The organism is Algoriphagus sp. NF (assembly GCF_028823735.1).
Lineage (GTDB): Bacteria > Bacteroidota > Bacteroidia > Cytophagales > Cyclobacteriaceae > Algoriphagus > Algoriphagus marincola.
Map to the genome: position 1 here is coordinate 1 of NZ_JAPEIB010000019.1, position 81,748 is coordinate 81,748.

The following is an 81,748-nucleotide window of genomic DNA, read 5'->3' on the forward strand; positions in this document are numbered from 1 at the left end:
ATAACCTACCAATTCCCCGGACTTTCCTTTAATCACACGGATGAGTTTGCCTTCTTTGATCATTTCCACAACCTCAGAAAAGCGTGATTTAAATTCGCCGATGTGCATAGTAATTATCATACGAAATTTTTCAGCAATTTAAAGTTTTCTTGACAACTTGTCAAGAATAGACTTTTTCTAAACTGCTGATTATGAGAAAAAACTGAATCATCGGGCACAAAAATTCAAAACTTTTAATCAAAGAAGGAAGAATTCAAACTTTTGAATAGCGAAAGCGAATTATCCACTTTTAGTAAAAATTTACTCAAATGATCTTGAACTCCTGGCTATTGGACCCTAAAAAGCCACCAAGAATACAGCAATCGTTTTAGTTATTTCCCAAAAAAAATCCCGCTAACATTCGATAGCGGGATTTTAGGACCATAAGAAATGGATGATTACTTACTCCAACTCGCCTTTCCACCTTTGGCGGAATCGACGGTGATACTGTAGTTGGAAGCAGAAGATACTATCCATCTCACTTTCACCGCACTCATTCCTGGGATATTGTCCACCGCAATGCGCTCTGGTCGAAGTTTTTGTTCTTGGTAGCGCTTGAAGTCTTCATTTTCTACCACAAAGCCTGCGACAACTTTAGCCCCGGAAATGGAAACATAGTCCGGACGCTCGATATTGTACTTCAAATCCTGCGAGGAGTGTGTTGGCATCATTCGTTCATTAAAAATAGTAGCCGTAATCGCTTTCAATCCACCACCAAGGTCCTCTTCGCTTACATCCATCACCGATAGCTTCGGCGTGTGGTAGGCATGATAGATGGTAAAGGCTGAGTTTCGATGCGCATCCTGCTCTAGCAAGAATCCTGGATGGGCTCGTCCAAAGGTTTTCTTAAAACCTCCAATCTCAATCTCACCATATTGTGGGTGATTGTAGCTTGCCCAATCCACAAAGGCATCTCCGAAAGTCAGTAACTGATCGACTTTCAACTGCTCTTCCTGATTGCCTCTACCGGCATTTTGATGGAAGTAGAGATAGGAAATCATCAACTCATTGGAATAGGTGAAAATCCCACGATTCCCATAAAACCAATCCAATTCCCCTCCAAACACTGAATATAGATCCTTGTAAACTGTGAGGTAACGATAGCCTGGCATCATTTCTTCGCCTTTTTTGGCAATGGCATCGTAGATTCGGATATCCTCTCGGTTGTAAGTATTCACATCCTCTTCGGCACCAGGACCACGAAGGATCATTCCTCCATAGTTGTGATAACTCTGAGCTCCCGCAATATTGGGATGCTTCATCACAAACTCCATCACCGAGCGATTTTCTGGAAGTGTGAATGGATAGCGCATGGCACCTCTTTGGATGTAGTCCGGCTGCCAGTTCCAGCCCCAATCCCGGTTGGGATCATAGTAGCCGACATCATCATCGTTGATACGACCGTCTCCGTCTAGATCAGTTCCTTCCTGACCGAGAATTTCATACTCTCCCACCTGATCCGGTCCGACAGGCATCAATCGTCGAGGATCCAGAGGGTCTTTGATGTAGCGACCAGTAGGAGATTTCCGGATCATCTGGGTAATATGGCCATCTCCATCCAAGTCGTCCATTTCATCCTCAGCTGCCTGACCATCACCATCATTATCCAAAGGAATAACTCCGGATCGAGGGGTGTTTTGGGTATTTGGCTTTAGGAAAAAGTCATTTCGCGCATCCGGATTGATGGTTGGTGTGATGTAGAACGTTTTATCCCGAAGCAACTCCTGGATAAATTCCGTATCTGCATGCATCTCAGTTAGGTACCAGGCGGTGTAAAGCGCAAATTCAGCTCCCTGAATCTCATTGGAGTGAATGTTTCCATCGATCCACATGGCAGGCTTATCGGTGTCCTTCCCTGCGGAAAAATCCGTAATGGTCAGGGTCATAATATCCCGACCTTCGTAAGATTTGCCGATGGATTCGATTTTCGCCAAATCAGGATGTGCCTTAGCGATCTTTTGCATCACTTCCACAAGGCCTTCATAAGTGTAGTAGCGGTTCCAAGCCGCTTCTACCTTTGGCATGTGCGGAGAACCTACCGCTTTGAAAAACTTTTGCTGCGCGCTTGATTCGATACTTGCCAGACTCGCTGCGCCCAAAGCCAAGGCAAGGATTGTATTTTTTATATTCATCTTCTTCATGGCTTTAGAGTTTGAAAGTTGCATTGATGAAACCTGCATGAGGAGCACCGGCTTTGAAGCTGACATCTCCTTTTCCACGGATGATCCAGCTAAGACTGGCTTTTCCGTAGGCATCAATAGAGTCAATCAATTGGATCTTTTCTCCTGAAATCAATCGATCAGAATCCGCTCCTAAATCAATTCGGATTTTTCGCAGCCATCGAGAGCGCTCACCCATCTCCGAATGAGTAGGAAGGGGTGAATTATTAAACAAATCCAAGGAAATCCGGGTCAAACCATTTCCGATAGATTCGATTTTGAGATTTTGTACTTCCAGATTCGGCTGCATTTCTGCCAGCTTGAGGATGAATTCCGTATGCTCTTCGGCTATTTCATCTACCTTTTCGTAGGGAGGATTTGCCATTACAAAAGGCTTGATCCCTCCTACCTCTACTTTTTTGCCTGGAAAATCTGGATGAGAAATCTCCGTCCAAGGTACAAATACATCATTCCAACCAAGCGAATCTGCCCAAGCTAAATAGTTGGCTTCAGCATTGGATTTGCCTTTGAATTCAGGTGTCCAATATCCTGGTGTACCAAAGCTCAAGCGAGCAAAATGGAAATATGCCCACTGAAAGAAATCTCCGTCTGTTCCCTGATTATTCTGCTGAAAAGCTTTTTGAGAAACCGTACTCTTGTACATTTCTGAGACCATGGCGTTGATAGCCTCATCTTTCTGCAAAATGGAGGTCACCACTCTCTTTCGAGCATTTTGCGCATTGTACTTCAGCGGGGAAGAGAGATTGTTGGCAGGAGAAAAGGTCACAAAAGCGAAAATATTCCACTGCTCAAAAAGATAATCAAGCATGGCTCTTGTCTCCGGCTGCGAAACCGGAATATCTCCAGCTAAAGGTTCGAAAACCGGGAATTTGTAGGTCAGGGATTTATTGAAAGCTATTCCCTCTTTCAAATCCTCTGCAAACTTTCCGTCTTGGTCATCATCCTTACTCTCTTTGTAAACCAGGAACTGTCCAGCCTCGCCTTTGCTGCGATCAGCTTTGACCAATACACGCTCATCCTCATCAGAAACTTTGTAATCTCCCATCGGATCCTCCACGCGCATCCAGGTAATAAAGCCGTCCCCGTTCAAATCGGTATAACCATTATCTCCAGGAGTGCCATCCCGGTCATGATCGACAGCAGTAGCATTACCGCGACGCTCATAGTTCAGACTTGCGTGATACTGCTCATAGGCATCAGGAGACATATTTGGAAAAATATAAAAGGTAGTCTCCTCCAATGCTTCAGCATGCTCACTAACCAATCGCTCGGCAAACTGCGTGGCTAATTCCACACTCAAGACATGAAAACCTTCCACTCCACCGACCACAGCAATGGCTGGTTTCTGGTCCATGTCACCGGTTCCGACTTTCAGAACCCAAACATCCTTACCACTTGAGGTTTGCCCGAGTTTTTGAAGGTTGGCATTGGCACTCGAGCCAATTTTTTGAAGTCGCTGCTCCAGCTGTGAAAGTGTAGGATAATCGCCTTGGGCCCAAGCTGACCCGGCGACAGAAACACTTCCAGCAAGCAGGCAGCTGAAAAGAAATTTTCTCATAAACTAATGGGATTTAATTACAGGTGAATTCGATCATCACTGCCTAATTTTATCAAAATATATCCAGATAAGCACCAAGACTTACTTCTGAAAGCCCAAAAAAGCTTGAATGGAGATAGGAAATGATAAATGGGTAGAAAATTTTAATTGGACGCAAGCTGAAAATTTTATTATTTAGTCAAAACTCCCCGCGTCTTATGTACACTAAAATAGCTTTGGCCATTGCCTTTTCCCCAAGAATAGAGGCCTTGATTGCCGAGGTCAAACGGCTAGTCTTGCTTTTTGACACTGAATTGTTGCTTATTCATGTGGGCACTAAAACGCCTCAATTGGAAGAAAAGCTCGATCAGCTTTTACAACGCCATGGATGCGACAAGCTACGAATCAAAGTTTTATGGCTTGAGGGAAAACCTGTCAAAATGATTCTCAAGGCCTGTGAGGAAGAAAAAGTGGACTTGCTAGTGGCAGGAGCATTGAAGCAGGAAGGGCTTTTCAAGTACTACATGGGAACAGTCGGAAGAAAAATCATCCGAAAAGCTCCTTGTTCCGTTTTGACTTTGATCGAGCCAAAAGTAGAAACTTCTGAATTTTCACGAATTGTCATCAATGGGACCCAGCTGGAGTTTACCCCACAAGTTATCGAACAGGGACTGGAGTTTTCCAAAATAGTAAAGGCGGACTTAGTTTCTATTTTGAATGAAATAAAACTTTATGGCCTCCAAATGGGTACAGCAGGAGAAGATTCGGAAGATGAAATCTCCCAAACCCGCAGACGACTCGTCCAAAATGAGATCGAGTACGTAGAAAAAATCATTGACAAACTAGACAAGGGAAATTTGAAAATAAACATCAAGGTAACCGGAGGAAAGTGGGCCGTAGAGCTGGCGAGATTCTGCGAAAAGACAGATGCCAACTTGCTCGTGGTCGGTGATGATCGCCGACTAAACTTCTTTGACCGACTCTTCCCTCACGATCTCGAAGAACTACTCAGTACCTTACCTTGTAATCTTCTAATCGTCAAAAAATAAACCTCCATGGAAACTTTGAACCATAAGGAGGTTATCAATCTCCTGTTACAAATTGCTGCCATGCTCATCATGGCAAGAGTCTTCGCTGAGATTGCAAGGCAGCTCAAGCAGCCTGCCGTGGTGGGCGAAATACTAGCAGGTATTATTCTAGGACCTACCATTTTGGGAACCCTTTTCCCAGAATTCCACACCTACCTTTTTGCCGCTAATCCCGAGACAACAAATATTGCCCTCGATGGCTTTGTGCAGATTTCGGTAGTCCTTTTGCTCTTCATTGCAGGCTTGGAAGTGGAGTTGCAGATTGTGTGGAGTCAGGGTAAAAATGCCCTGCAAATCGCAGTCGCCTCGATGGTCTTACCTATCATCGCGGGCTTTGTGGTAGCCTATGCCTTCCCCGAGTTTCTCGGGGTCAATATCAATGACCGAATCGTAGCCTCCACCTTTTTCGGCTTGGCCATTAGTATCACAGCCCTGGCTGTAGTCGCGCGGGTTTTGATGGATCTCAACCTTTTCAAAACCCAAACGGGCCTACTAATCATAGCAGGAGCGATGATTGTCGATGTATTGGGATGGATTGTATTTTCGGTTATCCTTTCGCTCTCCGAAAGTAGCAGTGGTGGCTTGGGCGTTTGGCCGACGATTGGCTTGACCCTCTTGTTTACTCTGGTCATGCTCACTGTCGGAAAAGGACTAATCAACAAAACGCTCCCTTGGGTCAATAAAAAACTCGCCTGGCCAGGCGGTCTACTTTCACTTTCCTTAGCCTTGTGTTTCCTTGCCGCATCCTTTACCGAGTTTATTGGAATCCATGCCATTTTTGGCGCATTTATCATTGGTGTGGCACTGGGAGACTCTGATCATTTGACAGAAAAAGCCAAGGAAATCTTACATCAGTTTATCAATAATATTTTCGCCCCGATCTTCTTTGTATCCATCGGTTTGAAAGTGAATTTCATTGAAAGCTTTGACCTCGGAGTCACGGGAGTTGTGGTGGTAGTAGGATTGCTGACCAAATATTATGGAGCCTACATCGGTGGGCGTTTTGCCGGTGTGGGGCGAAAGCAGTCCATCATCACAGGTTTTGGATTGAGTACACGAGGAAGTATGGATATTATTTTGGGATTGATTGCCTTAGAGTACGGACTGGTCTCTGATTCGCTCTTTATCGGCCTGGTAATCTTGGCTTTAGTATCAAGTATTGCCTCTGGCCCATTGATGAAATGGGCGGGAAATCTCAAGATCTAACAGCTTTATCAATCCTTCATCAATTTGTTCTATTGGTTTGAATTAACTTTCAGGCTTAATTTTGAGTTGTAAACACTCACCGATTTACCAAACCAATCATGCCAAAAGCACAGAAAATTGGCGTTTTGCTCGTCAATTTGGGAACTCCGGACAGTACCGCCACCGGAGACGTACGTAAATACCTTCGCGAATTCTTGATGGACGGGCGCGTCATTGACTTTCCTTTCATCCCCCGTTGGATGCTGGTCAATCTGATCATTGCTCCTTTCAGGGCACCTAAGTCCGCCAAAGAATATAGAAAACTCTGGACTGACCGAGGCTCACCTTTGCTTTTCCATACAGAGGACCTTCGGGACAAATTGATTCCCAAACTCGATCCCGATAAGTATTTGGTAAAAATCGCCATGCGCTATCAGAGCCCTAGTATTGAGCAAGGACTCAATGAGTTGATGGCAGAAAAAGTGCGAAAAATCATCGTTTTGCCTCTTTTCCCTCAGTACGCTTCGGCTACCAATGGCTCCGTGATCGATCGTGTCATGGAGATTGCCCGTGGCTGGCAGATTATCCCTGAGATCTCATTCATCAGCAACTTTGTGGAGCATCCACTCTTTTTGCAGGCCTGGGAAGAATTGGGACGGGAAATGATGGAAAAAGGAGACTACGAGCATTTTGTCTTCTCTTATCATGGTTTGCCAGAGCGACAGATTCGCAAGGGCTCGGTAGACAACTACTGCAAGCTGGGCTCCTGCTGCAATAAATATGGGGCAAAAAATCAATTCTGCTATCGGGCACAGTGCTTCCAAACCACCCGACTGGTAGCAGCCAAGCTAGGACTACCTGAGGAAAAGGTGACGACCTGCTTCCAATCCCGTCTCGGAAATGATCCATGGGTCAAGCCTTACACAGAGGATGTCATTAAAGAATTGGCTGGAAAAGGAATCAAAAAAGTATTAGTCTTCTCTCCGGCATTCGTGGCCGACTGTCTGGAAACCACCGTCGAGGTAGGTGAAGAATACAAAGAAGAATTCGAGGAATTGGGTGGAGAACACTGGGATCTAGTTCCCAGTCTCAACTCCAACGACACTTGGATAGAATGTGTCAAAGATTTGATCGAAAGCCGAAGTTAATCGGCTTTTGATTTTTATTTGAAGCCTTCAATTGATTTCAAGAACTTGGATTCTCAAATCCAGCCACAAATGAAACTCTCTAAACGATGAAACTTAATTTCCGAAAAACCGGATCCGGTCAGCCTCTCGTGATTCTTCATGGACTCTTTGGGTCTGCTGACAATTGGTTTTCCATTGCCCGGGAACTGGAAAAAGACTTCACGCTTTACCTAGTAGATCAACGAAACCACGGTGACTCTCCACAGGATGAGGAGTGGAATTACAGTGTCATGGTAGAGGACTTGAAAGAGCTTCTGGATGACGAAGGTTTGAGTGAGGTGTTTTTAATGGGTCACTCCATGGGCGGCAAAACGGCTATGAATTTTGCCATCGAATATCCTGACCGGGTAAAAAAGCTGATTGTTGCCGATATTTCACCCCGCTACTACCCAGTTCATCATCAGAAGATTTTGGAAGGCTTGAACTCCATCAAACTATCTGAAATCCACTCCCGAAAGGATGCGGATGATCAACTCGCTCAATATATTTCCATTCCCGGAATCCGGCAATTCTTACTCAAAAGCCTCGGAAGAGATCGGACTGGTTTTTATTGGAAAATCAATCTTCCCGTGATTACCGAAAATATCGAGGAGGTAGGAAAAGCATTGGATGAAGATGGTAAATATGAAGGTCCAGCTCTTTTTCTAGCAGGAGGAAATTCAGACTATATTCAGCAAAGCGACTTGCAGGACATTCTCTATCATTTCCCTAATTATGAGGTGGAATTTATCGATGGAGCAGGTCATTGGCTGCATGCAGAGAAGCCTGCTGAGGTGATCGAAGAGGTAAGGAAATTTTTGAAATAATTGAACGCATGCCCCAAGGAAAGCTTTTCTTAATCCCTAATGTGCTGGCTGAGAACACAGCCGAAGAGGTGATTACACCCCAAGTCAAGGAGGTGATCGCCCATACCAAAGTTTTCCTAGTTGAGAATCTCCGAACTGCCCGACGCTATATTTCCAGCCTGAAACTTGGAGTGAACCTTGAAGAGGTCCACATGGAAATTCTGGATAAAAACACTGCTCCTGAATCCATTAATCGACTCCTTCAGCCGCTTTTCAAGGGAGCCGATGTGGGAATCATCTCTGAGGCAGGTTGCCCGGGAATAGCCGATCCCGGAGCGCTAGCTGTTGCACATGCCCACACGAGAGGAATTCAGGTGGTTCCACTATCCGGTCCGAGTTCCATGTTTTTAGCCTTAATGGGTTCTGGTTTTTCGGGGCAATCTTTTGCTTTCCATGGCTATCTTCCCATTGACAAAAAGGAGCGAGCCACTGCTTTGAAAAAGCTGGAAGCTGAGTCCCTTCGGGAAAAACGAGCTCAGATTTTTATGGAGACACCCTTTCGCAACAACCAGCTCTTGGAGGATTTGACGCGAACCCTTTCTCCCCAAACCAAGCTTTGCATCGCCAAAAATCTAACAGCCAAAGATGAACTGATCCAAACCAAAAGCATTCAGGATTGGAAGAAAAGTCCGATCGATCTACATAAAATCCCCACCGTTTTTATCATTCAAAGCTTCTAAGCCATGCTGACCATCGACGCCCATTTAGACCTGAGTATGAATGCCATGGAGTGGAATCGGGACCTGACCCGACCTGTCTCAGAGATTAATTCACGGGAGAAAGGTTTAACGGACAAACCCGATCGGGGAAATGCGGTGGTCTCGCTTCCGGAACTTCGAAAAGGAAATGTAGGATTGGTCGTGGCCACCCAGATTGCCCGCTATGTGGCACCTGACAATTCCCTTCCAGGTTGGCATTCGCCTGAGCAGGCTTGGGCCCAGACCCAAGGGCAGTTGGCTTGGTATCAAACCATGGTGGAGCGAGGAGAAATGAGGCAAATCAAGAATTGGAAGGAACTTGAGACTCATCTCGGGATTTGGAATGCATCCAGTGACAAAAGCAAGGAGCCTGTAGGCTTTATTCTTTCCTTGGAGGGAGCTGACTCGATTGTCAATCTTGATTACCTGGAAAAAGCATACGAATATGGATTACGGGCTTTGGGTCCAGCGCATTACGGACCGGGCCGCTATGCTCATGGTACCGACTCCTCTGCTCCTTTGAATGCGGCTGGAAAAGACTTGCTCCGAAAAATGGATGAACTGGGAATTATCCTGGATGCCACGCATTTATGTGATTTGGCATTTTGGGATACCTTGGAGATTTTTCAGGGACCGATTTGGGCTAGTCATAACAACTGCAGGGCTTTGGTCGATCATAATCGTCAGTTTTCTGACGAGATGATCAAAGCCTTGATCGACCGGGGAGCGGTAATCGGAGGAGCCTTTGATGCCTGGATGCTGAGTCCGGGATGGGAAAGAGGAAAAAGCACCCCAAAGGAACGAGATGTGCGGATTTCTACCGTTTTGGATCATTTAGACCATATCTGCCAGATCGCAGGGAATGCCAACCATATCGGAATCGGTTCGGATTTGGACGGGGCTTTTGGATCAGAGCAGTCTCCTTGGGATTTGGAAACGATTGCTGATTTGCAGAAAATCCCGGATTTACTTTTGAAAAGAGGATATTCAAAAAATGATATCGAAAAGGTCATGCATGGCAATTGGTTGGATTTTTTAAAGAAAAATTGGTCTTAAAAACCATAGAATTGCACAAAACTATAAAGCTATGAGTTGCATAAATTATTCTTATTGAATTTATTGCAGTCTCAATCCCCAACCTTCAAAAACAACATGAGAAAAATTTACTTCCTACCCTTGTTAGCACTTGGGTTGTTTCTTATTTCTAATACTTTCGCCCAAAAATTAACCATTACCGCCAACCATTCAGATGCCAAATTCATTCTTTTGAATGATTACGATGATTCCGAAAAACAAGAACTCGGAACTGGTACCATTGAATACAAGTTGGAGAAAAACCTAAAAAACCGAATCAAAATCACCAAACCAGGCTATCAACCTGTTATCAAAGAATATGACAAGGACCTGAAATGGGATAAAGATCAGAATGTGGTTTTGGATGTGAGACGAGTCGATGTGACCGCTGAACCCTTTGATGCTGAAATTTTTGTAGATGGAAGAAGAATTGGAACCAAAGCCATTTTCGTAACCATCCCCAAAGACAGATCAGCGACGATCGAAGTGAGAAAACCGGGTTTTGCTCCTCTGACACGAACTTACTACAACTCTCCTGATCGGGAGACTCCACCGATTCGGGACTATTTCGAACTGAAGGACCGACAGGTACGGGTAGAAGTTCAGCCAGCTGATGGATCAGTGACTGTCAATGGAAATTTGGTCGGAAAGGGAAATCAGGATGTGAATGTCCCAAATGGTGACTGTGTAACGGTTACTGTGAGTAAGGATGGATTTGTGGAGTATGAGCGAGTTTATTGCAACAAGCCGGGAATTGATCCAGAGCCGCCTACCCGAGAGACCGTAGCCTTGGAAGAAAGACTGGTTCGAATCAACACCGTACCTAGCGATGCTGCCATCGAAATTCAAGGACAGCGAATGGGACTAGGAGCGTACGATGTCAAAATACCCAAAGGTCAATGTGTGCGGGTGACAGTCAGCAAAGATGGATTTGTCAAGTATTACAAGGACTATTGCAATCAGGCAAACCGAAACGAGCCTCCTATTCAGGAAACGATAGAAATGGCAAGAGATCAGGCCTATGATAACTCAGTTTCTTCTGACCTTGCCAATGTCCGTATTACGGTTCCAGTTGATTCTGCTTACTCTGCAGAGGAAGCTTGGAGGATACTTTCCTCCATCGTCACCAGATACTTCGACATCCTAGAAACCGTGGATTTCAATACGGGCTATCTGACTACTTCTTGGCAAGTTGAGAATTTCAATTCATCGGTGATTCGTACCCGCGTTATTGTGAGTTCGGGAGGAAATTCAGATCAATTGGCCTATGCTGTAAAGCTGGTGAGTCAAGCTGCGGAACTGAATGACCCGAATCGTACTAAGGAAGTCATCACAGTAAAGGATGATGAATATTTCCGCGATTGGTCGAGAATCATGATCAAATACCAAGGTTTAATCGAAGAAATTCAAGCCAGAATTCAATAAAATTCATTTATTGGTAATTCTTGTCTTGTTGGGCGAAGTCGAAACGTTGCTGAATAAAAGCAAACAATTGGCTTCGGCTTCGCTCAGCCTGACAAAATAAACCAAATACAGCCTATCGTAATTTTTAGGATATTTTTCGCCTGTATTCTACCAGGCAAATGTAGCTCAGAATAAGCACAGGAGTTGAGAATTTCAGAGCTTCGATCTTCAATCTTCCTGCTTCCAGCCAGCCATCCAAAGAAAAGAGATCAACTGGCATCATTTTCCGATAATCACAATTTGGCATCAAATCAACTTACCCAAGAGATTTCTCACCTGTCGGAATGATTTGATATTGTAATTAGCCTGCGTGTAAGCATATCCCACACGTATGGTATAGGCGCTTTTTGGCATGACTTTGAAAGTATCCTCATCGGTCCAGTCATCCCCTATTGCTAGGATAAAATCATATTCCTGACCTTTCATCAGGGCTGTGGCAGCCCTACCTTTATTAATATCAGGCCGTTTGATTTCCAGGACCATATTTCCTTCCAGCACCTGCAGATTATGTCCACGAGCCATGTATTTCAAATGGCTGAAAAGTTCGCGCATTCGTAGATCACCCAATCCGCTTTCTACCTTGCGATAGTGCCAAACAAGGGAATGATGCTTTTCTTCGATAAATGCCCCGGGAGTCCGCAGGACATAATATTCCATCACTGATCGAATATCCTCCTTCCAACTGTCGTCCACATCTGCATAGAGCTCCCATTCCCCTTTATTTTCTTTTCGTTTGACCCATACTCCATGTTCGGCAATCATATCGATATTTTGACCTTTGAACCAAGTTCCCAAGGTGTCCTTATCTCTTCCAGAAATGATTACTACCTGTGCTTTTTCACTTAATCCCTTGACAATGGCTTTCAATTCGGCATCCGGCTTAGCATCCTGGGGATTTGCCACAAAACCAGTCAAAGTCCCATCATAATCCAGGAATAGAACGGGATTTTTAGCGGACTTGAAGGATTTTTCAATTTCATTAATCACCTTGGTGTCTACATCTTTCGAGGTAAGTTCGGCCTGCTTTTCTTTCACATGCTCAATTCGGTCCATAAAGACCTTCACCCATTGAAAGATGTCATACTTTTTCAGACTGGACTGAAGGGAAGCGATTCGTTCCTTTTGTTCCTTCGGATCCATAGTCAGCGCATCGTAGATCGCATCCACTACTCCCTGTTGATTATTGGGATTGACTAGGACTGCATCCTGAAGTTCCTTGGATGCTCCAGCCATTTCAGAGAGGATCAACACGCCCGTTTGATCTGTCCTGCTCGCCACATATTCCTTGCAGACTAGATTCATCCCGTCCCGAAGTGGGGTAACCAAAGCGATATCCGACATATTGTAGAAGGCACTGAGCTCTTCGAATGGAAAACTTCGATAGAAGTAATGAACGGGCACCCAATTCAAGGTGGAATACTCGGAATTGATCCGGCCTACCAGTAAATCGATCTCCTCGCGCAACTCTTTATAGGATTGAACCTTGTCTCTACTAGGTACTACAACCATAATCATGGAGACTTTTCCGTGGAGTTCCTTGTGGTCTTGCAAAAGCTTGGTGAAAGCATGGAGACGTTGCGGAATTCCTTTGGAATAATCCAATCGATCGATCGTGATGATCAGCTTTTGGTCTCCTACCTGCTTTCTAAAATCCTGAACAATGCGCTGAGTTTTTCGACTTTTTGCCTGCTTGGCAAACTTATCGTAGTCGATTCCCATCGGGAATGAATCCACATTGATGATGCGATTCTCTGCCTGTATGTATCCACTTTCACTGGAAAGGCCGGTGATTCTGCCCACGGCACTTAGGAAGTGACGCATATCATCGTAGGTATGGAAGCCAATCAAATCTGCACCGCAAACCCCTTCCAAAAGTTGTTTTCTCCAAGGAATCATCCGAATGATCTCATAGGATGGGAAAGGAATGTGTTGAAAAAATGCAATCGTCGCATTGGGAAGAACCTCCCGGAGCATTTGTGGCAACAAAAGTAACTGATAATCATGCACCCAAATAGTATCATCCGCATCTGCCTTCTTTAAGATGGCATCACAAAACTTCTGATTGACGCGGACATAAGCTTCCCAGTGATCGGGATTGTACGTCATGTATTGTGTGAAATAATGAAATGCCGGCCAAAGTGTCTCATTGCTAAAGCCTTCATAAAATTGCTCCACATCTTCCCGAGTAAGGAAGACGGGGGCCATCTTCAAATCATGGAGTTCAAGAATAATTTCTGCCCGCTGCTCGGGATCTTCGACCGTATTTCCAGGCCAGCCAATCCAGATATTTTCACCGGATTTGTAGATGGAGCCAAGGCCGGTAGCTAAACCACCTGCTGAAGGTTTGAACTCAAAACGGCCATTGCGGTGACGAAGTGAAATAGGAAGTCTGTTGGATACAATTATGGTTTTTGCCATAGTAGGTTTTAGGTTAAAAACATGAAAAGGGGTTTTCCCTCTTTAGAAAAAGGTGATATGCTTAAAGATAGGAAAAATGAGCGGGAAAGGGAATTGAAACTCGTATTTCACAAAACCTTAATCTCAAAAAGAAGGTCCTCTTTCATGAAATTTTAAAAACTATAAAAAACTTCAGACATTAAAGGTAATCTTAGGTATAATAGCTTTAAAAAGAAAAAACCCCAAGTTTCCTCGGGGTTTTAAGCTTCTAAAAGCTAAAATCAAATTCCAAAAGCGGTCTTAATCCGATCCACAAAGTCCAGTTTTTCCCAAGTGAAGAGCTCTACATCAAGCGTAATTTCGTCCCGGTACGGGGAGAAGAAGGTCTTGCTGACTACCTCACTCTGTCTACCCATGTGTCCATAAGCAGCAGTTTCTTCATAAATAGGATTGCGGAGTTTTAGCCTTTGTTCGATGGCATAAGGACGCATATCGAAGAGTTGCTCGATTTTCTTCGCGATTTCCCCATCGGTCATTCCTACTTTCGAAGTACCATAAGTATTCACATAAATACCCATCGGTGCAGCCACTCCAATCGCATAGGACACTTGTACCAACATCTCGTCAGCCACTCCCGCAGCCACCATGTTTTTGGCAATGTGACGGGTAGCGTAGGCCGCCGAACGGTCTACTTTGGAAGGATCTTTTCCAGAGAATGCCCCACCACCGTGAGCGCCTTTTCCACCGTAGGTGTCCACGATGATCTTTCTTCCCGTCAATCCGGTATCGCCATGAGGTCCACCGATCACGAATTTACCGGTTGGATTGATATGGTATTTGATATCCGAAGTGAAAAGCTTTTGAATATCTTCAGTCAGTTGAGCTTTTACTCTAGGAATCAGCTTGGAAATCAGATCGGATTTGATTTTGGCCAACATGGCTTCCTCTGTGTCGAAATCATCATGCTGAGTCGAAATCACAATTGCCTCAATTCGCTGCGGCACATTATCATCGCTGTATTCGATGGTCACTTGAGCCTTAGAGTCCGGACGGAGGTAAGTGATCTCGCTGTTTTCACGACGCATGGCAGCCAATTCGCGAAGAATCCGGTGAGAAAGGTCTAAAGCCAGCGGCATGTAGTTTTCAGTCTCATTCGTCGCATAGCCAAACATCATTCCTTGATCGCCTGCACCCTGCTCTTCAGGATTTTGACGTTCTACTCCTTGATTGATATCTGCTGACTGCTCATGAATGGCAGAAAGCACGCCACAGGAATTCCCTTCAAACATGTAATCACTCTTCGTGTAACCAATTCGGTTGATTACATCTCGGGCTATCTTTTGTACATCCAAATAAATATCGGATTTGACTTCCCCTGCCAAAACGACCTGTCCTGTGGTCACGAGGGTTTCGCAAGCTACTTTGGAACTCGGATCAAAAGCCAAAAAGTTATCAATCAATGCGTCGGAAATTTGATCAGCAATTTTGTCCGGATGCCCCTCAGATACTGACTCTGAGGTAAATAAATATGCCATAAATCTAGATTATTGATGCGTTTTTCAATGGTGCCCAAAATTAGTGGAACTAGGGGAAATAAAAAACCTCAAACGAAACCTAATCACAATTTCTGATCAGCGGAAAATGACGAATGTGATTAATCATACGAACTCCTCAAATCTTGCATTCTGGAGAAGGAGCACTTATCTTTCCTAAATCTATCCTCAAAAACTCATGCGAAGACTTCTATCCTTATTTCCTCTGCTTGTTTTAGCTCTATTCTTCAGCTGCCAAAACAGTCCAAATTCATCCGCTGTACTCGGCAAAAAAACTGCTACCTACTCGGATTTGGAAACACTCTTTACAGAATGGAGGGAATTCGAAAATCCACCGCTGCATGAAGGTGCACCAGACTATCGAAAAGCCACCTTTGAGCAACGAATGCCTCAATTTCAAGACCTTCAGACCAGACTTCTTCAAATGGACACCTCCGGCTGGAGCATTCCTGAGCAGGTAGATTGGAGGATTGTTTGGGCAGAAATGAATGGATTTGATTTCAATTACCGAATTCTTAAGCCTTGGGAAAGAGATCCGGCTTTTTACAAATCAATCTGGATGGAGCGAAGTGATGTACCCGACCACGAAGGACCTACGCATCACAAAGTGCTAGAGCTATGGCAATATTCATTTCCATTGGATGAAAGTGGCAAAGCAAAGTTTCTAGCTGAATTACGCTCGATCCCTGCTTTAAACACGCAAGCCAAAATCAACCTTACGGGAAATGCCAAAGAGCTTTGGGCAGCAGGAGTACCGACAATCGAGAAGCAGGCCGAAGACCTGCAAAACATGTTGGTTTTAGCGGATCTAACCAAAGATCCCGACTTGAAGAAAGCCATAGAAGAAGCTCAATCCTCCACCAAAGACTTCGTGGCTTGGCTGGAGGCAGAGGCTTCCAAGAAAGACGGGCCTTCGGGAATCGGGAAGGAGAATTACACCTGGTATCTCCAAAATGTGCATTTGGTGCCTTTAACTTGGGAAGATGAGGTGATGATCTTGAAGCGGGAATTGGCAAGAGCCTGGAGTTCGCTGAAACTCGAAGAACACCAAAACCGAGGCCTCCCTCCACTGGAGGCCGCAAATACTCCGGAGGAATTTGAGCAACTGACCGAAAAGTCCATTCAAAAAATGATGAATTTTCTGGAGAAAGAGGAGATTTTGACCGCAAAAGACTACTTTGAGCCAGCTTTGCGCAAGCACAGGGGTAGGTTTGTCCCGGAAGAAAGGCGGAACTTTTTTACGATAGGGATGCACATCGATCCACTGCCTCTTTATTCCCATTTTTATCATTGGTTTGAGTTGGCGATCATGGATAATGAACCTCATGAAAGCCTGATTCGAAGAGGCCCTCTCTTATATAATATTTTCGATAGTAGAAATGAAGGAACCGCCACTGCGGTGGAAGAAATGTTTATGGATGCCGGTTTGTATAAGGATTCGCCCCGATCGCGGGAAATTGTGTACATCATGATAGCTCAGCGGGCAGCAAGGGGACTGGGTTCATTGTATGCTCAAGCCAATGAGATGACCATGGTAGAAGCAGGAGGAATTCACTCGAATTACACACCGAGAGGTTGGATGAAAACAGAAAAGGAACTCTTGCTATTTGAGCAACATCTCTACATGCGGCAGCCTGGCTACGGTTCGAGCTACATTACCGGAAAATATCTTTTGGAAAATGCTTTGGCTGACTATGCCCGAATTAAAGAGGAAAAAGGTGAGGTATTTCGGCTTCGGAACTTTTTTGATCAGTTGAATGCCATTGGGAGTATTCCAATCGCCTTGGGACATTGGGAAATGACTGGTGTCGACCCTTTGAGTAGGAAATAAAAACTTTGAAAACTGGCTATGGCGGCATAATTTCAAGGCTTGTTTTTCGTTTTAAAAAAAAGATTCTTTTCAATCTAGTTAATTAATAATCAATTGGATGTACTTTTAAAATTAGGTTGCATTTACCTGTAATTCTTCCCATCAAAAATGAAATCAGTTTTTCACATACTACCTTTCCTGCTCTTTCTTGCAGCCTGCGAGACAGCAATAGAAATACCAGAAGAAGAGCTGTTCGAGCCAATCGTTCAGAAATTTCAATGCAATCCAAAAGACATCTGCTGTTTTGATCTGTCTGATAGGGCGGGTTCCTATAAATTGAGATCTAAATGGGAATTTGTTGCGTTTCAAGCAGAAAAAGGTTCTTCTTTTGACAATCTGACCTGTTTGGCTAGAACAGCCAGGTTTACACTGGGTGGTGAGGATTATATAAATATCTTTAAAATTACCCTTCAATTTGGGGAAAAAGCATCTTCTTTAGGTGGATGTGAAGATTTGCCTGCTTTTAGTTTTCGTTCATTTGATCATCAGATCGATGGCTGTTTTCAAGCTGATTCGGAGGGAAAAATGGAAATAAATTTTTCTCCTGAAAATGTGGTTTACGATCCGGGTATTGGGTCCTCTACATTTCCCATCTTAGAATTTGAGGATAGAATTAAGAAAAGTTTATTGGCAGTTGAGTCCTACGCCATCGAGTCTAATAAGCTTTATCTTTTTATGAAAGACCAAAAAAATCCCATGGTTTTCTTGGCACTCAAGGATTAGGAGAAATTCATAAATCACATTTTACCTTCCGAAAACGTGTAAAAAATCACATAATCGGAACTTAATACGTGATTTTCTCAAAACTACTTACCATTTACCACTCACAATTTACAGCTTTTCAAGTCTTGCCTCTCGAGTCTTGCCTCCCTTCTGACCAACTCCTCCGTCACCTCATTCATGGCCTTGACCTTGTACTCAAAATCTCCTTTGAGCGTAGCCCGGTATGCATTCAGATTTTCCAATAAATCATCAATTTCCTCAGGGAGTACTTCTTCCAGCAATTGACGAAGCCGCTTGGCGGTCGTGGGAGACTTGCCGTTGGTGGAAATGGCAATCTTCAGGTTTCCCTTGGTCACTATGCCACCTAAGTAAAAATCACATAGTTCGGGTGTATCTGCCACATTGACCAATAGAAAGCGCTCCTTCGCCTCATTTCGAATCTGTCGATTTACAGTCTTGTCGTCTGTGGCAGCGATGACAATATGCTTTCCGCCCAAGTATTTTTCATGGTAGGCATCTTCGATGAGCGTAACGCTTTCTTTTCCTTCCGCCAATTCCAAAAACTCGGGGCGGAAAAACTTGGAAACCACGGTCACCTGAGCTTCAGGGCTTGATTTAAGCAGAAATTCCAGCTTTTCAGTTGCCACAAAACCTCCACCGATCAGGAGTAAGTTGAGTTCGTGGACTTTGAGGAAAATGGGGTAGAGATGATTCATTTTTTAGAGATTTAAGATAGAAATACGGTTGAAATACATTAGAAATAAGCTCGACTTCGTCGAGCGAAATATTTAAATAACTGGTCTACGTTATAAATTGTGACCCCAGGGAGCATATTTCACTGAGCGAAGCGAAGTGTATTTCTACGGTATTTCGCCGAAGGCATATTTCGTGAAGCGAAGCCGAACTCATTTCAACGAACGATTGAGTTATATTTCGCAACAGGCCTATTTCGAGACCGAAGGAAGCCTGTTTCACCAAGCACCGCGAGGTATATTTCTATGGTATTTCACAATGTGTGTTTCTACCGTATTTCCATTTTCACAAATTCACGATACACCTCTGCCAATCTCATACTTTCCCGCACTACTTCACCCAAAATGATCACCGCGGGAGCTTCGACTTTGTTTTCCTGGGCTTTTTGTTCGATGTCGTAGATAAATCCTGCGGTTATTTTCTCTTCTTGAGTGGTTCCACTTTGAATGATAGCTACCGGTAAATGGGATTTTCCAGCCTTTTGATAAGTTTCCACGATTTCTCCCAGTTTTTTGGTTCCCATCAAGATTACTACTGTGGCTGTGGACTGGGCAGCTAATGCTAAGTCTCTGGAAAGCTCTCCCGTTGTAGTCGTGCCTGTCACTACCCAGAAACTTTCTGAGATCCCCCTTTTGGTTACGGGAATTCCGGCAGCTGCTGGAACAGCCACAGCGGAAGTGATTCCAGGAATGACAGATGTTGAAATTCCAAAGGCCTCGATGTATTCGATTTCCTCTCCTCCCCGACCAAAGACGAAGGGATCACCACCTTTCAATCGAACTACATGACCATATTTTTTTGCCATGTTCACACAGAGTTGGTTGGTATCTTCCTGAGGCTTCGAATGCTTGCCTACACGCTTACCAACAAAGATTTTAATGGCAGACTTTGGCACATGCTTCAGCAAAACCGGATCAATCAGTGCATCATACAAAACCACATCAGCGGTATTCAGCGCCAAAATTCCTTTCAAAGTCATCAATTCCGGATCCCCAGGGCCTGCACCGACAAGGGTTACCTTTGGATTTATGATGGTTCTCATGCTTCCACCTCCTCTTCCCGATAAGTTTTCAGCATTCCATAGATTTCCATTGCCTGCTTAGCATAAGCCCTGGCAAATTCTTCACTGGGCTCCTGTTGATTGATCTGATAGACTTTCTCTGCGAAAGTGCCATTCAACTGGATTTTGCCGGTTTGGACAAACTTCTCATCAAACAAGCTGATAATATTCGCATAGCTATTCGTGCTCACATCCTCACTCAGCAAAAGCGCTTTTGCAGCATTGATCAGCCCGGCATAGTGGTGGTAAATGCTGTCTGACCATCGTTTCTCCTGAAGGGATTCCTGACCCAAATCGAGCTTTTCTTTGGCCTCCAACAGCAGGGTAGCCACCAAGTCAATCACCACTCCGGCACATTCCCCCACCCCGACGGCTACTTCATAATTTTCCTTTCTCCCCCAATCAATCCGATCCGAATCTTCCAAACCGGGAGGATCTGCTAATTCTTTCAGCAAATCATAAAAATACATTTGCCCCTGCTGATCATAGTAATCCAGAAAGGGTAAACTATTCCCGTTTCGCTCAAAATCATCCAATAAAACACGAAGTGCCTGAGGTCCTCTTTTGCTGGGAATCTTGGTTACTTTATCAGCAAAGCGACCTTTTCCATCTCCAAGATTCCCCCCACCTAAAAGAACCTGGAGTGCCGGAAAGACCGTCTTCCCTACACGCATGGACATCCCCTGAAAACCAATATGAGCCATATTGTGCTGCCCGCAGGCATTCATGCAACCGGAGATTTTGATGACTAAGCCCTGATTTTTGAGGTATTGCGGATATTCTTCTTGAATTACTTTCTCAAGCTCTACAGCAATTCCCGTTGAGCTAGCAATCCCCAAATTGCAGGTATCGGTACCGGGGCAGGCGGTGATATCGCCCAGAGAATTATAGCCACGATGAGCTAGATTGAGTTTTTTCAGTTCCTGAAAAAAGAATGGAATCAAATCCTCCCGAACATCCCGAATCAAAATATTCTGTCGAAGTGTAAATCGAATTTCCCCTGCGGCATATTCCTCCACCAAATCTGCCAGAGGCCTTGCTTGATCTAGATAAAAATCTCCCAAAGGCACTCGGACCCCAATGGAAACGTAACCGTCTTGCTTTTGCGGGAGCACATTGGTCAGCTTCCAAAGTTCAAAATCCAAACCCAATTCAGAAGAACTGACTTTGACTTTTTGGGGGTTGGGTAGCGGTTTTTCTTCTTGATTTTCAATGGAAAGCGGATGGGATTGAAAAGGCAGGGCTTTTTTCTCTTTTTCTACCAAATCCAAAAAGGTCTCAATTCCCAAATCCTTAATCAAAAACTTCATCCGAGCCTTATTTCTTCGGGCTCTTTCCCCATGCCTATCAAAAATGCGTAAAACCGCTTCGATAAAGGGAATCAACTGCTCCGTCTCCAAAAACTCCGTGATCAAATCTCCATGTCTCGGCTGGGAACCCAAACCTCCACCTAGCAGAACTTTGAAGCCACGAACTTGCTTTCCATCGACTTCTTTGACTTTTGGGATAAAACCCAAATCATGCATGTATGCCAATCCTGTGTCTTCATCTGAGGAAGAAAATGCCATTTTGAATTTCCTCCCCATTTCCTGGCAAATCGGATTTCTCAGGAAATACCGGAAGGTGGCATCAGCGTATGGAGTCACATCAAAGGGTTCTTTCGGATCGATACCGGCAGTTTCGGAGGCGGTGACATTGCGAACCGTATTTCCACAAGCCTCCCGAAGCGTGACGTCGTCCTTCTCCAACTCAGCCCAAAGCTCTGGCGTTCGATCCAAACTCACATAGTGAATCTGAATATCTTGTCGGGTCGTGATATGTAGCCTTCCGGTAGAATACTCTTCCGAAACCTTGCAAATCCGTCTCAACTGAGTAGAAGTGGCTCTTCCATAAGGCAACTTAATCCGGATCATCTGCACACCTTGCTGTCGCTGCCCATAGACACCTCGGGCAAGACGAAGACTACGGAATTTTTCTTCATCGATTTTCCCTTCTCGGAAAAGAGCGATTTTACGATCCAACTCGACAATATCCTTTTCTACAAGGGGGTTTTCCAGTTCGGTTCGAAAGCTTTGCATAGCGTAATAGTTTTATTTCCCTATCGAGTAAGTAGGGTAAATGTTTTTAGAAAAAGCCAAGACAGAGTCAAGGCTGGTTATTTTGGTTTAAGGTTCAATGTTCCTGGTTCGAAGTTTTGAAATATCGAATATTGAACACCGAATGATGAATATCGAAGTCTTGTGTCTTGATATTGAAGTCTTGTTACTGAATAAATCCCACCGAAACCGTATCAAAACTTCCTTCATCAATCAGGATAAAGGCTCCGTTTGGCTTTGCCTCATGGTAAGCATCAAAATGAATCGCTTTACTCAGTTTGAAATGCACCTTCCCGATATCATTGAGCTTCAATTGATCGCTATCTTCAGTTCCTGAAAAGTCTGCGTGAACCTTCGCCTCGATGCGCTCCACTTTAGCCAAAACCCGATTGACACCATGTTGCAGTGTGTATTTTTGACCGACTTGGAGAGGTTTTGAATTGACTTGACAGACAGTAGCCGAAACAAGCTTTTCACTTTTCGGAGCCTCTCCACTTTTTACGATCATATCCCCCCGGCTGCAATCCACCTCATCTTTAAGTGTGAGTACAATGGAGGAACCCGGAGCAGCCGATTCCAATTCCTGATCAAAGAAATGTATGCTTTTGATCGTGGATTCAGTCCCCGAAGGAAGCAGGGTAACTCGATCCCCAACAGTCAGGGAATTACCATATAACTTTCCTGAAAAACCGCGGAAGTCATGATAGGCCTCTGTCTTGGGACGAATAACCAATTGTACTGGAAATCTCGCAGCTGTACTTTCCTGAAGATCTTCCGGCTCCAATACTTCGAGATGATCCAAAAGTGTATTACCGACATACCAAGGCATTTCTGCCGACTTCCTCGTGACATTTTCTCCTTTTAAAGCTGATAATGGGATAAAAGTGATTTGCTCCTCCTCAAAGTCACTTTTTGCTACCAAAGCATCAAAATCAGACTTGATTTTCAAAAACACATCTTCACTGTAATCCACCAAATCCATCTTATTGATAGCTACCACCACATGGCTCATTCGGAGAAGATTGGCAATAAAAAAATGCCTGTAGGTCTGCTCGATTACCCCTTTCCGGGCATCGATCAGGATGATGGCGACTTGGGAAGTGGAGGCTCCTGTGACCATGTTTCGGGTGTACTCGACATGACCTGGAGTATCGGCTACGATGAAGTTCGTCTTGTCGGTATTGAAATAAATATGCGCTACGTCGATGGTAATTCCCTGCTCCCGCTCAGCCACGAGACCGTCTGTAGCTAGAGAAAAGTCCAGATAATCGTAACCCCGCTGCTTACTACTTCTTTCAATAGCCTCGATTTTGTCCGTCGTCAAAGAATGCGTGTCATAAAGCAAACGCCCAATCAGCGTGCTTTTGCCATCATCTACCGACCCGGCAGTGGCGATTTTGATGAGTTTTCGGTTTTGTATGTCCATTTTATCTTCTTTTTGAAATACGGTGGAAATAGTTTGAAATAAGCCTCACTGCGTTCGGCGAAATATTAGCCATTGGTTCAAGCCAAGTATTTCGTACCGCTTGCGGGACCTATTTCTACCGTATTTCAATGGTGTTTCTATTTTATTTAAAGATTGCTTCGTCGTCCCCGACATTCGTACGGGGCAGGCTGTTCCTCCTTTTCGCAATGACGCTCCAAATCAAAAATATCCTACCTTCTTCCTTGTCTCCATCGCCGCTTCTGATCGCTTGTCGTCGATTCTTGCTCCCCGCTCGGATATGCTGGATTCCCGAATTTCAGCAACCACATCATCTAGAGACGTAGCTTCTGAAAGCACCGCTGCGGTACAAGTCATGTCCCCGACGGTTCTGAATCGAACCCATTTCTCGATGACTTTTTCATGAGGCTCTCGGTAGACATGCTCATTGGCGGTCCAGATCAAGCCATCGCGGAAAAACACTTCCCGCTTGTGGGCAAAGTAGATGCTAGGGATTGAAATATTTTCCGTTCGGATATACTCCCAAACGTCCAACTCGGTCCAATTGGAAATCGGAAATACACGGACATTTTGTCCCACCTGGATTTTACCGTTGAGCATATCGAAAAGCTCCGGACGCTGATTTTTTTCATCCCATTGGCCAAAATCATCCCTCACAGAAAATACCCGCTCTTTAGCCCGGGCTTTTTCCTCATCTCTTCTTGCCCCACCGATACAAGCGTCAAATTTAAATTCCTCGATCGCATCAAGCAGCGTAGTAGTCTGAAGGGTATTTCGGCTGGCATAGCGTCCTTTTTCTTCACTTACTTTCCCCTGATCGATGGAATCCTGCACCTTTCTAACGATCAACTCCAAGCCCAGTTCCTTGACAAGTTGATCCCGGAACTCAATGGTCTCAGGAAAATTATGACCGGTATCCACATGTAAGAGTGGAAAAGGGATTTTAGCGGGGAAAAAGGCTTTTTGTGCCAATCTCACCAAGGTGATGGAATCTTTTCCCCCGGAAAAAAGCAGAACCGGACGCTCAAACTGCGCCGCCACTTCTCTTAGGATATGGATCGATTCTGCTTCTTTGGGATTAGGTATGAATAGGTTCATAGAAAATACGATTTATGAAGTGCGATTTACGAGCTTGTTAGGAGCATCTAAACCTTGTTTTAAATAGTAATTGTCTTTTATGATTCTGGAAATTTTTCAATATTGAATATTGAACATCGAATAATGAATGTCGAAGTCTCATCGGACATCCGACATCCAGCATCGGTCACTTGCTGTGCAACCCACACTCCTTTTTTGAATTCTCCCACCACCATCTTCCGGCGCGGGGATCTTCTCCGGGAAGAATGGCTCGCGTACAGGGAGCACAACCGATACTGATGTACCCTTTGTCATGCAGCGGATTGTACGGAATCTTATACTCCTCGATGTAGGCTATCATTTGATCAAAAGACCAATCCAACAGCGGATTGTATTTCAGGATTTGATTGGCTTCATCCCATTCGATTCGTTTCATGGAGTTTCGATTGGCGCTTTGCTCGGCCCGAAGACCAGTTACCCAAACTTCATTTCCAGCCAAGGCTCTTTTCAAAGGCTCCACTTTGCGTACATAGCAGCAGGATTTGCGGTTTTCGACTGACTCATAAAAGCCATTGATTCCGATATCCGTCACCAAATGTTCAACAGACTCCCGCTCGGGATAGTAAACCATGATGCGAGTCTTGTATTTGCTTTCAGTTCGTGCCAAGAGCTCCAAGGTTTCCGGAAACAGTCTGCCCGTATCCAGCGAAAAGATCTGAATCGGGAGATTTTGAGAAGCGATCAACTGGGTGATCACCTGATCTTCTTGACCCAGTGAAGTCGAAAAAACCACTTTCCCAGAGAAGAGATCCGCGATCAGCGCTAAGCCTTCACCAGCGCTTAATAGATCTAAGCGGCGCTCAAGATCTTGCATATTCTTTTTCTGCATCTGCTGTTTTGGTTTTGGTGGCGGACTCCCAGACCCGCTCATGGAGATAGTAGAGTAAAATCTTCGATATCACCTCCACCGAACCGATTGACAAGGCCATCGTCAACTGACCGGTGATAATGAATGAAATGATGATGGTATCTAAGGTTCCGACGATTCGCCAGGAAATGGACTTCAGCAAGCTTTTCAGATTGCTGTCTTTCCCAGGCTTGGTTTCGAATACCTTCTTAAGTGGTTGGTCTAGAATCATGCGTTTTTCACGAATTGTGAAAGCAAAAGTATATAAACCCTATCTTTTTTATAGACTTTATAGGAAAAAAATTTGTTAAGTTTTTAAAATATCTTCTAAGGTCTTGTTTTCCAGTATTTTAAGCGTCTCATCACGAACTTGAATCATGACTTTATTGATCCCGCAAGTGGCCTCGTCCTTGCATTCGGAGCAAGGTTCGTAGTAGTTGAGGCTGACACAGGGAAGCAGGGCAATGGGTCCATCAAGGAGTCGAATGACTTTGGATAGCGGAATCTCCTTGGGATCTTTGATCAAGTAGTAACCTCCACCTTTTCCTTTTTTGCTACCGAGGATCCCGGCCTTTTTGAGTTCGAGCAGAATATTCTCCAGAAATTTATGGGAAATTCCATGCTCCTCGGCAATATCATGGATCAGAACGGTCTTTTCATCCCGATGCTTGCCGAGATAGGTCAGGGCGTGCAGGGCGTACTTGGTCTTTTTGGAAAGCATAAACAAAAATAACCCAATTCTTGGAATAGCCTAGTACGGGAGTGGGGAATAAAAAATCCCCATCGATTTGACGGGGATTTAGGAAAAATTTCCTTCTCTATTAAATTGGTTTTACTTCGAGGTCTCTGAGACCTCAAAGGTTTTAGATCAACTCCACACTGCGCTTCACAAAGGCAGTCAGATCTTTTCCAGTCAGCAAGCCTTGAGAAAGCTTGGCTAGATCAAAAGCTTGCTTGGCGAGTTGCAATTGGGCTTCTTCGCCTTCGGCTTTCAGAATCTTGTCCACCACGGGATGGTTTCCGTTGATCGCCACTTTGTAACTGTCCGGCATCTGTCCGTAAAAGCTCATCGGGCCTCCACCGCCCGTCTGGGCCATGTCTTTCATTCGACGCATCCACTCTTCCATGGTGATGGTGACCGGCATTTCCTCCGGGCTAAGTCCTTCGATCTCTACCGAGTAGGACTTGTTATCGATCGCTTTTTCGAAGAGTTCCTTCACCTGCTTGCTTTGATCTTCGGTAAGCAAGTTGGCATAAGAATCTTCTTTCTGAATCAGTTTTTCCACCACATCAGCATCGACTCGCTTCAATTGGGTTTTGTCGAGCTTGGTTTCGATATGCTGAATAAAGTGACTGTCGATCGGCGAATCCAAAATCAACACATCGTAATCCTTTTTATTGGCCGAAGCTATGAAACTATCTTGCTTATCTACATCCGTCGCATACAAGAAGATCGTCTGATCGTCTTTATTGGTCTGAATGGCTTTGACTTTATCGGTGTATTCGTCAAGGGTAAAGTATTCGTCCTTGGTATTTTTTAGCAGAGTAAATTCCTTGCCTTTTTCGTAGAACTTATCCTCAGAGATCATTCCGTATTTCACAAAAAGGCCAATATCATTCCACTTAGCCTCGTAGGCTTTCCGGTCTTTTTTATACAGTTCGGAAAGTTTGTCCGCTACTTTTTTGGTGATGTAGTTATTGATCTTCTTCACATTTCCATCCGCCTGCAAGAAGCTTCGGGATACATTCAATGGAATATCCGGAGAATCAATTACCCCGTGCAAAAGCATCAAAAACTCAGGCACAATATCCTTCACCTCGTCGGTGATGAATACCTGACGGCTGAAAAGTTTGATTTTATTGCGCTGCAATTCGAATTCGTTCTTCACTTTCGGGAAGTACAATACTCCGGTCAAGTTGAATGGATAGTCCACATTCAGGTGAATCCAGAAAAGCGGATCCTCGCTCATGGGATAGAGTTCCTTGTAAAAATTCAAGTAGTCCTCATCCTTCAAATCACTGGGCGACTTGGTCCAAATCGGGGAAGTGGTATTGATGATATTGTCCACTTCGACGGATTTCCACTTCTTCTCGCCTTTGTCATCGACACCGTCCTCTACGGATTCGCTCTTGGTGCCAAACTTGATCGGAACAGGCAGGAATTTGCAGTATTTGTCCAGAATTCCCTGCAGCTTCCACTTGTCGAGAAACTCTTCTGAGTCCTCGTTGATGTGAAGAATGATATCTGTACCGCGGGTTTTTCGCTTGCCTTTTTTGATCTCAAACTCGGTAGAACCGTCGCAAGTCCAAAAGGCAGGTTCGGCCCCATCTTGATAGGAAAGCGTATGGATTTCTACATTTTTGGCCACCATAAAGGCAGAATAGAATCCCAAACCAAACTTACCGATGATTTCATTGGCATCTTTGGCGTCTTTGAACTTCTCGACAAACTCAGTCGCACCGGAGAAGGCGATCTGATTGATGTACTTTTTGATCTCCTCTGCAGTCATCCCAAGACCTTTGTCCGAGATGGTGATGGTTTTCTTTTTCTCATCGAAGGAAACCTCCACGGTGATATCACCCAATTCGCCTTTGTACTGACCCAATGTCGCCAAACGCTTGATTTTCTGAGTAGCATCGACGGCATTGGAAACCAATTCGCGAAGAAAAATCTCATGATCTGAGTAGAGGAATTTTTTGATAATGGGGAAAATGTTCTCGGTATGAATCGAGATGGTACCTTTTTCCTGCATGGTATAAATCGTTTTAGTGAATACAATTATTGACAAAGGGGAATTATCAATGCCTGTTCCAATTGAGAAAAAGTGACAAGATGGCAGACAATGAAGTACATAGTTATTGGAAATACGATTGGAACACGCATCGCGAAATACACCTCACTTCGTTCGGTGAAATAACGGAGGTTTCGCCTCGGTCTGTGTCTCCACAGACCGGGACCCTATGGAAGGATAGTCTGTGGTATCAAGGAAGGCTGATTTTTTTATTCAGGATTTTGAAAAAAATGCCGAATTACTCAAAAAATCAATTTACTAACATTGATTTATCAACAAACAACAAAATAATAGTTATGAAATATACGCATGCTAAAATATTTAAAATTTTATATAAAATAATTTTTGGATTATATAATTTACTTAATTTATATTCGAGCGATTTTAAATAATTAATAACCAATAATAAAAAAGCTGAATTTTATATTTCATTTATATAATTACAAAAAACATTTTACAAGATATGAAATTAAAACATAACAGTGAAATAAATGCTTTGCTACTCGCAGCGTTTATGACAGCTACGATTTTTGCATGTAATGACCCGATTGAAAATCCGTCAGACCCAACTGTACTAATAAATACCAACTCCGATGAGTTGAGTCAACGTCTAAGCCTTGAGGGCGGAGGCGTGATAGGAATCACCGCTCCATCTAATCCTTCGGGGAGAGTTTTGGATGATGATGATGCTGAGAAAATATCTCTGGTACTTGTATCCCAAGCTTCCTCTCCAGTATATGAAGGCAATACTCTGCAGGCCACCCATGTAGATATTGATGATGAGTACGCTTATCTGGCGTACAATACTGCCGGACCGACATTTCTAGGCGCAGTAGAAATCATAGATATTTCTGATGCCTACAAACCAAAGATAGTCTCACAGGTGATTTTCAAGCATGCTGATGTCAGCGCAGTAGAATATCGAGATGGGTTATTGTTCCTAGCCATGGGAATGGATATCGATCAGATGGATGTCGATGGCCCTGCCAATCTTGGAGTGGTAAGTGTCTCTGATGGACAGTTTACTTCTGATTTCCGATATTTTTCAGTCCCTGGATTTGTGGCCACTGATGTCACTGCCAGCAGTCAGTTTACCGCTATTGTCAGTGGTAGCGATGGAGCCTTGACACTTTTTGACCGGGGCTTTGACAAACTTGAAGAGCGTGAAAGCGGTGACTTGAGAAGTGTTGCTCACGAAGACAATCGCATTGCAATTTTGGATGGAACGTCGGGAGCTGTAGTTCTTAATGCCAACTCATTGAGCGAGGTTAGTAGCATCAATACCGAGTCAGATGAAGCCCAAGCCAAGCGAACTATCGATATTGAAGACGGGTATCTTTATATCGCAAAGGGAAGAAATGGAGCCGGTATCTATCGAATGTCAAATGGTCAGGAAGAAAGCCTAGTTGGTATTCCCATCAACCCAGAGAATGTAGAGCCGGGCGATGTGGTGACAAATGCTGTTTCTGTGGACGATGAGCTACTATTCATGGCAAACGGGGCTGCAGGTATCTCTATCGCCGATGTAGACGATGAGGATGATGTAGAACTATATGGAGTTTTGGATCTTGACGGTTCGTCAAATTTCGTCCGTTTTGAGGATGAGTTTATCTTCGTGGCTACAGGAAATGGAGGTATTCAAATTCTAAAAATCAAAAAGTATGATGATGACGACGACGATGAGGATGATGAAGGCTCAGGAGTTAGTTGCGAAGGCTTGGATCCTTATCGTGGAAATTCCAATCTCAACATCAACGGAAATGAAAAAGCAGCCTATAGCGGTTCTACTCAATTGAAAAATGTAAATATCGGCGGAGAGTTTCTATTCTGTGGATCCTTGGCCATTGAGAATAACCTCAATATCAATAGCAATGGACTGATGCATGTAGTAGGATCCTTTGCCTTTGGCCAGTATCGCAAAAACACCAGCATCAATGTTAATAGTAATTCAACACTTCGATTGACAGGAAGCACGGTAATCTACGGCGATTTGAGACTAAATAGCGGAGCTACCTTAGAGTTTGTCGGTGAAGATAATGTCATCACCATCTACGGTGATGTTCAAATCAACAGCGGTGCAAGAGTAATTGGAGATTTTAAAGACACCGAAGGAAAGCTGGACTAAAGCATTTCATTTAATCTCCAAAACCCCGTTTTGGGCAGGAATTCAATTCTGTTCAAAACGGGATTTTTTTATTAAAGAAATGGTTTAGATCCTCCAAAAGGACGATTACTCCTCCTCTTCTTTCCGGACCGGTATAGCCGGCTGTCCTAGTCCAACCGAACCCTTGAGACCACTTAGGGTAGCTTTCCACCAAGTGCTGAACACAAACTTTGTCGTGTCTCTTTTGAAGTAAATATCAGATAAAACCGTATTCCCGAAAAGTTTCCGCGGGTTGTTATTTTTGATCAAGGTATTCCCCAGAAAACTCATTAAGGCCAGCTTGCCTTTTCCTTTTTCCAAAGTCAGTGAGTCCAGAAAATCAATTTTCAAATCCTCATAATGAAAGCGCATTTTTCCGATAGCTTCCTCATCATCTAGCCGAAAACTCCAATCTCCCATCACCACCTGGGCATCTTCACGGGTGTTTAGAAATGCCGCTTTTGCCAATATCCCATTCAACTTTTCCAAAGGCATAGCACCGAGCTGCAGCGTTACATCCATGGGATAGGGATCTTCGAAAAATAGACGGCTTTGAAGATTGATTTCCCCCTCTCCCATCAGCTTAGCAGTTGCAATCAAATCCAATTCCTTCAATGGGTATGATGATCCTTCAGTACTGGTAGCTGCCGGCGCGATTCCTGCGGCCACTTCCTCAAAGACTATCTGTCCGGGAAGCTGAGAACCTTCCGTAAATTCCTGGTAGCGGATTCGACCATTCTCTAAAACCACTGTATCCAAAAGTACCGATACAGGTGCTTGGCTTAGCAAAACCTGAGGCATGGGTTTATAGACATTTTCTGGCAATGGAAGTCGCTTATCGCGGAAAATATCCAGTCGAAAATCATCGCCTCTGAATTTCCTAGCTTTAATCAGCCCATCCACAAAGTAGGCAGAATAGTCAATCCCTTCTATTCTAAGCCGGTCGATATTTAAATCTACCGCATCCGTTTGGAAGCCTTTTTCTCTCAAATAGGCATAGCGCCCCATAGTCGGCGCATAGCGAACCTGATCCATTTCAAAATTCTCTCCATCAAAAACTACTTTTCCCACACGAATAGACTCCATACTGTCTTTGGTGAAAATCTCATAATCCCCGAATGAAAGAAAAGATTTACTTTCTAAAAGTGATTCAAGGATCTTTACATCCCCCATTTGGGTCAGATTCCAATTCAATGCATTGATTTCTGCATTGACCTCATTGAAGCCTAGTCCATTGATCGCTCCCGTGTTTAGGTCTTCAATTTTTATTTGTCCTTCTTGTATTTCTATGGACTGAAGGAGAATGGACTGAATCAAACCTGCTGAATCAGTTTCATTAGATTTGGATTCTTTCTTGATCTTTGGAGCATCTTTGTCCCGAATGACACTTAGCTTAGGTTGAGAGATACGAAGCTTTTCAATATCAAATACACCGGTTTCCTGAATCAGACTCAAATCATTATTGGAAATACCGATTTCAGCTATGCTACCTTCCAGAAAAAAGGGCGTTTTATTCAAGCGATCGATCGGAGCTATCGTGATGCCAGAAAGAACAGTCTCATCTTTTTCACTATCAAAAGAAAGATTGGAAAATACCAGTTGATGAATACTATCTGGGAGATTGAATTGAAACTCATTGAGAGAAATGGCCAACTGTCCGAAGAGCTGAGAAGCATCACGCCTCAGGTCCATCTCTTCACCTAAATTCAAATCCTGAATCGACAGATCAAAATCAGTATTGATGGATTGCTCCCCCCTTTGCCCGTAGCGATAGAGCAGGTTAAAATTAGAATTAGTGGCAATTACTTCCTCTATGCTTACCTCCTTGAGCACTCTTCTTTCGCTTCTCGCTTGGTTTCTTCTTGCCTGTTCGCCCGCATTGCGAATATAATCCGGATTAACTTCCAAATTAATCGAGCTTCCATTCACCCGAAGACGATTGAGCTCAAGACGATCATTGAATAAAAAATCTTCTAAATCTACCCCATCCAACTCCACCATCGGAAGCTGCAAGGACAAGGCGATTTTACTGGAAAGATTTTCACCTGGAATGAGTGTCAGGGTATCGATTGAAAGACGCTTTTTCTTGGTATCAAATTGAAGGTGATTAGTCGTCACATCATAATCACCCTGGGCTAGAACAAAGGAGTAATCCGCCAAATCAAGAATGATTTCATCAGAAAAGAAGGTTTTAGAAGTATCGTTTTCCATTCCTTCTTCGAAGTAAAAATTCTTCAGGTAAAGGGATAGATCCTCTTCGGAAAAACTGATTTCCCTTCTTCCAGAAAAATCAAAAAAGTCAAGCTTCCCTTCTTCAAATCGGACCGAATCAATAGAAACTGACCTGAAATAAGAAGAAAGAAGTCCCTGAAAATCATCCACAGAACTTGGCCCGTCCCCTCGGGAAGATTCAGATGTTTTTCGATATTTTCTATAGTCAAACTCGGGGCCAAGGACAAAAATCTCTCTTATATCCAATCTCTCTTCCAGCAGGGCTGCCCTGATATCAACTCCTCTAACCTGAAAGCTGGGAACCTTGAAATTCAATGCCACACTTTTACCATAGGCATCCAAAACATCCGAAATATTCTCAGGATTTTCCGGTCTCAAGGTAAAGTCTTTTAACTCAATCAAGTCACGCTTCGAATCGACAATCACCTCCCCTGCTTCGAAAACGTGAAGATTATCCCGAAGCTTGAGTCGATACTTATCCAAACTCAAGACCACTTCTTCCGCAAGAAAGGCATCTTGGATTTCAAGCACGGAATCCAGTGACACTTTGACATCCTCAAGGCTCAAACTGATACGCTCAAAGGCTACATCATCCGATCTTAATCCTGTTGCATTCTTGAATTGGACCCGACCATCAATCAAGTCAAAATTCCCAATATTTGCCTCTGACAAATACCCTTCCCAGATATTCCTCCTCACTTTTTTGACTTCATCTGAGCTAGCCTTTCGTAGATCCGTGATTTCCACTTCAGGTGCCACTAAGGCAATTCGATCTACATCCAATATCCCCTCGTTGTAGAGCTTTTTCAATTCAGCAGCCTCCATCTCCACGGTCTCAAGCTTGATATCAAACCGCTGATTGGGAACTATGTCAGGGTTTATTTCCGGCCTCTCGACTAGCTCAAATCTTGACACCTCGATTCGGTCCAAAAAGGAACTAGCCATTACTTTCCCACCCCGAATTAGGTGATAATCATCCGATAGGTACAGGACAAATTCCCCCAATTCCATGGCAGCATCTTTCCCATAAAAAAATTGATTCTGTCTTCTCTCCTGATCCTCACCTAGATAGAATTCAACCATCTTGAACTCCACTTGGCCTGCCTCTATCCGGTTATGAAGACTATCCAAAAGTCCTCCAGTCAAAAAATCCCCCTCGCGAACAGACAGTTCTTTTATATAAATAGACTTAAGCAACCCATCAATCAACTCATTGAGGTCACCACTCTTTTGGACACTTTTCCCGAGATTTTCATTTCTGGTAACTTGAACGGAGGGCTTGTTTAGAATAACCTCATCAATTTCCAGCTCAGATTGTCTGAAAGCACGGTTTAAATCCACATTCCCTATCCGTAATTCATCAAGGAAAAGCTCATAATAGACAGGCGCGTCTATAGTTTTATCAGGTTTTAGGGAAAACTTCTCAACTGAAATACGGCTATCCAATGAGGTAACAAAGGCTTTTTCGGCAAAAATGGAATGAACCTTATCCGGCAGTGAAAACTCCACTTGTTCCAGTTCAAACTCAAAACCTTTGGCATTGAACGGGGTAACCCAGTCTCCAGATTCGCTCCAATCCACATCAAATACATGGAGACTGGTATTCTTGGCATTGATGGATTTTTTACTGAGAAAGTTAAAAAAGAACAAGTCTGCGTCGGCGATCAAGATTTCATCGATAATCACCCCACCAAAGATCAACTTATCAATACTCTTTTTGATTTCATTTTCAAGTCGGCGTACTGCTGACACTTCTTCTTGGTCCAGAGAATCGCTTTCTTCCAATTCAGGAGGAAGTTGAAGTGAAAGATTCGGATTCTCAAGACGAATATTTCCTACTTCCAGGATTTTTTGATCCCAATCAAACCAGAGATTACGAATTCCCAATTCATCCAATTGAAAATCAAACAAGACTTGATTTTCATTGGCAGCTGTATTGGGATCCGGACGAAGGACGATCCCATTTAGGAATACTCCACGTCGAAACAGTGAAAAATTCAAACGATTAAACTCTACCTGATAGACTCCCCCTGTTGCTTCATTAACTTTTGTCCGCGCCCAATTAAGAAAAAGTAGATTAGAACCGAAATAAAAAAAGAACTCCAAAAAGAGAAGACTGAGCAGGAGATAGATCAAAAACCGCAAAACCCGCTTACGCCGAGGATGATGGCTGAGTTTATCTCGTATTCCTTTGATCATGCTGAGGTATTTTGTGAAAAATAACTAAATCCGCTCTAAAAAATAAAAAAGCAGCAATTTCTTGCTGCTTTTTGCTGTAGGAGAAGGATTCGAACCTCCACGGAGCAGTTAGGCAATAGTCCGGTTTGAGCCATGCTTTTTCCCTTATCTCCACCCCCGAGACAGGAGGGCTTGTCTGCCAATTTCAACATCCTACAGGATTATATCTTGGTGACCTTTGGTCATTTAATTCAGAAAAGAAGCGGCGAATAACTTACAGTCGAAAAAGTCGTCTGTCTCCATTGCTTACGCGCCGCTTTTCAAGTATAGATCGCATCGTTTTGCGATATTTCAATTGCTAACTCTTGATGATTCAAAATTAATAAAATGATCCTTTTATTACCCTTTTTGCAAAAATTTTTCTAATTTTTTACATTATTTTTATTTAATAGCTGTTTTTGATATAGTTTCAAAAATAGAATATCTAAAAATCAAAGCTTCATTAACAAATCTTCAATTCAACTAAGAAATCTGAGACCTAGGGGCAAAAAAAAACCATGAAAAACAATTTCATGGTTTTAATCAATTAACAATAAACCCAAAATAACCTGCTGTAGGAGAAGGATTCGAACCTCCACGGAGAAGTTAGGCATTCACGAGCTCGATAAATGCTTTGTCCTTTCATCTCCACCCCCGAGACAGGAGGGCTTGTCTGCCAATTTCAACATCCTACAGTATGATACTAAAACTTTTAGCCGTTTGACTGTTTCAAATATACAGCAAAAGGATTCTTTTTTGAAAATAATCTAAAAAATTTATCAAAAATTTACATTTTATTTAATGAAATCGTTTTAAATATACCGATTCGTTAAAATTGAAACTGATTCCAGTCTTATTTTTGACTTATTTTCAATGAATATTTTTTATAGAAATGGGGTATTCATTCAGATCGATATCAGATTCTGGGCACCAACTCGCTAATTATCATCCAGATACAGGAGCTTTTAAGAAGAGGGATTACTAAGAAAAATCAGATTTTTAAAAAATCAACAGCCTATTCATATTGTACATAATGCTCCCACTTAGCTAATACAGCCGAAAAATCTTCCGGTAGTGGCGCTTCGAAATACATGTTTTCTCCAGTACGGGGATGCTTGAAGCCTAAGGACTTTGCATGAAGAGCTTGTCTTGGCATGATTTGAAAACAATTCTCTACGAAAGACTTATACTTTGAAAACTGAGTCCCTTTCCGGATTTTATCCCCACCATACATTGCATCGCTGAATAAGGGATGCCCAAAATATTTCATGTGAGCACGGATTTGATGTGTTCTTCCGGTTTCGAGCTGACAGGAAATCAAACTGACATAGCGTAGATTATTGATTACTTCCCAATGGGTTACGGCATGTTTTCCCTGACTTCCATCAGGAAAGACATCCATTATTTTTCGGTCTTTGGCACTTCTTCCTACATGGCCGGTGATGGTCCCTGACTTCTCCTCCATCTCGCCCCAGACTAAGGCTATGTATTTTCGCTCAATGGTATGATGATAAAACTGCACCGCAAGATGCGTCATGGCCTCCTCTTTCTTGGCGATCACCAGAAGGCCAGAGGTATCCTTATCGATTCGATGAACCAATCCGGGTCGGCCCACATTCCCCTTCATCTCGGGAAGTTGCTGAAAATGATAAACCAGCCCATTCACCAATGTGCCCGACCAGTTGCCATGTGCTGGATGAACTACCATTCCGGCAGGTTTATTGACTACCAGCAAATCCGTATCTTCGTAGACGATATCCAAGGGAATATTTTCAGGAATTACCTCGGTATCCCGTGGTTCTTGTGGAAACATGACTCGGATCTCATCCAGTGGCTTGATCTTGTAATTTGCTTTGGTAGATTGGCCATTGACAAGCACGAAGCTATTGTCTATGGCCTGCTGCACTTTATTACGCGTTGCGAAAGCCACTTTCTCGGTGAGGAATTTGTCAATACGGATCGGAGATTGTCCTTTGTCTACCTTGATATGGTAATGTTCGTAAAGGGCTGCTACTTCCTCGTCCTCAAATTCCTCTTCGGGTTGCTGATTCATCCTGTAAAAATACACGGAAGTAGCTTAACTTTCCCAAAATTCAAGCATGCTTAGGCCCAATCCCATTGTTAATCAGCCTTTAGATCATCCTCTTTTGGAAGTAAAAGGGCTCGAATTATCCATTAAACGCTTGGACTTGATCCATGACTTGGTACCGGGAAATAAATTTTTCAAGCTCAAATACAACTTAGCAAAAGCTCAAGCTGAAGATCATCATACACTCCTAACCTTTGGCGGTGCTTATTCCAATCATATTCATGCAGTATCCCAAGCGGCATTTGCTCTTGGAATAAAATCTATTGGTATCATTCGGGGTGAAGAAACTTTACCGTTAAATCCTACCCTGAAAGCTGCTACAGAAAAAGGGATGCAGCTTCACTACGTGAATCGAGAAGATTTTAGAAGAAAAAAGGAGGAGGGTTTCATCAAGGGTTTGAAGAAAAAGTTTGGGGAATTTTATCTTATTCCGGAGGGTGGAACCAATGCAGAAGCCATACGAGGCACCAGTGAGATACTTTCGGATGAGGATGAAAGCTTCACTCATATCGGAACTTCTATTGGTACTGCAGGTACTTTCTTGGGTTTGATTCAATCAGCAAGTCTTGGACAAAACATCTTGGGTTTCTCCACTTTGAAGGGTGAATTCATTCACAAAGAAATCACTGATTTGAGTAAGGTCTTTGGGCTAGACCTTAGCATTCAACATCAAATATTCACGGATTACCATTTTGGTGGCTATGCCAAATACAGACAATCTCTAATCGATTTTATTTGGTGGTTTTACGAGAAATTCGGGATTATCATTGATCCAATTTACACCGGAAAGATGCTTGCAGGGATTTGGGACTTGATCGAAAAAGACTTTTTCCCGAGAGGATCAAAAATCTTAGCCATTCACTCGGGTGGCTTACAGGGAAATGAAGGGTTTACTTTTCAAACAGGAATCAAGCTCCCTACTCTTTCAAGGTAAAATAGTCCTCAGACTCTTCCGGGTGAATTTCCAAGACATTTGCCAAAACCAGTCTCACCAAGGTTTTACTGGCTAGAAATTTTGGAAGCTTCGCCTCTCTGATGTATTCGCGAAGGGTTACTTTTCCATTTTCTCCCAAAACCCTCATCAGCTTTTCCTCCTTTGGCCCGTAAGTAAAAACAATATCTCGCTGATGATGTCGACGTTTGAGAATTTCCCAGACTTCCCGACTGGCCTGCACACTTCTGTCTTCCACCCGGATGTAGGCTTTTTTCCGATTTCCATCCATTAAGTGGTAAGCATTACCATTACTTTTTGGGATATCAAAAATAGCCACTCCCTTCTTCTCGTTGATTTTGATCATCTCCACTTCATACTCAAAGCTGGGGAGAATATAATCTTCAATAGCCCGCTTTAAGACAAACACTTCCTCTTCGATAAAGCGCTGCCCACTGACTGTCCCATCATCATCAACACCCAAAAGCAATTTACCTCCTTCGGTATTGGCAAGGGCAATAAGCTCCCGGACAATTTTTTCCGGAAAGGCGACCTTCTTTTTGAATTCCAGTCGAAGCCCCTCGCCCTGAGCAGCAAGTCTTTTGACCTCTTGAAGTGTCATAATGTTTTTTTATTTCTTGGGTCCTTGCTCCAGCTGAGCAAGTCTATTTTTGAGTGCCATCCACTCATCGCGGAGACGGGCAGCTTCCATAAAGTTCAATTCCTTGGCTGCCTTTTCCATCTGCTTTTGTGTCTGAGCAATCAGTTTTTCCAGTTTCTCTTTTCCGAGATATTGTACTACCGGATCAGCTGCGATAGCAGTCTCACCTGGCATAGGTTCGGCGTAAACTTTGGCATTTTTCTTCGAATCAGCCACCTTGGTTTGCCCCATGATTTTATCTCTGGACTTGATGACAGTTTTTGGCGTAATGCCATGCTCTTCATTGTAGGCCATCTGCAGGGATCTTCTCCTTTTGGTCTCATCAATTGCCATTTGCATGGAATCCGTGATATGATCTGCATACATGATTACCCGGCCTTCTGAGTTACGTGCAGCCCGGCCTATCGTCTGTACCAAACTTCGCTCATTTCGAAGGAAACCCTCCTTGTCTGCATCCAAAATGGCAACAAGCGCCACTTCAGGCAAGTCAAGCCCTTCCCGAAGCAAGTTCACTCCAACCAGAACATCAAAGATTCCCAAACGCAATTCCCGAAGTATCTCCACCCGATCAAGGGTTTTCACCTCGGAGTGTATATAGCGGGATTTCACCCCGGCACGTTCTAGGTACTTTTGCAGTTCCTCGGCCATCCGTTTGGTCAAGGTAGTGACCAATACTCGTGCATCTTGCTTGATCGTCTGATCAATTTCCTCAAGCAGATCATCGATTTGATTTTGGCTGGGGCGAACTTCGATGGTAGGATCTAGCAGACCTGTTGGACGGATAATTTGCTCAACGACCACCCCTTCCGTTTTCGCAAGTTCATAATCTGCCGGCGTGGCTGAGACATAAATGACCTGATTGGTCAGGTTTTCGAATTCATCGAATTTCAGGGGACGGTTGTCCAAAGCTGAGGGCAAACGAAATCCAAAATCCACTAAATTAACTTTTCGGGATCGGTCTCCTCCCCACATTGCCCGAACCTGCGGCACCGTGACATGCGATTCATCAATCACAAGCAGGTAATCATCCGGGAAATAGTCCAAAAGACAGAAAGGACGCATTCCCGGTTGACGGCGATCAAAGTAGCGGGAATAGTTCTCCACACCTGAGCAATAGCCTAACTCCCGGATCATTTCCAGATCAAATTCAGTCCGCTCCTGCAAGCGCTTAGCTTCAATGAATTTCCCCTCCTTTTCGAAGAAATTAACCTGAGCGACCATATCATCCTGGATTTCATGAATGGCTTTGTCAATGGTGTCACGTCCTGTTACGAAAAGATTTGCCGGGAAAATAGAAATGATCTTTTCATCGTTCAACTTCTTACCGCTAGCCGGATCGATCCGCTGAATTGCCTCAATCTCATCCCCCCAAAAGAAAATCCTATAGCCCCAATCCGCATAGGCAACAAAAATATCCACTGTATCACCTTTTACTCGGAAAGTACCATGGGTCAATTCCTGTTGAGTTCGAGAATACAAAATATCCACCAACTTGAATAAAAGTTGATTTCTGGGAATTCGATCTCCTTCTTGGAGCCGGATCACACTTTTCCCAAACTCTTCTGGATTTCCAATACCATAGATACAGGAAACTGAAGCCACCACAATCACATCTCTACGCCCGGTAAGCAAAGAAGAGGTTGCACTAAGTCGCAATTTTTCGATCTCTTCATTGATCGAAAGGTCCTTTTCTATATAAGTACCTGAACTGGGAATAAAGGCCTCAGGCTGATAGTAATCATAGTATGAAATGAAATATTCGACTGCATTTTCTGGAAAAAATTGCTTGAATTCCCCATAAAGTTGAGCGGCAAGGGTCTTGTTATGACTCAAAATCAAGGTGGGTTTTTGAACCTCCTGAATTACATTGGCTATCGTGAAAGTCTTTCCCGAACCTGTCACTCCCAAGAGCACCTGTGCTTCATCACCCTCATTGACCCCATTAGTCAATTCTTTGATTGCCTTTGGCTGATCTCCAGTAGGCTGATAGTCTGATGTGATTTTAAATTCCATACTTTTCTACAAACACCTTTTGGGGCAATAATAGTTTGGGCAAATCTGAATTAGGCAGAAATAGCTTTATACCTATCGACATTATAGTACAGATAATTCGTGCGAAGAATCACTACAAGTAAAATTGGAATAAGGCTTGGGTGAAAGGACTGGAATCCCAGAATCCAGAAAACCACAGCCGCATCAGCCAAAATCAAAGCTGCAAGCAGGTAATGACGCACCCAAGGTTTTAGATTTTTGCGAAGCAAGGCAAAAGCTAATATCAAATGCCCAGGAAAAGCCCAAAGAATATTCCAGTTCCACTGCGTGGCTGAATGCTCTGTAGCAAACCAAAGCAAAAAGATGACTATGCCCAAAATACCCAAGATCGAAAATAGGGCTACATCAAAGCCGATAAACAAGCGCTTTCGCTTGAAGCCGATATAGGTAATCACTGTAAATACAACTGCCACCAGCCAAAAAAGCCAGTAGGGATTCAGACTTGGCATTGTGGCATTTTGTCTAGGGAAATCCAAAATGACATGATTCTCCTTCACAAGTGGTCTAGTCGGACCATCCCCTACGATACTTGCTCTCGCAAAGGCTTTTTCCATGTAATCAGGCAAAAACTGCTCCTCCTGTGCCGTAGCATCCCGGTCGATCACTGCCCCTAGAGCCAAATCTATCCCCAAGTCAGCCCAAGGCATATTCAAAACATATTCATCGATCAAGTTTCGGAAGGTCTTTTCGGATTTATCGGCACCCTCATCATTCCAGACCAATTTGTCACCTAATACCAAATCCATCGCATCCCGAATTCGGGTGGCACAATTATCAAAAAAGAAATCGTAGCGATAGTACCGCCGCTCAGGAAGGTAATTGACCTGAAGAAACTCCACCATATACTTTTCCTGCTCCAGACTTAAATTCAACACTTGTTCTCGAATGGACCGCTTCTCTCGAGTATAGGTCGCCACAAAATCTGCATAAGTACTCACGCTAAGCATGTAATCCAGCCTACCTCCTGCAAATTTCCCGTAGAAATTGGGTGTATTGAAATTGAAGGTACCGTAGTTGAATACATAGTCCGTACCCTTGATATTATCCAGCACACGAATGGCGCTATGTCCAAAAGCCATGTAGAGCTCATCTCCCGGATCACAGGTCAGCAAACTGATTCGATATAACTGAGCTTGAGAGACATAGACCTGACTAACTAAGAGAAAAATAATCAGACCGATAACTTTCTTTTTTGATTTCATTGTATTAACTTAATTGTCCTTTTTCAACACTTCTTACTTTGGATATGAGGGACAAAACGATGTGCCTACGGATATTTTTCCGATGCCGAATATACAGGATTATGTCGGCTTTTGGAGTCATGTGCTTGACTTGCGCGGTTCTCTATGCCCAAGAAACCGGAGCATTTCGGACTGTTTCGACCGGCAATTTTAATAATCTCAACATTTGGGAAATCTTTGATGGCAGCACTTGGGCGGCAGCCAGCTTTCTACCCAATCAAAATCACGATATCTACATCGACCAAACCCACACTCTTACACTCACTCAAAACGAAGCAGTCAAAAGTTTATTTATCAATGCCGAAGCTGGAGCAGGTCAAAAGTTAAACCTGAATGGATTTAATTTAGATGTTTATGGCACTCTCCAAGCCTTTTCGGGAGCTGCACCAGGAACACCTGATGGCACAAATGCTTCGACTAACTGGATAGGAAACTCGATTTCTTCTACTTTGACATTTCGAGGCTCAAGCAGAGTAATTACTCCACAAGGTGCCTGGAGTGCTCAATCCACAAATAGTCGCTACAGCGTAATATTTGATCCCGGCCCGGGACAGGAATTGACGATAGAAACAGCAATCAAAGCCTTGAGCTTCGTCATTCGGTCAGGTATTTTATTACAAAAATTAAACACAAGTGTCAATCCAGCCAGATGCTCTACACTCTCTTTTAACACCAATCCGACAGTTGCGGCAGGCCCTTTTGGAGAATTAATCATAGAGCCCGGCGCCCAATTAATTTCCGAATGCAATGATGAGATTCTTTTCCGATCGGGCTCGATCAGTGCTTTGCAATTCGTCCTTCAAAATGGGGCAGAACTAATCCTCGAAGGCGAAACCCCAGAAATCGAAGCAGCAAACTTTCAACTGAATGGCACCATAATCCATCGTGGCGGAAGCAGCACCAAGACATTTCTAGCTTCTACCTATCCTGATGCAGCTATCCCAAATGCGATTCGCAACCTCGAATTACAAGGGTCTGAAGATTTAATTTTGCCTTCCGATCTTTTCATCCTCGGAGATCTTCGACAAAGTGGGACGGGGGAAATCACAGCCACGAGCTCACACTTATACTTTGTAGGAAATGGAGATCAGCAAATCGAAAACTTTTTACTGACCTCTCAAAACATGTCACTCAATAAACCTGCCGGGGACTTGACTATCGAAGCTGACTTGAATGTGACCGAGACACTTTTTTTACAAAGTGGAAGTCTAAATCTAAATGGGAATACCCTAACGGTAAACTCTTCCGGAATCGGAGGTATCAACTATTCCGGCGGAACTTGGAAAAATGCCAATTCATTTATTTACTCCAATCTACCCACTACACTTACTGCTACAAATGGCACCTTCCCATTTGAAGATGTGGCTAACGGAGGAGAAAGGCTAGTGCAGCTTTTGGGTACAACGGCTGGAGGTGATTTAGAAATTACCTTCACCGAATTTGAAGGAGCCGATTTCAATGCAGGATTTCAGGATACAGATGGAACTGACATTCTCTACCGCTTATTTTCCTATTTCCAATTTTCGGGATTTAACCCTAGTCCAAACTTATTGGAGCTTCGAATTTCAGCAGATCAATTGATCGTAGATGATGTAGATGACCTTCGGATTGTTGGAACCGGCTATGCGGCACCTGGAAATAACATTTCGGGCCTCGACCCTGTCAGACTTTGGGCAAGAAGAGAGGTACCCATAAATGACTTTCCGGGCGTAAATTTTACCATCGGTAGTTTCCGAACCTTGAGTATTCTTCCAATTGAGTTCTTTGATTTCGAAGCAAGCTGGAAAGAATCTGCTCCGAAAATTAGGTGGAAGGTCAGAGATGAAAAAGCTGGGCAGTTTGAAGTTTACAGAAGTGAAAATCCATTAGACACATGGGATCTCTTGGGTGCGGTTGAATCGGATCCTGAGAAGCAAGGCAGATACGATTGGCAGGATGTCACGGCAAAAAAATTCAAGACTTATTTTTACCGCATCAAGCATGTGGAAGAGACGACTGATCTGATCTCTTGGTCTACCACAGTCAGGTTAAACCCAATAAATTCAATTCCAGAGAATGGTATTATATATCCAAACCCTTATACAACAGGTCCATTACACCTGAAACTTCCTACCGAAATTGACCCTCAGACTGCAGAGATCAAGGTCTTCCATAAAAATGGAACATCCTTAATTCAAGAATCCTTAGACTCTCCGCAGCTAATCTCAGATTTGAAACGGCTAAGGCCAGGGCTCTATTTCATCCAAATCAACTCAAGCGAAATTCAACTGAATTTTAGATGGATTAGAAAATAATGTTTGATGGAAGTTCAAGTCATCTATTTTTTGATCGGTATTTTCAAAAAATAGATATTTCCTATCTTGAAATTCCAACCTAGCAAAAACCTATGACCATCCTTCTCGTCCTGATCAGTATTGCCTTATTGGTGATTTTGATCGTTTGGGCCAAGCTCAATCCATTTTTAGCCTTTCTGATCTCATCCATAGTAGCAGGCTTTTTTTTGGGCCTCCCTGCCGATCAGATTGCAGGTTCGGTACAAAAAGGAATGGGAGGTCTGCTTGGGGATTTGGTCGTGGTCATCGTGATGGGAGCTATGTTAGGGAAATTAGTGGCCGAGAGCGGCGCTGCACAGCGGATAGCGGGCTTTTTGATGAAACTATTTGGCAAAAACCGCATCACTTGGGCCATGTCACTCACAGGCCTCATTGTTGGAATTCCCCTTTTCTACAATGTAGGCTTTGTCCTTTTAGTGCCTCTGGCCTTCACAGTTGCCTATCAATATCGCTTATCCGCCGTGTATGTGGGTATTCCACTTTTAGCAGCCTTATCAGTGACCCATGGATTTCTACCTCCTCATCCATCTCCTGCAGCCCTTGTCGCACAGTTTGATGCCAATATGGGTTTAACCTTGCTCTACGGCTTGTTGATCACCATTCCTACAGTAGCATTGGCAGGGCCTGTTTTTGCTAAAAGCCTGAAAAATATCCAAGCCAAGCCCTTGGAAACTTTCCAAGCGGAGGTCCGGGAGGAAAGCGAATTACCTGGAATAGCCAATAGCTTGATTACCGCACTTTTGCCTGTTTTTCTACTGATTGCAACTACTGTCATTAGCTTGGGACTTCCAGAAAGCAGTCCTTTAAGACCTCTATTCGGCTTTTTGGGTGACCCCGGAGTGGTGATGCTTGTATCAGTGCTCTATGCTACTTACTCGCTAGGCATTCGAAGAAAAACCTCTATGAAAAAACTCATGGACAGCTACACTCAGGCCACCAAAGATATTGCCATGATTTTGCTGATTGTAGCTGGAGCAGGAGCATTGAAGCAGATATTTACCGACTCAGGAGTGAGTCAGGAAATAGCGGATGGCCTCAAAGACTGGCCCATCCACCCACTGATTCTTGCCTGGACTATCACTGCAATTATTCGCGTTTGCGTGGGTTCTGCTACCGTAGCCGGTCTGACCACCGCAGGAATTATCGCTCCCATTATCCATACAATGAACGTAGACCCAAACTTATTGGTCCTTTCCATTGGAGCAGGAAGCTTGATGTTTTCTCATTTCAATGATGCGGGATTCTGGATGTATAAGGAATTTTTCAATCTAAGTATCAAAGACACGATCAAAACCTGGTCCTTGATGGAAACATTGGTTGCCATCATTGGACTGATTGGCGTATTGATTTTAGACTTTTTTATCTAGGGCTGAAAGAGATCATTGGTCAATGCTCGATTAGTTAGATTATATCAAGTATCTACACTAAATTAAACTTGGATTTAAACACCTATAAAAAATGAACTCTCCAGAATCAAACTTTAAAAAACTAGGCCTTGAACTCCCTCCTGCACCAAAACCTCTTGGTGTATATAAACCATTCCTAATCGATGGAAAATACCTACACCTTTCCGGACATGGCACGGTCAAATCCGATGGAACTTTAATTATCGGCAGAGTGGGCGAAGACTTGGATACCGAGCAGGGAAAACTAGCAGCAAGACAAGTTGGTCTAGCTATGCTTGCCACAATCAAAGCTAATTTGGGAAGCTTGGACCGGGTAAAGCGTGTGATCAAAGTTTTGGGCATGGTCAACTGCGTACCGCACTTTGAAAGGCACCCTTATATCATCAATGGATGTAGTGAGCTTTTCGCAGAAATATGGGGAGAAGATAATGGAATTGGGGTTCGTTCTGCAGTGGGAATGGGCTCGCTGCCGGATAATATCCCGGTTGAAATTGAGGCCCTGTTTGAGCTAAAAGAGTAAGTTAAGGCTCGACCAAAGCCTTATAGGATTCAAATACGCTTAGGATATCCCGTACATAGTTTACAGCTAGATGCCCCTTGGCAAAGCCACTTCGTACTAAAGGATCTAAGTAATATTCTGGATCGCTCTTGAGGGCTAGGTATTCTGCTACCTCTTCCCATGTTTGGGTATTGGCTCCGTATTTCAAGGCTAGTCTCCAAGCATCTTCTACGTGTCCATGACCAATATTATAGCTGGCTAGAATAAACTTGATTCGCTCATTGACTTCGGGTACCCGCTCCAACCAAAACTTATCCAAATACCTCAGGTATCGAACTCCTCCTCTAAGAGATTCGATCGGATCATTTGGATTTTCTACCCCAAATCGCTCCAAGGTAACCGGCATCAGCTGAAGTAAGCCTTGGGCTCCAGCGTAAGAAGTGGCTGCCGTATCAAAGCGAGACTCTCTGTATACCAAAGAAGCCAATAGTCTCCAATCCCAACCCAATTCCCTGGCGCCTTCTTTGATCAGATCATCAAAAACCGAAATACGATTGCCTGCCAAAGATGAAAAGGGACTCGTAGAACGGTAATAACTATTCTTGGAATTCAAGAAATATTTGGAATAGAGGATAGGAATCAACTTTTTTTCATTTTCCTCGATCCAAGTATTCACAACTTGAAGGAGCTGAGGAGAGTTTTTCCGAACAAGCCAGCCCACCTCTTTGGCCTCAGATATCTTCCAGGAGATATTCAGTCCATCGAAATAGGTTGCATTTGCTCTCGCAATATTTTGATCGGCTACCGTCCACCGAATTTCCTCCGAAACCACTTTCTCGATCAGTGTTTCCTCGTGAAGCTTAGATTCTTCAATGGTAAAATTCACATTCAAGGAATCTTTGATCCTACAAAGCTGTGACTTGTAGATTGTTCCTTTTCTGACATAGATGGTATCCCCCTCCAAATCTTCCCAACTCTGAATACGAGGCGAATTGGTTGACCCAACCAAGACGGTGTTGATGGTGCCAAGAGGTTTCGAAAAATTTCCTTTCTGAAACCTCAAAGAATCAAACTCAAGATTCATGGCAATCAAATCCACTCCTCCGGAATTCAACTGATCAAATGCTTCATCGATTTCCGTGAGCACCTTGATTTCAAGACCCAGCTCCAATTCTTCGGTAAGGTCACGAAGCATCTCATACTCGTACCCCATCATTCTACCTCGGTAGATGTAGTATCCCGTCGAATTATTATCAACAGCAACCCGTAAAGTTCCTCGATTTTTGATCCCCTTGAGATCTAGAAAATAAGATGGCTCATCTTCAGGGGAGAGAAAATACTTTTCTAAAAAGGTGCACTGAACCCCAAATAAGCTAAGAATTAGAAAGGTACTAATGATTCGAAAGGCTTTGTACATACACGAGAGATCAACTCTCAGTTGGTTCGAAAAGCCTGATAGTCAAATGGTATGCCAAAATACAATTTGGTCATCTTCACGCGGATACCGATGAAGTTTAAAAATCAGTTCAGAGGCAATTGATCAGAGCTGTTTTCAAAATAAATTTTCCCTGATAGACGCATGAGTTCTATTTCCTGCTCTTTGATATTGTAAATGGAAGTGATCAGTCTATTTTCTGCTGTCAACAAATTGACCTGAGCATCCCGAAACTCCAGATACGAGGCTATACCCAATCGAAACCGCTCCAATGCTATCTCGCTACTTTCCTTGGCCACGGCATAGTTACGCTGCTCGATTTCCAGAAGCTCCCGATTGTTCATATAGGTATTAAATGCCCGGTAGAGGTCTGATTTCAGCTGAATCTCGAATTGATCCACCGTGTAATTCTGAATTCGTTGCTGCACCTTGGCATTTTGAATCCGACGGTTGAGTGCAAATCCAGAAAAGAGATTGAAGGAAATATTGCCTCCGTAATTAAAACCGGATCGTTGGTTTTGAATCAAAAAACCAGCAACGGAATTAAAAGTATTGTCTGCATAGCTTGCATTCAAGTTGATCGCAGGCAGTCTTGCGACCTGAAGCTCTCGAAGCTGTAGGAAGGCTACGTTTTCCTGCCGCTGGGTGATCAGCCACTGCTTATTTTGAAGCAAGGCATTTTCTTCCAAATCCAGCAATCTCAATTCATCACCCACCGTGATCGTGTCATTGACGAAAAATTTAACACCGGGCTCAAGAGCCATCAGTTCATTGAGATTAATCCGAGCAGCTTCGATTACCTGGGATTGACTTTTCAATAGGCTCAAATCCGTGTTATAATCGACTTCTGCAGTCAGAAAATCTCTTTTTCCTGCACCACCCAATTCATATTGGGCTTGCGCAATATCCAATCTTGCCTGACTGAGTTCGAGCGTGCGCTCCAAAACTTCATAACGCTGAAGCTCCAAAACCAATCGATAATAGGCTGTAGAAATCGCTGCTACGGTATTTTCAACCGCAACTTTTGCATCCAATTCAGAAATCTCAGCGAGTTGGCCAAGCCGCTTGATCGCAACAACTGCCTCGGGACGAAACCCATAAATTGCAGCCATTGTAAAATTTTCTGATTGAGTTCTTGCCCCTAGAATTTCTATGGGCGTTTCAGGATCATTCCGAAAGGTTTGAACCACATCTTCATTAGCATAGCTTCGAGTATAAATCGCATCCACCACCGGAAAGAAAGCAGACCAACCCAGACCAATTTCACCCTGTCGAAGACTGATCGTCTCCACGGCAATTTTGACCTGAAAATTATTCTCCAATCCTTGCTGAATGGCTTTTTCCAAATCCAGCGGTTCTTGGTCTTGTGCTAGTAAAGGCTGTGTCATCAGGCCTAAAATCAGGCCTATCAAAATTTTCTTCATCAGGTTCTTGCGAGTCTTGCTTCTTTAGAAGTCAGATATGTATAAATAGCTGGAATGACGAACAATGTCAAAATAGTGGCGAAAGTAAGTCCTCCGATTACGGCTGCGCCCATCGGTACCCTACTTTCTGCACCGGCTCCCAGTCCAAGAGCAATAGGGAGAATACCCAAAATAGTCGAAAGTGAGGTCATCAAGATCGGCCGGAAACGAGCGACTGCTGCTCCATAAATTGCCTCATTCACAGACATGCCCTGTGCTTTTCGCTGATTGGCAAATTCCACAATCAGAATTCCGTTTTTGGTCACCAAACCAATAAGCATGATAATTCCGATCTGAGAGAAAATATTCAGTGTAAAGCCAAAAGACCATAAAGTCAAGAGCGCTCCAAATAATGCCAAAGGCACTGTAAACATGATAATCAGCGGATCTTTGAAGCTTTCAAACTGAGCAGAAAGAACCAAATAGATCAAGACCAATGCAAACAGGAACGCAAAGATCAAACTATTAGAACTCTCCCGGAATTCCTTTGAAGGTCCAGAAACATCGGTCGAAAAGCTATCATCCAGCACTTCATCTGCTACACGGTCCATTTCTTCAAGTCCCTGACCGATGGTGTAGCCATCGGCTAAGTTTGCAGAGACGGTGGCTGATACAAATCGATTAAAACGGTAAAGCTGAGGTGGAGTACTTGTTTCAACAACCCTCACCAAATTATCCAACTGAACCAACTCCCCATTTTCAGCCCGGACATAGAGCATTCTTAGATTCAATGGCTCATTTCTATCCTCAAGCTGCATCTCTCCTACTACCTGATACTGCTTACCATTCATGATGAAATAGGCAAAGCGCTGTCCTGAGTATGATAATTGCAAGGTCCGGGCTATCTCTTGAACTGAGACACCAATATTTCGAGCTTTTTCACGATCGATTTCGATCTCAAGCTCCGGCTTAGTAAACTTCAAATTGATATCAGAGAAGATAAAGGCAGGACTTTGACCAACTTTTTCCATGAAGGGAGGGATGACCTCCTTCAACTTTTCAAGAGTTGGTGCCTGAAGCACATACTGAATAGGCAAGCCTCCTCGACGGTTACCAATTGCTTGAGGCTGGGAAGCAAATGCTCTGACAGCTGTATATCCAGCAAGCTTTTGATTGACTGCCGAGAAAATTTCCTGCTGCGATCGGGTCCTGTTTTCAGCATCAGTCAAGATCAATCGCCCAAAACCCGAATTGGTACTAGCCGTACCAAAGCCCGGTGAAGTTACAGAGATGATCCCAGCCAGTTCTTCTTCTGGGATGGTCGCTTTGAAATCAGCAACCATCTCATCGATCACGCGATCCATGTAGCCGAAGGTAGCACCTTCTGGACCCGACATATTAATTCGGATTTCACCTCTATCTTCTGTTGGCGTAAGTTCTGAAGGGATTTCGTTGAACATCCAATAAATCCCAAATCCCATTACTCCAATCAAAAGAAATGCAATCCACCTCACCTTGAAAAATTGACTCAATAAGGCATCGTATCCATCGTTAAGCCATACGAAAATTGGTTCTGTCTTATTGTAAAACCAATTATGCTTTTCTCGACGCTTCAGCAATTTTGAGCTCAACATCGGGGTCATAGTCAAGGCCACAAAAGATGAAATGATTACGGCTCCTGCTACTACAATTCCGAATTCTCTAAATAGCCTTCCGGTCGTTCCGGTTAGGAAAATCACTGGCAAGAATACCGCTGCGAGTGCAACTGTGGTCGCAATTACCGCAAAGAAGATTTCTTCAGCGCCCTTGGCTGCTGCATCTTGTGGTTTTTCGCCCTTCTCTATTCGGGCGTAGATATTCTCCAGCACTACAATCGCATCATCCACTACCAATCCAATTGACAGTACAATCCCCAACAAAGTCAAAACATTGATGGAAAAATCTAGCAAGTACATGATAAAGAACACCCCAATCAATGAGATAGGAATAGTCAGTACCGGGATAAAAGTAGTTCTCCAGTCTCTTAAGAACAGGAAGATGATTGCAACCACCAGGATGAAGGCAGTGATGATGGTTTCCTGTACCTCAGAAATCGAATCTCTGATGTACTGCGTAGAATCAAAACCAATCTGCAAACCTACATCTGCCGGCAAGTCTTTTTTGATAAATTCAAGTCGTCTGTAAAACTCATCGACGATTTCAATATTGTTAGATCCTGGCAATGGAACCAATACTACACCAACCATCGGAACTCCGTCCCGCTTGAGTACAGTTCGCTCATTGAGAGCCGCCAATTCCGCCTTTCCTACATCCTGAAAACGAACAATATTATTCTTATCCTCTTTGATGATCAGTTGATTGAATTCCTGTGGCGTGGAAAGTCTACTTTTTGTTCGGACAGACAGTTCAATGGTTTCTCCTTCTATTCGTCCTGATGGTAATTCTACGTTTTCAGACTGTACTTTCTGCAAAACATCAAGTGGAGTGATTCCATAAGACGCCATTTTCAAAGGGTCCATACGTAGCCTAATGGCATACTCTTTTTCACCCCAGATTTGAACTCTACTGACTCCAGGAATGGTCTGAAGTCTTTCTTTGAAAATATTATCAGCAATATCCGAAAGCTCCAATAGGGTCCGCTCGTCACTTTTGACATTCAAAAATACAATGGGTTGAGAGTCGGCATCAGCCTTGGATACTACCGGAGGCTCTGCATCTGGAGGAAGGTTGCGCTGTGCCCCTGCGACTTTATCTCGCACGTCATTGGCAGCAGCTTCCAAATCCGCTCCCACGTCAAACTCAACAGTAATGCTACTGGAACCATCGTTACTGGTCGAAGTCAGAGATTTGATCCCCTGAATACCATTAATGGCCTCTTCTAGCGGTTCAGTGATTTGTGCTTCAATCACGTCGGCATTGGCACCCACATAATTTGTACGCACACTAATTACAGGCGGATCAACACTGGGAAACTCCCGGATACCTAGAAGTGAAATCCCAATAGAACCAAAAAGTAGGATGATCAGGGACATCACGATGGCCAAAACCGGCCTATTAATACTGAGATTGGATAAGCTAGCCATCTTAGTTGATTTGTGTGTATTCTACAGGCATTCCTTGTCGCGCTTGAAGGACTCCCGTGGCAAGGACGAGATCTCCCTCTTCCAGACCACTGACTATTTGTACTTGAGTATCTGTCCGGGTGCCGATTTCGACTACTCGCTCTTGAGCTTTATTTTCAGCATCCACCACATATACCTTATAACCTTGCAACTCCGGAATCACGGATTCTGCAGGTACCATCAATGCATCTTCTGTCTCTCCTAGGATAAAGCGAATTCGCACATACATTCCTGGGAGAAATAAATTATCCTTATTAGGGCTTTGAGCCCTTAGTTTCATCGTTCGGGTAGCCGCATCAATCTGAGGCTCGAATGCGTAAACAGTTCCTTCAAATTCTTTTTCGGAAGATTCATTGGTGAAGTAAATCGGAGCCCCTACTTCAACCTGATTGCTGTATCGCTCAGGGATGGAGAAATCAATCTTTATCGGGTCAATATTCACAATATTTGTGATGACATCAGCCGTTCCAATCACGCTTCCTTCAGATACTTCCCTAAGGCCAAGAATTCCATCAAATGGCGCTCGAATGATTCGCTTTGCAAGTTGGGCTTCGACCAGTTTGATATCAGAAATTGTTGTATTGAACTGGTTAAGAGCGATATCATATTCTTCCTGGCTGATCGCTTCTCTTTCTAAAAGTTGTTTTTGACGATTCTCTTGAGTTTCATAAAGCTTTTGAGTGTATTGAAGGCGTTGATATTGAGCCTGCAACTCATCATCATCCAAGTAAAGAAGTGGCGTACCCTTTTTTACATATTGTCCTTCTTTGAAGGCTATTCTAGTGACCAAGCCGGACACTTCAGGACGAATGCTTACCGATTCATTGGCTAGAATGCTACCTGTCACCTGAAGCTGACTGGTGAGGGTCTCTCTTTGAAGCTTAACCACCTTCACAGGTAGGGCAGAAGGCTGTCCAGGACCTGCTCCCGCAGACGCTACAGAAGTGTCGTTTGACTTTCTGAGGTCAAGTCTTGGGTACAAAATTGCTGCGGCCACTACTAGAAGAATGACTACAAAAAGGATGATTTTTGTCTGCTTGTTCATACAGAAAAGTACTGGATTTGATTATTAGTTTATACTCTTAAGGAAAGCCATTGAATACTGATTAAATTCTGCAGGGCGCTCCACATTTACGACATGCCCGCAAGTTTGAAGAATCTTAAGACTGGCATTTTTATGTTCTTTGACGATTTTTTTCACAGGTTCCAAAAACATGATATCCTGATCTCCCATCACATATAAGGTTGGGATTTTTATTTCTACCTCTTTGAAATATCGAAGTAGCGGATTGATATCTGCGGTCAATTTGAACCATCGGATAAATTCCTTCTGACAAAGCTTTTTCGCCTCCCGGATAAATAAATTCCGGGATTCAGTGTGCTGCTTCCTAGGAAGAATCACGTACGCAAACAAACTGTAAAGCCACATGTAAGGAATTACCTTTTTGAATGTATTTCCTAAGAATACCAAAACTCTTGATTTCGCATTGAGCCTAGTCACGGCACCTGCTAAAACCAATGATTTGACTCTTTCGGGCTCCATTTCTGCCAACTGTCTTGCCAAAATAGTACCTAGTGATACCCCCATGAAATGTGCAGGAGGCATTTTCAAATGATCCAAAACTTCAATAACATCCTGCGTAACATCTTCAAAGGTGTACTCCTTCTGATATATGGCCTGCGGCAAGTTGGTAGACTTCCCATGTCCTCTCAGGTCAATGAGCAATAGATTAAACTCTTCCCGAAAATCCTTGATCTGCTTATACCAGACCACCGAAGAGCCTCCGGCCCCATGGATAAAGACCACCCATTCGTCAGATTTGGGATTCGGATATCTTTTGTAGTGCAACATGAAGGCTAAACTCGGATAGACCTAGCTTGGTTCAATTACACAAAAGTATCCACAATCAACTAGAATAAATTGCGAAAAACATACTGAAGGCAGATGGCTTCGACCAAAGGAAAAAATCAAGGATGTTTATTGATTCGAATTGAAACAATAACTCAGAAAAGGTCAATTGATTCAGGAAATCACAAACTCCAACCTACTGTAGTCTGGATAATGTAATCGAGGGTAGTTGCTGATTCTACAGGCTGATTATCAAAGTTGAGAGTAGTTCCTAGGTTGATATAAAAATCCGACAAGAATTCATATTTGATATCCAGCTTAAAATCCGCCCTGAATCGACCTTTTTCAGTTAAGCTAGGGTAAGTGGTAAGATTACTTAGCAATTTCAGGTCCCCAATATCATAAAGACTTACTTCCGCCCCTAAAAAGGACTCACCGGACCTCTTTCCAGGACTATCGTCCAAAAATTGTTCATTGTTTAAGTTGGCCCCAACCTGAAAACCAAAATAAGACTTATTCGTCCTGACCACATATTTACCAATTCCGATTTTATTACCGACTCGGGAAGCTATCAACTGCTCTGTATTCGATAGATAGGTCAAATCATAAATTAAAAAATAGTCTTTTTGGAGAAAGTACACATAGGAGATATTCCCATCGGACCTTCTTACAGGCTCAATTTCATCTTGAGTGGAACGGAGACCATTAAATGATGATCCAAATTTCCATCGATCAGCCAAATAACCCAAACCACTTCGGAGATTGACAGTCCGTAGATTATTGGCTCTTGTAAGACTCCACCCAAAATCTATACTTGCAGAAAGTCTGCTCCAAAAACCTTCATCCAGGGCGTTTAAATAAACTATGTCATAAATGGGGACAATGATTGATTCTGAGCCTTCAGTATCTTTTGAAATCTGTTTCTTCTTTAGCCTAATAAGCGATTCCGGATCATAAAAGGTGATCTTAACTTCATTATCTGATACACTCCTTATTTTTCCATTAAATCTCCTTCCATCCACTAAGCTTATCAAAAAGTTGGTCTTGGATTGGATTTTTACAATTTCCTCCCATTCAGCCTTAAAATCGCTGTCAGAGTAATCCGTCTCTATGATGATTACTCCACGGTCCATACTTTTTATCTCTCCAATGATGAGATTTGTATTCTTAAAAACCAGCGAATCCGTTTGAGCATTTGCCAAATTAATTGATGCCAAAAAGAAAAAAATCAACAAAGGTAAGTGCCTCATTTTTCGAAAGTTTTGATCCTTATATGCTGCAAAATAAAAAAAGGCACCTCGAAAAGGTGCCTTTTTTCATAAAATCTGTAAGAATTAATTGAATATGTATCGAATACCAACTTGCATTCTCCAAGTATCACCCAATGAAGTGGTAGTACGGAAAGTCTCAGTTGGGAAGTCAGAAGTTCCTGGAACTGTATTCAATCTGTAAACTGGCTCACCAGCTTCGTTGATACCTCTATAGTTCAATAGGTTGTTTTGGAAAGCAAACTTCTGGATGCCCCACTCAGAGTTGAACATGTTACCGATGTTCAATATATCGATAGATAATTGCAATCTGTTTTTCTTGTCATTAGTGAATACCAAATCCTGAGTGAATCGAAGATCGAATCTGTTAACAAATGGTCTCAATGCACCATTTCTTTCAGCAACAGAACCTCTGTTAGCACTTAGGTACTCATCCTGGTTGATATATGCATCAAGCAAAGTAGCCTGCTCAGCTGCAGTCACCGTTCTACCTCCTAGCGTGAATTCTTGGAAGTTCAACTCGTTTGCAGAGTTAGGAATATACATCAATCGGTTAGATGCGTCCCCAAAGTTTCCAGAGTAAGTATAAGAGAATCGGCCTGCATCAGCACCTTCATAGAACAAGGTGATGGTAGAAGTTTCTGTCTGATAAGATAGAGTACCGATCACACGGTTTGGAACATCGAATCCTGCAAAGCTCAACTCAGGGTTGTTTCTGTCAGACTGAACAGTCGCTGGCCACAAAGAGATCGCTTGAGAACCTCCCGCTGCATCCAGATCTTGAGATCTTGATCTGGTGTAGGCAACCATAGCAGAGAAACCATTTTCAAACTCCTTCTGCAACTGAGCAGTGATAGAGTAGTAGTTAGCATTTCTTCTTGCATTGGTCAAGTAGAACACGTTTCGGAAATCAGAATCATTGGAATAGTTAGTGCCATTCCAGAAAGGACGCTGATCTGGTCCGTTAAGTGTACCATCAGGAGTACGAACTACTGGGTTGTAAGCAATCGGAGTAGTTACGTCTCTGGAGTAGATGAATTCAGCAGTACCGATGATTCCGAAAGGAAGCACTTGATCGATTGCCAAGTTGGTTCTCCAAACTTGAGGAAGCTTGAAGTCACGGTCTGTCAAGTTCAATTCGTTAGAAAGAGACTGTCCAGGATTCTCAGGATTTCCGAAAGTTACATCCGGATTGAATACGTAGTTAGGTCCGAAAGCCTCAGCTACTTCATCACCTTCATATCCAAGTCCACCTCGAACCACACCTGAACCATTTACTTGGTTAGAAAGCCATACAAATGGAATACGACCTGAGAAGATACCTGTACCACCACGTACTTGAGTAGTTCTGTCACCTTTTGCATCCCAGTTGAAACCAACACGTGGAGACCAAAGAGGATTTACTTTAGGGAATGTACTTACATCAGGAGTGATTGTTCCATCAGGAGTTTCAAAGGTCTTATTCAAGTTATCCAACAATTGGTTTCTTGGAATATCGATAGGGTAGAATGGGAAGTCTACACGAAGACCACCAGTCACTTTCAATTTAGAGGTTACCTGATATTCGTCCTGTACATAGATACCAAACTGTCCAAATCGAGTCTGATCGGTTGGAGGAGTAGTAGATCCGTCTAGGGCAAAGCTCTTTGCGAAAGCATCTGGATATGCTCCAGGAGTTCTGTTGATAACTGATTCAACGAATGAATCATAGCTATTGAATCGGTAAAAACCGTTGAATACAGGGTTGAACGCGTTGTCAAAGGTCATGTATTCAAAGTTAGCTCCAAATGTATAGGTATGCTTTCCTTTGTATAGGGAGAAGTTGTTGGTTACGTTGAAGATGTTGTTTTCCAACAAGTTACCTACAGTAAACAATTCATTACCTACAGAGGTGTAATAAAGCAAGTTACCTGAAGCATCTGGCTCCAAAATCTCGATGAATGGGAAAGCCTGTCCACCTGGGATACCACGCTTAGGATCTGTGATTGATGTGAAACCAATGTTGAATTGGTTTGACATGTTAGCTCCGATTCTGGAGTTCAATTCAGCTACCCAAGACTGTACATTTCTGTCGTTGGTGTAGTTGGTATTACGGAAGTTCATCGCTTCAATACCTGTTCTAGAAGTATTTCTATATCGAGTAGAGATGAAACGGATAGAGTTTCCGTTGGTACGCACGTCTGTGAAAGCCGTGTAGTTGTTGTATCTCACTGACAATTTGTGATTGTCATTGATGTTGAAGTCCAATCTTGCATTGAAACGCTCCTGCTCAGAGGCAAAAGGATAGTTTTCGTAAGGACCAGTTTCGTAGTCATAAAGCGAACGCAACTGATTGCTGATGAAGTCAAGATCAGAAGCAGGAACTCTGGAAACTGTCAAACCATCAGGCTCTAAACCTGGACGGGCAGCTACTTTTGTGTAACTTGGTACAGCTTCAGTTTCTGTTTCGTAAGAAACGAAGAAGAACAATTTGTTCTTAATGATTGGACCACCTAAACGGAAACCTACGATTTCGTTTTTAGAGTCATCTACTGGCAATCTTGTCTCACCTACTTTATCACCGATCATTTGATCGTTTCTCAAGTAGTAATAAGCAGATCCAGAAAATTCGTTTGTACCTGACTTAGTAATAGCATTTACAGATGCTCCGGTAAATCCTGCCAAACGCACATCGTAAGGAGCCAAGTTAACTTGTACTTCTTCGATCGCATCTAGGGAGATTGGGTTGGATCCGGCAAACTGACCTGATCCAAGACCGAAGTTGTTATTGTAGATGTTACCGTCAATGGTGTAGTTATTGAATCGGCTAGAAGTACCTGCAAATGAAGTTCCGTTAGACTGAGGAGTCAAACGTGTAAAGTCATTGATGTTACGGTTGATCGTTGGAAGAGAGTTGATTTTATCTCCTGTCAAGTTCAAAGCTGCACCGGTTTTATCAGCATTCATGATCGCATCTTGGGAGGCGATTACTTCGATTGCTTCCAATTCCAATCCATCAGAAAGAGATGCATTCAGGGTATAAGTCTGACCTAGACCCAAAACGATACCTTCGAATAGACGATCTTCGAATCCCACAAAGGTGATTCGTACTGTGTAAGGTCCACCTACACGCATGTTTGGAAGTACAAATCGACCTTCCAAGTTACTCACTGCCCCGTAACGGGTACCGGATGGCTCGTGTGTCGCGACTATGTTGGCACCTGGAAGTGGTTCGCCTGATACTTCAGTCACCACCCCTTGGATGTTACCTGTCGTCACACCTTGTGACATTGCCCATGTGCTGCTGAATACCAGCAAAAGAACAGTCACTAAGTTTTTGAGTAAATTTTGCCTCATGTTTTTTTGGTTTAGTAAAAGTTGGTTTTATCAATTACAGCGCAAAGGTAATTTTGACATACTTCTTTGCGGGGTACTCTGTGTTAATTTTTACTGCGCAAATTTAGCATTTATTAACATTTTCTTAACATTGGGTCAGAATAAATATTCGCTAAATCATCAAATTTTATCGGTTTTTAATTTTTTATTCTGATTAATTCCATTTTTTAAAATTTTATTTTTATTTGATGGAAATTAGTCAAATAATATTTCTCTGTAATCGCCTTAACTGATGTAAGACTTATTTTCTATTTTCACCTCTTCAAATCCTGACATTAAATCCTCACCTAGCTTGAAAAACAAAAACATACTCTGGCTTTACCTCTTTTTGTTCGCATCGATGGCAGACTTTGCGCTGATTATCAAAGGCCTTGATGAGGCACGAATTTATTCCAAACCATTGATAGTCACAAGTTTGATCATCTATTTTTACTTAATCACAAAGCCAATTTCTTGGACATTGCTTTCTAAAGCCATGATGGGAGCACTGATATTTTCACTTATTGGAGATGTCCTGCTACTATGGGAAAATTTGTTCATTTACGGATTAGGGGCCTTCCTTTTGGCTCAGGTTTGTTACATCATCGCCTTTAAGATTTCACAGCGAAACCCAAACCGGATTTTTAATGTGAATTTCATCCGAACGTTCTTTTTCAACCTGCCCATTTACATTGCTGCAGCTTTTGTCTATTTCCTGATTCACAATAATCTTGGTCCGCTAAAAATCCCCGTTGTCATCTACATTATCATCATCGTGAGTATGGTGACTACCGCTCGAGAACGATTTAAAAGAGTAAACCCCGACTCATTTTGGCAGGTATTTGTCGGGGCTTGTTTTTTCTTTGTCTCAGATGGCATGATCGCTATCAACAAATTCTATTTTGAATTTCCCGAAGCTGGAATCATGATCATGGGTACTTATGTGATTGCTCAATTACTCATAGTCATGGGAATCCGATCCTACATCCTCAGACCTGAATAAAGACCTATTTCTTCAAGGCAAGCTGAATAGAAAGTTCTTGCAGCTGCTCATCGGCAATGGTACTTGGCGAGTCAATCATCACATCTCTTCCTGAATTGTTTTTCGGGAAGGCAATGTAATCCCGGATGGAATCAGAGCCTCCGAAGATGGCGCAAAGACGATCAAAACCGAAGGCGATGCCACCATGAGGAGGTGCTCCATACTCGAAAGCCTCCATCAAAAATCCAAATTGCTTTTGAGCTTCCTCATCGCTAAAGCCTAAATGCTTGAACATCAATTGCTGAGTGGCTCGGTCATGAATTCGAATAGAACCTCCACCGATTTCCACTCCATTTATTACCAAATCGTATGCATTGGCACGCACTTCTCCTGGATTGGAATCCAAAAGCGGGATATCCTCTTGCTTGGGAGAGGTGAATGGATGGTGCATGGCATGGTATCGCTCTGTCTCCTCATCCCATTCTAGTAGAGGAAAATCTACAACCCAAAGAGGCTTGAAGACTGTTCTGTCACGAAGACCCAAATCTTCTCCCATTTTTAATCTAAGCTCAGAAAGCTGCTTTCTCACCACTTTCGTATCTCCACTTAGAATGAGCATCAAGTCGCCGGGCTCCGCACCAAAAGCGTCTGCCCATGCCGTCAAGTCCTCTTGTCCGTAAAATTTATCCACAGTCGACTTCAACGATCCATCTGTGTTATACTTGACATATACCATGCCTTTAGCTCCAATCTGCGGTCTTTTCACCCATTCGGTCAAGGCATCCAATTGCTTGCGGGTGTATTCTGCAGCTCCCTTGGCACATATACCTACTACCAACTCAGCCTGATCGAAGATTCCAAAGCCTTTGCCTTTTGCAAGGTCATTCAATTCCACAAATCGCATATCGAAGCGAAGGTCCGGCTTATCATTTCCATAAAATCGCATAGCATCGGCAAAGGTCATTCTTCCGACCTCCTCCAATTCTATTCCCTTTACCTCTTTGAACAAGTGTCTGGTAAGCCCTTCGAACATGGAAAGTACGTCCTCTTGTGTCACGAAAGACATTTCACAGTCGATCTGAGTAAACTCAGGCTGTCGATCTGCCCGAAGATCCTCGTCACGGAAACACTTGACTATTTGGAAATACCGGTCAAAACCCGAAACCATCAAAAGCTGTTTAAAAGTTTGGGGAGATTGCGGCAAAGCATAAAATTCCCCCGGATTCACTCGGCTCGGTACGACAAAGTCTCTTGCACCCTCTGGAGTTGATTTGATTAGGACGGGTGTTTCTACTTCGATAAACTGCGCTGCATCCATGTATTTCCGAGTCTCCTGCATCATGCGATGACGCAATTGGAGCTTTTGTCTGATTACATTCCGGCGCAAATCCAGGTATCGGTATTTCATCCGAAGATCGTCACCTCCATCAGTTTCATCCTCGATCAAAAATGGTGGAAGTTTAGCTGGATTCAAGACCTCGAGTTCCGCTACCTTCACCTCAATACTACCTGTTGGGATTTTATCATTTTTAGATGTCCGCTCGATCACGGTACCTTTTGCCTGAATGACAAATTCCCGGCCCAGGGATCCGGCTTTATCAAGCAGTTCTTTGGCAGTGGAACCTTCCTCCAAAATCAACTGCGTCAATCCATAGCGGTCCCGAAGGTCCACCCAAATCAAGCCTCCCTTATTTCTTACTCGCTGAACCCAGCCTGCAAGAGTGACTTGAGTATTGACATGGTCTAGGCGAAGTTCGCCGCAGTTGTGACTTCTATACATAGCAAAATTTGGTTTTGGACGCCAAAGATAAAAAATTGTGCTTTCGCCTATCATCTATTTGATGAGAATAAGGACCAATACTGAAAGATTTCGAGAGATTTGCCTTAAATAGCTGAAGGATTTGAAAAATTTAGCAAAACTATCCTTAGAAGGAATAGTTTTTGTTAAAAGACTTGGAGAAAATACATCATTTGTTTTCCTTCGGATAGCATTCTATTCACCCCAAATTTCCCCTCATGAACAATAAATGGCTCGGACTTCTCGGACTTGCAATAATTTTTGCAGCTTTCTATTACTTTTCAGACCGATCCAATACAGATATCGATAAAAGCCTCGACGATCAAATCTCAGAAACAGACAGCTTAGCCGTCGATCCAAATGCTAAATTTCTCTACGGAATAGATGTCACCGGACTCAATATTATAGAGGGAACAGTAGCCAGAAATCAAACACTTGGTAGTATTCTTTCCCCATTTGAAGTTCCCTATCAGATCATCGATGAGCTAGCTAAAAAATCCAAAGAAATTTTTGATGTAAGAAACATCGCTTTCAATAAGAATTTTAAACTGATCACTGCTGAAGATTCCACTTCAGTAAAGCCACGTTATTTTATCTACGAACCCAATGCTGCCGAATATGTAGTCTTTGACCTGGACAGTTTGGAAATCTACAAAAAGGAAAAGCCGGCGGAAATCCGTACCCGTGAGATTGGCGGGGTGATCCAAACTTCGCTTTATGTGGATATGATCGAAAAAGGTGTCGGCCCAGACCTGATCGACTTATTCGCAGATTTATACGGATGGTCTGTTGATTTTCAGCGTTTGCAGAAAGGAGATAAATTCAAGGTCGTTTTTGATGAAAAATTTGTAGAAGATCAATCCGTCGGGGTAATAGGCATTCAAACAGCTTATTTCGAGCACATGGGCGAACCTTATCATGCAATTCCTTTTGAGCAAAATGGGGAAATGAACTTCTTTGATCAGGAGGGCAACAGCTTGAAAAAGGCCTTTCTTCGCGATCCCTTGAAATATTCCCGAATAAGCTCTCGATACAATCTTCGACGATTCCATCCGGTGCAAAAACGCTACAAACCACACCTAGGCACAGACTATGCAGCGCCTCGAGGCACAGAAATTCGAACTGTAGGCGATGGTACGGTAGTCGAAGCGGGCTATAGCAGAGGAAATGGCAATTATGTCAAAATCAAACATAATGGCACCTACTCTACTCAGTACCTCCACATGTCCAAAATTGGTAAAGGCATCAAAAAAGGGACTAGAGTTCGCCAAGGCCAGGTGATCGGATATGTGGGAAGCACAGGTTTGGCAACAGGCCCGCATCTTTGTTTCCGTTTTTGGAAGCATGGAAAGCAAGTAGATTGGCTTCGCGAAAAAATCCCACCATCTGAACCGATTTTGGCAGAGAATAAGGATGCCTTTGAGCTGGTGAAAAGAGATGCTATTCAGGTTTTGGCTGCAATTTCTGTGGAAGAAGAACCAGAGAGACCTTTAGCATCAAACCAAAAGATTCAGACGGGAGTAGCTGGGGAATAGGGATTTAAAAAAAACTCAAACTTATTTTTTAGAAATTAAAAGTTTTTCGGTAAATAGCCGGACAAAACACTACTATATCTTTTAAATTCTTCATTTATGAAAAAAATTATCTTTTCAATCGCCCTCTTTTGTTTGATCCTTCCAAACATCTCAAAGGCTCAATCCGATGAAACTGTCAGCCGTTTGATGGAAGCCATGCAAATCGGAGAGTCCATGAGTGGAATGGTGGACATGATGAAGCAAAACCCGGCATTTTCCGCTTCAGTGCCTGCGGAGTTTTGGGATGAATTCAAAGCAGAAATCACTTCTGATGCGCTGATTGCTGAAGTTGGGGAAGTTTACAAAAAATACTACACTGAGGAAGAAATGCTTCAGCTGATTGAGTTTTACTCCTCTCCTATCGGAAAGAAAACTTTGGAAATCAATCCTCAACTCTCAGGAGAAACCATGCAGATCGGTCAGCGCTACGCGATGCAGATTGTTCAAAGACTGATGGAAAAATCAGGTATTGAATAATTAGAAAATCTGATTATCAGCAATCATGCCTTTCCCTTATTTTCTTTGCTTAACTGGTTGGAAGACCGAAGTCCGAAGCTTCCGGATTCTGATCCATTCAGCAGACAATAAGCCGACTTTTTGTCAATACTGGTAAGAAAGCGAATATCCATAATAGAAAAACTAAGCCGGGCAAAACCCGGCTTTGATTTTTATAAACTCCAAGTGTTTCCTATTTCAGAAAGTGGCATACAGCCCCGGTATTCTCCAGGAATTGGATCATAACTGAGGACATTTTTTCCGATTTCTTCCGAACTGAAATAGGCCCAAAGTACGGTGGATTTCAGACCTCTGTAGAACCCGACTGGCTCCCGAGGGCCTACATCTCCTCCCCATACTTTTTTGGCAAATTTTGGAGAATTAGCCTCCTGCTCCTTGAAGCAGGCTGCTTTTTCCTCTTCAGAAAGCTCAGCAAATACTTTTCCGTACTTTTCTTTGCAATCTGAATTGAATTTTTCAATATCAGCCACTACTTGCTTCTGCCCTTCCTCGTCGTAGGTTTTAGCATACATCAGGTCGATGAAAACATCTGCCTTCACATCCAAACCTCCCGGAGTTTCGGTTTTGGGCAAAAGGAAATCCACGAAAGAGGACAAAAACCTCGCATGGTCTTCGGATAGAAACTGAGGAGTCCAGGTCAATCGATCCTGCTGCGCACAGGACTGTAACAAGCTCAGTAAAGTAGGAGCTCCAGCAGCTGCTCCCAGTGCCAGAGCGGATTTTTTAAGTGCGTCGCGTCTGTTCATGGCTTAGAGGTTGAGTTTTTTGAGTTCGGATACGGCATGATTAGCAGCTCGGGCGGTGAGTGCCATGTAGGTCAAGGAAGGATTGACACAGGAGGAAGAGGTCATGCATGCCCCGTCGGTGACAAATACATTTTCACATCCATACACTTGATTGTTCCCATTCAAAACGGAGGTTTTTGGATCTCTACCCATTCGGGCAGTTCCCATTTCATGGATTCCAAAGCCCATCTCATGTTTATTGTCAAATTCCATGACATCTTTCAGCCCGGCTCGCTCCAGCATTTCCTTGGCATCCTGCCTCGCCTGATCATTGAGTGCAAGTTCATTGGCTTTCCATTCCGCATCGATCGAGAGCGTGGGTTGACCCCATTTATCCAACACATCTTTATTTAAGTAAACCTGATTTTCATGGTAAGGAAGGCATTCGGAAAAACCGGTGATGAAAAACTCCCAAGGTCCGGGCTTCATCAGTCCGTCTTTGAAATCTCCTCCAAAAGCCTCCTGATTGCTTCCTGCTCCCCATCCGGCTCTGCCGCCTCCGCCTTGGAAACCAAAGCCACGGACAAATTTATCCGACTGAGGTCCATCTTTGAGGTTGACATAGCGCGGAATATAGATTCCGTTTGGTCTGCGACCTTTGTAATATTGATCTTCAAAACCTTCAACAGTTCCCATCGCACCGACTCGATAAGTATGATCCATCAAGTTGTGTCCGAGTTCTCCGCTGTCATTTCCCAAACCATTTGGGAATCGGCTGGAAGTAGAATTCATTAAAATCTGGGTGGTACTCAGCGTAGATGCGTTTACAAAAATAATTTTGGCTTTGTACACAATCTCTTCGCTGGTTTCGGCGTCGATAATACGCACCCCAGAGGCCTTCCCTTTTTGTTCATCATAGACCACAGACTGTACGATAGAAAAAGGCCGGATGGTTAGGTTACCAGTCGCATTGGCAGCAGGTAGCGTCACCGCATTGGAACTGAAATATGCTCCATAAGGGCATCCCCGATCGCATCGGTTTCGAAATTGACACTTGCCCCTCCCATTCAAAGGCTCGGTCAGATGAGCTACCCTTCCGATGATCATGTTTCGCCCTTTAAAATCCTTCTCGATACGCTCCTTGACGTGTTTTTCCACACAATTCAGTTCCATAGGAGGCAAAAAATGAGAATCCGGTAACTGGGGCAAACCTATAGCTTCCCCACTGATTCCAGCGAATTTCTCCACGTAGGTGTACCAAGGCTCAATATCCTTGTATCGAATCGGCCAATCCACCCCATGCCCATCTTTAACATTCGCTTCAAAATCGAGGTCTGACCAGCGGTAGGTTTGCTTTCCCCAAAGCAGGGATCGACCACCCATTTGATGAGCCCTCACCCACATAAACGGCTTGACTTCCGTGTAGGGATTTTCCAGATCATTGGCATGAAAATGCTCATTGAAAGCTCCGATAAAACCTGAACGCCCGCCTTTCAGGTGTTTGGCTTTTTGCTCAGGTGTAAGTCCTCCTCGGAGTTCATGCTCCCAAGGATCCAGCGTCATGGTAGGATAATCCACCACATGCTCTACAATACGTCCCCGCTCGAGGACAAGGGTTTTGAGTCCGGCTTCGCAAAGTTCCTTTGCTGCCCAGCCTCCACTAATTCCCGAACCGATGACAATGGCGTCGTAGGTTAGGTTTTTGTCGGCATCGATATTAAAATTGGCCATAATAATAGGTCTGTTGAAGGCCTAATATTAGCCAAATTTTCAATGGAATTCTGACCAAGGGAGAGAATAGCTACTACTTTTCCCTAGTCCATTCGACCGTACGCCCAAATAAAGAAACGCCGATATACCCTCGAACCTCCAAAATATCCTTGTCCTTCAAGGTCATCACGCAGGAATAGGTTTTCCCATTTTTAGGATCGTATATAGTCCCATTTTCCCAAGAACCATCTTCAAAAGTAAATCCCTCTAAAATCTCTAGGCCCAAAATTGGTTTATCCTGTAGCGATTCATCCGGATTATTTTCATCGGTTTTAGGCTTGCCGTTATCAGTCGGCTCCTTTAGCCAAATGATTTTCCCGAAGTATTTATTGCCTTCCTTGTAAATTTCAATCCGTCCGTCTTTCTCGGTATTGTTCCAAACTCCCAAAATAGCATCAGCATCTTGAGCCTGAATTGCCAGGGCGGAAAATAGAAAAAAAGCGAAGCTCGCGAAAAGGGTTTTCATATTGATTGAATTTGGTGATTATGTTGAATAACGAAGTCCTATTAACTTGGTTTGCGTCCAAAATAGCTAAAATTCAAATTTGAATTTAGAAGGGAATTGACTTTTGATTCATGTCAAATTCTGATGGGTTTGATCAAATAATCTAGAACATGACATCTCGCCCTCCCGATATCGCTTTTGCTAATCGGGACTGGCACTTCAGGGCTCTAATCCCTGGAATTCCTATTGTTATCCCAAATTTGTTACCCCAAATTGAATTTGGGGCTTACACAAAATGCGCCTTCAGCGCTATTGGTATTTAAACCGGAATATTAGATAAGTGCCAAAGGCACGCCCTGTTCTAACCCAGAATTCAATTCTGGGAAATATCCATAGATTTCGATATCCAAGAGCCCCAAAGGGGCGATCCGTATCAAATTTTTAATCCAATATCCTCTGATTAAAATTCCAACTTTGCCACCACCCAAATTTTCCCCTATTTTTCGCCTATGAAAAAAAGCAGGATTCATCCTTTTGATCTGACCCTTGATATTCTAGGTATAATTGCAATCCTAGCCCTCTTTGCTATTCCCACTATTTTTTATGAAAGACTTCCAGACAGTCTACCAAGACATTTTGGATCGGATGGTCTTCCTGATGCCTTTGCGGGAAAGGGGGTAATTTGGGTTTTTCCAATCCTTGGTTTTTTTATGTATCTGATAATTCGATTTATCAGTACCCTTCCCGAATTAATTAATCTGCCGTTCAAAGTTAATCCAAGTGAAAGCGAATCTCAGAAAAAGAAATATGGAAGAATGATTCGTATACTCAATGTAGCTGTCATTTTCACCTTCCTTTTTTTAACCTTCAATACGATTGAAATCGGCTTGGGAAATCAAACTAAACTCCCTACAGGCTTCAAGTCAATCACTTTATTTTTACTTTTCGGGATACCCTCTATATTCATCATTCCTGATTGGTTGAAATCACGAAAATTCAAATCCTAAAAAGATGAAAAAATTCACCCTAATCCTAATCCTTGCGGTGTCTCCGCTTTTCTCCTTTGCGCAGCAAAAACTCAATAAAGACGAGCAGAAACTGATAGAACTGATCGACAAAAACTACCAAGAGACGGTCGCACTTCTCGAGGAAGTCATCAACATCAATTCCGGCTCGCTCAACAAGGAAGGTGTGCGGGAAGTAGGACGTGTTTTCGCCCGGGAATTTGAAAAAATCGGCTTTCAAACCGAGTGGGTCGAAGTGCCTGCGGAAGTGAACCGAGCAGGGCATTTTGTCGCCACACGGAAAGGAACGAAAGGCAAAAAACTCTTTCTGATCGGGCATATTGATACGGTTTTTGAAAAAGACATGCCCTTCACTCCCTTCACTTGGCTGAATGACAGTACTGCCACCGGACAAGGCGCCAATGACATGAAAGGCGGAGATGTGCTGGTTTTTGCCAGCCTGAAAGCGCTTCACGAACTCGGACTCTTGGAGGACCGAACCGTGACTGTGTATTTTATGGGAGATGAGGAAAGTTCGGGAGACAATGAGCTTTCTAGGAGAGATTTTATCGAGCGATCCAAATCCCACGATATCGCCCTAGGCTATGAGACAGCACAGGGATTCAATACGGTAACGGTTGCACGAAGAGGTTCCAGTGGCTGGACTTTAAAAACCTCCGGTCGGCAAAGTCATTCCAGTGGGGTTTTCCGCGAAAGTGTGGGCTATGGCGCCATCTATGAAGCTGCCCGAATTTTGACAGAGTTTCGGGAAGAACTGGCCGGTGAGCAGTACCTCACCTTCAACCCGGGACAAATTATCGGCGGTTCGGATATTTCCTATGACGACATCACCGGAAGAGGAGAGGCCTTGGGGAAGACCAACATCGTAGCAAGAGAAGCCTACGTGACTGGAGATTTGCGCTTTTTGGGAGAAGAACAAAAAGAGCGAACCCGTGCTAAAATGAAAGAAATAGTGGATCGAAATCTCAATCAAACCGATGCTGAAATCACATTCCGAGATGGGATACCATCTATGAGCCCTCGGGAAGAAAACTTCGAATTGGCAGCTGTCCTGAATCAGGTCAGTTTGGATATGGGATTGGGTGAAGTGAAGCCAGGCGATCCGGGAAGCCGGGGCGCGGCTGATATCGCCTATGTGGCCGAAATTCTCCCCGGCTTGGATGGTTTGGGGGCTTCGGGTCGCGGTGCGCATGCTCCAGGCGAAACCATCAACATGAAGCAATTCCCTGATTTGATAAAAAGAAATACGATTTTATTGTACCGATTGACTCGATAACTGATGAAGAAATTTTTAATTCCGGCGGTCATGGTAGCTGCAGCCCTTTCCTGCCAAGCTCCAAAGCCTCTAGACACTACACCTATGAAACCCCAGAAAATAGTCGTTTATCAGGTTTTTACCCGCCTTTTTGGCAATACGAATACCACCAACAAACCTTGGGGAACCAAGGAAGAAAACGGTGTTGGGAAGTTTAACGACTTCACAGATACTGCCTTGGAAGAGATCAAAAAGCTTGGGGTGTCCCATATCTGGTACACGGGAGTCCCGCATCATGGAGTGATTGGAGATTTTCCGGAGATCGGTGTGAGTTCAGATGATCCGGATGTGATCAAAGGAAGGGCTGGTTCCCCTTACGCCGTACGGGATTACTATCAGGTCAATCCCGATATGGCCGTGGATGTGACCAAGCGAATGGAAGAATTTGAAGCCCTGATTGCACGAACTCATAAGCATGGGATGAAAGTGATCATCGACATTGTACCCAATCATGTTTCCCGGCATTACGAGGGGAAAAACAATCCCGAAGGAGTGAAAGATTTCGGAGCGGATGATGATAAAACGGTCGAATACGCCAAGGATAACAACTTTTACTATATCCCGGGAGAAGCTTTTCAGGTACCCGAACCCAAAAATGGCTATCAACCACTTGGTGGGGAAAAGCATCCCTTGGCTGACGGGAAATTTGATGAGAACCCTGCTAAATGGACAGGAAATGGTTCACGATTAGCTCAGCCTGATTTCTATGATTGGTACGAGACAGTTAAAATCAATTATGGAGTAAGTCCCGATGGAAAAAAGGATTTTGACGAACTGCCTACCGGCGCGGATTCCTTGGATTGGAAAGCACATTATGACTTTTGGCAGGGCAAAGAAGTGCCGGATTCATGGAAAAAGTTCAAGGACATCACCCAGTTTTGGTTGGGAAAAGGAGTGGACGGATTCCGCTTTGATATGGCCGAGATGGTTCCGGTAGAGTTCTGGTCCTATTTGAATTCCCATATCAAAAAGACCAATCCGGAAGCATTTCTTCTGGCCGAAGTGTACAACCCAAGTCTCTACAGAGACTACATCCACAAGGGAAAAATGGATTACCTCTACGACAAGGTGGAGCTGTACGACACCCTGAAGCATATCATGCAGGGTCATGGTTCGACGGATAATTTGGTGCCTATTCTGGAAGGATTGAAAGACATTGAGCACCACATGCTGCACTTTCTGGAAAACCATGACGAGCAGCGCATTGCCAGTCCGGAGTTTGCGGGGAATCCCTGGAAAGCCATGCCTGCTATGGTGGTTTCTGCAACGGTTTCTACTTCTCCTACCATGATCTATTTTGGGCAGGAAGTGGGCGAATCGGGAGCAGAAGATGCTGGTTTTGGTGATCCCAGCCGAACCTCCATCTTTGATTACATCGGTGTACCGCAGCATCAGAAATGGATGAACGGAGGTAAATTTGACGGAGGACAACTTTCAGCCAATGAAAAAGCGCTGCGAAACTACTACTCCGAAGTGCTGAACTTCACCAGAAACAGTTCGGCGCTGATGGGAGAGTATATGGAATTGCATTCATTTAACCGAAAGCAAAATCCAGCCTACACAGACAAAGCCTTTGCTTTTGCTCGCTGGGATGAAAGTCAGAAGCTAATAGTGGTAACCAACTTTGATGAATTCAAATCGGTGAAAACAACACTCAAACTTTCTCCGGAACTGCTGAAGACATGGAATCTGGAAAAAGGCGAGCGGGAGATCAAAGAGTTGATGTTTGGAAAAAAGAAGACGAAGCTCCGGGTCACTGATCAAGGGGCTGAGATCGATTTGGAATTGGGGCCTTGGGAATCGGCGGTGTTTGAGGTGAAGTAAAAATGTGAACCCCGAAGAACACGAAGAAACGCAAAGGATTAGATTTCATTTCTATGCAGATTTCCAACTTTGCAGGAATTCTAGCGATTTATAGCCAAAATCTCGAAAATCAAATTCAATACTTATTCAATTCGATCTATTCAACCAAGCAAACTTGGTCTTAAATTTTTGAATTTTTAATGTAAGCACTACTTTTTAACCTAAATATTGAGGTCAGAAATTGCTTTCACCTCAAAATAGCTGATTTTTAAGGCCATTAATACACTAACGCCCCTCCTTCACATACTCGATCGCCCGCTCCAAGATCGGATCTCGCCCTGCCGCAATGTCCTCAGGAGTCATTTCTACACGGATGTCAACTGGGACTCCTCCTTCGAAGTTAAGCCCGTCTACCGTGTAGCCAATCGTACTGCTGTAATTGAAATACCAGCCATTCGGTAAATCGTAGCCTGCCGGCACGCCGCAGCCACCCCCGGTATCATCTCCCATCAGCACCACATCAGGCAAGGCTTTGGTGTAGGCGGCAAAATAACTTCCCGCGCTGTAAACCGTCCGATTGGTCAGCACCACGATTCGTCCAGAAAATTTGGGATTTTCTGTATCAGGATCTAAAAAAACTTCCTTTTCCTCCGAAAAATCATCCGGTGCGGGACCGGTTTTCAACTGATAGGAATACAACCTGGTTCGCTCTGAAATGATCCGGGAGATGATTTTCAGCCCGTTTGCCGGATCTCCGCCTTCGTTGTTTCGGATGTCGATAACTACCCCCAGCAGGCCTTTAAAGCGATCCAGGACAAAATCCAATTCCGAATCCAAAATTGGCGTTGCAAAACTTCGATAATGGATGTATCCCACTCCTTCAATTTCCTGATTGAGTAAAAACCCAGTAATGCGGTAATCCCCAAGATAATTTTGCTCCAAAACATCAAAACTGTAATTAGCAGGTTCGCCCAAATAGGGTAAATACCTACTAATATCGAAAGGTGTGCGAAGATTAACATGACCGTCACGAAGCGTATTGAGCATGGCTGCAAATACATCATAAAGCTCGGTATCGCTTTGGGCCTGAAGGGCCAACGGACGATACACATTTCTTACACTATCCCAGTCGATTTTTTTATAGTCAAAAAGCGAATAGCGCTCATTCATCACTTCCCAGAGCACATCAAAATTCTCAGCATTTGTATTTTCCGGCTGGGAGTCTAGAAAGAGCTGTTCACATGATCCACAAACAAGCAAAATACACAGGGTCCAAATTCCAGTTAGCTTTTTCATTTGGTGCGCATTAGAAAGTTGATACCAAAAGTATGAGCGGCGGTCTGCACCGGATTGGGATCCTGAAAGGAATAGTACTCCCAATTGTAAATCACACGGATTTTATTTCCCCCGGCGATGGGAAACTCGATGAAGTTATCAAACTGAATTCTGGGAAAATCCCCTAGCCAACTCACGCTGGTATTTTCAAACAATTGACTTTCGAAACTCCGCTCCGGATCCAAAAAGTCCGGAACACCAGCATAAATGGGCCGGGATATGTACCCGATTACCGGAAGCTTAAGTCCAATGTTTCCTTTCATCGCTTTACCAAAAAGCTCAAAACTCCGGCGGTAACGAACCTCAGCCTGAAGATTCCCGCTGAAATCATAGTTTATTGCGCTATTGTCCCAGCGGGGAGAGTAGCGAACATGGATCAGGTGGGAAAGCGATGGCCCGAGCCACCAGTCACTTTTTTCATCAGCTATTAGCCGGAAAAGGGAGGAATAGGTGATTTCATTCCAATAGGAAGTGATCTGTGGCTGCTGATATCTACCCAGATTCTGCCCGATTTCAAACTCTCTGGTTTTCAATGGACCTATGCTTCCTTCAAATTGGAAACTGCTTAATTTTTTTGGCTTTTGCCGCTCATGGTTTAGCATGAAATAGATGGGTGCCCCAGAATAGCGACTTCGGGTGATGAGTTGGTCTTGGACGATTTGGGATCGTAAACCAATTGCCAAGCCCCAATAGCCTTCTTTTTCTTGGGCTTTGAGGGATTGGAAACCCAAAAGCAAAACCAAGATGATGGTGATTCTTTTCAAAACAGTGCGGTTTGGTCAAAAGTAAAAGTTAATTCTTAAGTAGTAGATGCACGATTTAGCCCAATGGATGCATCGAGTTTAATTTTTTTCTCCACTTGCAATCAAGAGATACCTTTGGAATCAACCCGACAGCAAACTAAATTCAGGAAAATGCCTAGCCTATGAAAAGCCTACTACTAGCATCATCTCTTTTTTTCTGCTCACTATTTGCGACAAAAGCCCAAAGCAAACAACCCAATATCCTCTTCCTGATTGCCGACGATTGGTCTTTTCCCCATGCCGGAGTCTATGGTGACCAGGTGGTCAGAACCCCAACCTTCGACCGATTGGCTGCTGAGGGAGCACTTTTTACCAATGCCTACACCGCCTCGCCTTCCTGTTCCCCTTCCCGGGCTTCTATTCTTCTGGGCCGCTATCCTCATCAGAATGGCGCTGGGGGAAATCTCTGGTCGGAATTTCCCAATGCAAATCCTACCTATGTGCAGATTTTGGAAAAAGCAGGGTATTTTACAGGTTCCACGCGAAAAGGTTGGGGACCGGGAGAGTTTAAAGTGACAGGTTTTGAGCACAATCCTGCCGGGAAAAGCTTTGCAGATTTTACCGCTTTTTTGAAGGAAAGAAAGGCTGGAGAACCCTTCACTTTTTGGTTTGGTAGCTCGGATCCACACCGGGAGTATGTGGCCAATACGGGAATTCAGGCTGGGATGAAATTGGAGAATGTGGTGGTTCCCGGCTTTTTCCCTGATAATGATTGTGTGCGAAATGATATCTTGGATTACTACTTTGAGATAGAGCGTTTTGACCGGGAGTGCGGGCAGTTGATTGCGATGCTGGAAGACATCGGCGAACTCGACAACACCATCATCGTGATGACGAGTGATAATGGGATGCCATTTCCACGAGCCAAGGCCAATCTCTACGACTTCGGCACGCGAATGCCATTAGCAATCCGTTGGCCTAAAAAAGTCAAGGCCGGAACAGTAATTCATGATTTTGTGAATTTCGTGGACTTTGCGCCAAGCTTTGTGGAGGCGGCGGGGCTATCGCAAAATTCCATGTCCGGGCAATCCCTGTGGGCACTTTTGGCAGGAGAAAAGAAGGATCGAAACCAAGTTTTCCTCGAACGAGAGCGCCATGCGAATGTACGGAAAGGCGATCTGAGCTATCCGATGCGCGCAGTACGAAATCAGGATTATCTCTACATCTGGAATCCCATGCCAGAACGCAATCCTGTCGGAGATCCGACCGTGCATCAGTCGGTTGGCCAATATGGAGATGTGGACCACTCCATTACCAAATTCTTGATTATGGCGATGGAAGGAAAAGCCAAAGTTGGACAACTGGATCTGTTTCAACTCAGCTTTGGCCTGCGGCCTGAAGAAGAACTCTACGATGTGAAAAAGGATCCCTATCAGCTGCATAACCTGGCCGCTGACCCGGCTTTTGCCAAAGTCAAAATTGCGCTTCGCCAACAACTTTTAGCTTGGATGGAAGAGACGAATGACCCCCGATTTAAAGATCCAAGATCGACCTTTTGGGATCAGGTACGCTACACACCGGACTATCAGATGAAGGATATCGACTGGCAAAAACAGATAGAAGAATATAGGATTCGCCCGCCTTTTGGTTCGGTGAAGGAGATTCCCTGCTTGCCTAGTTCACAACAATAGCTTTTTCAGCCGAATCATACCCTATCCGATGGGTATTCACATACAGGGAATCTCCTGCCGTCGCCTCAAAAGGCCCGGTGTATATCTTCCAAGCATCACCACTGGACTTTCTCCAGCCGATTAGAGCTGAAGGTGTAGGGCAAGTAAGGGTGACCTTCCCTTCGGAGAAACTCACCTCAGCTTCCGCAGTGACTGGTGGATTTTCTGCTCCATTCCACCAGTTTCGGACCATTTCCATTTCATTCATTTCACCCTTGTCCCCGTACTTCACCACCCAATCCTCATGTGCTTTGCGAAGCTCAGCAAGCTTTTCAGCGTAGTCTTGATTGCCTGCCAGATTGGTAAATTCCCAAGGGTCAGATTGAGTGTCGTAAAGTTCTTCCTCAGGCTTACTTTGGGCAAACCAGCGGGCTTGATTTTCATTGAGTGCCCCATTTTCATTCAGTTCGAGCAAATGAACCATCAGGGGATTTTGAAGACGATATTGGATATTTTGGTAATTCGGCTTCTCAGGCATGTAGTTTCTGATGTATTTAAAACGTCCATCTGAAACTGCCCTTACCCGATCGTATTCGGAGTCCATACGATCCCGTGCGGCATAAATGTATTTTCGAGGCTCCGACTTTTGCTCACCCAAAAAGGCCTGTCCCTGCATACTTTCAGGAATGGGAATTCCTGCCAAAGAAAGTAGTGTTGGCCCAAAATCCACAAAACTGACCAGTTCATCCGTCTTTGTCCCTCCTTCCAGCCAAGGTGCTTTCACCAAAAGTGGCACTTTCAACCCCCGGTCGTACAATTCCCGCTTGAAATAGGGCATCCCATCCCCGTGATCGGAATAGAAGAAAATGATCGTATTCTCATACAATCCATCTTCTTTCAGCTGGGCAATCACCTCTCCGACTTGGGCATCCATCCGCATCACGTTGGTGATGAAGCGAGCAAGAGTTCTTCGGGTAAGGGAATCATCTGGATAGACTGGCGCCACTCTCACGTCCTTTGGATCCACCAGCAAGCTGTCCTGACCCTCCCGAGCCCAAACCTGGGATTCATGGGTGGTGGTAAAGTTGAAAATGGAGAAAAAAGGCTGGTTTTTATCAGGCCGGTTGCGATAGTGGGCATTGCGGCTGCTTTCATCCCACATCATCACCGGACTGCGGAATTGATAATCCTCCTTCACATTATTGCTTACGTAATAGCCTGCCATCCTCAAGTGTACTGGATAGGGCCACATTCCTTCAGGCAACACGGCAGAATACCCCTTAAATCCTGGAGGATAAGCATCGCCTGCCGCTGCAGATGGAGCCAAAGTCCGCATATGATGGGCCCCAATGGAAGTTTGATAGGCCCCAGTGATCAAAGCTGCCCGACTAGGAGCACAGACTCCTGCTGTGGAAAAGGCATTCTGGTATTGCAGAGATTCCGCTGCCAAAGCGTTCAGGTTCGGCGTCTTCCCTCCTGTGCCTCCATAGCTTTCCAGATGTTCGGGAGACATATCCTCCACGACGATCCAAACGATGTTGGGTCTATCGGGATAGGTAATTTGTTCCGATTGGGGAGTTTTTACCTGGCAGGAGAAAAGAAAAAAGCCAAGGAGAAGAGATAGAACAAGCTTTTGCATGGCGGATTGATTTATTCGCTTAAGATAAGCTTTTCTGGAAATTAGCTTGCCTACCCTTTTTGAAACAATCTTTTTATCTTGGGAGGTAAACCTTTAGAAACCTATGAAAATCCCCTTTTTCCTTGTTCTCTCTTATCTTTTCTTAATCCAAAGCCTCGCATTCGCCCAGCAGAAAGTCTGGTTGGATTCCGACACTGGCAATGAGATGGACGACCTCTACGCCATCGCCTACCTGGTCAAGGTCCCGGGAATCGATCTGATCGGGCTGAGTTCGGCCCACTTCAACAATGCCGATCTGAATGTCTTCGAAAAGTGGAATGCCTACGAAACCGCCACACTCAAGCCCGTCGAAGAAAGTCAGCGCCTCAATGAGGAAATCCTCACGGCCATGGGACGAATGGACATCCCCCATCCTTTGGGTGCAGACCGGCAGATTGGCAGGGCTTGGGGACAGCAGGACCCGAGAGATTCTCCGGCAGCCCAGGCCATTATCGCCGAAGCCCGGAAGATGAAAGGAGAAGAAAAGCTCCATGTCCTGACACTTGGGGCCATGACCAATGTGGCCACAGCATTGATTTTGGCACCCGATATCAAAGATAAAATCCGACTTTTCTCCTTGGGTTCTTGGTACACGCCTGAATCTCGGGCTTGGAACAAAAGTGAATTCAATATACGCTGTGATCTGAATGCCTTCGATTATCTTTTGAATCTGGAAGGATTGGACTTCACCATCATGACCACGACGACTTCCTTTGCCTTGAAGTTTGACCGGGACGATACCTATGCGAGACTGGATGAAAACGTGGCAATCGAAAAGATTTTGGCAGATCGTTGGCGAGTTCACAACCCACAGGACAAAACCCGGGTGATGTGGGATTTGGCATTGGTGATGGCTTACATTCATCCCGAATGGGCGACGGTTTCATCGGTGATGACTCCTCCGGAAAATACTCCTCGAGTGGTCCAAGTCTATACTGAGATCGATGCGGATAAGATGCACCAGGAGTTTTGGAGGTTACTTAAAGAGAGTTGAAACAATTTGATTCCCCTTTTTCACCGCAATTCCCTAAATTTCAATTCAAACCCAAAAAACCTTAATCATGTCTAAATCCAACCACTTGAACCGCCGGGATTTTCTGGCCTCCGCTGCTACTTTTGCCGCCTCATTCACCATTGTCCCTTCAAATGTAATCGCGGGATTAGGCAAAATCCCTCCATCCGATCAATTGACGGTAGCCAATATCGGTTGCGGAACCCAGGGACTAAGGGAGATGGGAAGCCTTTTGCAAAATCCCAAAGTGCGGGTGGTAGCCGTCTGCGATGTGAATAAATTCTCAACCGATTACTTTGACTGGTCACCTTATGGAATCCGAAATGATATTCGAAGAACCATCGTAGACGATTCCTGGTGGGAAGGCAAACCAGGGATCCCCGGAGGCAGGGAAATTGGACAGGAATATGTGGAAAAATATTACGCCCAAAACCAAGCTTCCGGCCAATACAAAGGCTGCGCGAGCTACGAAGACTATCGAGAACTATTCGCCAAAGAAAGTGGAATCGACGTAGTCAAAATCATGACTCCCGACCATACTCATGCGCCAATCGCTTTAGCAGCTATGGACCAGAAAATGCATGTGGTTACCCACAAGCCCATCGCCAACAGACTGCTAGAAGGAAGAAAGGTCATCCAAAAGGCGAAAGATACTGGGTTAGTGACTCACTTGCTGGCTTGGTCCGATCGACCCGAATACAGACAAATCAAAGCTTGGATGGATGCCGGGCTGATCGGGGAATTGCAAGAAATCCACAATTGGTCCTATAGGCCCGTTTGGCAGCAGTGGACCAAGAGACCTTCAGAATCTCAACCTATCCCAGATGGCTTGAACTGGGAACTTTGGCTTGGACCGGTGCCTGATATGCCCTATCACAAAAACTACACGCACAATGTATTCCGTGGTTGGTACGAGTTCGGTGGTGGATCTGTAGCGGATATGGGGCATTACAGTTTGTTTCCGCTTTTTGAAACTTTGGGCATCGATCGAAGTCCCGTTTCCGCTCGGGCTTTTGGAACCACGACGCGTGAGGAAGTCAATCAGGTCTACCAATGGGTCAAAAATGACGTAGCCTTTCCGGCTAGCTGCACGATCAAGTGGAATTTCCCAGCCCAAGCTTCCCTTCCTGCTTTTGACCTGTTTTGGTATGATGGCGGAATGAAGCCTTTTGCACCGGAAGAACTGGAAATGGACGGAAAAGATACTCCTGAAGAAGGTTTGCTAATCGTGGGAACAAAAGGCAAAATTTTGGGAGGATTCCGTGGAGAAAGTCCGGTGCTTTTACCAGAAAGTACCATGATGGCAGGCCGAGATTCCGAACGGATCAACTCACGGGAAGTGGACCGTAAAACCGACCAATGGGTAGATGCCATGCTGGAAAAGCGACAGACCCCGGGGAGCTTTACCCGTGCTCAATGCATTACCGACACGATCAACCTGGGAGCTATTGCGCTGAGAGCAGGAAAAAAGGTGGATTTCGATTCTAACTTGGTCAAAATCACCAATGATGAAGATGCAAATCAGTTGCTGACAAGGGAGTATCGAAGCGGATGGGAGATTTGATAGAGTAGGCTTCTGCGTCATTGCGAGGGCCACAACTAAAAGCTAAAAACCTTTCCTTTTCCTAGATGGCCCGAAGCAAACTATCTTTCCAATCATTTCTCCTTTAAGACTGCCCGCCTCCCGGAGGGCAGGCTTCGCTTCGCTCGCAGTGACGGTCCACTCCCTGCCTTGTCGGTAGTCAGCCTCGCAGTGACGGTCAACCTCGAAGTAACGATCTAGACGTCATTGCGAGGGCCAGAAAAAAGCCAAAAGCTATTCTTTTTCCTAGATGGCCCGAAGCAATCTCTTTAGCCAAAGACAATCTCTCTCAAATTCATTAACTTAGAACATCACAACTAATAATCCATTAACCCAATCCCCCATGACCAATCGAAGAACCTTCCTCAAAAACACCAGTCTGGCAGCAGCTGCCTTAGGGCTGGGAGTCCCTGAATTTGCGCTAGCCAAATCTAAAGCTGACCCGATTTTTAAAATCTCTTTGGCACAATGGTCCGTCAATCCGCTTTTGTTTGGTGGGAAAATGGACAACCTGGATTTTGCAGTCGAAGCTAAAAAGCATGGCTTTGATGCAGTGGAGTATGTCAACCAGTTTTTCATGGATAAGGCTCAGGATAAAGCCTATCTCCAAGAAATGAAAACCCGTTCCGAAGGAGAAGGCGTCACCAACGTATTGATTATGGTGGACCGGGAAGGTCAGCTGGGTGCCGCAACCTCCGAAGAGCGAAAGCAAACCGTAGAAAACCATAAAAAATGGGTGGAAGCTGCCAAGTTTCTCGGGTGCCACTCCATCAGGGTGAATGCATATACCGCCGTCCCCTTCAGTCAGGACCCTAAGCAAGAGCAGGAGGCAATCAACGTTTGTAGCTCCACGCTTCGAAGAATATGTGAATTCGCCAATGATTTTGATATCAATGTCATCATAGAGAATCACGGAGGCTTTTCCTCCAATGGCACTTGGCTCGCCGAACTCATCAGACAAACGGAACACCCTCGGGCAGGCACTTTGCCTGACTTTGGAAACTTTGTCATGAAGCGGGATGGAGATCAAATTCTTAGCTACGATTCCTATCGAGGAGTAGATCAATTGATGCCTCGTGCCAAAGGAGTCAGTCTCAAACCTAGGGTTTGGGATGACAATGGACGCGAATTTGGATTGGATTATACACGAATGATGAAAATCGTCCTTGCCCATGATTATCATGGCTATGTAGGAATTGAGCATGGAGAGCGAGGCCGTGAATGGGAAACCATCGAGGAGGTTCGGGTCAATCTGGATCAGGTTAGAAGGACCTTAGAAAATGCCGGCTAAGGCATAAAACCATCCTGAATTCTTCAAATTGCCCCAAATAAGTCTATCTGTTTTTGGGGCAATTTTTTATTATTGTTTATCCTAAACCATTTTATCATGCGCCGACTTCTCCTCGCCCTCCTCCTTCTCAGCTTTTTTACAAGCCCCTCCTTTTCTCAGAAAAAGCCGGATGTATTCAAAACCCTGGACTCCGAACTCGAAAAAGCCCGCGTTGCGCTGAAAACTCCGGGTTTTGCGGTAGCCATTGTTCAAAAGGATCAGATCGTCTATGCAAAAGGATTTGGCTACAAGGATGTGGAAAATCAGGTTCCGGTGACAGAAAACACGCTTTTTGCCATTGGTTCCTCTTCCAAAGCGTTTACCTCTGCTGTCTTGGGCGTTTTGAGTAAGGATGAAAAAATCGACTTTGACGAGAGGCCCGGAAAATACATTCCCGAACTCCGATTTGCCGAACCCTGGATGAATGAACAAATTATCGTCAAGGATCTAATGGCACACCGGACGGGATTGCCGAGGCATGACTTTTCTTGGTTTATGTTTCCTTCCGAGTCTAAATCCGAACTGATCAAGCGCATCGAATTTCAGGAGCCTTTCACCGGACTTCGGCAGCAGTGGTACTACAACAACTGGATGTTTTTCCTCCAAGGAGAAATCGGAGCCCGTCTCACAGGTAAGACTTGGGAGCAAAATGTGAAAGAACTCTTTTTTGACAAATTGGGCATGACCCGAAGTAATTTCCGCATTCCGGAGATGGAAAAGGATGCTGATAAATCCTTTGGCTATTCTGTGGAGCTGGACGGAAAAACCAGCAAAATGGACTACTACAACATCGCAGCCATGGGTCCTGCAGGAGCGATCAATTCCAGCGTTCCCGAGATGTCCAACTGGCTGATCACCTGGATCAACGGTGGGAAATTCAAGGGCGAACAAATCATCCCTGAAGACTACGTCAAGGAAGCCATGAGTGCCCAAATGGTCGTCTCAGCCGGCACTCCTTCCAAAGAGCATCCCGATGTGCAATTTTCCAACTATGGCTATGGCTGGTTTTTGGCTTCCTACCGGGGACATTATCGGGTGGAGCATGGGGGAAATATCGACGGATTTTCAGCTTCCGCATCCTTCTTCCCCACAGATAGCCTAGGGATCATGATTCTGACCAATCAAAATGGCTCTCCACTTCCCAATGTGGTCAGAAATATGATTGCCGATCGCATGCTGAATCTGGAACCTGCGGATTGGTTGGGCGAGACAGTCAAGCGACTCGAGGAAGCCAAAGAAGCACAGGCCAAGGCGAAAGCTGCCGCAGACTCTACGGCGAAAGTCAGCCTGACCAAGCCTTCTCACATTTTAATGGACTACACCGGTACTTACGAACATCCAGGCTATGGCAAAATGGAGATTGACCTGAAAAATGATACGCTCTTTGTGCAGACAGGTCTCTTGGGTGGATTCTTGGAACACAAAGATTACGACACCTTCAACATGTACTTAATCTATCAGGGTGAGCCCAATAAGGACAACGCCTTTCCTTTTCAGTTTGTCAGCAATATGACCGGAGATATTTCCGGATTGAAAGCACCTTTTGAGCCTGCTCTCGACCCAATCGAATTCAAGCGAACCCCGAAGGAAAACGAGCTTTCGATAGATGACTTGAAAAAGTACGAAGGAGCCTATCTCCTGATGGGTGTGCAGGAAGTGAAGGTTTACATCAAAGAGGAAAAGCTCTATGCTTTCGTTCCCGGTCAGCCTGAGTACGAACTTGTCAATATCGGCGAGCACGAATTCAACCTGAAAGTATTAGAGGGCTTTAAGGTGAAGTTTGAGGAAAAAGACGGAGAAATTATTGCCGTGAGCTTTATTCAGCCTAATGGGACGTTTAGAGGGGAGAAGCAGGAATAATTTACCTTAAGGAACTTAACTCAAAGGTATTTAAAGAAAGAACAGAGACTTTTCTGCTGTCAACCAAACCTTTTATTCAGGAACCGAGGATTTGCAGAAGAATCTGTTATATAGTACCTTATAGTATGATATTGCGATTAAGACTACTTCTTCTTTTTACATTTGTTTCTATACTCTGTTTTGGTCAAAATGAAAAAACGAAAAGTGCAACCAAAAGCATTTTTCGCAATCAGCCAAAAATCAGGATTGATTTTTCTGATATGTACACAGCTGCAGAGGTAGAAATAGACGAAAACAAAAAATACCTAATTCAAACCGCGGTCGGGCTAAAAAATCGATTTATTGTTAACAGAGGGACTAAAGTCGAAATTGGGGAAAGTC

The 81,748-nt window shown here is 43.9% G+C and carries 58 protein-coding genes; 25 read left to right on the forward strand and 33 right to left on the reverse strand.

Annotated features, from left to right (window positions below):
- Window positions 1–437 precede the first annotated feature (437 nt).
- Together OU792_RS10515 and OU792_RS10520 are read right to left on the reverse strand one after the other, a co-directional pair.
- Window positions 438–2,171, reverse strand: a complete 1,734-nt coding sequence (locus OU792_RS10515) for a M14 family metallopeptidase (protein WP_274670173.1) — start codon at window positions 2,169–2,171, stop codon at window positions 438–440.
- Window positions 2,172–2,184: 13 nt separating this feature from the next.
- Window positions 2,185–3,777, reverse strand: coding sequence for a M14 family metallopeptidase (locus tag OU792_RS10520; protein WP_274670144.1), 1,593 nt, complete (start codon window positions 3,775–3,777; stop codon window positions 2,185–2,187).
- Between the two features lie 197 nt (window positions 3,778–3,974).
- On the opposite strand from OU792_RS10520, the gene OU792_RS10525 reads away from it, so the two are divergent.
- The 7 genes from OU792_RS10525 to OU792_RS10555 all read left to right on the forward strand — a co-directional run bounded on the left by OU792_RS10525 (window position 3,975) and on the right by OU792_RS10555 (window position 11,258).
- On the forward strand, window positions 3,975–4,805 hold the full coding sequence (locus OU792_RS10525; RefSeq protein ID WP_026947767.1) for a universal stress protein: 831 nt from the start codon (window positions 3,975–3,977) through the stop codon (window positions 4,803–4,805).
- 6 nt (window positions 4,806–4,811) lie between these two features.
- Window positions 4,812–6,050, forward strand: coding sequence for a cation:proton antiporter (locus OU792_RS10530; protein ID WP_100629241.1), 1,239 nt, complete (start codon window positions 4,812–4,814; stop codon window positions 6,048–6,050).
- Window positions 6,051–6,148: 98 nt separating this feature from the next.
- Complete coding sequence (hemH, locus tag OU792_RS10535) at window positions 6,149–7,177, forward strand: ferrochelatase (RefSeq protein WP_100629240.1); 1,029 nt, start codon at window positions 6,149–6,151, stop codon at window positions 7,175–7,177.
- A gap of 86 nt (window positions 7,178–7,263) precedes the next feature.
- Window positions 7,264–8,022 carry an alpha/beta fold hydrolase gene (locus OU792_RS10540; protein ID WP_274670145.1) on the forward strand — a complete coding sequence of 253 codons (759 nt, stop codon included), beginning with the start codon at window positions 7,264–7,266 and terminating at the stop codon, window positions 8,020–8,022.
- Between the two features lie 8 nt (window positions 8,023–8,030).
- Window positions 8,031–8,741 (forward strand): SAM-dependent methyltransferase, encoded by a 711-nt coding sequence (locus OU792_RS10545; protein ID WP_274670146.1) that lies wholly within the window; start codon window positions 8,031–8,033, stop codon window positions 8,739–8,741.
- A gap of 3 nt (window positions 8,742–8,744) precedes the next feature.
- Window positions 8,745–9,815, forward strand: a complete 1,071-nt coding sequence (locus tag OU792_RS10550; RefSeq protein WP_274670147.1) for a dipeptidase — start codon at window positions 8,745–8,747, stop codon at window positions 9,813–9,815.
- Between the two features lie 96 nt (window positions 9,816–9,911).
- Complete coding sequence (locus OU792_RS10555; protein WP_274670148.1) at window positions 9,912–11,258, forward strand: PEGA domain-containing protein; 1,347 nt, start codon at window positions 9,912–9,914, stop codon at window positions 11,256–11,258.
- 124 nt (window positions 11,259–11,382) lie between these two features.
- Here OU792_RS10555 and OU792_RS10560 read toward each other — a convergent pair whose 3' ends face one another.
- The 3 genes from OU792_RS10560 to metK form a co-directional block, all read right to left on the reverse strand.
- Window positions 11,383–11,520, reverse strand: coding sequence for a hypothetical protein (locus OU792_RS10560; protein ID WP_208325258.1), 138 nt, complete (start codon window positions 11,518–11,520; stop codon window positions 11,383–11,385).
- A gap of 23 nt (window positions 11,521–11,543) precedes the next feature.
- Complete coding sequence (locus OU792_RS10565) at window positions 11,544–13,715, reverse strand: bifunctional alpha,alpha-trehalose-phosphate synthase (UDP-forming)/trehalose-phosphatase (RefSeq protein ID WP_274670149.1); 2,172 nt, start codon at window positions 13,713–13,715, stop codon at window positions 11,544–11,546.
- Window positions 13,716–13,975: 260 nt separating this feature from the next.
- The gene (gene metK, locus OU792_RS10570; RefSeq protein ID WP_026947759.1) at window positions 13,976–15,229 is read right to left on the reverse strand and encodes a methionine adenosyltransferase; all 1,254 of its coding nucleotides are present in this window, start codon (window positions 15,227–15,229) and stop codon (window positions 13,976–13,978) included.
- A 196-nt stretch (window positions 15,230–15,425) separates the two neighbouring features.
- Here metK and OU792_RS10575 point away from each other — a divergent pair, with 196 nt between their 5' ends.
- Complete coding sequence (locus OU792_RS10575; RefSeq protein ID WP_274670150.1) at window positions 15,426–17,078, forward strand: hypothetical protein; 1,653 nt, start codon at window positions 15,426–15,428, stop codon at window positions 17,076–17,078.
- A 384-nt stretch (window positions 17,079–17,462) separates the two neighbouring features.
- Window positions 17,463–17,840, forward strand: a complete 378-nt coding sequence (locus tag OU792_RS10580; RefSeq protein WP_208325257.1) for a hypothetical protein — start codon at window positions 17,463–17,465, stop codon at window positions 17,838–17,840.
- A 101-nt stretch (window positions 17,841–17,941) separates the two neighbouring features.
- Here the strand turns inward: OU792_RS10580 and OU792_RS10585 are convergent, their stop codons facing one another.
- From OU792_RS10585 to htpG, 9 genes are all read right to left on the reverse strand, one after another.
- Entirely contained in the window at window positions 17,942–18,556 is a 615-nt protein-coding gene (locus tag OU792_RS10585; protein ID WP_134199667.1) for a precorrin-2 dehydrogenase/sirohydrochlorin ferrochelatase family protein, read from the reverse strand.
- A 305-nt stretch (window positions 18,557–18,861) separates the two neighbouring features.
- On the reverse strand, window positions 18,862–19,635 hold the full coding sequence (cobA, locus tag OU792_RS10590) for a uroporphyrinogen-III C-methyltransferase (RefSeq protein ID WP_134199665.1): 774 nt from the start codon (window positions 19,633–19,635) through the stop codon (window positions 18,862–18,864).
- The gene (locus tag OU792_RS10595) at window positions 19,632–21,731 is read right to left on the reverse strand and encodes a nitrite reductase (RefSeq protein ID WP_274670151.1); all 2,100 of its coding nucleotides are present in this window, start codon (window positions 21,729–21,731) and stop codon (window positions 19,632–19,634) included. The genes cobA and OU792_RS10595 overlap by 4 nt, the downstream gene beginning before the upstream one ends.
- Before the next feature lie 184 nt (window positions 21,732–21,915).
- Entirely contained in the window at window positions 21,916–23,175 is a 1,260-nt protein-coding gene (locus OU792_RS10600; protein ID WP_274670152.1) for a sulfate adenylyltransferase subunit 1, read from the reverse strand.
- A 219-nt stretch (window positions 23,176–23,394) separates the two neighbouring features.
- Window positions 23,395–24,291, reverse strand: a complete 897-nt coding sequence (gene cysD / locus OU792_RS10605; protein ID WP_134199660.1) for a sulfate adenylyltransferase subunit CysD — start codon at window positions 24,289–24,291, stop codon at window positions 23,395–23,397.
- Between the two features lie 166 nt (window positions 24,292–24,457).
- Window positions 24,458–25,159, reverse strand: coding sequence for a phosphoadenylyl-sulfate reductase (locus OU792_RS10610; protein WP_134199658.1), 702 nt, complete (start codon window positions 25,157–25,159; stop codon window positions 24,458–24,460).
- Window positions 25,131–25,409 carry a DUF2061 domain-containing protein gene (locus OU792_RS10615; protein ID WP_134199656.1) on the reverse strand — a complete coding sequence of 93 codons (279 nt, stop codon included), beginning with the start codon at window positions 25,407–25,409 and terminating at the stop codon, window positions 25,131–25,133. Before OU792_RS10615 ends, OU792_RS10610 begins: the two co-directional genes overlap by 29 nt.
- 75 nt (window positions 25,410–25,484) lie before the next feature.
- Window positions 25,485–25,898: an RrF2 family transcriptional regulator gene (locus OU792_RS10620; protein WP_026947750.1), complete on the reverse strand. Its 414-nt coding sequence runs from the start codon at window positions 25,896–25,898 to the stop codon at window positions 25,485–25,487.
- Window positions 25,899–26,040: 142 nt separating this feature from the next.
- The gene (gene htpG / locus OU792_RS10625) at window positions 26,041–27,930 is read right to left on the reverse strand and encodes a molecular chaperone HtpG (protein ID WP_134199655.1); all 1,890 of its coding nucleotides are present in this window, start codon (window positions 27,928–27,930) and stop codon (window positions 26,041–26,043) included.
- A 502-nt stretch (window positions 27,931–28,432) separates the two neighbouring features.
- Between htpG and OU792_RS10630 the strand changes: the two genes are divergently transcribed.
- Window positions 28,433–30,094 (forward strand): hypothetical protein, encoded by a 1,662-nt coding sequence (locus tag OU792_RS10630; protein WP_274670153.1) that lies wholly within the window; start codon window positions 28,433–28,435, stop codon window positions 30,092–30,094.
- Between the two features lie 105 nt (window positions 30,095–30,199).
- On the opposite strand, the gene OU792_RS10635 is transcribed toward OU792_RS10630, so the two are convergent.
- Window positions 30,200–34,543 (reverse strand): hypothetical protein, encoded by a 4,344-nt coding sequence (locus OU792_RS10635; protein WP_274670154.1) that lies wholly within the window; start codon window positions 34,541–34,543, stop codon window positions 30,200–30,202.
- Between the two features lie 1,033 nt (window positions 34,544–35,576).
- The gene (locus tag OU792_RS10640; protein WP_274670155.1) at window positions 35,577–36,614 is read right to left on the reverse strand and encodes an RluA family pseudouridine synthase; all 1,038 of its coding nucleotides are present in this window, start codon (window positions 36,612–36,614) and stop codon (window positions 35,577–35,579) included.
- Between the two features lie 46 nt (window positions 36,615–36,660).
- Here OU792_RS10640 and OU792_RS10645 point away from each other — a divergent pair, with 46 nt between their 5' ends.
- A complete protein-coding gene (locus OU792_RS10645; protein ID WP_274670156.1) occupies window positions 36,661–37,584 on the forward strand; it encodes a 1-aminocyclopropane-1-carboxylate deaminase/D-cysteine desulfhydrase in 924 nt (307 codons plus the stop codon).
- On the opposite strand, the gene OU792_RS10650 is transcribed toward OU792_RS10645, so the two are convergent.
- From OU792_RS10650 to OU792_RS10660, 3 genes are read right to left on the reverse strand one after another with little or no spacing between them, the layout of a single operon-like run.
- Window positions 37,568–38,203: an AlbA family DNA-binding domain-containing protein gene (locus tag OU792_RS10650; RefSeq protein ID WP_134199648.1), complete on the reverse strand. Its 636-nt coding sequence runs from the start codon at window positions 38,201–38,203 to the stop codon at window positions 37,568–37,570. The genes OU792_RS10645 and OU792_RS10650 overlap by 17 nt on opposite strands.
- 9 nt (window positions 38,204–38,212) lie before the next feature.
- Entirely contained in the window at window positions 38,213–40,255 is a 2,043-nt protein-coding gene (gene uvrB, locus OU792_RS10655; protein ID WP_134199646.1) for an excinuclease ABC subunit UvrB, read from the reverse strand.
- Window positions 40,256–40,305: 50 nt separating this feature from the next.
- Complete coding sequence (locus OU792_RS10660; protein WP_134199644.1) at window positions 40,306–41,496, reverse strand: lipoprotein N-acyltransferase Lnb domain-containing protein; 1,191 nt, start codon at window positions 41,494–41,496, stop codon at window positions 40,306–40,308.
- A gap of 101 nt (window positions 41,497–41,597) precedes the next feature.
- On the opposite strand from OU792_RS10660, the gene OU792_RS10665 reads away from it, so the two are divergent.
- From OU792_RS10665 to OU792_RS10675, 3 genes are all read left to right on the forward strand, one after another.
- On the forward strand, window positions 41,598–43,829 hold the full coding sequence (locus tag OU792_RS10665; protein WP_166669355.1) for a T9SS type A sorting domain-containing protein: 2,232 nt from the start codon (window positions 41,598–41,600) through the stop codon (window positions 43,827–43,829).
- 92 nt (window positions 43,830–43,921) lie between these two features.
- A complete protein-coding gene (locus OU792_RS10670) occupies window positions 43,922–45,235 on the forward strand; it encodes a gluconate:H+ symporter (protein ID WP_134199641.1) in 1,314 nt (437 codons plus the stop codon).
- 91 nt (window positions 45,236–45,326) lie between these two features.
- Window positions 45,327–45,794 carry a RidA family protein gene (locus OU792_RS10675; protein WP_134199639.1) on the forward strand — a complete coding sequence of 156 codons (468 nt, stop codon included), beginning with the start codon at window positions 45,327–45,329 and terminating at the stop codon, window positions 45,792–45,794.
- A 1-nt stretch (window position 45,795) separates the two neighbouring features.
- On the opposite strand, the gene OU792_RS10680 is transcribed toward OU792_RS10675, so the two are convergent.
- The 7 genes from OU792_RS10680 to OU792_RS10710 all read right to left on the reverse strand — a co-directional run bounded on the left by OU792_RS10680 (window position 45,796) and on the right by OU792_RS10710 (window position 58,186).
- On the reverse strand, window positions 45,796–47,190 hold the full coding sequence (locus OU792_RS10680) for a transglycosylase SLT domain-containing protein (protein WP_274670157.1): 1,395 nt from the start codon (window positions 47,188–47,190) through the stop codon (window positions 45,796–45,798).
- A gap of 104 nt (window positions 47,191–47,294) precedes the next feature.
- On the reverse strand, window positions 47,295–48,632 hold the full coding sequence (locus OU792_RS10685) for a TolC family protein (RefSeq protein WP_274670158.1): 1,338 nt from the start codon (window positions 48,630–48,632) through the stop codon (window positions 47,295–47,297).
- Window positions 48,632–51,694: an efflux RND transporter permease subunit gene (locus tag OU792_RS10690; RefSeq protein WP_274670159.1), complete on the reverse strand. Its 3,063-nt coding sequence runs from the start codon at window positions 51,692–51,694 to the stop codon at window positions 48,632–48,634. The genes OU792_RS10685 and OU792_RS10690 overlap by 1 nt, the downstream gene beginning before the upstream one ends.
- Window position 51,695: 1 nt before the next feature.
- The gene (locus OU792_RS10695; protein WP_274670160.1) at window positions 51,696–52,778 is read right to left on the reverse strand and encodes an efflux RND transporter periplasmic adaptor subunit; all 1,083 of its coding nucleotides are present in this window, start codon (window positions 52,776–52,778) and stop codon (window positions 51,696–51,698) included.
- A 24-nt stretch (window positions 52,779–52,802) separates the two neighbouring features.
- Window positions 52,803–53,585: an alpha/beta fold hydrolase gene (locus OU792_RS10700; RefSeq protein ID WP_134199630.1), complete on the reverse strand. Its 783-nt coding sequence runs from the start codon at window positions 53,583–53,585 to the stop codon at window positions 52,803–52,805.
- Between the two features lie 179 nt (window positions 53,586–53,764).
- Entirely contained in the window at window positions 53,765–54,832 is a 1,068-nt protein-coding gene (locus OU792_RS10705) for a DUF481 domain-containing protein (RefSeq protein ID WP_134199628.1), read from the reverse strand.
- A gap of 84 nt (window positions 54,833–54,916) precedes the next feature.
- Window positions 54,917–58,186, reverse strand: coding sequence for a TonB-dependent receptor (locus OU792_RS10710; RefSeq protein ID WP_134199626.1), 3,270 nt, complete (start codon window positions 58,184–58,186; stop codon window positions 54,917–54,919).
- 331 nt (window positions 58,187–58,517) lie between these two features.
- On the opposite strand from OU792_RS10710, the gene OU792_RS10715 reads away from it, so the two are divergent.
- Window positions 58,518–59,207: a lysoplasmalogenase gene (locus OU792_RS10715; protein ID WP_100629206.1), complete on the forward strand. Its 690-nt coding sequence runs from the start codon at window positions 58,518–58,520 to the stop codon at window positions 59,205–59,207.
- Window positions 59,208–59,211: 4 nt separating this feature from the next.
- Here the strand turns inward: OU792_RS10715 and aspS are convergent, their stop codons facing one another.
- Complete coding sequence (gene aspS, locus OU792_RS10720; RefSeq protein ID WP_274670161.1) at window positions 59,212–60,966, reverse strand: aspartate--tRNA ligase; 1,755 nt, start codon at window positions 60,964–60,966, stop codon at window positions 59,212–59,214.
- Between the two features lie 236 nt (window positions 60,967–61,202).
- On the opposite strand from aspS, the gene OU792_RS10725 reads away from it, so the two are divergent.
- Together OU792_RS10725 and OU792_RS10730 are read left to right on the forward strand one after the other, a co-directional pair.
- Window positions 61,203–62,519: a peptidoglycan DD-metalloendopeptidase family protein gene (locus OU792_RS10725; RefSeq protein ID WP_274670162.1), complete on the forward strand. Its 1,317-nt coding sequence runs from the start codon at window positions 61,203–61,205 to the stop codon at window positions 62,517–62,519.
- 96 nt (window positions 62,520–62,615) lie between these two features.
- Entirely contained in the window at window positions 62,616–63,035 is a 420-nt protein-coding gene (locus OU792_RS10730) for a DUF2059 domain-containing protein (RefSeq protein ID WP_051260912.1), read from the forward strand.
- A gap of 191 nt (window positions 63,036–63,226) precedes the next feature.
- Here the strand turns inward: OU792_RS10730 and OU792_RS10735 are convergent, their stop codons facing one another.
- From OU792_RS10735 to OU792_RS10745, 3 genes are all read right to left on the reverse strand, one after another.
- Entirely contained in the window at window positions 63,227–63,820 is a 594-nt protein-coding gene (locus OU792_RS10735; RefSeq protein ID WP_134199621.1) for a gluconate 2-dehydrogenase subunit 3 family protein, read from the reverse strand.
- A 3-nt stretch (window positions 63,821–63,823) separates the two neighbouring features.
- Window positions 63,824–65,530, reverse strand: a complete 1,707-nt coding sequence (locus OU792_RS10740; RefSeq protein ID WP_274670163.1) for a GMC oxidoreductase — start codon at window positions 65,528–65,530, stop codon at window positions 63,824–63,826.
- A gap of 73 nt (window positions 65,531–65,603) precedes the next feature.
- Window positions 65,604–66,035 (reverse strand): DUF2147 domain-containing protein, encoded by a 432-nt coding sequence (locus tag OU792_RS10745; RefSeq protein ID WP_222583927.1) that lies wholly within the window; start codon window positions 66,033–66,035, stop codon window positions 65,604–65,606.
- Between the two features lie 488 nt (window positions 66,036–66,523).
- Here OU792_RS10745 and OU792_RS10750 point away from each other — a divergent pair, with 488 nt between their 5' ends.
- From OU792_RS10750 to OU792_RS10760, 3 genes are read left to right on the forward strand one after another with little or no spacing between them, the layout of a single operon-like run.
- Window positions 66,524–67,021, forward strand: a complete 498-nt coding sequence (locus tag OU792_RS10750; RefSeq protein WP_222583928.1) for a DUF1648 domain-containing protein — start codon at window positions 66,524–66,526, stop codon at window positions 67,019–67,021.
- Between the two features lie 4 nt (window positions 67,022–67,025).
- The gene (locus tag OU792_RS10755) at window positions 67,026–68,315 is read left to right on the forward strand and encodes a M20/M25/M40 family metallo-hydrolase (RefSeq protein WP_274670164.1); all 1,290 of its coding nucleotides are present in this window, start codon (window positions 67,026–67,028) and stop codon (window positions 68,313–68,315) included.
- A 3-nt stretch (window positions 68,316–68,318) separates the two neighbouring features.
- Window positions 68,319–70,178, forward strand: coding sequence for an alpha-amylase family protein (locus tag OU792_RS10760; protein ID WP_274670165.1), 1,860 nt, complete (start codon window positions 68,319–68,321; stop codon window positions 70,176–70,178).
- A 264-nt stretch (window positions 70,179–70,442) separates the two neighbouring features.
- On the opposite strand, the gene OU792_RS10765 is transcribed toward OU792_RS10760, so the two are convergent.
- Window positions 70,443–71,453 (reverse strand): S41 family peptidase, encoded by a 1,011-nt coding sequence (locus tag OU792_RS10765; RefSeq protein WP_274670166.1) that lies wholly within the window; start codon window positions 71,451–71,453, stop codon window positions 70,443–70,445.
- Window positions 71,450–72,256, reverse strand: a complete 807-nt coding sequence (locus OU792_RS10770) for a hypothetical protein (RefSeq protein WP_274670167.1) — start codon at window positions 72,254–72,256, stop codon at window positions 71,450–71,452. Before OU792_RS10770 ends, OU792_RS10765 begins: the two co-directional genes overlap by 4 nt.
- Before the next feature lie 161 nt (window positions 72,257–72,417).
- Here OU792_RS10770 and OU792_RS10775 point away from each other — a divergent pair, with 161 nt between their 5' ends.
- Entirely contained in the window at window positions 72,418–73,926 is a 1,509-nt protein-coding gene (locus tag OU792_RS10775) for a sulfatase family protein (protein WP_274670168.1), read from the forward strand.
- Here OU792_RS10775 and OU792_RS10780 read toward each other — a convergent pair.
- Window positions 73,910–75,544 (reverse strand): sulfatase family protein, encoded by a 1,635-nt coding sequence (locus OU792_RS10780; protein WP_274670169.1) that lies wholly within the window; start codon window positions 75,542–75,544, stop codon window positions 73,910–73,912. The genes OU792_RS10775 and OU792_RS10780 overlap by 17 nt on opposite strands.
- 103 nt (window positions 75,545–75,647) lie before the next feature.
- On the opposite strand from OU792_RS10780, the gene OU792_RS10785 reads away from it, so the two are divergent.
- The 4 genes from OU792_RS10785 to OU792_RS10800 all read left to right on the forward strand — a co-directional run bounded on the left by OU792_RS10785 (window position 75,648) and on the right by OU792_RS10800 (window position 81,367).
- Window positions 75,648–76,577: a nucleoside hydrolase gene (locus OU792_RS10785; protein ID WP_274670170.1), complete on the forward strand. Its 930-nt coding sequence runs from the start codon at window positions 75,648–75,650 to the stop codon at window positions 76,575–76,577.
- A gap of 67 nt (window positions 76,578–76,644) precedes the next feature.
- Window positions 76,645–78,159: a Gfo/Idh/MocA family protein gene (locus OU792_RS10790; RefSeq protein ID WP_274670171.1), complete on the forward strand. Its 1,515-nt coding sequence runs from the start codon at window positions 76,645–76,647 to the stop codon at window positions 78,157–78,159.
- Between the two features lie 361 nt (window positions 78,160–78,520).
- Window positions 78,521–79,468, forward strand: a complete 948-nt coding sequence (locus OU792_RS10795; RefSeq protein WP_222583939.1) for a sugar phosphate isomerase/epimerase family protein — start codon at window positions 78,521–78,523, stop codon at window positions 79,466–79,468.
- A gap of 96 nt (window positions 79,469–79,564) precedes the next feature.
- Window positions 79,565–81,367: a serine hydrolase gene (locus OU792_RS10800; RefSeq protein WP_274670172.1), complete on the forward strand. Its 1,803-nt coding sequence runs from the start codon at window positions 79,565–79,567 to the stop codon at window positions 81,365–81,367.
- The last annotated feature ends 381 nt before the right edge of the window (window positions 81,368–81,748 follow it).

Coding starts and splice junctions, on each gene's coding strand:
- OU792_RS10515 (WP_274670173.1), bottom strand. CDS start 2,171: ATGAATATAAAAAATACAATCCTTGCCTTGGCTTTGGGCGCAGCGAGT.
- OU792_RS10520 (WP_274670144.1), bottom strand. CDS start 3,777: ATGAGAAAATTTCTTTTCAGCTGCCTGCTTGCTGGAAGTGTTTCTGTC.
- OU792_RS10525 (WP_026947767.1), top strand. CDS start 3,975: ATGTACACTAAAATAGCTTTGGCCATTGCCTTTTCCCCAAGAATAGAG.
- OU792_RS10530 (WP_100629241.1), top strand. CDS start 4,812: ATGGAAACTTTGAACCATAAGGAGGTTATCAATCTCCTGTTACAAATT.
- hemH (WP_100629240.1), top strand. CDS start 6,149: ATGCCAAAAGCACAGAAAATTGGCGTTTTGCTCGTCAATTTGGGAACT.
- OU792_RS10540 (WP_274670145.1), top strand. CDS start 7,264: ATGAAACTTAATTTCCGAAAAACCGGATCCGGTCAGCCTCTCGTGATT.
- OU792_RS10545 (WP_274670146.1), top strand. CDS start 8,031: ATGCCCCAAGGAAAGCTTTTCTTAATCCCTAATGTGCTGGCTGAGAAC.
- OU792_RS10550 (WP_274670147.1), top strand. CDS start 8,745: ATGCTGACCATCGACGCCCATTTAGACCTGAGTATGAATGCCATGGAG.
- OU792_RS10555 (WP_274670148.1), top strand. CDS start 9,912: ATGAGAAAAATTTACTTCCTACCCTTGTTAGCACTTGGGTTGTTTCTT.
- OU792_RS10560 (WP_208325258.1), bottom strand. CDS start 11,520: ATGATGCCAGTTGATCTCTTTTCTTTGGATGGCTGGCTGGAAGCAGGA.
- OU792_RS10565 (WP_274670149.1), bottom strand. CDS start 13,715: ATGGCAAAAACCATAATTGTATCCAACAGACTTCCTATTTCACTTCGT.
- metK (WP_026947759.1), bottom strand. CDS start 15,229: ATGGCATATTTATTTACCTCAGAGTCAGTATCTGAGGGGCATCCGGAC.
- OU792_RS10575 (WP_274670150.1), top strand. CDS start 15,426: ATGCGAAGACTTCTATCCTTATTTCCTCTGCTTGTTTTAGCTCTATTC.
- OU792_RS10585 (WP_134199667.1), bottom strand. CDS start 18,556: ATGAATCATCTCTACCCCATTTTCCTCAAAGTCCACGAACTCAACTTA.
- cobA (WP_134199665.1), bottom strand. CDS start 19,635: ATGAGAACCATCATAAATCCAAAGGTAACCCTTGTCGGTGCAGGCCCT.
- OU792_RS10595 (WP_274670151.1), bottom strand. CDS start 21,731: ATGCAAAGCTTTCGAACCGAACTGGAAAACCCCCTTGTAGAAAAGGAT.
- OU792_RS10600 (WP_274670152.1), bottom strand. CDS start 23,175: ATGGACATACAAAACCGAAAACTCATCAAAATCGCCACTGCCGGGTCG.
- cysD (WP_134199660.1), bottom strand. CDS start 24,291: ATGAACCTATTCATACCTAATCCCAAAGAAGCAGAATCGATCCATATC.
- OU792_RS10610 (WP_134199658.1), bottom strand. CDS start 25,159: ATGCAGAAAAAGAATATGCAAGATCTTGAGCGCCGCTTAGATCTATTA.
- OU792_RS10615 (WP_134199656.1), bottom strand. CDS start 25,409: ATGATTCTAGACCAACCACTTAAGAAGGTATTCGAAACCAAGCCTGGG.
- OU792_RS10620 (WP_026947750.1), bottom strand. CDS start 25,898: ATGCTTTCCAAAAAGACCAAGTACGCCCTGCACGCCCTGACCTATCTC.
- htpG (WP_134199655.1), bottom strand. CDS start 27,930: ATGCAGGAAAAAGGTACCATCTCGATTCATACCGAGAACATTTTCCCC.
- OU792_RS10630 (WP_274670153.1), top strand. CDS start 28,433: ATGAAATTAAAACATAACAGTGAAATAAATGCTTTGCTACTCGCAGCG.
- OU792_RS10635 (WP_274670154.1), bottom strand. CDS start 34,543: ATGATCAAAGGAATACGAGATAAACTCAGCCATCATCCTCGGCGTAAG.
- OU792_RS10640 (WP_274670155.1), bottom strand. CDS start 36,614: ATGAATCAGCAACCCGAAGAGGAATTTGAGGACGAGGAAGTAGCAGCC.
- OU792_RS10645 (WP_274670156.1), top strand. CDS start 36,661: ATGCTTAGGCCCAATCCCATTGTTAATCAGCCTTTAGATCATCCTCTT.
- OU792_RS10650 (WP_134199648.1), bottom strand. CDS start 38,203: ATGACACTTCAAGAGGTCAAAAGACTTGCTGCTCAGGGCGAGGGGCTT.
- uvrB (WP_134199646.1), bottom strand. CDS start 40,255: ATGGAATTTAAAATCACATCAGACTATCAGCCTACTGGAGATCAGCCA.
- OU792_RS10660 (WP_134199644.1), bottom strand. CDS start 41,496: ATGAAATCAAAAAAGAAAGTTATCGGTCTGATTATTTTTCTCTTAGTT.
- OU792_RS10665 (WP_166669355.1), top strand. CDS start 41,598: ATGTCGGCTTTTGGAGTCATGTGCTTGACTTGCGCGGTTCTCTATGCC.
- OU792_RS10670 (WP_134199641.1), top strand. CDS start 43,922: ATGACCATCCTTCTCGTCCTGATCAGTATTGCCTTATTGGTGATTTTG.
- OU792_RS10675 (WP_134199639.1), top strand. CDS start 45,327: ATGAACTCTCCAGAATCAAACTTTAAAAAACTAGGCCTTGAACTCCCT.
- OU792_RS10680 (WP_274670157.1), bottom strand. CDS start 47,190: ATGTACAAAGCCTTTCGAATCATTAGTACCTTTCTAATTCTTAGCTTA.
- OU792_RS10685 (WP_274670158.1), bottom strand. CDS start 48,632: ATGAAGAAAATTTTGATAGGCCTGATTTTAGGCCTGATGACACAGCCT.
- OU792_RS10690 (WP_274670159.1), bottom strand. CDS start 51,694: ATGGCTAGCTTATCCAATCTCAGTATTAATAGGCCGGTTTTGGCCATC.
- OU792_RS10695 (WP_274670160.1), bottom strand. CDS start 52,778: ATGAACAAGCAGACAAAAATCATCCTTTTTGTAGTCATTCTTCTAGTA.
- OU792_RS10700 (WP_134199630.1), bottom strand. CDS start 53,585: ATGTTGCACTACAAAAGATATCCGAATCCCAAATCTGACGAATGGGTG.
- OU792_RS10705 (WP_134199628.1), bottom strand. CDS start 54,832: ATGAGGCACTTACCTTTGTTGATTTTTTTCTTTTTGGCATCAATTAAT.
- OU792_RS10710 (WP_134199626.1), bottom strand. CDS start 58,186: ATGAGGCAAAATTTACTCAAAAACTTAGTGACTGTTCTTTTGCTGGTA.
- aspS (WP_274670161.1), bottom strand. CDS start 60,966: ATGTATAGAAGTCACAACTGCGGCGAACTTCGCCTAGACCATGTCAAT.
- OU792_RS10725 (WP_274670162.1), top strand. CDS start 61,203: ATGAACAATAAATGGCTCGGACTTCTCGGACTTGCAATAATTTTTGCA.
- OU792_RS10730 (WP_051260912.1), top strand. CDS start 62,616: ATGAAAAAAATTATCTTTTCAATCGCCCTCTTTTGTTTGATCCTTCCA.
- OU792_RS10735 (WP_134199621.1), bottom strand. CDS start 63,820: ATGAACAGACGCGACGCACTTAAAAAATCCGCTCTGGCACTGGGAGCA.
- OU792_RS10740 (WP_274670163.1), bottom strand. CDS start 65,530: ATGGCCAATTTTAATATCGATGCCGACAAAAACCTAACCTACGACGCC.
- OU792_RS10745 (WP_222583927.1), bottom strand. CDS start 66,035: ATGAAAACCCTTTTCGCGAGCTTCGCTTTTTTTCTATTTTCCGCCCTG.
- OU792_RS10750 (WP_222583928.1), top strand. CDS start 66,524: ATGAAAAAAAGCAGGATTCATCCTTTTGATCTGACCCTTGATATTCTA.
- OU792_RS10755 (WP_274670164.1), top strand. CDS start 67,026: ATGAAAAAATTCACCCTAATCCTAATCCTTGCGGTGTCTCCGCTTTTC.
- OU792_RS10760 (WP_274670165.1), top strand. CDS start 68,319: ATGAAGAAATTTTTAATTCCGGCGGTCATGGTAGCTGCAGCCCTTTCC.
- OU792_RS10765 (WP_274670166.1), bottom strand. CDS start 71,453: ATGAAAAAGCTAACTGGAATTTGGACCCTGTGTATTTTGCTTGTTTGT.
- OU792_RS10775 (WP_274670168.1), top strand. CDS start 72,418: ATGAAAAGCCTACTACTAGCATCATCTCTTTTTTTCTGCTCACTATTT.
- OU792_RS10780 (WP_274670169.1), bottom strand. CDS start 75,544: ATGCAAAAGCTTGTTCTATCTCTTCTCCTTGGCTTTTTTCTTTTCTCC.
- OU792_RS10785 (WP_274670170.1), top strand. CDS start 75,648: ATGAAAATCCCCTTTTTCCTTGTTCTCTCTTATCTTTTCTTAATCCAA.
- OU792_RS10790 (WP_274670171.1), top strand. CDS start 76,645: ATGTCTAAATCCAACCACTTGAACCGCCGGGATTTTCTGGCCTCCGCT.
- OU792_RS10795 (WP_222583939.1), top strand. CDS start 78,521: ATGACCAATCGAAGAACCTTCCTCAAAAACACCAGTCTGGCAGCAGCT.
- OU792_RS10800 (WP_274670172.1), top strand. CDS start 79,565: ATGCGCCGACTTCTCCTCGCCCTCCTCCTTCTCAGCTTTTTTACAAGC.